Annotated in this window: 105 protein-coding genes and 3 pseudogenes (1 of these 108 running past the window's edge); 98 read left to right on the top strand and 10 right to left on the bottom strand. The window is 43.0% G+C overall.

Annotated elements, in window-relative coordinates:
- Positions 1-1881 carry the final stretch of a pullulanase gene (locus FZ941_RS07665; RefSeq protein WP_148887441.1) on the top strand. 1932 nt of this gene lie to the left of the window's left edge, so the window shows 1881 of its 3813 coding nt (coding positions 1933-3813); its start codon lies beyond the left edge, outside the window; its stop codon occupies positions 1879-1881.
- Between the two features lie 406 nt (positions 1882-2287).
- Here the strand turns inward: FZ941_RS07665 and FZ941_RS07655 are convergent, their stop codons facing one another.
- Both FZ941_RS07655 and FZ941_RS07650 read right to left on the bottom strand, forming a co-directional pair.
- Positions 2288-3253 carry a LacI family DNA-binding transcriptional regulator gene (locus tag FZ941_RS07655; RefSeq protein ID WP_148887440.1) on the bottom strand — a complete coding sequence of 322 codons (966 nt, stop codon included), beginning with the start codon at positions 3251-3253 and terminating at the stop codon, positions 2288-2290.
- Positions 3234-4688: a sucrose-6-phosphate hydrolase gene (locus FZ941_RS07650; protein WP_148887439.1), complete on the bottom strand. Its 1455-nt coding sequence runs from the start codon at positions 4686-4688 to the stop codon at positions 3234-3236. Before FZ941_RS07650 ends, FZ941_RS07655 begins: the two co-directional genes overlap by 20 nt.
- Before the next feature lie 199 nt (positions 4689-4887).
- Here FZ941_RS07650 and FZ941_RS07640 point away from each other — a divergent pair.
- From FZ941_RS07640 to FZ941_RS07475, 34 genes and pseudogenes are all read left to right on the top strand, one after another.
- Positions 4888-6774, top strand: a pseudogene (locus FZ941_RS07640) (sucrose-specific PTS transporter subunit IIBC).
- A gap of 311 nt (positions 6775-7085) precedes the next feature.
- A complete protein-coding gene (scrK, locus tag FZ941_RS07630) occupies positions 7086-7985 on the top strand; it encodes a fructokinase ScrK (RefSeq protein ID WP_148887438.1) in 900 nt (299 codons plus the stop codon).
- 81 nt (positions 7986-8066) lie between these two features.
- Positions 8067-8477, top strand: coding sequence for a peptide deformylase (locus FZ941_RS07625; protein WP_148887437.1), 411 nt, complete (start codon positions 8067-8069; stop codon positions 8475-8477).
- Between the two features lie 29 nt (positions 8478-8506).
- Complete coding sequence (locus FZ941_RS07620) at positions 8507-9076, top strand: hypothetical protein (protein WP_148887436.1); 570 nt, start codon at positions 8507-8509, stop codon at positions 9074-9076.
- Positions 9077-9317: 241 nt separating this feature from the next.
- The gene (locus FZ941_RS07615; protein ID WP_148887435.1) at positions 9318-9776 is read left to right on the top strand and encodes a MarR family winged helix-turn-helix transcriptional regulator; all 459 of its coding nucleotides are present in this window, start codon (positions 9318-9320) and stop codon (positions 9774-9776) included.
- Positions 9769-11535, top strand: a complete 1767-nt coding sequence (locus FZ941_RS07610; RefSeq protein WP_148887434.1) for an ABC transporter ATP-binding protein — start codon at positions 9769-9771, stop codon at positions 11533-11535. Before FZ941_RS07615 ends, FZ941_RS07610 begins: the two co-directional genes overlap by 8 nt.
- Positions 11525-13282 carry an ABC transporter ATP-binding protein gene (locus FZ941_RS07605; RefSeq protein ID WP_148887433.1) on the top strand — a complete coding sequence of 586 codons (1758 nt, stop codon included), beginning with the start codon at positions 11525-11527 and terminating at the stop codon, positions 13280-13282. The genes FZ941_RS07610 and FZ941_RS07605 overlap by 11 nt, the downstream gene beginning before the upstream one ends.
- Before the next feature lie 255 nt (positions 13283-13537).
- Positions 13538-14632: a DUF4352 domain-containing protein gene (locus tag FZ941_RS07600; RefSeq protein ID WP_187418400.1), complete on the top strand. Its 1095-nt coding sequence runs from the start codon at positions 13538-13540 to the stop codon at positions 14630-14632.
- A gap of 109 nt (positions 14633-14741) precedes the next feature.
- Positions 14742-15878, top strand: coding sequence for an amidohydrolase (locus FZ941_RS07595; RefSeq protein ID WP_148887431.1), 1137 nt, complete (start codon positions 14742-14744; stop codon positions 15876-15878).
- 204 nt (positions 15879-16082) lie between these two features.
- The gene (locus tag FZ941_RS07590; protein ID WP_005592302.1) at positions 16083-16916 is read left to right on the top strand and encodes an amino acid ABC transporter substrate-binding protein; all 834 of its coding nucleotides are present in this window, start codon (positions 16083-16085) and stop codon (positions 16914-16916) included.
- An 85-nt stretch (positions 16917-17001) separates the two neighbouring features.
- On the top strand, positions 17002-17877 hold the full coding sequence (locus FZ941_RS07585) for a MetQ/NlpA family ABC transporter substrate-binding protein (protein ID WP_125390222.1): 876 nt from the start codon (positions 17002-17004) through the stop codon (positions 17875-17877).
- A 206-nt stretch (positions 17878-18083) separates the two neighbouring features.
- Positions 18084-19460, top strand: a complete 1377-nt coding sequence (locus FZ941_RS07580) for a M20/M25/M40 family metallo-hydrolase (protein WP_148887430.1) — start codon at positions 18084-18086, stop codon at positions 19458-19460.
- Positions 19450-20514: a methionine ABC transporter ATP-binding protein gene (locus FZ941_RS07575; RefSeq protein ID WP_148887429.1), complete on the top strand. Its 1065-nt coding sequence runs from the start codon at positions 19450-19452 to the stop codon at positions 20512-20514. Before FZ941_RS07580 ends, FZ941_RS07575 begins: the two co-directional genes overlap by 11 nt.
- A gap of 1 nt (position 20515) precedes the next feature.
- Complete coding sequence (locus FZ941_RS07570) at positions 20516-21208, top strand: methionine ABC transporter permease (protein WP_148887428.1); 693 nt, start codon at positions 20516-20518, stop codon at positions 21206-21208.
- Positions 21209-21687: 479 nt separating this feature from the next.
- Entirely contained in the window at positions 21688-22281 is a 594-nt protein-coding gene (locus tag FZ941_RS07565; protein ID WP_148887489.1) for an MptD family putative ECF transporter S component, read from the top strand.
- A 224-nt stretch (positions 22282-22505) separates the two neighbouring features.
- Positions 22506-23351: an S-adenosyl-l-methionine hydroxide adenosyltransferase family protein gene (locus FZ941_RS07560; protein WP_148887427.1), complete on the top strand. Its 846-nt coding sequence runs from the start codon at positions 22506-22508 to the stop codon at positions 23349-23351.
- 11 nt (positions 23352-23362) lie between these two features.
- Positions 23363-23926: an ECF-type riboflavin transporter substrate-binding protein gene (locus tag FZ941_RS07555; protein ID WP_125405293.1), complete on the top strand. Its 564-nt coding sequence runs from the start codon at positions 23363-23365 to the stop codon at positions 23924-23926.
- Between the two features lie 200 nt (positions 23927-24126).
- Positions 24127-24327, top strand: a complete 201-nt coding sequence (locus FZ941_RS07550; protein WP_041826832.1) for a hypothetical protein — start codon at positions 24127-24129, stop codon at positions 24325-24327.
- A complete protein-coding gene (locus FZ941_RS07545; RefSeq protein WP_015605663.1) occupies positions 24311-24508 on the top strand; it encodes a helix-turn-helix transcriptional regulator in 198 nt (65 codons plus the stop codon). The genes FZ941_RS07550 and FZ941_RS07545 overlap by 17 nt, the downstream gene beginning before the upstream one ends.
- Before the next feature lie 19 nt (positions 24509-24527).
- Entirely contained in the window at positions 24528-25022 is a 495-nt protein-coding gene (locus FZ941_RS07540) for a DUF6773 family protein (protein ID WP_148887426.1), read from the top strand.
- A 44-nt stretch (positions 25023-25066) separates the two neighbouring features.
- Entirely contained in the window at positions 25067-25543 is a 477-nt protein-coding gene (locus FZ941_RS07535; protein ID WP_148887425.1) for a DUF6773 family protein, read from the top strand.
- Entirely contained in the window at positions 25540-26217 is a 678-nt protein-coding gene (locus tag FZ941_RS07530; RefSeq protein ID WP_148887424.1) for a CPBP family intramembrane glutamic endopeptidase, read from the top strand. The genes FZ941_RS07535 and FZ941_RS07530 overlap by 4 nt, the downstream gene beginning before the upstream one ends.
- A 9-nt stretch (positions 26218-26226) precedes the next feature.
- The gene (locus FZ941_RS07525) at positions 26227-26718 is read left to right on the top strand and encodes a DUF6773 family protein (RefSeq protein WP_148887423.1); all 492 of its coding nucleotides are present in this window, start codon (positions 26227-26229) and stop codon (positions 26716-26718) included.
- A 136-nt stretch (positions 26719-26854) separates the two neighbouring features.
- The gene (locus tag FZ941_RS07520) at positions 26855-27841 is read left to right on the top strand and encodes a rhodanese-related sulfurtransferase (RefSeq protein WP_148887422.1); all 987 of its coding nucleotides are present in this window, start codon (positions 26855-26857) and stop codon (positions 27839-27841) included.
- 156 nt (positions 27842-27997) lie between these two features.
- On the top strand, positions 27998-28801 hold the full coding sequence (locus FZ941_RS07515) for a helix-turn-helix transcriptional regulator (protein ID WP_148887421.1): 804 nt from the start codon (positions 27998-28000) through the stop codon (positions 28799-28801).
- Between the two features lie 56 nt (positions 28802-28857).
- Complete coding sequence (locus FZ941_RS07510) at positions 28858-29271, top strand: VOC family protein (RefSeq protein ID WP_148887420.1); 414 nt, start codon at positions 28858-28860, stop codon at positions 29269-29271.
- A 9-nt stretch (positions 29272-29280) separates the two neighbouring features.
- Complete coding sequence (locus tag FZ941_RS07505) at positions 29281-29631, top strand: TfoX/Sxy family protein (protein WP_148887419.1); 351 nt, start codon at positions 29281-29283, stop codon at positions 29629-29631.
- A gap of 310 nt (positions 29632-29941) precedes the next feature.
- A complete protein-coding gene (locus FZ941_RS07500; protein WP_262366285.1) occupies positions 29942-30748 on the top strand; it encodes a hypothetical protein in 807 nt (268 codons plus the stop codon).
- 110 nt (positions 30749-30858) lie between these two features.
- A complete protein-coding gene (locus FZ941_RS07495; protein WP_262366284.1) occupies positions 30859-31680 on the top strand; it encodes a hypothetical protein in 822 nt (273 codons plus the stop codon).
- A 218-nt stretch (positions 31681-31898) separates the two neighbouring features.
- Positions 31899-32660, top strand: coding sequence for a nucleoside phosphorylase (locus FZ941_RS07490; RefSeq protein ID WP_148887418.1), 762 nt, complete (start codon positions 31899-31901; stop codon positions 32658-32660).
- A gap of 6 nt (positions 32661-32666) precedes the next feature.
- Positions 32667-33521: pseudogene (locus FZ941_RS10910) on the top strand (DUF3744 domain-containing protein); the annotation flags it as partial.
- 27 nt (positions 33522-33548) lie between these two features.
- Positions 33549-34352: pseudogene (locus tag FZ941_RS10905) on the top strand (energy-coupling factor ABC transporter ATP-binding protein); the annotation flags it as partial.
- Positions 34345-35181: an energy-coupling factor transporter transmembrane protein EcfT gene (locus tag FZ941_RS07480; RefSeq protein ID WP_148887416.1), complete on the top strand. Its 837-nt coding sequence runs from the start codon at positions 34345-34347 to the stop codon at positions 35179-35181. The pseudogene FZ941_RS10905 and the gene FZ941_RS07480, both read left to right, overlap by 8 nt.
- Before the next feature lie 162 nt (positions 35182-35343).
- Complete coding sequence (locus tag FZ941_RS07475; RefSeq protein ID WP_262366283.1) at positions 35344-35811, top strand: hypothetical protein; 468 nt, start codon at positions 35344-35346, stop codon at positions 35809-35811.
- A gap of 198 nt (positions 35812-36009) precedes the next feature.
- Here FZ941_RS07475 and rsmG read toward each other — a convergent pair whose 3' ends face one another.
- Positions 36010-36723 (bottom strand): 16S rRNA (guanine(527)-N(7))-methyltransferase RsmG, encoded by a 714-nt coding sequence (gene rsmG, locus FZ941_RS07465; RefSeq protein ID WP_148887414.1) that lies wholly within the window; start codon positions 36721-36723, stop codon positions 36010-36012.
- Positions 36724-37014: 291 nt separating this feature from the next.
- On the opposite strand from rsmG, the gene FZ941_RS07460 reads away from it, so the two are divergent.
- Both FZ941_RS07460 and htpX read left to right on the top strand, forming a co-directional pair.
- Complete coding sequence (locus FZ941_RS07460) at positions 37015-37572, top strand: LemA family protein (RefSeq protein WP_148887486.1); 558 nt, start codon at positions 37015-37017, stop codon at positions 37570-37572.
- Between the two features lie 9 nt (positions 37573-37581).
- On the top strand, positions 37582-38478 hold the full coding sequence (gene htpX, locus FZ941_RS07455; protein WP_148887413.1) for a zinc metalloprotease HtpX: 897 nt from the start codon (positions 37582-37584) through the stop codon (positions 38476-38478).
- A gap of 54 nt (positions 38479-38532) precedes the next feature.
- Here the strand turns inward: htpX and FZ941_RS07450 are convergent, their stop codons facing one another.
- Entirely contained in the window at positions 38533-39756 is a 1224-nt protein-coding gene (locus FZ941_RS07450; protein WP_148887412.1) for an MFS transporter, read from the bottom strand.
- Between the two features lie 245 nt (positions 39757-40001).
- Here FZ941_RS07450 and rsmH point away from each other — a divergent pair, with 245 nt between their 5' ends.
- The 14 genes from rsmH to FZ941_RS07375 all read left to right on the top strand — a co-directional run bounded on the left by rsmH (position 40002) and on the right by FZ941_RS07375 (position 56843).
- Positions 40002-40952, top strand: coding sequence for a 16S rRNA (cytosine(1402)-N(4))-methyltransferase RsmH (gene rsmH / locus FZ941_RS07445; RefSeq protein WP_148887411.1), 951 nt, complete (start codon positions 40002-40004; stop codon positions 40950-40952).
- 5 nt (positions 40953-40957) lie between these two features.
- The gene (ftsL, locus tag FZ941_RS07440) at positions 40958-41278 is read left to right on the top strand and encodes a cell division protein FtsL (protein ID WP_005591835.1); all 321 of its coding nucleotides are present in this window, start codon (positions 40958-40960) and stop codon (positions 41276-41278) included.
- Positions 41271-43556: a penicillin-binding protein PBP2X gene (gene pbp2X / locus FZ941_RS07435; protein ID WP_148887410.1), complete on the top strand. Its 2286-nt coding sequence runs from the start codon at positions 41271-41273 to the stop codon at positions 43554-43556. Before ftsL ends, pbp2X begins: the two co-directional genes overlap by 8 nt.
- A gap of 1 nt (position 43557) precedes the next feature.
- Complete coding sequence (gene mraY / locus FZ941_RS07430; RefSeq protein WP_148887409.1) at positions 43558-44541, top strand: phospho-N-acetylmuramoyl-pentapeptide-transferase; 984 nt, start codon at positions 43558-43560, stop codon at positions 44539-44541.
- A 100-nt stretch (positions 44542-44641) separates the two neighbouring features.
- Complete coding sequence (locus FZ941_RS07425) at positions 44642-45985, top strand: DEAD/DEAH box helicase (RefSeq protein ID WP_148887408.1); 1344 nt, start codon at positions 44642-44644, stop codon at positions 45983-45985.
- A 208-nt stretch (positions 45986-46193) separates the two neighbouring features.
- Positions 46194-47000, top strand: a complete 807-nt coding sequence (locus tag FZ941_RS07420; protein WP_148887407.1) for an amino acid ABC transporter permease — start codon at positions 46194-46196, stop codon at positions 46998-47000.
- On the top strand, positions 47000-47743 hold the full coding sequence (locus tag FZ941_RS07415) for an amino acid ABC transporter ATP-binding protein (protein ID WP_148887485.1): 744 nt from the start codon (positions 47000-47002) through the stop codon (positions 47741-47743). Before FZ941_RS07420 ends, FZ941_RS07415 begins: the two co-directional genes overlap by 1 nt.
- Before the next feature lie 94 nt (positions 47744-47837).
- Positions 47838-48062, top strand: a complete 225-nt coding sequence (locus FZ941_RS07410) for a DUF4059 family protein (RefSeq protein WP_061423483.1) — start codon at positions 47838-47840, stop codon at positions 48060-48062.
- 68 nt (positions 48063-48130) lie between these two features.
- On the top strand, positions 48131-49042 hold the full coding sequence (trxB, locus tag FZ941_RS07405) for a thioredoxin-disulfide reductase (RefSeq protein ID WP_148887484.1): 912 nt from the start codon (positions 48131-48133) through the stop codon (positions 49040-49042).
- Between the two features lie 210 nt (positions 49043-49252).
- On the top strand, positions 49253-52705 hold the full coding sequence (locus FZ941_RS07400) for a GBS Bsp-like repeat-containing protein (RefSeq protein ID WP_148887406.1): 3453 nt from the start codon (positions 49253-49255) through the stop codon (positions 52703-52705).
- A gap of 1099 nt (positions 52706-53804) precedes the next feature.
- On the top strand, positions 53805-55184 hold the full coding sequence (glmU, locus tag FZ941_RS07390; protein WP_148887404.1) for a bifunctional UDP-N-acetylglucosamine diphosphorylase/glucosamine-1-phosphate N-acetyltransferase GlmU: 1380 nt from the start codon (positions 53805-53807) through the stop codon (positions 55182-55184).
- 8 nt (positions 55185-55192) lie between these two features.
- Positions 55193-55744, top strand: coding sequence for an NUDIX hydrolase (locus FZ941_RS07385; protein ID WP_148887403.1), 552 nt, complete (start codon positions 55193-55195; stop codon positions 55742-55744).
- Positions 55745-55756: 12 nt separating this feature from the next.
- A complete protein-coding gene (macP, locus tag FZ941_RS07380) occupies positions 55757-56068 on the top strand; it encodes a cell wall synthase accessory phosphoprotein MacP (protein ID WP_015605302.1) in 312 nt (103 codons plus the stop codon).
- A gap of 82 nt (positions 56069-56150) precedes the next feature.
- Positions 56151-56843, top strand: coding sequence for a 5'-methylthioadenosine/adenosylhomocysteine nucleosidase (locus FZ941_RS07375; protein WP_148887402.1), 693 nt, complete (start codon positions 56151-56153; stop codon positions 56841-56843).
- Between the two features lie 331 nt (positions 56844-57174).
- Here the strand turns inward: FZ941_RS07375 and FZ941_RS07365 are convergent, their stop codons facing one another.
- Positions 57175-58062: a YitT family protein gene (locus tag FZ941_RS07365; protein WP_148887401.1), complete on the bottom strand. Its 888-nt coding sequence runs from the start codon at positions 58060-58062 to the stop codon at positions 57175-57177.
- 180 nt (positions 58063-58242) lie between these two features.
- Here FZ941_RS07365 and tmk point away from each other — a divergent pair, with 180 nt between their 5' ends.
- The 16 genes from tmk (at position 58243) to FZ941_RS07275 (ending at position 73806) form a co-directional block, all read left to right on the top strand.
- On the top strand, positions 58243-58881 hold the full coding sequence (gene tmk / locus FZ941_RS07360; RefSeq protein ID WP_148887400.1) for a dTMP kinase: 639 nt from the start codon (positions 58243-58245) through the stop codon (positions 58879-58881).
- On the top strand, positions 58878-59780 hold the full coding sequence (locus FZ941_RS07355; protein WP_148887399.1) for a DNA polymerase III subunit delta': 903 nt from the start codon (positions 58878-58880) through the stop codon (positions 59778-59780). Before tmk ends, FZ941_RS07355 begins: the two co-directional genes overlap by 4 nt.
- A gap of 9 nt (positions 59781-59789) precedes the next feature.
- Positions 59790-60107: a DNA replication initiation control protein YabA gene (gene yabA, locus FZ941_RS07350; RefSeq protein WP_005591852.1), complete on the top strand. Its 318-nt coding sequence runs from the start codon at positions 59790-59792 to the stop codon at positions 60105-60107.
- A gap of 2 nt (positions 60108-60109) precedes the next feature.
- On the top strand, positions 60110-60976 hold the full coding sequence (gene rsmI / locus FZ941_RS07345; protein ID WP_148887398.1) for a 16S rRNA (cytidine(1402)-2'-O)-methyltransferase: 867 nt from the start codon (positions 60110-60112) through the stop codon (positions 60974-60976).
- Between the two features lie 139 nt (positions 60977-61115).
- Positions 61116-62207, top strand: coding sequence for a 3-phosphoserine/phosphohydroxythreonine transaminase (gene serC, locus FZ941_RS07340; RefSeq protein ID WP_148887397.1), 1092 nt, complete (start codon positions 61116-61118; stop codon positions 62205-62207).
- A 12-nt stretch (positions 62208-62219) separates the two neighbouring features.
- Entirely contained in the window at positions 62220-63395 is a 1176-nt protein-coding gene (locus tag FZ941_RS07335) for a 3-phosphoglycerate dehydrogenase family protein (protein WP_148887396.1), read from the top strand.
- Positions 63396-63531: 136 nt separating this feature from the next.
- On the top strand, positions 63532-63885 hold the full coding sequence (locus tag FZ941_RS07330) for an arsenate reductase family protein (protein ID WP_148887395.1): 354 nt from the start codon (positions 63532-63534) through the stop codon (positions 63883-63885).
- A 167-nt stretch (positions 63886-64052) separates the two neighbouring features.
- Positions 64053-64988, top strand: coding sequence for a peptide-methionine (R)-S-oxide reductase MsrB (gene msrB / locus FZ941_RS07325; protein ID WP_148887394.1), 936 nt, complete (start codon positions 64053-64055; stop codon positions 64986-64988).
- 164 nt (positions 64989-65152) lie between these two features.
- Positions 65153-65395, top strand: a complete 243-nt coding sequence (locus FZ941_RS07320) for a hypothetical protein (protein ID WP_005592291.1) — start codon at positions 65153-65155, stop codon at positions 65393-65395.
- Positions 65396-65595: 200 nt separating this feature from the next.
- Complete coding sequence (tkt, locus tag FZ941_RS07315; RefSeq protein WP_148887393.1) at positions 65596-67572, top strand: transketolase; 1977 nt, start codon at positions 65596-65598, stop codon at positions 67570-67572.
- A 267-nt stretch (positions 67573-67839) separates the two neighbouring features.
- Entirely contained in the window at positions 67840-68175 is a 336-nt protein-coding gene (gene yajC / locus FZ941_RS07305) for a preprotein translocase subunit YajC (protein ID WP_125372110.1), read from the top strand.
- Between the two features lie 216 nt (positions 68176-68391).
- Positions 68392-69141: an isoprenyl transferase gene (locus FZ941_RS07300; RefSeq protein ID WP_148887392.1), complete on the top strand. Its 750-nt coding sequence runs from the start codon at positions 68392-68394 to the stop codon at positions 69139-69141.
- A 15-nt stretch (positions 69142-69156) separates the two neighbouring features.
- Complete coding sequence (locus FZ941_RS07295; RefSeq protein WP_148887391.1) at positions 69157-69960, top strand: phosphatidate cytidylyltransferase; 804 nt, start codon at positions 69157-69159, stop codon at positions 69958-69960.
- A gap of 70 nt (positions 69961-70030) precedes the next feature.
- Positions 70031-71287: an RIP metalloprotease RseP gene (rseP, locus tag FZ941_RS07290; protein ID WP_148887390.1), complete on the top strand. Its 1257-nt coding sequence runs from the start codon at positions 70031-70033 to the stop codon at positions 71285-71287.
- Positions 71288-71332: 45 nt separating this feature from the next.
- Entirely contained in the window at positions 71333-73183 is a 1851-nt protein-coding gene (locus FZ941_RS07285; protein ID WP_148887389.1) for a proline--tRNA ligase, read from the top strand.
- A gap of 242 nt (positions 73184-73425) precedes the next feature.
- A complete protein-coding gene (locus FZ941_RS07275; RefSeq protein ID WP_148887388.1) occupies positions 73426-73806 on the top strand; it encodes a PH domain-containing protein in 381 nt (126 codons plus the stop codon).
- A gap of 100 nt (positions 73807-73906) precedes the next feature.
- Here FZ941_RS07275 and FZ941_RS07270 read toward each other — a convergent pair whose 3' ends face one another.
- On the bottom strand, positions 73907-74374 hold the full coding sequence (locus tag FZ941_RS07270; protein ID WP_148887387.1) for a hypothetical protein: 468 nt from the start codon (positions 74372-74374) through the stop codon (positions 73907-73909).
- A gap of 150 nt (positions 74375-74524) precedes the next feature.
- The gene (locus tag FZ941_RS07265; protein ID WP_148887386.1) at positions 74525-75067 is read right to left on the bottom strand and encodes a DUF1307 domain-containing protein; all 543 of its coding nucleotides are present in this window, start codon (positions 75065-75067) and stop codon (positions 74525-74527) included.
- A gap of 167 nt (positions 75068-75234) precedes the next feature.
- Between FZ941_RS07265 and FZ941_RS07260 the strand changes: the two genes are divergently transcribed.
- The 4 genes from FZ941_RS07260 to FZ941_RS07250 all read left to right on the top strand — a co-directional run bounded on the left by FZ941_RS07260 (position 75235) and on the right by FZ941_RS07250 (position 81382).
- Entirely contained in the window at positions 75235-79623 is a 4389-nt protein-coding gene (locus FZ941_RS07260; RefSeq protein ID WP_148887385.1) for a PolC-type DNA polymerase III, read from the top strand.
- Positions 79624-79642: 19 nt separating this feature from the next.
- Positions 79643-79795, top strand: coding sequence for a hypothetical protein (locus FZ941_RS10605; RefSeq protein WP_187418399.1), 153 nt, complete (start codon positions 79643-79645; stop codon positions 79793-79795).
- 21 nt (positions 79796-79816) lie between these two features.
- Positions 79817-81058, top strand: coding sequence for an aminopeptidase (locus FZ941_RS07255; protein WP_148887384.1), 1242 nt, complete (start codon positions 79817-79819; stop codon positions 81056-81058).
- A 93-nt stretch (positions 81059-81151) separates the two neighbouring features.
- A complete protein-coding gene (locus FZ941_RS07250) occupies positions 81152-81382 on the top strand; it encodes a GlsB/YeaQ/YmgE family stress response membrane protein (RefSeq protein WP_005591872.1) in 231 nt (76 codons plus the stop codon).
- A 217-nt stretch (positions 81383-81599) separates the two neighbouring features.
- Here FZ941_RS07250 and def read toward each other — a convergent pair whose 3' ends face one another.
- On the bottom strand, positions 81600-82232 hold the full coding sequence (gene def, locus FZ941_RS07245; RefSeq protein ID WP_148887383.1) for a peptide deformylase: 633 nt from the start codon (positions 82230-82232) through the stop codon (positions 81600-81602).
- 194 nt (positions 82233-82426) lie between these two features.
- Here def and FZ941_RS07240 point away from each other — a divergent pair, with 194 nt between their 5' ends.
- The 16 genes from FZ941_RS07240 to FZ941_RS07160 all read left to right on the top strand — a co-directional run bounded on the left by FZ941_RS07240 (position 82427) and on the right by FZ941_RS07160 (position 101231).
- Positions 82427-83578 carry an MFS transporter gene (locus FZ941_RS07240; protein WP_148887382.1) on the top strand — a complete coding sequence of 384 codons (1152 nt, stop codon included), beginning with the start codon at positions 82427-82429 and terminating at the stop codon, positions 83576-83578.
- A gap of 9 nt (positions 83579-83587) precedes the next feature.
- Positions 83588-84316: a pseudouridine synthase gene (locus FZ941_RS07235; RefSeq protein WP_148887381.1), complete on the top strand. Its 729-nt coding sequence runs from the start codon at positions 83588-83590 to the stop codon at positions 84314-84316.
- Between the two features lie 114 nt (positions 84317-84430).
- Positions 84431-84925 carry a DUF536 domain-containing protein gene (locus FZ941_RS07230; RefSeq protein ID WP_015605274.1) on the top strand — a complete coding sequence of 165 codons (495 nt, stop codon included), beginning with the start codon at positions 84431-84433 and terminating at the stop codon, positions 84923-84925.
- Positions 84926-85228: 303 nt separating this feature from the next.
- A complete protein-coding gene (locus FZ941_RS07220; RefSeq protein WP_148887380.1) occupies positions 85229-86983 on the top strand; it encodes a glycerophosphoryl diester phosphodiesterase membrane domain-containing protein in 1755 nt (584 codons plus the stop codon).
- Positions 86984-87123: 140 nt separating this feature from the next.
- Positions 87124-89100: a peptide ABC transporter substrate-binding protein gene (locus tag FZ941_RS07215; protein WP_148887379.1), complete on the top strand. Its 1977-nt coding sequence runs from the start codon at positions 87124-87126 to the stop codon at positions 89098-89100.
- A 65-nt stretch (positions 89101-89165) separates the two neighbouring features.
- Complete coding sequence (locus tag FZ941_RS07210; protein WP_148887378.1) at positions 89166-90662, top strand: ABC transporter permease; 1497 nt, start codon at positions 89166-89168, stop codon at positions 90660-90662.
- Positions 90662-91588 (top strand): oligopeptide ABC transporter permease OppC, encoded by a 927-nt coding sequence (gene oppC / locus FZ941_RS07205; RefSeq protein WP_148887377.1) that lies wholly within the window; start codon positions 90662-90664, stop codon positions 91586-91588. The genes FZ941_RS07210 and oppC overlap by 1 nt, the downstream gene beginning before the upstream one ends.
- An 8-nt stretch (positions 91589-91596) precedes the next feature.
- Positions 91597-92664 carry an ABC transporter ATP-binding protein gene (locus FZ941_RS07200; RefSeq protein WP_005591881.1) on the top strand — a complete coding sequence of 356 codons (1068 nt, stop codon included), beginning with the start codon at positions 91597-91599 and terminating at the stop codon, positions 92662-92664.
- A gap of 10 nt (positions 92665-92674) precedes the next feature.
- A complete protein-coding gene (locus tag FZ941_RS07195; protein WP_148887376.1) occupies positions 92675-93601 on the top strand; it encodes an ATP-binding cassette domain-containing protein in 927 nt (308 codons plus the stop codon).
- A 262-nt stretch (positions 93602-93863) separates the two neighbouring features.
- Positions 93864-96053, top strand: a complete 2190-nt coding sequence (locus FZ941_RS07190; RefSeq protein WP_148887375.1) for a PTS transporter subunit IIBC — start codon at positions 93864-93866, stop codon at positions 96051-96053.
- 17 nt (positions 96054-96070) lie between these two features.
- Positions 96071-96886, top strand: a complete 816-nt coding sequence (locus FZ941_RS07185) for an endonuclease/exonuclease/phosphatase family protein (RefSeq protein WP_148887374.1) — start codon at positions 96071-96073, stop codon at positions 96884-96886.
- A 223-nt stretch (positions 96887-97109) separates the two neighbouring features.
- Complete coding sequence (gene liaF / locus FZ941_RS07180; RefSeq protein WP_045500900.1) at positions 97110-97805, top strand: cell wall-active antibiotics response protein LiaF; 696 nt, start codon at positions 97110-97112, stop codon at positions 97803-97805.
- Positions 97802-98821, top strand: a complete 1020-nt coding sequence (locus FZ941_RS07175) for a sensor histidine kinase (protein ID WP_148887373.1) — start codon at positions 97802-97804, stop codon at positions 98819-98821. The genes liaF and FZ941_RS07175 overlap by 4 nt, the downstream gene beginning before the upstream one ends.
- Positions 98799-99431, top strand: coding sequence for a response regulator transcription factor (locus FZ941_RS07170; protein ID WP_061910469.1), 633 nt, complete (start codon positions 98799-98801; stop codon positions 99429-99431). Before FZ941_RS07175 ends, FZ941_RS07170 begins: the two co-directional genes overlap by 23 nt.
- 37 nt (positions 99432-99468) lie before the next feature.
- Positions 99469-100869 (top strand): bifunctional Cof-type HAD-IIB family hydrolase/peptidylprolyl isomerase, encoded by a 1401-nt coding sequence (locus FZ941_RS07165; RefSeq protein ID WP_148887372.1) that lies wholly within the window; start codon positions 99469-99471, stop codon positions 100867-100869.
- Positions 100869-101231: a S1 RNA-binding domain-containing protein gene (locus FZ941_RS07160; RefSeq protein WP_061910473.1), complete on the top strand. Its 363-nt coding sequence runs from the start codon at positions 100869-100871 to the stop codon at positions 101229-101231. Before FZ941_RS07165 ends, FZ941_RS07160 begins: the two co-directional genes overlap by 1 nt.
- A 47-nt stretch (positions 101232-101278) precedes the next feature.
- Here FZ941_RS07160 and cysK read toward each other — a convergent pair whose 3' ends face one another.
- Both cysK and FZ941_RS07150 read right to left on the bottom strand, forming a co-directional pair.
- Positions 101279-102208, bottom strand: coding sequence for a cysteine synthase A (cysK, locus tag FZ941_RS07155; RefSeq protein WP_125383380.1), 930 nt, complete (start codon positions 102206-102208; stop codon positions 101279-101281).
- Between the two features lie 116 nt (positions 102209-102324).
- Positions 102325-102960 carry a YigZ family protein gene (locus tag FZ941_RS07150; RefSeq protein WP_125383382.1) on the bottom strand — a complete coding sequence of 212 codons (636 nt, stop codon included), beginning with the start codon at positions 102958-102960 and terminating at the stop codon, positions 102325-102327.
- A gap of 56 nt (positions 102961-103016) precedes the next feature.
- Between FZ941_RS07150 and FZ941_RS07145 the strand changes: the two genes are divergently transcribed.
- From FZ941_RS07145 to nth, 11 genes are all read left to right on the top strand, one after another.
- The gene (locus FZ941_RS07145) at positions 103017-104318 is read left to right on the top strand and encodes a DEAD/DEAH box helicase (protein ID WP_148887371.1); all 1302 of its coding nucleotides are present in this window, start codon (positions 103017-103019) and stop codon (positions 104316-104318) included.
- Complete coding sequence (locus tag FZ941_RS07140; RefSeq protein WP_148887370.1) at positions 104315-104980, top strand: ComF family protein; 666 nt, start codon at positions 104315-104317, stop codon at positions 104978-104980. Before FZ941_RS07145 ends, FZ941_RS07140 begins: the two co-directional genes overlap by 4 nt.
- A gap of 81 nt (positions 104981-105061) precedes the next feature.
- On the top strand, positions 105062-105604 hold the full coding sequence (hpf, locus tag FZ941_RS07135; RefSeq protein WP_148887369.1) for a ribosome hibernation-promoting factor, HPF/YfiA family: 543 nt from the start codon (positions 105062-105064) through the stop codon (positions 105602-105604).
- Positions 105605-105755: 151 nt separating this feature from the next.
- Complete coding sequence (locus FZ941_RS07130) at positions 105756-108878, top strand: DEAD/DEAH box helicase (protein WP_148887368.1); 3123 nt, start codon at positions 105756-105758, stop codon at positions 108876-108878.
- Positions 108879-108910: 32 nt separating this feature from the next.
- The gene (locus FZ941_RS07125; protein WP_148887367.1) at positions 108911-109582 is read left to right on the top strand and encodes a cystathionine gamma-synthase; all 672 of its coding nucleotides are present in this window, start codon (positions 108911-108913) and stop codon (positions 109580-109582) included.
- 32 nt (positions 109583-109614) lie between these two features.
- Positions 109615-110949 (top strand): UDP-N-acetylmuramate--L-alanine ligase, encoded by a 1335-nt coding sequence (murC, locus tag FZ941_RS07120; RefSeq protein WP_148887366.1) that lies wholly within the window; start codon positions 109615-109617, stop codon positions 110947-110949.
- A gap of 11 nt (positions 110950-110960) precedes the next feature.
- Positions 110961-111473: a GNAT family N-acetyltransferase gene (locus FZ941_RS07115; RefSeq protein WP_148887365.1), complete on the top strand. Its 513-nt coding sequence runs from the start codon at positions 110961-110963 to the stop codon at positions 111471-111473.
- The gene (locus tag FZ941_RS07110) at positions 111473-111970 is read left to right on the top strand and encodes a GNAT family N-acetyltransferase (RefSeq protein WP_148887364.1); all 498 of its coding nucleotides are present in this window, start codon (positions 111473-111475) and stop codon (positions 111968-111970) included. Before FZ941_RS07115 ends, FZ941_RS07110 begins: the two co-directional genes overlap by 1 nt.
- A gap of 97 nt (positions 111971-112067) precedes the next feature.
- On the top strand, positions 112068-113837 hold the full coding sequence (gene mltG, locus FZ941_RS07105; RefSeq protein WP_148887363.1) for an endolytic transglycosylase MltG: 1770 nt from the start codon (positions 112068-112070) through the stop codon (positions 113835-113837).
- 64 nt (positions 113838-113901) lie between these two features.
- On the top strand, positions 113902-114384 hold the full coding sequence (gene greA / locus FZ941_RS07100) for a transcription elongation factor GreA (RefSeq protein ID WP_005592281.1): 483 nt from the start codon (positions 113902-113904) through the stop codon (positions 114382-114384).
- 77 nt (positions 114385-114461) lie between these two features.
- The gene (gene nth, locus FZ941_RS07095) at positions 114462-115091 is read left to right on the top strand and encodes an endonuclease III (RefSeq protein ID WP_148887362.1); all 630 of its coding nucleotides are present in this window, start codon (positions 114462-114464) and stop codon (positions 115089-115091) included.
- The last annotated feature ends 252 nt before the right edge of the window (positions 115092-115343 follow it).

The following is a 115343-nucleotide window of genomic DNA, read 5'->3' as shown; positions in this document are numbered from 1 at the left end:
TATTTGAAAGACTTGGGAGTGACGCATGTTCAGCTCTTGCCAGTTCTAAGTTATTACTTTGTAAATGAGCTGAAAAATGCTGAGCGCATGGACAAGTATGCTTCCAGCAACAGCAACTATAACTGGGGTTATGACCCGCAAAACTACTTCTCGCTGACAGGTATGTACTCCAGCACACCGACAGATCCAGCCAAGCGCATTGAGGAATTCAAAAATCTTGTCAACGAAATTCATAAGCGTGGCATGGGCGTTATCATGGACGTGGTCTATAATCACACAGCCAAGACCTCTATCTTTGAAGATTTGGAGCCGAATTACTACCACTTTATGGATGCGGATGGTACACCGAGAACCAGCTTTGGTGGCGGTCGCTTGGGTACTACTCACTATATGAGCAGACGGATCTTGGTGGATTCGATCAAGTACTTGACAGAGCAGTACAAGGTAGATGGTTTCCGCTTTGATATGATGGGGGATCACGATGCTGAGTCCATCCAAAAAGCCTTTGAAGAAGCTAGAAAGCTCAATCCAAATCTCATTATGCTGGGTGAGGGCTGGAAGACTTATGCAGGTGATGAAAATAAAGCAGTCCAGCCTGCTGATCAGACTTGGATGAAGTCAACAGACACGGTGGCTGTCTTCTCAGATGACATTCGCAACACCTTGAAATCGGGTTATCCAAATGAGGGAACGCCAGCCTTTATCACTGGTGGTAAACGCAATGTAGAAGATGTTTTCAAGAATATCAAGGCGCAGCCAACCAATTTTGAGGCAGATAGCCCAGGGGATGTGATCCAATACATTGCGGCCCATGATAATCTGACCCTCTTTGATATTATTGCCCAGTCGATTAAGAAAGATCCAGCAGTCGCTGCCAATAATCAAGAGATTCATCGCCGTCTGCGCCTAGGAAATCTGATGATGCTGACTTCGCAAGGAACTCCATTCATCCACTCTGGTCAAGAGTACGGCCGGACCAAGCAATTCCGCGATCCTGCCTATAAATATCCTGTCTCTGAAGACAAAGTTCCAAACAAAGCGCATTTGTTGACCAATGAGGACGGCACACCGTTTGAATACCCGTATTTCATTCATGATTCTTATGATTCAAGTGACGCGGTCAACCATTTTGACTGGACCAAGGCGACTGATTCGGAGAAATTCCCTGAAAATGCCAAGAGCCGTGCTTATATGAAGGGCTTGATTAGTCTGCGGAAATCAACGGACGCCTTCACTCGTAGTTCCAAAGCAGAAGTGGATCAAAATGTGACCCTCATTACCCAGCCTGGCAAGGATGGTGTTGAGAAAGAAGATCTGGTCCTTGGCTACCAAGTGGTTGCTTCAAATGGCGATATTTATGCAGTCTTTGTCAATGCAGACAAAAAGGAGCGAAATTTCAACTTTGGTGAAGCCTACAAACATCTAGCAGGCGCAGAGGTTGTGGCTGATGGCAATACCGCAGGAGTTTCTGCTATTTCAGATCCAGCAGGTGTCACCAGAAACAGCAATGGCTTGACTCTAGCTCCGCTGACAGCTACAATTTTGCGGATTAAAAAGGCGAGTCCAGCTCAAGAAGAAAAACCTCAAGATGCAAGTAAAGATATCCAGCAAAATCCGTCTCAAGGCAGTGTTAAGGAGCTTCAAAAAGAACAAAGCCCTAGCTTGTCGAATAAGCTTGTTCAAGTTCCATCTACATCTCCATCGTCAGAGAGTAAAAAACCACTTGCTGCAGAGCCACAGCAGGACAAAGTAAGTCCTAGTGAGACTGCTTCGACAGAAAAAGTCTTGCCTAAAACTGGCACAGAAACTTCTCTGCTTGCACTTTTAGGTGCTACTCTTGCTTTCTTTGCTGGTTTGCTCGCTTCTAGAAAGAAGCAATAATAGAAGAGAATACTCTCCTCTAGCAGTTGTAGAAATCCATATTTCTCAGCCATGATAGATAAAAATGAGAGTGGGACAGCAATCGGTAATTGGTTAGAATTCGATTTCGTCGTCTCACCTCCGCACAGTTAAGTAGGGCTGTAAAAGCTGATGAAATCAGCCTAGTAGAGCCTACTCAACCACTGCGTCTTGCTCGACAATCCAAAGACAACTGAGGAGTCTGGGACAAAAGTCCGACCTCAAATATAAAAAGCGAACAAAACTAGTTTTCTGGTAATCAGAATTCTGCTTTGTTCGCTTTTCGCATTTAACTATAGATTTGAAGGGCTTAATAATTAAAATTTTTAAAAATTGAAATCTTTTTGTCCCATCCTCTTTTTCTTATTTAGTAGGGGTTGAATGAAAATTACACACTTTTGCCTGGCAAGAGGTTCACTGGCAGGAAGTAGCCAGTCGTTGTGACTTCTTGCTTGTCAATTTTTTGTAGCAGTAAATCGACCAGAAGTTTGGCAATCTCTTTCAGTGGCTGTTTAATAGTAGCTAGTTGAGGATAATAGTTCTCCACAAAGTAGGTGCCGTCGTAGCCGATGATTTTTAAATCTTCGGGAATCTGGATGCCTAGCTCCTGAGCGACTTTCATAATTAAAATGGCTGTCAAATCATCTGATGCGAAGATGGCATCTGGCTTCTTGTGAGTCAAAATGTGCTTGATTTCCATTTCCTTTCGGACTGGAGAAAAGTCGCTGGACACATTGATAATAGGAGCGTCTGGTAGAACAGAGGCGAATCCAGCATGGCGCAGGCCGGTCGGCGAGTTGGAATTGTCATTGCCAGTAATCATGATGATGTTTTGCGCGCCAGCCTTGAGCAAGGTCTGAGCCGCCAGCACTCCGCCGCCATAGTTGTCTGAGGAGACAACTGGAATATCTGGCGAAAGATTGCGGTCAAAGGAAATGATGGGAGCAGTCACGCGATTGTAGTCCTCGATTCCTAGATTGTGGCTACCAGAAATGATGCCGTCCACCTGATTGGCCTCCAGCATCTCAAGGTATTCACGCTCCTTGTCTGAATCATGCTCACTATTGCAGATGATAGTTTTATAGCCCTGTTTAAAGAGCTCGTGCTCTAGCTTGCCAATCAATTCTGCATAAAAGACATTGCTGATATTAGGGAAAATAAGTCCAATTAGCTTGGCTGACTTACCTTGGAGACTTCGCGCCAGATTGTTGGGCTTGTAGGCCAATTCTCGCATGGCTGCTTCAACCTTAGAAATCGTTTTGTCGGATAAGTAGCCTTTTCTGTTGATGACGCGGGAAACAGTTGTGGGGCTGACTCCTGCTAGTTTTGCTACATCAGTTAGCTTTGCGACCATATTCTAATTCATAGTAAGTACCGGTTGGATTGCCCTTGGTAATGGCAATGCCTGTCTGGTCTTCTCTCGGGAAGACACGGCCGGAAAATACTTTCTCTCCTTTATTGATGAAAATTTCAAAAATCGATTTATCGATGAAGATATTGGCAGTTGTATCTTTAGTGTCAAGACTGGTACTGCGGCTGCTTCCGAAGTCTAGGGCATATTGTTCCCCTGCCTGACTGCGGTCAACGGTCACTTGGCCTGCCTTGAGGTCGAAGTTGATGCGTAACCCCTTGCCATCCTTGTCTGCAAAGAGGACGATTTCGTGCTCAGTGTCTGCAGCGAGATTCAGCTCCAGCTCGTAGCTATTCTTGCTCTTATCCAGCGCAGTGAAAGGCTGAGCCTCCGCTCGTAAATTCTTGATGGCTGCGACTGGGTATTGGTAGAGCTTACCGTCTTTCAGGGTTAATTCCTTGACGAGTGAGAAGGTTCCTTGATGGTCGAAGCGGTCAGATGGGTATTCCACATCAGGCAAGCCTAGCCAGCTGACAGCCAGTGCGCGACCGTCAGGTGCGTTGAAGGCTTGGGTGGCGTAGCAGTCGAAGCCGTAGTCCAGGTTTTGGATAGGGCTAGGATCAGTCATACCAGCTTTGTTTGTGTCAAACGATTGACCTATTTTATACATATTTGGATAAATGTTGCCATAGTCCAGCACCTCCTTGGACAAGCCTTGAGGGCAATAGAGCAGGACTGGTTGGTCGTTGATAAAGACTAGATTAGGACACTCCATCATATAGGCTGTCTTGTCATTGGCGAAGTCTAAATCACCGACGACTTCCCAGTTGGTATAGTCATTATCAACAGCCTTGTAAAGCTTGACATAGCCTTGCTTATCCAGATTTTGCCCGCCGACAATGGCATAGAATTGCCCTTTGTGGTTGAAAATCTGCGGATCACGAAAGTGGTCGGTCGCTTCAGCAGGTTGCTCAATCAAGACCTTGTCAATTTTTTCAAGATTGCCTGCTTTATCTAATAAGGCACCGATTTGATAAGGGTGACGCACCCAATTCTTATCACGAACGTTACCAGTGTAGAAGAGGAAGAGCTTGTCGCCAAACTGCATGGCAGAGCCTGAGTAGGCACCGTGGCTGTCTAGAGCAGTATCTGGCAGCACCCGAAGGCCAGTTTCAGTGAAGTGAACTAGGTCATCACTTTCTAATTGAACCCAGCATTTGAGACCATGGGCAGCCCCAAAAGGAAAGTTTTGATAGAAAACCACCCACTTGCCGTCAAAGTAAGAAAAGCCATTGGGGTCATTGAGCAGACCAGTTTGAGGCTCCACATGATAGCTGGCCCGCCAAGGAGATCTAGCGATGTTTTCTTTGATCTGCTGTACCTCTTCCTGAGTCCAGTCTTCATAATGTTTGTAGCGTTTTTCAGTCGTCCAAGCCAATCTTTTGTCCTCCGAATCATATTATTTCTTATTACTATAGTAAACGTTTTCTGCTGAAAAATCAACATTTAACAGTAAAAAAATATTTTTTCTGCAAAACGCTTGACATATCTCTGAATCATGGTAAAATAATATTCGTAAAGGTGATAAAATCGCTTTCAAAAAGTTTTACAATATTTTTATAAGGAGATTTTTGCAAATGAACAATACTGAAATTGCAAAAAAGGTCATCGAAGCCTTGGGTGGACGTGAGAACGTTAACAGTGTTGCCCACTGTGCGACTCGTCTGCGCGTCATGGTTAAAGATGAAGGAAAGATCGACAAAAATACTGTCGAGAATCTAGAAAAAGTTCAGGGTGCTTTCTTTAACTCAGGCCAATACCAAATCATCTTTGGTACCGGTACGGTTAATAAAATCTATGACTAAGTTGTAGCCTTAGGCTTGCCAACTTCATCAAAAGATGACATGAAAGCAGAAGCTGCTAAACAAGGAAACTGGTTCCAACGTGCTATCCGTACATTCGGTGATGTCTTTGTACCAATCATCCCAGTTATCGTAGCAACTGGTCTCTTCATGGGTGTTCGTGGTCTCTTGAACGCTCTTGGAATGACACTTCCAGATGATGTAACGACCTATACTCAAATCTTAACAGATACAGCCTTCATTATCCTACCAGGTTTGGTGGTTTGGTCAACCTTCCGTGTATTCGGTGGAAATCCAGCCGTTGGTATCGTTCTTGGTATGATGCTTGTTTCAGGCTCACTTCCAAATGCTTGGGCTGTTGCTTCTGGTGGTGAAGTGACTGCAATGAAATTCTTCGGCTTCATCCCAGTCGTTGGTTTGCAAGGTTCTGTTCTTCCAGCCTTCATTATCGGGGTTGTCGGAGCTAAGTTTGAAAAAGCTGTCCGTAAGGTTGTGCCAGATGTCTTGGATCTTTTGGTCACACCATTTGTAACCCTTTTGGTGATGTCAATTCTTGGACTTTTCGTGATCGGACCAGTCTTCCACGTTGTTGAAAACTACATCCTTATTGGTACAAAAGCTATTCTTGGTTTGCCATTCGGTCTAGGTGGTTTGCTGATCGGTGGAGTTCACCAATTGATTGTCGTATCAGGTGTTCACCATATCTTCAACTTGCTTGAAGTACAATTGCTCGCAGCTGACCATGCTAACCCATTCAACGCTATCATCACTGCAGCTATGACAGCTCAAGGTGCTGCGACCGTTGCTGTTGGTGTCAAAACTAAAAATCCTAAACTTAAAACTCTTGCATTCCCAGCTGCTCTTTCTGCCTTCCTTGGTATTACAGAGCCAGCTATCTTCGGGGTTAACTTGCGTTACCGAAAACCATTCTTCCTTTCATTGATCGCTGGTGCTGTCGGTGGTGGCTTGGCTTCTATCCTTGGTCTTGCTGGTACTGGTAATGGTATCACTATCATCCCAGGTACCATGCTTTACATCGGTAATGGACAACTCTTCCAATATCTCTTCATGGTAGCTGTATCATTCGCTCTTGGTTTTGCCCTTACTTACATGTTTGGTTACGAAGATGAAGCTGAAGTTGCTACAAATGCTACTACAGAGCGCCTTGTCGAAGAAGAAACAACTGGTAATGTTCCAGCAGCTCTCCAAGATGAAACAATCATTTCTCCAATCGTTGGTAGTGTAGTAGCTTTGAGCGATGTAAATGATCCTGTTTTCTCAAGCGGAGCTATGGGTCAAGGGATTGCGATTAAACCAACTGAAGGTGTTGTTTATGCCCCAGCCGATGCAGAAGTGACGATCGCTTTTGCGACAGGCCATGCTTATGGTTTGAAGACAGCTAATGGTGCTGAAATCCTGATCCACGTTGGTATTGACACAGTGTCTATGAATGGCGAAGGATTTGATCAAAAAGTTTCTCAAGGTTCTAAAGTCAAAGCTGGCGATATTATTGGAACTTTTGATTCAGCTAAAATCGCAGCAGCTGGTCTGGATGACACGACTATGGTTATCGTGACTAACACAGCTGACTACGCATCTGTGACTCCAGTAGCAGAAGGAACTGTTGCTAAAGGCGATGCGATTATTGAAGTGAAAGCTTAATCTTAGCTATAGAAAGTCAACAAAGGAAAGAGGCTGGGACAAAAGTCCTAGCCTCTCAATTGTCTTTGTATTGTCGAGCAAGACGCAGTGGTTGAGTGGGCTCTACTACGCTGGTTTCATCAGCTTTTAGAGCACTACTCAACTGTGCGGAGGTGGGACGACGAAATCGAATTCTAACGAATTACCGATTTCTGTCCCACTCTCTTTTTACTTGAGTGCTAAGATTTACAGAGGAAAATCTAAAATATAGAGCCATTTCCAATATGGAAATATGCTATAATGGAGTATAAAGAATACAAGAGGTGTTTGAAATGACAAAATTGTACGGAAGTTTAGAAGCTGGTGGAACGAAATTTATCTGTGCTGTGGGCGATGAAAATCTTAATGTTGTAGAAAAGACACAATTTCCTACGACTACACCGATTGAGACACTGGATAAAACGATTGAGTTCTTCTCTCGTTTTGACAATCTAGCTGGTCTGGCAGTCGGCTCTTTCGGTCCTATTGATATTGATCCTAATTCAAAAACATATGGCTACATCACAACAACTCCAAAACCACATTGGGCCAATGTGGATATCGTGGGAGCGCTTCGTCGTGCTTTGAATGTGCCAATCTACTTTACGACAGATGTCAACAGCTCAGCCTATGGTGAAGTTGTAGCCCGTAACAATGCTGGTGGTCGCATTGAAAATCTGGTTTATTATACGATTGGAACAGGGATTGGTGCTGGTGCTATCCAACGTGGTGAATTTGTTGGGGGGACAGGCCATCCAGAGATGGGGCACTACTATGTAGCTCAGCACCCAATGGATGTGGAAAAAGGCTTTAATGGCGTTTGTCCTTTCCACAAGGGCTGTTTGGAAGGCTTAGCAGCTGGTCCTAGTCTAGAAGCGCGGACTGGTGTGCGTGGTGAAAACATCGAGCTCAATAATTCTGTCTGGGATATTCAGGCTTACTATATTGCGCAGGCGGCCATTCAAGCAACGGTGACGTTCCGTCCAGATGTCATTGTCTTTGGTGGTGGTGTGATGGCACAGCAGCATATGTTGGACCGTGTTCGTGAGAAATTCACTGTCCTGCTCAACGGTTATCTGCCAGTGCCAGATGTGCGTGACTACATTGTCACACCGGCTGTCGCAGGAAATGGTTCAGCCACACTAGGAAATTTTGTCCTCGCAAAAGATATTAGTGAACGCTATGCAAAATAAGTAAACAAGGCGTTGAGAGTGTTCAAATAAACTAAGGAGGCTGAGATAGGGGAATCCAGCCTCTTCCATTTGAGGTGAAAGATGCAAAAAGCAATTGTGAAAGATCCTTTCTTTTTACAGCAAAAATCAGTCCCTGCCACGAAAGCTGATCTATTCTTGGCTCAGGATTTGCAGGATACCTTGTTGGCCCATAGAGAGTCTTGTGTCGGCCTTGCTGCGAATATGATTGGTTCCCAAAAGCGGGTGATTATTTTTATGTATGGCATGCTGCCCATGGTCATGTTTAATCCAGTTCTCATTCAGAAGTCTGGCCCTTATGAAACGGAAGAAGGCTGTCTGTCCTTGACAGGCAGTCGGTCAACCATTCGCTATCAGAAAATCACGGTCGAATATCTGGATCAGAACTGGCTGAAGAAGACTATCACTTTAGAGGATTTTCCAGCGCAAATCTGCCAGCATGAATTGGATCATTTGGAAGGAGTTCTCATATAGGAAATGTATCTGGAAAGGATAGGAATAGAATGAAAGTATACAAGCGCGATGGAGCAAAATTTTATGCCATAGGCTTTTTCTTACTCTTTGCTATCTTTTTTATCATGGCTTTTGCCTCTATGGATAAGGCCTCCCTTGAGTCAACAAGTCAAAATAGTGCCAATCAACTGGTTCATAGGACTTCTATCAGCAAAGAAGACCAAAGAAGCAGGCAGACTACTGAAGAAAGTAACAATATCTTCAATCCAGTCTATTGGGGAATGGGCATAACCGCTATTTTTATGATCGTTCTAGGCTATATTTCGAATCATAAACCACCAATTTTAGAGATGGATGAGATGGGAATAAGGGTGAGAGGCTTATCTGCTAAAAGAGAGAAGTACTTCTTGTGGCAGGAGATTGAGCAAATTGAGTACGATATCTATCGATCTAGGACAAGAACTGCAGAACCGCCTAGTCGAATTTTATATTTCTATCCTAAAAATCAAGAGGAGAGTGCTGTCTCTTTAGACTTGGATGATGTGAAAAATACTAGCTTCAATGAACTTCATCAAGAAATTTCCCAACTTGCTCCGCATATCAAGTGGCTCTTTCCATAGAAATGAATGACGAGGGAGATTATTCTAGAGCAGGGATTTACTACTCTTATTTTAGGTTAAAAATATTAAGATTAAAAAAACTTTTAATTGGTAGAACTGGGACTCTTGGTTCCAGTTTATTTTTCGTCAAAAAATAGTTCTCATAGAAACTTTTTTCTTGACATCTGCTTTTTATGTGTTAAAATAGTTCTCATGAAAACTAATTAGTTCTCGTGAGAATTAATTTAGAAAGGAAGGATTAATGGAAAAGCCTTTATTAGAAATGAAGCGTTTTAGCCGAAAGATTCATCTCATGGTAGAGAAACTTGCTAAGGAGCAAGGGATTGAGTCCATGGCTGGGCCGCAGGGGCAGGTCTTGCATATTGTTGCCCATCGAGCGGAAGAAGGCAAGGACACGCTTATCAAGGATATTGAGCAGGAGTTGGATATTTCCAAATCGGTGGCCTCTAACTTAATGAAAAGGATGGAGAAGAATGGCTTTATCCAGCTGGAAGCCAGCAAGGCAGACAAACGGGCTAAGTACATCCGTCTCACTCCGCAGTCGCAGGAAAGAATGAAGAAAATCCGTGACTTTTTTGGTGAAATAGATCGGTCTATTTTGAATGGTGTTTCTGAGCAGGAGCTGTTGATTTTTTCACAAGTCATGGCCAAGTTTTATCAGAATATCGAAAGTTTAGAAAATGGAGGGAAAGATGATTAAGCTATTTAAACGGCTGACGGTAAGGGAAGTGAGCATGATTGTTCTCGGTGTACTCTTCACATTCCTGACGGTATATTTGGAATTAGAAGTTCCAACCTATATTTCAACGATTACAGAGCTACTACAAACGCCAGGAACAGCTTTAGCAGATTTGTGGGAGCCGGGATTGAAAATGCTTGGCTTATCCTTTGCTAGTTTGCTGTCAGCCATCGTGGTTGGTTATCTTGCCGCTCGTACAGCAGCTAGCTTTACCCATAGTTTGCGGAGTGATATTTTCAACCGTGTGCTAGACTATTCGCAGACGGAGATTAAGAAATTTTCGATTCCTAGTTTGCTAACCCGGACAACGAACGACATTACTCAAGTACAGACCTTAATTACCATGGGGCTTCAGGTCGTGACTAGGGGACCGATTATGGCGATTTGGGCCATGACCAAGATTATCGGCAAGTCCGAGAACTGGCTGATTGCTGTTCTCATTGCCGTTCTTGTTAATATCCTGATGACAGTAGTTTTAGTTACACTGGCCTTTCCTAAGCAGTCAGTGGCGCAGCGCTTGGTCGATAAGCTAAACAGCGTCACTAGAGAGAGTCTGACTGGGATTCGCGTAGTCCGAGCTTACAATGCTGAAGATTATCAGGATGAGAAATTTGCGGCTGCCAATGATGAAGTAACCCGGCTCAATCTTTTCATTGGTCGTCTGATGACTATGATGAATCCAGTTATGATGGGGATTTCTAGCGGTTTGACACTGGCGATTTACTGGATTGGTGCTTATTTGATTCAGGAGGCTGGACTGCAGGAGCGTCTCCCACTCTTCAGTGATATGGTCGTCTTTATGTCCTATGCTATGCAGGTTGTGATGGGCTTCTTGCTCATGGGTGCCCTCTTCATCGTTCTGCCTCGGACCATTGTATCGGCTGGCCGGATTAATGAAGTTCTGGACCTGCATTCTTCTATCACCAGTCCAGAAAAGCCTAAGACAGCAGCGGATAGCAAGGGAGAAGTGGTCTTTCGAGATGTGTCCTTCCGCTATTCCAAGAATTCAGAAGCGGTCATTGAGCATGTTAGCTTTACAGCGCAGGCTGGTAATACCGTAGCCTTTATCGGTTCAACCGGTTCAGGGAAATCCACGCTGGTCAATCTCATCCCTCGTTTCTACGATGTGACAGAAGGGGAGATTCTGGTAGATGGTGTCAATGTTCAAGATTACCAGCTAGAAGACCTACGCAATAAGGTTGGCTACATCCCGCAAAAGGCGGTGCTTTTCTCTGGTGATATCGAGAGCAATCTGGACTTTGGTCAAAGTAAAGCAAGTCCGCTGGATGAGCAGGGAATGTGGGAAGCTCTTGACCTGGCACAGGCTAAGCCCTTTGTCCAAGAGAAGGAAAAGGGGCTGAAAGCTGAAGTGGCTCAAAGCGGGACCAACTTTTCTGGTGGCCAGCGTCAGCGTTTGGCCATTGCCAGAGCCTTGGCCCGTAAGCCAGAAATTCTCATCTTTGACGATTCTTTCTCAGCCCTAGACTATAAGACAGACCGCATTTTGCGCAAGGAACTGGCTGAGCGGACGCAGGATATGACCAAGCTAATCGTGGCACAGCGGATTTCTACCATCATGGATGCGGATCAAATCTTGGTCTTGGATGCTGGTAAGGTAGTCGGTCAAGGTACCCACCGAGAGCTTTTGGAAAATAACGCGGTTTATCAAGAAATTGCCTACTCACAACTATCCAAGGAGGAATTAGAAAATGGAAAATAAGAAGCCTTCATTATTTAGCCAGATACGGCCTTATCTCAAAGGCTTACAGCTTCCTCTTGCTTTGGCATTTGTGGGAGCTGTCTTGTCAAACATTATCACGGTCTATGGGCCAAATAAATTAAAAGAAATTACCAATCTCATCTCTGAAGGTTTGGCTACCAATATTGATTTAAAAGCTGTGTCTCAGATTGCCCTTCTGCTAACCGTGCTCTATGCAGTCGGAGCCCTGCTCAACTATGGTCAGTCCTTTATCATCAGTACGGTTGTCCAGTATTTCTCTAAGCGACTACGGACGGCCATTGCGGAGAAAATTAACAAGCTTCCATTGAGCTATTTCGATGGTCATTCTCAGGGAGATACGCTGTCGCGCGTGACCAACGATGTGGATACGGTCGGCCAATCTCTCAACCAGAGTTTAGGAAGTGTTATTTCTTCTAGCTTGCTTTTGGTGGCTGTGGTTTTGACTATGTTCTTTATGAACTGGATTTTAGCTTTGGTGACCATTTTGGCTACTGTAGTCGGTTTTGTCTTTGTCGGCCTCATCATGGGCAAGTCTCAGGGCTATTTCACTGCCCAACAAAATGATTTAGCTGCTGTTAACGGCTATGTGGAGGAGATGTACTCGGGGCATAATGTCGTTATCAGCTACAATGCCATTGAGCAGTCTAAGGAGCGCTTTGCAGTTCTCAATCACAATCTCTATAACAGTATTTGGAAGTCTCAATTTATCTCTGGCATGATGATGCCGCTCATGTTCTTTACAGGGAATTTTGCCTATGTGCTGGTTATTTTGGTCGGTGCTGCTCTGGCGATTAATGGTTCTATTAGCATCGGGATTATTGTTGCCTTTATGGTTTATGTGCGGACCTTCTCTCAGCCTTTATCACAGATTGCCCAAGGCAGCACTGTTTTGCAGCAGGCTGGTGCAGCACTGGTTCGTGTCTTTGAATTTCTAGCTGAGCCTGAGATGGAAGACGAGCAGCATAAAGATCAGCAGCTTACTGCTGTCAAAGGAGATGTTGCCTTTGAAGAGGTCTTCTTTGGATACAAGCCAGACCAGACGATTATTCATGATTTCTCAGCCCAGGCCAAAGCCGGACAGAAGATTGCCATTGTCGGTCCGACGGGTGCTGGTAAGACGACTATTGTTAATCTGCTCATGAAGTTCTATGAAATTGACAAAGGGCGTATCAGCATTGATGGTATAGATATTAAGGATATGAAACGCTCTGAGGTTCACGATACCTTTTCAATGGTCTTACAGGATACCTGGCTCTTTGAAGGAACTATCCGGGAGAACTTGATTTATAATCAGGAACATGTGACAGATGAAGCAGTTATAGCTGCAGCGAAGGCGGTCGGTGTTCATCACTTTATCATGACTCTGCCGCAGGGCTATGATACGGTGCTGGATGACACGGTCAACTTATCGGTCGGTCAGAAGCAGCTGCTGACAATTGCTCGTGCTCTGCTGAAAGATGCACCGCTCTTGATATTGGATGAGGCAACTTCGTCAGTTGATACGCGGACGGAGGAACTAATTCAAAAGGCCATGGACAAACTCATGGAAGGCCGGACTTCCTTTGTCATTGCCCACCGCCTATCCACTATCCGAAATGCAGACCTTATCTTGGTCATGCGCGATGGAAATATCATCGAGCAGGGCAACCACGATGAACTCATGGATCAGAATGGCTTCTATGCGGATCTTTACAACAGTCAGTTTGAGGAAGGTGAAGTAGCTTAAGGATAGCAATGGAATATTCTACTATCAAAATAGCACAGCTTAGGCTGTGCTTTTTTGTAAGCAATTCCTTATATGGGAGTTAGAAATTTTGCATGTTTTATTTAAGCCTTCACTTTTCAAGTTTTTTCAGATGCTTGGTCATTCGAGCGATTGTAATGTTGCATTTATATATATTGATAATTTCAAATGCTATTTACCAGTTTAGCCAAGTATGATAAAATAGAAAAGTCACAGCATTAAGAAATTAAGGAGACAATGATGAAAAAAGTATTTAAATACACAGCCTTGCTTGTGGCAGGTGTGAGCTTAACAGCCTGTGCCTTGCTTCCAAGTCCAAATAAAAAACATTCTGGTAAGCCAAGTCAGGAGACAACTGTCAAAAAATCAGCCAGCAATGGGCAGGTTGATATCCAGATTAAAGAAGGTCAGTTTATTATGCCAAGCAACGGATCAGCTGATGCCAAATACTTGGCCTTGTCTTTGGAAATTAAAAATAAAACAAATGATAAAATCATGATTTCCTCCTCAGATATTGCTTTTTATGATTCAGAGGGTGAAAAAATCCAGCCAGTCGGAGTCTATGATGACAAAGAAAACTTCAAAACACTGAGCTATGAAGATTTAGCGGAAGGAAAAACTCTTTCTGGTAATCTGGTCTTTAAGGTTGAAGATGGCAAGAAATATGAACTTCACTATGAGAAGAAAACCTATGGCTCCGATGAAAAAGCAGAAGCCATCAAACTAAAGGTTGATCCTGCGAAATATCCTAATCACGTTGATGAATCAAAGAAATTAGCTTCTGATTACCTCAATGCTGTTTTCTTGGGAGGAGAAGCAAAGACAAAATCTTCTAAAGACAAAGGCGATTTAGTTTTAGGTGGTGATTTGGAGCAAGATAAAAAAGATTATAGAGCAGCTTTTGCAGCAGATTTCACACGTAAATTGCATGACTATCCCTTTAGTGATGATGAAATCAATGCTTTCATTGATGCTTATGTGAAAAGTAATGCCAAACGCTCAGAAATTGATTACACAGTAGCCCAGTACATGCCAAATTCAATCGTTATCAAGATCAAACCGAGAACGGTCAGTCTAAATAAAACCATGTATACCTACCGTCAAGATTTTTATGACAAGCATCGCTCTGAATATGGAAGCCTGAGTGACGTCTATAAAGCTACCGATAAGAGCTATGCTAATGATATGATGGCTGGAATGGATTCACGTCCTCTTCTTACGCCAGAACGAGATTATCAGTTGAAATTTGTCAAAACAGATGGCAAATGGGTTCTAGAGCGTGATTATTCTTATGAATCTATCGTCAGAGCTTTTGAAGGCGATATATCTTAATAGCAAGATGAGAGGGCAGATGCTTCATTCTGCTCTCTATTTTATTTTGTTTCCTAGCTTAGCTTTGTGCTATACTGGAGGGTAGATATGTAGAGTAAAGGAGTCTACCATGAAAAAATTCTATGATAAATTAGTAAAAACGCGTCATCATCTCCATCAGCATCCAGAGCTGTCTGGCCAAGAATATGAAACAACGTCCTTTCTAAGCCGTTATTTGCAAGACTTAGGAATTGAAATTTTGGATTCCGGTTTAGAGACGGGCTTGATTGCCGAAATCGGTCAGGGAGAACCAGTTATCGCCTTGAGAGCAGATATTGATGCCCTGCCCATTTTAGAGCAGACAGGTCTGCCTTACGCTAGCCAAAATCCTGGTGTCATGCATGCCTGCGGTCATGATTTTCATCAGACTAGTCTTCTGGGAGCGGCAGAGTTGCTCAAGGCTATGGAAGAAGATATACAGGGGACTATTCGCCTGATTTTTCAGCCAGCTGAGGAAACCTCCCAAGGAGCCAGTCAAGTTCTGGCTACGGGTTTGCTGGACGATGTAGTTGCGATTATCGGTTTTCACAATATGCCCCAGTTAAAAGCTGGGCAAATAGCCTTGAAGGCGGGAGCCATGATGGCAGGCGTAGAGAAGTTTCAGGTGACTGTTGAGGGAGTCAGCAGCCATGCGGCTAGGCCAGATTTGGGAGTGGATACGGTGCTGACTCTGACCAGCATGATTCAAAATCTTCAGGCTCTGGTTTCTCGGACTGTCTCGCCCTTTGAGCCAGTTGTTTTGTCTGTGACCCACATTGAGGCTGGGGCGACTTGGAATGTTCTGCCGCAAAATGGCTTTTTTGAAGGCACGATTCGTTGTTTTAATTCTGAGTTGCAAAAGCGTTTGAAGGTAGATTTTATCCGTATTGTGGAGCATACGGCGGAGAATTTCGGTGCTAAGGTCACTATCTTCTGGGATCAGACTCCGCCAGTGACCTATAATGATCCAGAATTGGCCGAGCTTATTTTTGAAAACTCCCAGAATATCGGGGAGCTACTGCCTGCCCAGCCATCTTCAGCTGGCGAAGACTTTGCCTTTTATCAAGAAAGAATCCCTGGTGTCTTTGCTTTTATCGGCTCAAATGGTGCAGCAGATGCGTCTGATCTGCACCATGACAGCATGACGATTGACGATGCAGCCTTTCAGGTCTCTGTGCCTTACTATGTCGAAAACGCCCTCTTTCTCCTCAAGCACTATAAGAAATAACTATAGTCTTTCATAGAAAATAAGAACTAGGCAAGCTTCTCTTCTTTTGTTATCATAGAAAAACAAGATTTCGATATTTTCAAATAGTTTGAATAATCGAATCAGTGATAAAGAAAATCTATCACCTTGATAAAAAATATATAATGGTCAGGATTTTCGACTTTTGGTATGATAGAAACATGCTCTTTAGGAGGAGATAGAGATATGAATATTAAAAAGATATTGAAATACACTGCCACTGCTGTGGTAGGAAGTCTTGCAGTTGGGCTGCTTGTAGCCTGCTCGTCTTCTGCAAGTAAAGATAGTGCTACAAAGAAAAAGACGATTGAAGTCGGAACGGTTGGAACAACTAAGCCTTTCTCTTATGAAGATAAGGATGGAAAACTAACTGGTTACGAAATTGAAGTGCTTCGTGAAATCTTCAAAGGTTCAGATAAGTACGAAGTCAACTTCAACAAGACCAAATGGGCTTCTGTTTTCTCTGGCTTGGACAGTGACCGCTACCAAATCGGTGCCAATAACATCAGTTATTCAGAAGACCGTGCTGGTAAATACCTCTATACCAACCCTTACGCTAAAAACCCAACCGTCTTGGTGGTTCGTAAAGGAGTAAATATCAAGTCGCTGGACGATATCGGAGGCAAGTCTACTGAAGTTGTTCAAGGTACTTCAACAGCTAAGCAGTTGGAAAAGTACAATGAAGAGCACAGTTCAAACCCAACAACTATCAACTATACAGATGGTACAATCCAGCAAATCTTGGCTAATTTGAATGATGGCCGTTCAGACTACAAGATCTTTGAGCGTATCACAGTAGATACCATCATCAAAGACCAAGGTTTAGATAATGTCGAAGTGATTGAACTTCCAAGTGACCAACAACCGTATGTCTATCCAATCCTTGCTTCAGGACAAGAAGAGCTTCAAACCTTCATGAACAAGCGGATCAAGGAACTCTACGAGGATGGCACACTTGAAAAATTATCAAAAGAATTCTTTGGCGGCACTTACTTGCCAGATGCCAAGGATATCAAGTAAGTTCTGATTTTCTTTGCCCTAAGCAATCGGAAATAACTTACAACCCTTTCATTAAGAAAAATATATTTTATAAGGAGATTATCTCATGAAATTGAAAAAATGGTTTGGCGCAACAGCACTCTTAGCTGTAGCAGCATTTGGTTTGGCAGCTTGCTCGTCTTCAACATCAAAAAACGCTAAGTCAGCAGACAGTGCAACAGTGACTGTAAAAGTTGGTGTGATGAGCCTCAGCGATACAGAAGAAGCACGTTGGAACAAGGTTCAGGAAATCCTTGATAAGGATAAAGCAGGTGTTAAATTGGAGTTCACCCAATTTACAGACTATTCTCAACCTAACCAAGCAGTTCGCGATGGTGATGTAGACATCAATGCCTTCCAGCACTACTACTATCTGAAAAACTGGAATAAAGAAAACAATGCTGATTTGGTGTCTGTAGCAGATACTTATATTGCACCAATCCGCCTTTACTCTGGTACTAAAGATGGCAAAAACAAATATACTGATGTGAAAGACATTCCAGAAAACGGAAGCATTGCCGTACCAAATGACCCAACAAACGAAAGTCGTGCTTTGAACCTTCTTCAAGCAGCTGGTTTGATCAAGTTGGACGTGGATTCAACTAAACTTGCGACTGTTGCTAACATCAAAGAAAACAAGAAAAACTTGAAAATTTCTGAATTGGATGCTTCTCAAACAGCAGCTTCTCTTACTTCTGTAGATGCAGCGGTTGTCAACAATACCTTCGTTCGTGAAGCTGGTATTGACTACAAGAGCGCTCTTTACAAAGAAAAGACAGATGAAAATTCTAAACTTTGGTACAACCTGATTGCTGCTAAGAAAGATTGGGAAAAATCTGACAAGGCAGATGCCATCAAGAAAATCATCAAGGCTTACCATACTGACGAAGTTAAAAAAGTCATTGAAGAATCTTCAGATGGTATGGATCAACCAGTTTGGTAAGATTTTATAGAAAATAATTGAAGATAGAAAGGGCGGGGAATGGATTTCTCCAGCCCTTTATCTGCTATTAGTTAGAGTTTCTATTGGCAGAGATGATTTGGCCATTTTTAAAAGCAGAGTCAAGGAATCACAGTACGGTCAGTCTTTGTTCTTTCGTGAATCATAGCAGACAATCTTTAAACAGATGCGATTAGTAGGAGTTACACATGCCTTTCTCAACTGAGAGTGAACAAATTAAAAAGTTTGAAAATGATGAGGTGGCCCAACACTATTTTGAGGTGTTGCGGACCTTGATTTCTAAAAAATCTATCTTTGCCCAGCAAATTGGGCTCAAGGAGGTAGCTACCTATCTGGGAGAAATTTTCACTGCCGCAGGTGCTAAAGTGATGATTGATGACAGTTACACGGCTCCCTTTGTATTGGCAGAGTTTCAGTCGGACAATCCTGAAGCCAAGACCATCATTTTCTACCACCACTATGATACGGTACCAGCTGATAATGACCAGCCTTGGACCAACGATCCCTTTACTCTGTCTGTCCACTACGGTGTTATGTATGGTCGTGGGGTCGATGATGACAAAGGCCACATTACTGCTCGTTTGACAGCGGTGCGTAAGTATATTCGAGAGCACGGTTCGCTGCCAGTCAATATCATTTTCATGATGGAGGGAGCAGAGGAGTCGGCTTCAACAGACTTGGATAAATATCTGGCCAAGCATAAGAAACATTTGCGGGGAGCAGATTTGCTGGTCTGGGAGCAGGGCACGCGTAATAATCTAGGCCAGCTTGAAATTTCTGGTGGAAATAAGGGCATTGTCACCTTTGATATGTCTGTTCGTAGTGCAGAAGTCGATATCCATTCTAGCTATGGCGGTATCATTAATTCAGCTTCTTGGTACTTGATGGATGCCATTTCTAGTCTGCGTAGTGCTGACGGTCGGATTTTGGTGGAGGGCATCTATGAGCAAGTACAGGAGCCCAATGAGCGAGAGCTGGCTTTGATTGCCCAGTATGCTCTGAAGACACCAGAAGAGTTGAAGGAAATTTACGGTCTCCAGCTCCCAGTCTTGAAGGAGGACAGGCAGGAATTTCTCCGTCGCTTCTATTTTGAGCCAGCCATTAACATTGAAGGTTTCGGTTCGGGCTATCAGGGGCAAGGGGTTAAAACCATCCTCCCAGCATATGCATCTGCCAAGATGGAAGTGCGCTTGGTGCCAGGCTTAGAGCCTCATGATGTCTTAGACAAGATTCGCAAGCAACTGGACAAAAATGGCTATGATAGGGTAGAATTAACTTATACATTGGGAGAAATGAGCTATCGTAGCGATATGAGTGCCCCTTCTATCCTGAATGTGATTGAACTGGCCAAGGATTTTTATCCAGAAGGCATCTCAGTGCTTCCGACCTCGGCAGGAACAGGACCCATGCACACAGTCTTTGAAGCTTTGGAAGTTCCGATGGCTGCCTTTGGCTTGGGAAATGCCAACAGTCGAGATCATGGTGGCGATGAAAATGTCAAGATTGCCGATTATTATACCCATATTGAATTAATCAAGGAGTTAATCAGAAGTTATGAGCAATGAAATTATCAAATTAGACCGTATTGATGTCACATTTACACAGAAAAATCGTGTCATCAAGGCGGTTGAGGATGTGACCATTCACATCAATCAGGGAGATATTTACGGGATCGTGGGTTATTCTGGTGCCGGAAAGTCAACTTTGGTGCGGGTTATTAACCTTCTGCAGAAGCCATCTGCTGGTCGCATCACTGTGGATGGAACAGTTCTATATGACAAGGGCAGTGTCCAGCTGAATGCGGCTCAACTGCGGGAAAAGCGCAAGGATATTGGCATGATTTTCCAACATTTCAATCTGATGGCTCAGATGACGGCCAAGGAAAATGTCGCGTTTGCCTTGAAGCACTCCTTTCTGTCTGCTGCTGAAAAAGAGGAGAAGGTTCGCAAACTTTTAGAACTGGTTGGTCTGGAAGATCGAGCGGATAATTATCCTTCTCAACTATCTGGTGGGCAGAAGCAGCGCGTGGCGATTGCTAGAGCCTTGGCTAATGACCCGAAAATCTTAATTTCAGATGAAGCGACTTCAGCTTTGGACCCTAAAACAACTAAGCAAATTTTGGCCTTGCTTCAGGATTTGAATCAAAAGTTGGGGCTGACGATTGTACTCATCACGCACGAAATGCAGATTGTCAAAGATATTGCTAATCGTGTGGCTGTTATGCAGAATGGGAAATTGATCGAGGAAGGCTCGGTTTTGGATATCTTTACCAATCCACAGAACGAATTGACCCAAGACTTTATCACAACGGCAACAGGTATCACTGAAGCGATGGTTAAAATCAATCAGCAGAAGATTGTGCAAGATTTGCCAGCGGATTCTGTCTTGGCGCATTTGAAGTATGCTGGTACGGTGACAGATACAGCTATTATCAACGATATCTACAAGCAGTATCAGGTTTCGGCCAATATTTTACATGCCAACATTGAGATTTTAGATCATGTACCAGTCGGGGAGATGGTGGTTATTTTGTCAGGAAATGCAGAAAATCTTGCGGCAACTCAGAGCAATTTGCAAGCTGCTGGCGTAGAATTAAAGGTGCTTAAGGGAGGAATTTAGATTGGTAGACTTGATTAAAACATTTTTGCCTAACGTCTATAAGATGGGCTGGGCTGGTCAGGCTGGCTGGGGAACAGCGATTTATCTGACCCTTTATATGACGATTATTTCTTTCCTGATCGGTGGCATTCTAGGCTTGATCGCTGGACTTTTCCTAGTATTGACAGCGCCAGGAGGTATTTTAGAAAATAAAACAGCCTTTTTCATCTTGGATAAGGTCACGTCCATCTTTCGGGCAATTCCCTTTATCATTCTCCTAGCTTTGATCAATCCTTTCACACGGATGATTGTAGGGACAGGGATTGGTCCAACGGCAGCTTTGGTGCCACTATCTTTGGCAGTCTTTCCTTTCTTTGCTCGTCAGGTGCAGGTGGTTCTATCAGAATTAGACCGCGGTGTGATTGAAGCAGCCCAGGCAGTTGGTGCCAACTCATGGGATATCATCGGTGTTTACTTGCGTGAAGGCTTGCCAGACTTGATTCGGGTGACAACAGTGACCCTAATCTCGCTAGTTGGGGAAACAGCCATGGCAGGAGCGATCGGTGCAGGCGGCCTTGGAAACGTAGCAATTGCCTACGGTTATCAACGTTTCAACCAAGACGTGACCATTTTAGCGACTGTTTTGCTCTTGCTCCTCATTTTCTTTATCCAGTTTTTGGGCGATTTCTTAACCAGAAAAATCAGTCATCGCTAGACAGAGAGTGGGACAGAAATCGGTAATTCGTTAGAATTCGATTTCGTTGTCCCACCTCCGCACAGTTGCGTAGGGCTGTAAAAATTGATGAAATCAACGTAGTAGAGCCCACTCAACCACTGCGTCTTGCTCGACAATCCAAAGACAATTGAGGAGGCTAGGACTTTTGTCCCAGCCTCTTTTGTCAGCTATCATCCTTTGAAAAGTCTGAAAATTTAATTTACATTCTATTTTCATAATGCTATAATAAATAAAGATAAGTATGGAAAAATAGCATAATAAATTGCTTCTTGCTAGCGCTAGATTTTGCCCATGCTGAGGGAAGCAAGCATATCAAGGATGCTAGATCTGGAAACCTTGCTAAAATCTCATTTTGCAGGAAGGATGGCAAGGCATGAAATGAGCCTTTTCACTTATCAAGGATATAGCTATCAATAGTTTCATGAAGTTTTGACTTCAGAATTAGAAAGGAATCGATGATGACATCGTTAACACTTAAAGAGTTGAAATGGACGGGACTCTTTGCTCTACTCTACTTTCTCTGTGTCGGACTAGGAGTACTAGTAGGTCACTTTTTTGACAATGCTGGCAATATGTTCTATGCTCCAGTCTTTGCTGCAGTTTTTGGCGGAAGCGTTTATATGTGCCTGCAAAGCAAGATTAAAAAGTTCGGAGCGATTAGCTTACTGGGCGTGGTGATGGGAGGCTTTTTCCTCTTGTCTGGTCATTTTATGATTGCTGGCCTGCCAGGTTTGGTGTTCGGTCTTTTAGCTGACACGATTACAGGCTTGGGCAAATACGAAAATAAATTTTTGAATCTGCTTTCCTTTGTTTGTTTCTCTTTTGTCAATTCGGGGCCTATTATCCTCATGTGGCTAGCGCGTCAAGCTTATATTGATAGCTTGGTAGCGCGTGGTAAGACAGCAGAATACATCAATCGGATTTTGCTGCCGTTGGATTTTCCGACCATCGCTAGTTTTATCGTGATGGTAATGGCAGGTGCTTTAATCGGTGGCCTGCTGGGTCAATATCTGGTAAAAAAGCGCAGTGCAAAAGCTGCCTCTCAGTCATAAAAAGTCAAGCCAGACGAAAGGTGGGACTTTCCTATCTTAGCCTACTCAAGGAATTGTTCTGACATAAGTTTGATCCAGAAAAATGCCCTAGCTTGCATGCTATATCTTTGAAAAATAGACAGTTATAAAAAAATCCTATGCCTCCAGCTCTAGCGAAAAGAGCCTAATTTTGGTAAGATTAGAAGACTTGGAGAATATCAGGCTCAAGTCCTGGGAGGATTAAGATGAACAACATATTAGTACTGCAGTCGGACTTCGGTCTGGTAGATGGAGCAGTGTCGGCTATGATTGGAGTGGCTTTGGAGGAATCACCAACGCTGAAAATCCATCATTTGACCCATGACATCACCCCTTACAATATCTTTGAGGGTAGTTATCGTCTCTTTCAAACGGTAGATTATTGGCCAGAGGGAACGACTTTTGTTTCAGTCGTGGATCCGGGAGTGGGTTCTAAGCGGAAAAGCGTGGTTGCTAAGACCAGTAAAAATCAATATATCGTGACACCTGACAATGGTACTCTGTCCTTTATCAAAAAGCATGTCGGTATCGTAGCTATTCGTGAGATTTCAGAAGTGGAAAATCGTCGCAAGAATACCGAGCATTCTTATACCTTCCATGGGCGAGATGTCTATGCCTACACAGGTGCCAAGCTAGCCAGCGGCCATATCAGTTTTGAGGAAGTTGGCCCAGAGCTGAGTGTCGAAGAAATTGTTGAAATCCCTGTTGTGGAAACAAGACTGGGGGATAATTTTGTCAGCGGAGCCATTGATATTTTGGATGTTCGCTTTGGCTCGCTTTGGACTTCGATTACGCGCGAGGAATTCTGCACCTTAGAGCCCAACTTTGGCGACCGCTTTGAAGTCACTATCTACAACAATGATATGCTGGTCTATCAAAACCAGGTGACCTATGGCAAGTCCTTTGCGGATGTCCGCATCGGTCAGCCGATTTTGTACATCAATTCCCTCTATCGGGTGGGCTTAGCTATTAACCAAGGTTCCTTTGCCAAGGCCTATAATGTTGGTGTTGGTGCTCAATGGCATATTGAGATTAAACGTATAGAAAATTAAAGGAGAATATTATGAAAAAGAAATTTTTAGATACAAAGTTTACTATTAAAGAAGTCGTTGCAACGGGGATTGGGGCTGCGCTTTTTGTAGTCATTGGGATGATTAGCATTCCAACACCTGTTCCAAATACTAGCATTCAGCTGCAATATGCGGTTCAGGCCCTCTTCAGTGTTGTTTTCGGGCCTTTTGTCGGTTTCCTGATGGGCTTGATTGGCCACGTTATCAAAGACGCTATGGCTGGCTACGGTCTCTGGTGGTCATGGATTATCGCTAGTGCCTTCTTTGGTTTCATTCTTGGTTTGTTTAAAAATCGCATTCGTGCAGCAGAAGGTGTTTTTGAAGTGAAGGACATCGTCAACTTCAATATCTTCCAGCTTTTGGCCAATGCTTTTGTCTGGCTCTTGATCGCTCCGATTGGCGATATCTTGATTTATAGCGAGCCAGTCAATAAGGTCTTTGTGCAAGGCTTTGTAGCAACTCTGTCCAATGGAGTGACAGTTGCCGTAGCAGGAACCCTGCTCTTACTAGCCTACGCCCGTACTCAGACTCGCTCAGGCAGCCTTAAGAAAGATTAATCCAACTAGATATTACGGAGAGTGGGACAGAAATCGGTAATTCGTTAGAATTCGATTTCTGTCCCACTCTCTTTTTTCTTAGGTCTATAAAATAGCTCCAGCCATAATTTGCAAATAAAACATAACTTTATGCAATATATATATTGCATTATTTAAAATATATTGTATAATGGACTTATGAAGATGAAAGGAGCGTAGATATGAATAAAAAAGTGAATGATCTGCTTATACTGCTTATTTGTCTTGTATCAGCCACAATTTTACTAGTTGTGGGCATGATTCGGAAGAATCAAACCTTTATCATACTCGCTTGTGCTGATGTTGCCCTCGGCTGTACTTTCTACACCATAGGCGGGCAAAAAAATGACGATAAGGATGGTGACCATGGCAAAAAATCTTAAGCTCAAGATGGCACGGGTTGAGCATGACATGACCCAAGGTGACTTGGCTGATGCTATTGGCGTGACCCGTCAGACCATTGGCCTGATTGAGGCAGGCAAGTACAATCCCAGCCTTAGTCTATGCTTGGCCATTTGCAAATGCCTCAATAAAACGCTGGATCAGTTGTTTTGGGAAGAATAGGAAGAAAGTGAGAAAAAGGATGAAGGACAAACCACAAAAAGTCTATACAGACGAGCGGACTCTACAACTTGAGCGAAAATTAGGAAATGAAGTTGCATTTTTTGCGATCATTTTGCTCGTTATTTCTATTTTTGTCAAAATTACTCTTTGGCATGAGCCAGTAGAAGGCTACTTACCAGAAATTCTGATTATTTTGGGTATGGAGATCTATGCTGGAATTCGTAGCTGGCAATTGGGACTTGATATCAGACGCTACAAGCCATCTACTGGGCTTAAGAGTTTCAGAAGTCGTTTGGCTAACGGGGCTATCTTAGCAATTGTAATTGTGGCTGTTCAGATGTGGAGTGGAAATTCAGCTCTTCGACCATTTTTTCGCCATCATCCAATTTTGCAATTTATTTTTATTTTAGCTTTGCTAACTGCCTTTTCTAGTATATTTGATCAGTTGGTCGATCATTTTTATCAGAAGAGACAGGTTTTATTGGACCAAGAATTAGAAAATGATGAGAATTAGAATCAGTGAATCTTCAACTTATAAATAAGAAAGTGAGAAAGAAAATGAAGAAGCAGCCTGTTATAAAAGATGAACGAACAGAGAAATTGGACGGCAAAGTTGCGGGAGAACTAGTGCTAGGAATGTTTCTCTTCTTAGCTATCTCTGTATTTTTCAAAGCCTATATCCTCCATCTAAGCTTGCTGGCCTATCTGCCAGAAGGTATCCTGCTTACCCTAGTAGGTCTATATGCCTTGCTTCGTCGCGTAAGCCTAGGCGTTGATGTTGGTGATATGGTGAGAGAGGAAAAATGGCCAGAGCGTTTTGGCGGTGGCATTGTCTTTGTTCTCATCGTTATAGGCATTGATTTCTTTGGTCAGCGAGAAAATCTGGCTAGCATGTTGAACCTTTTGTATCTGCTTAAGCTGGCTCTTGCAATGATACTGTTTATGCTTGGAAGTTTGACCATGGACAAGATCAGTCTTTACCTAAACGGTAAAGGTCAGGCAAAGCTCGATCAGGAATTGGAGGATGAAGAATGACTTGGTGGAAACGATTGATCTGGGTTGGCTGCGCTTTTTTAGCCTTGGCCCTGTATATTCTCCCTCTGCTGTTTCAGCAGCTAGTAATAACTTATCAATTTCCCAAACAGTGGACCCTTGGTCTTGGTATTTTGCTGATTTTCCTAGTTTTGCTGGTCTTTGTCGTAGTAGCAAAGAAAACTGGAATCTTATCCCAGTCTGGAAAAATCTTTCAAAAAGGAGACGGGAAGCGAATTGCTCTAGGCCTCTTAGGCATGTTGCTCATATCTGTCCTTGGGACGGTATTACTCCGGTGGCTGCATGGCGAGGTGACAACAGCTAATCAGGCATCTTTGATGGAGGAGTTCCGAAGGGGAGATGCGATGTTGTTGGCCATCATGCTTGGTGTTTTAGCGCCTATCGCAGAAGAAATTATTTTCCGTGGCATCATCCCTCTAAAAATCTTTAAAGGCTATGAAAGCTGGGGCTATATCATAGGCGGACTGCTCTTTGCGATTTTTCATGGCCCAACCAATATCATGTCTTTTGTGATTTATGGTGGTGCTTCTGTAATTTTGACCTTGCTGGCTTGTCGAATTCGGCGCTTGGAAGTCAGTATTGCAGTTCACATGATAAATAACGGACTTCCTGCCATTCTTATGTTGTTAATCCCTATTTTTGGAGTAGAAGTATAGGAGCTTGAAATGAAAATGAAACTTATCAAACGTCAAATCTTAGACGAACGCGAAGAACAACTGGTCAACAAGGCTGGTATGGAGAGTTTCAGCCTCATGCTATGTGGCAGTTTCGCTTTATATATGGGTTCTGTAGCAATGAATGGGGGAGTCGTTCACTACCAGCCCTTCTTGCTTCTGATTCTCATCAGCAGTTTTTATTTCATGTGTCGCACTCAGTATCTGGGAGCCAATTATTACAATAGTTTCAGTCTGACTATCTGGGGTGTGCTAGCCGCAACAGGCTTTCTGACTCTTTTGATTGCCTGCCAGAATTTCCAGCTCAATCACGCTATTTATCATAACAGTGTTTTTCATCCTATGTTCCTATTTGTTATTTTCATTACTTTTGTCATTCACTTTCCTTTCATGCTGCTGGTCAATATTATCTTGGAGAGTCTCAGCAAGTGGCAGAAAAAGCGCTTTGAAAAGTATTTGGAAGACTTGGAGAAAGAGGGCTAACCTTCTTTTCTGCATAGAGATTCCCGCTCTGCTATTTTCCAAACAAATTTTTTGCCCAGTTTTTTCAATCAGGTTATAATAAATAGATGAATTAAAAATTCAGAAAATTTTATAAAGAAAAGAGAGTTGAAATCTTATGGCAAAAGATATTCGCGTCCTACTTTACTACAAATATGTTCCCATTGAGAATGCTGAGAAATTTGCAGCTGATCATCTGGCCTTCTGTAAATCTATTGGTCTTAAAGGCCGTATCTTGGTGGCAGATGAGGGAATCAATGGAACGGTTTCTGGTGACTATGAAACCACTCAAAAATACATGGATTATGTGCATTCCCTTCCAGGCATGGAAGACCTTTGGTTCAAGATTGACGAAGAAAACGAACAAGCCTTCAAGAAAATGTTTGTTCGCTACAAGAAAGAAATCGTCCACTTGGGCTTGGAAGACAATGATTTTGACAATGACATCAACCCACTTGAAACAACGGGTGCTTACTTGTCTCCAAAAGAGTTCAAAGAAGCCCTTCTTGACGAAGATACCGTTGTCCTTGACACACGTAACGATTATGAGTACGACCTAGGACACTTCCGTGGAGCTATTCGCCCAGACATCCGCAACTTCCGTGAGTTGCCACAATGGGTCCGTGACAACAAGGAAAAATTCATGGACAAGCGTGTAGTGGTTTACTGTACAGGTGGCGTTCGCTGTGAGAAATTCTCAGGCTGGATGGTACGTGAAGGCTACAAGGATGTCGGTCAATTGCACGGAGGAATTGCGACTTACGGCAAGGATCCAGAAGTTCAAGGTGAGCTTTGGGACGGCAAGATGTATGTCTTTGATGAGCGTATCTCGGTTGATATCAACCATGTTGATCCAGTTGTGATTGGGAAAGACTGGTTTGACGGTACTCCTTGCGAGCGCTATGTCAACTGCGGCAATCCAGAATGTAACCGCCGCATCTTGACTTCAGAAGAAAATGAAGACAAGTACCTCCGTGGCTGCTCTCATGAATGCCGCGTTCACCCTCGCAACCGCTATGTGACTGAAAAGGGTCTGAGCCAAGCAGAAGTGATGGAACGTTTGGCTGCAATCGGAGAAAGCTTGGAAACAGTGGTAGCTCAGTAATTTAATCGTGAAGATAAAAAACTTTAGGCGGATAGCGTCTAAAGTTTTTTCATTATTTAGTTGTAGCTTAGCTTTTCATTATTCAGGTTTCGATGTTTTGTCCCTTCTTTTTGATGTGGTATAATGAGCTTAAATAAATAGGAAAGGAGCAAGTCTATGTCTAAAGCTATCATGGAAAAAGTGGCAGCCTATCTGCGTCAGCATGCAGATGAAGAGCTGAGTCTGACTGATTTGGCTGAGCATTTCCATTATAGTCCTTCCCATCTATCCAGAACTTTCAAGAAAAAGATGGGCTTTTCTATCAAGCAATATGTGGAAGCTCTTAAGATGGAAAAAGGGATTCAGGAGATTGTAGAAGGTCGGCAAAATGTGACCGAGACCTCTATGGAAGCTGGTTATGATAGCCTAGGCAGCTTCTCCAATACGTTTAAGCGGCATACTGGACTTTCGCCTAAAAAATACTATCAGGAATCAACCAAGGCTTATGATTTTATGGTCAAACAGCTGGATGAGAAGGGCGCTTTGTTGCATCAGGATCCCGACTGTAAAAGTGGCAATCGGTTGACTGTGGCGCTATCTTATCCTGAGGGGTATGAACCACGCATTAGTTGTGTCGGGCTTTTTAAAACCCGCATACCTAAAGAAGAGCCAGTTATTGGAGTAGCACTGAGTCAGGAGAAACGGTTTACTTTTGAAAATGTACCCGATGGTCGCTACTATCTTTTGGCCTGTGAATTGCTGGAGGATTTACGCCTAACTAAAAACTATGTCTTGAAGCATAACTTTCGCTGGGGCAGCGATGAGCCTCTCACTTTTTCAGGCGATAGTATCTATCAAGAGGAAATCAGCATGCGCAGGCCTTTGCCCAGCGATCCCCCTATTACAGTTAATCTTCCAGTTTTAATCATGCGTTCCCTAGCCAAACAAGCGCAATTGAGAATAAGAAAATTTTTATCCTAATTGATAAACTGATACTAGAGATTTATTCTCAGATATAAAAAATTGGAGGAACGATAATGAAATTAGACGTGTTTTTAAGTTTTAATGGTCAGGCCGAAGAAGCTTTTCGTTTTTATGCAGATCTTTTTCAGACAGAGATAAAGGGACTTGTCCGAGCCAGTGAGATGTTGGATCCAGCAGACCTTCCTGCAGAAAAACGGGATAAGATTGCCTGGATTGCCTTAGATACGGAAAACTTAACCCTGAATGGTGAGGATGTAGGCATTTTTAACGACCTATCTATTCCTAGTAATCACCAGCCCAATCAATGGTTAGTTCTGAGCCCAGGCAGTAGAGAAGAAGCCGATGAGCTTTTTACCAAGCTTGCTGAAGGTGGACAGATTCTCTATGCTTTAGAGAATCAAGGTTTTGCTAAGTTTTATGCCCGCTTAATTGACCGTTTTGGTATCGGCTGGGATGTGATGAAATGAGGCAGAAGGATGGCTTATAGTGAATCCTTAGCCCAGCAAGTCCGTGCCATTTTAGCTACTGAACTTCCCCCTCATGTTTTTGAAGAAGAGGTAGAAGAGAAGAAGATGTTTGGTGGTTTGGCTTTTATGGTCCGAGGTAAGATGACCGTTACTGTGAGTTCGAGAAGTAAAGAGCTTGTCATGGTCCGCATTGGTAAGGAAATGGAAAAGCAGATTCTTCCTAAAAATGGTGCTAGTGTGACGTTAATGAAGGGCAGGCTTTATCATGGATATATTGATTTAGATAGCGAGGGACAAAAGGAACTGTCTTACTGGATCAAGCTAGCCTTGTCATACAATCAGGAGTTGACGCAAAAATGAAGTGATAGAGCGTTTGGCTGCGATTGGAGAAATCTTGGAGACAATGGTAGCTCAGTAATTGATTGTGAAGATAAAAAACTTTAGGCGGATAGTGTCTAAAGTTTTTATTTTGCGATAGTCTAAGAAGGGTGCTGCAATTATACATATAAAGTGAAAAATCTTTATGCTATAATTATTATAATACTGTGAGTACTAAAGAGTATCTTAATAAAGAAGATTTTCTATAAGTCTAAAAATGGTATCAAATCTCTTTTTGTAAAGGAGGTTGCTACATTATTTAATAACGATAATCATAATACGGAGAAAGAAAATGAAAAAACTAACCGCGAAGTTAGCAAATAATAATATCAAAATAAACTTTTTGCTTCTTGATAGAATATCAATATTTTCAGCAGTATTATCAGTATTTTTAGCTAGTATAGGCTTCTCTTTATTAATAAAACAAAGTATAGTTGCAGTTCGTATCCTCTTATTTTTATCTGTGCTATTTTTATTCAATGCCTATTTTTTGAAAAGGTTAATAGGTAATGTAATAAAATATTGGAAAGAAGTAGGTATTGACTTAAATAAATATCAGTTATTCTATGAATATGCTGCAGAACATTCTCGTAGGGCGGACAATAAGCTATATATAACTAGTCTTGAGTTTGTAAAAGGTGAGATATCTGTTTTAAAAGGGAATTTTTTATTAGCACAATCATATTTATCAAATATTGATCTTACAAACATAGCTTTAAAATATAGAGCTAGCTACGTATTAATTCAATTATATTATCAACTTCTCATCTCTATTCATTTACAAGACAAAAAGACAATAGTCTACTTTGAAGAAAAATTATTGAAAGCATCTGACTGGAAAAATACTAAGGGAGCCTTGGTTTCTCAAGCAGAGGCAATCAAGGATATTGTGTTCAATCAGGAAGTGAATGATTATTTTGATACAACAGAACCTCATAACAAACTGTCTCGAATAATGTTTTCTTATTACGGTGCGCTTAACGCTCAGTTGAAAGGTGATAAGGAACGCACACGCGCCTTATTTGAGAGTATTACAAATGAAAATCCAGCACTTTTCTATGTTCAGGAAGCGAAGAAGTATTTAGAAGTTGCGAGATAAGGTCCTCATATATAATAAGGTAAGACTTATTATATATGAGGATGGAAGAATCTATATCTGTATTTTATACAGACTTTAGAAGAGGTTATTTCATAAATAAGGAGTATTTTATGAAAAAAATTATTGCTAGCATTTTGAGTTGGCCAGTTGAAAAAATAGAATTCATTTTTTTAAAAGTTATTTGGAAATATTGTTTTTTTATACTAATATTTTCAACAATAATTTTCTATATTTATCTTTTTAATCATCCATCTACGCTGTTTACCAAGGGAATAACGTTTTTACTTATAATCATTTTGTTTGTTATTTTATTCTCAAAAATTTTATTAGATCTTATTTTGTTTGAGCTATTGAATAACAATATTGAGTTGAATAAATATTTGGATATAATTAACAAAGCCCATTTAAGTTCTTACAATAAGAAAACACAACTCTTATCTAAGCTATTAGCGAGTGCGACGGTTTCTTTTCATAAAGGAAATTTTCAAGAAAGCCTGCTTTATTTGGATGAAATAAAAAATAGTAATTTGAAAAAAAGAAATAGTTTTTATTACATATTTAGTTGCTATTATTATAAAATATTGGATTTAGTGCATTCTAAAAGATCGTCTGAGGCACAAGAATTGTTAAAAGAAATGGACACATTATCAGGTTCATATAAATCTCAAATGAATCAAAAGATAAAAGATATTTCATTTTTGCAAGCAACCTTTGATATTATTTGTGAGAAAAAAACTAATGACTATTTTGATGAAACAGAACCTAAAAACAAACTATCTCGAATTATGTTTTCTTATTACGGTGCGCTTAATGCGCAATTGAAAGGTGACAAAGTTCGCACACGAGCCCTATTTGAGAGTATTACAAATGAAAATCCAGAACTCTTCTATGTTCAAGAAGCGAAGAAGTACATAGAAGAGGTTGAAGAATAGTAGGATATAGTGATGTATCGATTGGGGCTTATCCCAATCTTTTTTGTTTTGAAATGCGCTTGAACCTGTTCTTGCTATAGAGTCTGCCTATATCCTTGGCTAGCTAGAAAATATGCTGGTGATAGTCAGTAGACAGCCTTTTTATGATACAATAATAGGATAGAGTCAGTGGAGATTAACTGGCTATTTCATGCTAACGAAAGGGACAAAATAAGCCAATGATTCTTGAAGAATTTGATCAAAATCGTAAGGCCATCATTAATCCAGAGGATTTGATAGAGCCTATTGAAGGATTTCCGGAGACGGCAGTGTCCTGCTTTGCTCGGGAGACCTTTGCCCGAATGCTGGCGGATTTTGATCATGAGTTGATTACGACGACATCTATGGCCAACATTGAAATTCCTATTTATCGGGTCTTTGCGGATGGTCAGGAGCTAGCTCTTTTCAACGCTCCAGTTGGGGCTTCTGCTTGTGTGGCTATTCTGGAGGATTTGATTGCTTTTGGTATGAAGAAGCTGGTTCTCTTTGGGACTTGTGGTGTGCTGGACGAGGATATCAAAGCAACATCTGTCATTATTCCGACAGCAGCTTTGCGTGATGAGGGGACTAGCTATCATTATCAGCCGGCTAGTTCGGAGATAGCGGTCAATGTTGGCTTGCAGGATTTTTTGGTAAATTTCCTTGAGCGGCGAGGGATTTCCCATAGCTTGGGCAAGGTTTGGACGACCGACGGCATTTTCCGAGAGACTGTGGACAAGCTACGCAGGAGAAAAGAGGCGGGAGCTATCTGTGTGGATATGGAGTGCTCGGCTGTAGCAGCTTTGGCGGCCTTTCGTGGCGTTCAAGTTTGCCAGTTCTTTTATGCGGCGGACCATCTGTCTGAGGAGGCTTGGGACATGCGCAATCTGGCTAATCATGCGGACTTAGACGAGAAAGACAAGGTGGCCAATCTGGCGATTCAGATCGCTCTGGCCTTATAGAAAAACATGAAAAAACCAATTATTCAATTTGAAGATTTTAGTTTTCAATACCAGGCTCAGTCGGAGCCGACTTTGAAGCATATCAATCTGACCATTTATGAAGGGGAAAAGGTGCTGCTGATTGGGCCGTCTGGCTCTGGTAAGTCAACCCTAGGTCAGTGCCTCAACGGTATTATTCCCAATATTTACAAGGGTCAGGCCAGTGGACAACTCTTGATTAAGGGGCAGCCAGCCTTTGATAGCAGTATTTATGACAAGTCCAATCTTGTTAGCACGGTTTTGCAGGACACGGATGGGCAGTTTATCGGGCTCAGTGTAGCAGAGGATCTGGCCTTTGCTCTGGAAAATGATATGGTGGACTTGCCCTTGATGCGGGAGAAAGTTCTGCGTTGGGCAAAGCAGCTAGACTTAGAGCAGCTTTTGGATCATCGTCCTCAAGACTTGTCTGGCGGGCAGAAGCAACGGGTCAGTCTGGCGGGTGTCTTGATCGATGAGAGTCCAATTTTGCTGTTTGATGAGCCTTTGGCCAATCTCGATCCCAAGTCTGGTCAGGATACGATTGACTTGATTGATCAGATTCATAGAGAAGCTGCAACCACGACCATCATCATCGAGCATCGCTTGGAAGACGTTCTTTATCGACCTGTTGACCGAGTTGTCCTTGTCAATGATGGGCAGATCCTCTTTAACGGCGCGCCGGATGATTTGCTTAAGACGGATCTCTTAGCAGAAAATGGGATTCGAGAACCTCTCTATATCACAGCCTTGCGGCAGCTTGGTTTTGATGTGGTAAGCGCGACTTATCTAGCTGATTTGAGCAAGCTGGAACTTACAGGACTCTCACAGAATCTGACCGAACAAAAAACAGAGCAGATTGACAGTAGGCATGAAGCTCTTTTAGAACTCGACCATGTTTCCTTTGCCTATCAGAGCGATCGACCTATTTTGCGGGATATCAGTCTGAAGATTTTCAAGGGTGAGCGGATAGCAATCGTTGGGAAAAATGGTGCTGGCAAGTCTACGCTAGCCAAGGCTCTTTGTCGTTTTATTGATACAGAAGGGGAGCATCGTTGGCAGGGACAGGATATCAAGGGCGACTCTATCAAGGAGCGAGCAGAGCGGATTGGCTATGTCTTGCAAAATCCCAATCAGATGATTTCGACCACCATGATTTTTGATGAAGTGGCTCTGGGGCTACGGTTGCGTGGTTTGGCAGAAGCAGAGATTGGAGAAAGAGTTCATGCTGTTCTCAAAACTTGCGGTCTCTATGAATTCCGCAGTTGGCCAATCTCAGCCCTGTCTTTTGGTCAGAAGAAGCGAGTGACTATTGCTTCTATCTTGGTGCTAAATCCAGAGATTATCCTTTTGGATGAGCCGACAGCTGGTCAGGATCAGCGCCATTATACAGAGATGATGGACTTTCTTGATGAGCTAAACCAGCAGGGACACACGATTATCATGATTACCCATGATATGCAGCTCATGCTGGATTATTCTGATCGGGCCATCGTGGTGGTGGACGGCCAGAGTTTAGCAGACCAGTCGCCTGCTCAGATTTTGTCCAATCATGAGTTGATTGCAGCGGCTAATCTAAAGGAGACTTCGATTTTTAGCCTAGCTGAGAAGCTGGGAGTGGATCCGCTAGCTCTGACTCAATTTTACATGCAAAAAAAGGAGGAAAGTCATGTTTAATCAACAAAAATTGATTGGCTACCATGCCGGAAAGACTTTTCTCCATGCTCTTTCTGGTGCCAGCAAACTCATCTTTTTTATCCTGGTTTCGGTGGCAGCCATGATGAGCTACGATACACGTTTCCTCTTTCTTGTGGCTCTGGCTTCCCTGATGTTATTTCGAGTGTCTGAGATTCGGCTGAAAGATATTTCTTTCGTTCTGGCTTTTGCGGGAACCTTTGCAGCGCTGAATATTCTCATGGTCTATCTCTTTGCTCCTCAGTATGGGGTGGAGATTTATGGAGCCAAGGATCTGATCTGGACAGGATGGGGAGCTTATAATCTCACGCTTCAGGAACTCTTTTATCTCTTGAATCTTTTGCTCAAGTATTTCTCAACGATTCCTCTAGCGGTGATCTTTCTCATGACCACCCATCCCAGTCAATTTGCTTCCAGTCTGAATCAAATCGGCCTTTCTTATAAGATTGCTTATGCGGTCAGTCTGACCCTGCGTTATATCCCAGATTTACAGGAGGAATTTTACCTCATCAAGATGTCTCAAGAGGCGCGTGGACAAGAATTATCCAAAAAGGCTCCCCTCAGCAAACGAGTCAAGGGCAATCTGCAAATTGTCATTCCCCTGATTTTCAGCTCGCTCGAGCGAATCAATACGATCGCGACGGCCATGGAGTTGCGCCGCTTTGGAAAAAATAAAAAGCGGACCTGGTACACCCAGCAAGCCTTCGGAAAACTAGACAAACTTGTAATCCTGGTGTCCGTCCTTCTACTAGCCCTCAGCCTTCTTCTTTTCCTTGTCAATCAAGGACGGTTTTATAATCCTTGGGGCTAGGATCGAGGTGGAAAACTAGCCGGGTTTGGATTGAGAGGATAATTGGTGCAAGAAAAAATAAATGTTAAATTTTATAAGGAGTTAATTTTTCCTATTTTTTGTGGTCTAGGGGCTTTCGTTTTGCTCTTGGCTTTGTCACAGACAGATGAAGTCGGGGGGAGAATGACCCTGATTTCAATCATCTTGCTAATAGGGATGAGCGGTCTCTTTACTTGCCTTGCTTTGGTCAATAAAGAAAAGAGTCTGCGACGCTGTCAAGAACTTTATTCTCACTTTCCAGAGCTTGAAAAGGATTTTCAACTGCTTTATAGTGACTCTCGTTATGCGCGTGACAGTCTATCTCTCTATCTTTACAAGGATGCTATCATACGGGTGGATGGTTATTTCCAATTTCTCAGGCTTTCTGATTTAGCTGATGTGACCATTAAGATTGAGGAAGTGGAACAAACAAATCATCTAAAAATTCATTACCTGTATCTGTATTACAATCCAATGAGTTCTAACAAAGATATTCGTCTGGCTTTTGGGCCTTATACGGATCAAAAATATATTGACTTATTGCAGTTTTTAGATGTGATGAATCAAGTTGCTCCTTGGATTCGAATCTATAATGAAGCTGTGGAAAAATAGTATGGTCTAACAAACATAAAGAGGCTGGGACAAAAGTCCTAGCCTCTCAATTGTCTTTGGATTGTCGAGTAAGACGCAGTGGTTGAGTGGGCTCTACTAGGCTGATTTTATCAGCTTTTACAGCCCTACTCAACTGTGCGGAGGTGGGACGACGAAATCGAATTCTAACGAATTACCGATTTCTGTCCCACTCTCTTCTTATAATGGTCTTTTATTTGGCATACCGGCTTTGCGGGGGTATTTGTTGGGAGTTTCTTTCTTCTTTTCCACCACTGTGATAAAGCGGGGGTCACCGTTTGGTAGAGCATAGCTAAGGTTATCCTGAACCTTGCTAAAGAGTAAATTGAGGGCATTTTTTGCTTCCTCTAGCTCCTCGGGGGCGTTGGAAGCCTTGAGCGCTAGGAGCTTCCCGCCAACTTTTAGGTAAGGAATGGTCAGTTCAGATAGGACCTGCATCCGAGCGACTGCACGGGCAGTGACCAGATCAAATCGAGCCCGAAAAGCCTTGTCCTGAGCAAAGTCTTCTGCGCGGCCATGGTAGAAGTGAACCTTGTCCAACGCTAGCTCCTCTGCCAGCAGTTTGAGGAAGTTGATTCGTTTGTTGAGCGAGTCAATGATAGTCACATCCAGCTGAGGGCAGATGATTTTCATAGGGAGGCTGGGAAAGCCAGCGCCGGCTCCGATATCCAGCAGCTTAATCTCTTGATTGTCAATCAGGCCTTGCAAAACGGGCGCAATTGAATCATAGAAATGCTTGAGATAGACTTCGTTTTTCTCTGTGATAGCTGTCAGATTGATTTTTTCGTTCCATTCGACCAAAAGTTCAAAATAACGCTCAAACTGGTCTTTCTGGCGCTCGGTCAGCTCAATTCCCTGCTGGCTCAAGAGCTGGTAAAATTCTTGCGGTGTCATAGTTTCATCCTTGTTTGTCAGTATTCACTCTATTATATCATAAAACGTGGCAAGGTGTTTCTGACGATTGGCTTCTTGTCTTTCCAAGAATTAGATACTGACTTGCCTTGATTTCCAGAATTTGTTTTCTAGAAAAGTGAAAAAGTTTTTTCTAGATTTCTGACTATTTTAGCGTTTGGATATTACTCAAGCTAAAGCTATTTTATTAGATGACATGTCAAGAAAGACAGGTTGAGCTTTTTTTGTTATAATAGGTGAAATCAAATCATAAGGAGTATCTTTATTATGTCTATGTTTTTAATTATTATTGCAGTTGTGGCAGTTGTAGCTATTTTCGTGATTTCTGTTTACAATGGTCTTGTTAAAAGCCGTATGCAGACTCAGGAAGCTTGGAGCCAGATTGATGTTCAGCTCAAGCGCCGAAATGACCTGATTCCCAACCTTTTGGAGACGGTTAAAGGTTATGGAAAATATGAGAAATCAACCTTGGAAAATGTTACCCAGTTGCGTAACCAAGTAGCAGCTGCCTCATCTCCTGCCCAAGCTATGCAGGCTAGTGATGCCCTGACTCGTTCAATTTCTGGTATCTTTGCGGTTGCTGAAAATTACCCAGACCTTAAGGCAAATACAAACTACTTGAAACTTCAGGAAGAGTTGACGAATACAGAAAATAAGATTGCTTATTCTCGTCAGCTTTACAATTCAGTAACCAGCAACTATAATGTCAAAATGGAAACTTTCCCAAGCAATATCATTGCAGGTATGTTTGGCTTTAAAGCAGCAGACTTCTTGGAGACACCAGAGGAAGAAAAGGCTGTTCCTAAAGTGCATTTTAGCGATTTGGGGTAGGTGGCGACTATGTTGTTTGACCAAATTGCCAGCAATAAAAGGCGTACTTGGGTTCTCCTCGTCGCCTTCTTTGCTCTTTTAGCTTTGATTGGAGCAGCTGTCGGCTATCTTTGGCTCGATTCTCCCTTTGGTGGGATGGCCATGGCCTTTATCATCGGTGGTATTTATGCTGTCAGTATGATTTTTCAGTCCACAGAGATTGTCATGTCGATGAACGGTGCGAGGGAAGTTTCCGAGCAGGAAGCGCCTGAACTCTATCATGTTGTGCAGGATATGGCCATGGTGGCACAGATTCCTATGCCTCGGGTCTACATCGTAGAAGATGCCTCGCCCAATGCCTTTGCGACGGGCTCAAAGCCTGAGAATGCGGCCGTGGCTGCGACAACTGGATTACTTGCTCTCATGAATCGAGAGGAGCTTGAAAGTGTAATGGGGCATGAAGTCAGTCACATTCGCAATTATGATATTCGCATTTCGACAATCGCCGTGGCACTTACAAGTGCTGTCACGATGCTATCTAGCATGGCTGGGCGCATGATGTGGTATGGCGGTGGTGGCCGTCGAAGAAACGATCGGGACAATGACAATGGCTTAGGAATTATTTTGATGATTGTCTCTCTGTTGGCTCTTCTCTTGGCGCCGCTTGCTGCAACATTGGTGCAGTTGGCCATTTCTCGTCAACGTGAGTATTTGGCAGACGCTTCAAGTGTTGAGTTGACCCGCAATCCTAAGGGCATGATCAATGCCCTGCTGAAGTTAGACAACAGCCAGCCTATGGAGCACCATGTAGATGATGCTAGTGCAGCGCTCTATATCAATGACCCGAAGAAAAAGGGGGGCTTACAAAAGCTCTTTTATACTCACCCACCAATTTCTGATCGGATAGAAAGATTGAAAAATATGTAATAAGGAAGCCTAGGCTTCCTTCTTTTTTGCATTAAATTATGACGATTTTTAACTCTAGTTATTTTTGAGACTGAGTAGAAGGCAGACACCACCAAGCAGAGAGAAGACCAACCAAGCGCTTCCCATATTCCACAGACCAAGGCTGGTAAAAATCATGCTTCCCAGCGGAATGGAAAAGGTAAAGAGCATGGTGAGAAAGTTGGAGGTTTGGGCTAATACTTCTGGAGGAAGTTTACTCAGCAGCATACTGTTGATTTTAGGATTGATTTTTCCAGAGATGTACATGAGAAAGGTCAGAAAGAAAATTCCCAAGAGAGCAGGAGCTTGGAGTAAATTGCTGATGCCTAAGAGGAGGAGAGCTAGCGAGCACCAAACGACGAGCCGCATCAGGGAGAGCTTAGAAAAATAATCATTTGAGAAGGCACTGGCAGAGATAATCCCAACCACTGTGCAGGACTCGATGACTAGTAGAGACTGGCTCAGGTTTAGCCCCCAAAACGGGTGATCCAATAAATAGAGATTGTAGAGTCCCATGATAGAGCCGGCCAATGCGTTTAAGAGGAGGACTTGAAGCAGCACTAGCAGGAAGTTTCCGATTTTTTCTTGTTCAAAAATCATTTGGACATTCTGGTAAAGATCTTTCATCTGAGTCTTGAAAGGGAGTTTTTTCTCTGCAATGGCTGGGGCGTCATGGGTGAGTTTTTGGCGGATCAAATAGAGGGTACTTGAGGAGAGTAGGAAGCAGAGGGCGTTGATGAGGGCGACCATAGCGAAATTCTGCTGGCTGATACTAAGCAACCAGACTCCTAAGGCTTGCCCAGCAAAATTTCCCAAAAATGTGAGAAGTTGAGTGAAGAAGTAAGCCTCCATCAAATCTTTTTCTTCTACATTTTTCTGTAAGATAGGCATTTGTAGGCCACTGCGATAGTCGCTGATAATGTCAGAAAAGATATTGAGAAAGCAGACAGTAGCAAAGGCTAGGTAGGAGGCAGACTTGGTCAGGAGGGCGACTAGAATGAAGAGGAAGGCTTGCAGATAACCTAGATGGATAAGCCGGCGAGCCTTTTGACGGGTTTTGTCAGCTTGCATACCGACAAAGACCGTGAAAAAGGTAGGAACAAGAACGATAAAATTGGCAATACCGACTGCAAACTTGGGCTGGGGCATGCTAGAAGCAAATACGATAAAAACGATATTATAGATAGAAGAACCTAAGATATTAAATATCCGTGACAGACTGATAAAGGCAAATAGCCTATTTCTTAAAGCAAGTTTCATAATAAATCTCCTTTGGGATGAATCAATTTCGGAATGTGAAGGAATTCCAACTCGCAATGCATTGGTAGTTATGATTATAGCAAAATGTGGCATGCCCGCAAGGGCTTTTCGCTGACTGGTAGAAGCTTGTAGGCCAAGTAGTAAATATCTGAAAGTGACTTGCAAAAGCTATAAGTCAACCTATCAAAAACTGACATATTCTTTTAAATTTTTTTTATACATGAATGTGATATAATAGATAGGATATGACAAAAGAATTTCATCACATTACCGTACTTCTTCATGAAACGATTGACCAGCTTGATGTTCAGCCAGATGGCATTTATGTTGATGCAACCTTGGGCGGAGCTGGTCACAGCGAGTATCTTTTGAGCAAGCTGGGAGACAAGGGGCATTTGTATGCTTTTGACCAGGATCAGACTGCGATTGACAATGCTAAAAAACGCCTGGCTCCCTATATTGAGCGGGGCATGGTGACCTTTATCAAGGATAATTTCCGCAATCTCAAGACTCGTTTAAATGAGGTAGGGGTTGAGAAGATTGATGGAATTTGTTACGACTTGGGCGTATCTAGTCCGCAGCTAGATGAGCGGGAGCGTGGTTTTTCTTATAAGCAGGACGCTCCTTTGGATATGCGGATGAATCAAGAAGCTGCCTTGACAGCTTACCAAGTTGTAAATCAATATCCTTACAACGATTTAGTCCGTATTTTTTTCAAATATGGTGAAGATAAGTTTTCCAAGCAGATTGCCCGTAAGATCGAGCAAGCGAGAGAAATCAAGCCTATCGAAACGACGACAGAGCTGGCCGAAATTATCAAATCAGCCAAACCTGCTAAGGAACTGAAGAAAAAAGGTCATCCAGCTAAGCAGATTTTTCAGGCTATTCGGATTGAGGTCAATGACGAGTTGGGAGCGGCCGATGAATCCATTCAGCAGGCCATTGACTTGTTGGCTGTAGGTGGCCGTATTTCAGTGATTACTTTTCATTCGCTGGAGGATCGTCTGACCAAGCAACTGTTTAAAGAAGCTTCAACCGTAGATGTTCCCAAAGGTCTGCCTTTCATTCCAGATGTTTTGCAGCCCAAGCTGGAGTTAGTTTCACGCAAACCTATTTTACCAAGCAAAGAAGAATTAGAAGCCAATAATCGCGCCCATTCTGCGAAGTTGCGCGTGGCTAGGAAGGTGCATGAGTAAGTTTCATGGCAGAAAGAAAGCAACACCCTATTCAAAAACGGATTCGGAAATTTTCTCGAGTCGAAAAAGCCTTCTATGGCTCCATTATTTTAACAGCGATTATCCTTGCAGTCAGTATTGTGTTTATGCAGACCAAGCTATTGCAGGTCAACCATGATTTGACTGAAGTTAATGCTCAGATTGAGTCAGAGCAGGCTGAATTGGATAATATTAAGCAAGAAGTGAATGAATTGACACGTTATGAAAGGCTGTCCCAGTTGGCCAGCTCTCAGGATATGAAACTCCAAAAGGGAAATCGTAAGACAGTGAGTACAACCAATGAGTAATAGATTTTTAAAAAATATTCAGCGATATGCTTTAAAAAATAGACAAAGCCCAGAATACAATCGACGAAAAGTTGGAAAAAGTATGAGTGCCTTGGCCGTCTTTCTTTTTTTCATTTTCTTGATTAATTTTGCGACCATTATCGGGACAGATCAGAAATTTGGTGTTAATTTGTCAAAAGGTGCCAAGCAAGTACACCAAAAGACAGTTGTTGTCGCTGCCAAGCGAGGAACGATCTATGACCGCAACGGTGTCCCGATCGCTGAAGATGCAACAACCTATAACATTTATGCTGTTATTGATAAAAAATACAAATCCGCTGCTGGCAAGGTCCTCTATGTGGAGGAGTCTCAGTATGAAAAGGTTGCTGAGATTCTTAATCAACATCTAGGAATAGACAAGGACTATGTTAAGCAGCAGCTTGCGCAAAAGGATTTAAAACAGGTTTCTTTTGGTTCTCAAGGAAATGGGATTACCTATAGCACCATGAGCTCTATCCGGCAAGCGATGGAGAAGGAAAAGATAGAGGGGATTGATTTTACAACTAGCCCTAACCGCAGCTATAGTAACGGTATCTTTGCTTCGCAATTTATCGGTCAGGCTCAGATGCAAGAGGATAAAGAAGGTAATAAAACACTTGTGGGAACCTCAGGTATGGAGCAGTCGCTAGACCGTATCTTGGGCGGTCAGAATGGTCTGGTTACCTATGAAAAAGACAGCAAAGGAAACATCATCCCAGGTTCAGAGGAAGTTTCTGTTAAGACAGAAGACGGAAAAGATGTATATACAACCCTCTCTGCCCAGCTACAGACCTACTTGGAAACGCGGATGGATGCCTTCCAAGAAAAAGCGAAGGGTAAATTTGTCAGTGCGACTTTGGTCAGTGCTAAGACAGGTGAAATTTTAGCAACGACCCAGCGTCCGACTTATAATGCGGATACCAAAGATGGATTGAATGCTGAGCATTTGAAAACTTGGAATAACTTCCTTTACCAGACGCAGTATGAGCCTGGATCAACGATGAAAGTTATGACTCTAGCCTCAGCGATTGATAATGGATCCTTTAATCCAACCGGAACATACGATAACTCGGAATATAAGATTGCAGATGCTACCATCCGCGACTGGGATGTAAACATGGGGTTATCAACAGGACAAGTCCTGACCTATGCTCAAGGTTTTATATACTCTAGTAATGTTGGGATGACACGTATTGAGCAAGACATGGGAGATGCCAAGTGGATAGACTATCTATCAAAATTCAAATTTGGCTTACCGACTCGTTTTGGGATGGGATATGAAGAATATGGTGCCTTGCCTACAGACAATGCTGTAACCATTGCTATGAGTTCCTTTGGACAAGGAATTGGGGTAACCCAAGTGCAGATGTTACGTGCCTTTTCGGCTATTTCAAATGATGGTGTTATGTTAGAGCCGAAATTTATCTCTGCTATTTATGATTCACGAACGGGTAGTGCCCGCAAATCCCAGCCAGAAATCGTTGGTCATCCAGTTTCAGGAAAAGCAGCGAAAACGACTCGGGACTATATGATTCAGGTTGGAACGGTCCCTTATTATGGAACACTGAATATCGGCGGAGAACCGGTTATCAAGGTTTCTGGGCAAGATGTGGCCGTGAAATCCGGAACAGCCCAAATTGCGACAGCTAAGGGCTATTTGGAAGGGGAGAATAATAACATTTACTCCGTGGTAGCCATGACGCCGGCAGAAAGTCCAGATTTCATTATGTATGTCACTGTTCAGCAGCCTGAAGTTAAATTTTCACCACTTTTCTGGCAGGAAGTTGTCAATCCAGTCTTGGAAGAAGCTGTGGCACTTAAAGACAGCTTGAATCTGAGTGGTGATAGTCCTGCTTTGGAATTGGTTGAAAAAGAAACAACCTATAAAATGCCATCTATCGATGGTTTGACCAAACAACTGAAGTTAAAAAATCAAATTAGCCCAGGAGGCTTGGCTGATGAGCTTCGCCGCAATCTAGTACAGCCCGTTATTTTAGGAACAGGCAGTGAAATCAAGAAGATTTCTGTAAAAGAAGGGCAAGAACTAAAAGCCAATCAACAGATTTTGATTTTAAGTGATAACTTTGAAGATTTGCCAGATATGTATGGCTGGACCAAGGAAAATGTGGAGCAATTTGCTGAATGGCAAGGGCTGGAAGTCAATTTTAAAGGCAAAGGCTCAAAGGTTGTCAAGCAGAAGGAGAAGGTCAATACAGACCTGAAAAAATTGAAAAAAATAACCGTTACATTGGGAGACTAGCATGTTAACAGCAATTATTGCAGGAATTCTGACCTTTATCCTAACCCTTGTTGGGATTCCTGCCTTTATCCGTTTTTATCACAAGGCTCATATATCAGGTCAGCAGATGCATGAGGATGTCAAGCAGCATCAGGCCAAGGCTGGAACGCCGACAATGGGGGGAACCGTCTTTCTGGTTGCTTCTGTTTTGGCTAGTTTTGTGACAGCTTTGCTTTCCCAACAGCTGTCCAACGGCTTGGTTATGATTCTCTTTATCTTGGTTCTCTACGGCATTGTTGGCTTTTTGGATGATTTCCTCAAGGTCTTCCGTAAGATTAATGAAGGCCTGAATCCTAAACAGAAACTAGCTCTGCAGCTGGTAGGGGGAGTTATCTTTTATTTCTTCTACAATCAGCACGGGGCAGGAGACTCTCTCAATGTCTTTACGATTCCAGTGCAGCTAGGCTTTCTCTATATCTTCTTCGTCCTCTTTTGGCTGGTTGGTTTCTCCAACGCTGTCAATCTGACCGATGGAATTGATGGCTTGGCTAGTATCTCCGTTGCGATTAGCTTGGTGGCTTACGGGGTCATTGCTCTGGAGCAGAAGCGCTTTGACCTTCTGATTGTCATTATCAGCATGATTGGTGGTTTGCTAGGCTTCTTTGTCTTTAACCACAAGCCAGCTAAAATCTTTATGGGGGATGTGGGAAGTCTTGCCTTGGGTGGTATGCTTGCTGCCCTCTCCATTGCCTTGCACCAAGAGTGGACCTTGCTTCTCATCGGAATCGTCTATGTCTTTGAAACGACTTCTGTTATGATGCAGGTGACTTATTTCAAGCTGACAGGTGGCAAGCGGATTTTCCGTATGACGCCAGTACATCACCACTTTGAGCTTGGTGGCTTTTCTGGTCATGGCCAGCCTTGGAGCGAATGGAAGGTCGACTTCTTCTTCTGGGGCGTAGGCCTCTTAGCTAGCTTGCTGACTTTGGCCATTCTATATTTGTAATATGAAGGTGGGTGTAAGCCCGCCTTTTCTTGTCCTGAGCCGAGCAGAAAAGATATTTTTCTGGTATAATAGATAAGATTAAGAGTAAACAGAGGAAAAAATGAAATTTACAGAATTTAACTTTAAAGATTATATTCAGGAAGCCCTCAAGGACCTGAACTTTGTGGAAGCAACAGAGGTTCAAGAAAAGCTGATTCCGGTGGTGTTATCTGGCCGAGACTTGGTTGGAGAGTCCAAAACAGGATCAGGCAAGACCCATACCTTCTTGCTGCCTATCTTCCAGCAATTAGATGAAGAGGCGGACAGTGTCCAAGCGGTGATTACAGCACCCAGCCGAGAATTAGCAACCCAGATCTATCAGGCTGCCCGTCAACTGGCTAGCTTTTCGGAGCAAGAGATTCGAGTGGCCAACTATGTCGGCGGAACTGACAAGGCTCGTCAGATTGGCAAGCTAGAGTCCAGCCAGCCCCATATCGTCATTGGAACACCAGGGCGGATTTATGACTTGGTTGAGTCAGGCGATTTGGCTATCCACAAGGCCCACACCTTTGTTGTGGACGAGGCTGACATGACGCTTGACATGGGCTTTTTGGAGACGGTCGACCGGATTGCGGCTCGCTTGCCTAAAGACCTGCAGTTTTTAGTTTTCTCGGCTACTATTCCGCAGAAGCTTCAACCTTTCTTGAAAAAATACCTATCTAATCCGGTCATGGAGCAGATTAAGATCAAGACGGTGATTGCCGATACCATTGATAACTGGCTCTTGTCAACCAAAGGGCGAGATAAGAATGCCCAGATTTATGAGATTAGTCAGCTCCTCCAGCCTTATCTGGCGATGATTTTCGTCAATACTAAGACTCGAGCGGATGAATTGCAAGCCTATCTAACTGCGCAAGGTCTAAAAGTGGCCAAGATTCACGGTGATATCCCGCCGCGGGAGCGCAAGCGTATCATGAATCAGGTCAAGAATCTTGATTTTGAGTACATTGTTGCAACGGACTTGGCGGCTCGGGGGATTGACATCGAGGGGGTCAGTCATGTCATCAATGATGCCATTCCGCAGGATTTGTCTTTCTTTGTCCATCGTGTTGGTCGGACTGGACGAAATGGCCTTCCCGGCACAGCCATTACCCTTTATCAACCGAGTGACGATTCAGATATTCGAGAGTTGGAAAAGCTGGGCATCAAGTTTACTCCTAAGATGATCAAAAATGGGGAATTTCAAGATACCTACGACCGAGATCGCCGTGCTAATCGGGAGAAGACCAAGGAAAAGCTGGACACAGAAATGATTGGTCTGGTCAAGAAGAAAAAGAAAAAAATCAAGCCAGGCTATAAGAAGAAAATCCAATGGGCGGTTAATGAGAAGCGCCGCAAGACCAAGCGAGCTGAAAATCGTGCACGTGGTCGAGCAGAACGCAAGGCTAAGCGCCAGACATTCTAGCCATAAATTCTTTTTATGGACGATATAGAAAAATTATATTTTAAAGACCAGTGAAACTATGATAGACTAGGATTACTGGTCTATTTTATTGTCATTTCCCACTTAGCTATTAAAGATTTAAAGATTATCTATTCTTGATGCCAAATAGTTTGCATCTGGGTCAAATTATGATAGAATAATGCATTATCGAGAAAGAGAAGTAATTAAAATGTTTACAACTTATATCCTAGCTGCAAACTGGTATGAAGAGCTCTTGAAGCTCCTTCCAGACGGCAAATTATTTAGTTTACGGGCTGTTTTTGATGCCATTCCAGCGATTTTGAAAACCTTGCCTGTCACACTTTTGTTGACGCTGGGTGGGGCATTTTTCGGCATTATCTTGGCCATGATTTTCGCGGTAGTCAAGATTAACCGCACAAGAATTCTGTATCCCATTCAGGCTCTCTTTGTGAGCTTCCTCCGTGGGACGCCCCTTTTGGTTCAGCTCATGCTGACCTATTTTGGGATTCCGCTCCTGCTGAAAGCCATCAATCAAAAGTATGGGACGGCTTTTAATATCAATGCCATCCCTGCCTCAGTCTTTGCAATTATTGCCTTTGCCTTCAATGAAGCGGCCTATGCCAGCGAGACGATTCGGGCAGCCATTCTTTCAGTGGATGCGGGTGAGATTGAGGCGGCTCGCAGTCTGGGAATGACCAATCGCCAAGTCTATCTGCGGGTCATCATTCCAAATGCAGCAGTTGTGGCAACACCTACTCTGATCAACTCCCTTATTGGCTTGACCAAGGGAACATCTCTGGCCTTTAGTGCGGGCGTCGTAGAAGTCTTTGCCAAGGCTCAGGCTATCGGTGGGGCGGATTATCGTTATTTTGAGCGCTTCATTTCCGTTTCCATTATTTACTGGATTGTCAATATCGTGATTGAGCAAATCGGTCGTGCGATTGAAAAGGCCATGGATATCAAGGTGCCAGCTAATCTGGAAAAAACGGAGCAAGCGCAAGGAGGTAGGATTTGATGATTAAAATTTCCCAGTTAAGTAAGGAATTTTCTGGCCAAAAGGTCTTGGATAACCTGAGTTTGGAAATTCAAAAAGGAGAAGTCATTGCTCTAATAGGCTCCTCAGGTGCTGGTAAATCAACCTTCCTGCGCAGTCTTAATTATCTGGAACAGCCAGACAGCGGAAGGATTGAAATTGATAACTTCAAGGTGGATTTTTCAACTATTTCACCAGATGAAATCTTGACGCTGCGTCGAAAATTGGCCATGGTTTTCCAACAGTTTAATTTATTTTCCCGTCGGACAGCTCTGGAAAATGTCAAGGAAGGTTTGCTGGTAGTTAAAAATTTGTCTGACCAAGAAGCGACTAAAATTGCCAAGAAAGAGTTGGCAAAGGTGGGTCTGTCTGATCGTGAGAATCATTATCCCAAGCATTTATCAGGCGGTCAAAAACAGCGGGTGGCTTTAGCGCGAGCCTTGGCCATGAAGCCAGATGTTCTCTTGCTAGATGAGCCGACCTCAGCCCTTGACCCAGAGCTAGTCGGTGAGGTAGAGAAATCCATTGCTGACGCTGCCAAAGCAGGACAAACCATGATTCTGGTCAGCCATGATATATCTTTTGTTTCTCAGGTAGCAGATCGGGTGCTTTTCTTGGATAAGGGCCATATTATCGAGTCAGGCAGTCCGGAGGAGATTATCAATCATCCCAAGGAAGCTAGAACCAAAGAATTCTTTGCTAGTTACAAACGGACTTATATTTGATATAATAGAGAAAGTGAAAGCTCAGTTGGCTAGACCAGCTGGGTTTGTTTTCGACTAAAACCTTTTTAAGGCAACTGATTATTGAGGAGCTGACATGTTAATTAAGATTTTTTCTCTCTATATCCAAAGTCTCATCTATACGACGATTCTGGTAGGACTTGCCGATGGCTTCTGGCTTCTATTGCAGAGACTTGGTCGCAAGGATCGAACTCTTGCGGTAGGCCAAAGCCAAATTTACGATCTTCTTTTGATTACAATTATGACGATTCCAATTTTGTCTTTTGCGATTTTTGGCTTACTGGTTGTTCTTAAAGCTTAAATACTTGTAAAAGATGCGCTAGTCTGTTAGAATAACAGTAGTTACAACAAAGAGAAAGGAAAAAGATGATGTACGATACAATGATTATTGGAGCTGGTCCTGCGGGAATGACAGCAGCCCTATACGCAGCTAGAAGCAACTTAAAAGTGGCCCTACTTGAACGCGGTATTTACGGCGGCCAGATGAATAATACTGCGGAGATTGAAAATTATCCCGGTTATGCTCGTATCAGCGGACCAGAGCTGGCTGAAAAGATGTTTGAACCCTTAGAAAATCTAGGAGTAGAGCATCTATTTGGTCAGGTTGAAAAGATTGAAGACCATGGCGACTTTAAGAAAATCATTACTGAGGATGAAGCCTTTGAAACCAAGACAGTGATTTTAGCTCCTGGCGCCAACCATCGTCATCTAGGAGTTCCTGGCGAGGAAGAATACAATAGCCGCGGTGTTTCCTACTGTGCGGTCTGCGATGGTGCTTTTTTCCGTGATGAAGATCTCTTAGTGGTCGGAGGCGGCGATTCTGCCGTTGAAGAAGCGATTTTCCTCACGCGCTTTGCCAAGTCTGTGACCATTGTTCACCGTCGTGACCAATTGCGGGCGCAAAAGCTCTTGCAGGAGCGGGCCTTTGCCAATGAAAAAATCAGCTTTATCTGGGATTCCGTCGTAAAAGAAATCAAAGGAGACGACCGCAGGGTAACCAGTGTGGTTTTTGAAAATGTAAAAACGGGGCAAATCAGCGAGTCAGACTTTGGTGGCGTCTTTATTTATGTCGGCCTAGATCCTGTTAGCGACTTTGTCAAAGATCTGGGTATTTGCGATGAAGCTGGCTGGATTGTGACGGATCAACATATGAAAACAGCTATTGACGGCATTTATGCTATTGGTGATGTCCGTCAGAAAGACCTGCGCCAAATCACCACAGCCGTTGGAGACGGAGCAGTCGCAGGCCAAGAAGTTTATAAATACATCACAGAACATTAAAGAGGAAGAGGTTGGGATAAGATCAAAAAATGATTCATTTTTTGGTCTGTCCCAGCTCTTTTTTTATTTTTGTTTACGAATTACATAATGGAAAGAATAGGTTTCGATTCAGTTTTGGATTAAGCAAAACAAATTTGTTACCAATTTGTAATAATTGTCCTATTATGCTACAATAAAGGTGTGCAACTCTAAAAAGGATGGAGAAAGCGTATGAAAACAAAAGGATTAGTTTATCTAGCTAGTACAGCTATTTTATTAGCAGCCAGTGCTAATAGCGTTTTTGCTGACGAAACAAATCAAGCAGCAAATGATAGACAGCAAACGGAACCTTCAGTTGCTGTGACCAATCGAGATACTTCTAAACAGGCGGATCTAGCTGGCAAGTCTTCAGAAGTAGATTCTGAGACAAAGAAAGATAGTGGTGTATCTGAGGCTTCTTTAGGCAAAGACGAAAAAGTCGCTTCAACTTCCTCTGAAAAGGAGGGTAACTCGTCAATTGAACAGCCTAAGAACGATTTGGCATCAGTCCCTTCTGAAAACATTTCTTCAGGGAGATCTTCATTTAGATCTGTGACAGCTTCTTCTGATGAGCCACAAGAAGCAGAAACAAGAGCAGAATCAGAGCCAAAAGCGAGAGTTTCTCGGGCAGCTGATGACAAGCCTCAAGGCACTATCAATATTACAAATGTGGATCCAAATGCTGGTACTTTCGATGTGCATGTAACCAATATCTCATCCCCTAAGCCCATCAAAAAAGTCGCCCTACCAACTTGGTCCAGCGTGAATGGTCAGGATGATATTATCTGGTACGATGCTAAACGACAAGTGGATGGCACCTATAAAATTAGTGTTACAGCTCGTGACCATAAGATGTCCACAGGTGAGTACAATATCCACCTCTATTATCTGTTGGAAGATAATCAGTTGGTCGGTGTAGGCGGTACAAAAACAACTGTTACCATCGGCAAACTACAAGGAAAAATTGATATTGTCAATAATAATCCAGATACAGGCAGTTTCGATGTTGTTGTCTCAGGAGTTTCTAATCCTTATGGTGTGAAAAAAGTTGTTGTTCCAGTCTGGTCTAGTGTCAATGGACAAGACGATCTAGTTTGGTATGAGGCGCAGCGCCAGACCAATGGCAACTACACTGTCACAGTCAAAGCTTCCCACCACAAGAACTCTCTAGGTGAGTACAATATCCATCTCTATTATGTTCAGGATAATGGCCAGTTGGTCGGTGTAGGTGGTACAAGGACTACAGTTTCTAAGGCTCAGCCTAAAGGAACGCTGAAAATTGAAAACAATAATCCGGATACGGGCAGCTTTGATGTTGTTGTTTCTGGTGTTTCTAGTCCTTATGGCGTCAAGGAAGTCAAGTTACCGACCTGGTCCAGTGATAAAGGTCAAGATGACCTGATCTGGTACACAGCAGTCAAGCAGGCGGATGGTACCTATCGGGCAACCGTCAAAGCAGTAAATCATAAGAAATCAACAGGCGAATACAATGTTCATCTTTACTATATTCAAGATGACGGTCAGCTGGTTGGTGTAGGTGGCACTCGAACAACAGTTAGCCTATCTCAACCTAAAGGAACCTTGAAAATTGAAAACAACGATCCAGCTACTGGTAGCTTTGATGTCGTTGTCTCTAACGTTTCCAATCCTTTTGGTGTTAAGGAAGTCAAGTTGCCGACTTGGTCTAACGATAAAGGTCAAGATGATCTAGTCTGGCATACAGCAATCAAACAGTCTGATGGTACTTATCGAGCTCGTATTCAGGCTCGCGATCACAAATATTCTTTGGGAGACTATACTATTCATCTTTACTATATCCAAGATGACGGTCAATTAGTCGGTGTAGCAGGCACCCAGTTCAGTTTAGCAGCCAAGCCTAAAGGGACTTTGAAAATTGAGAACAATAATCCGGATACGGGCAGCTTCGATGTTGTTGTGTCTGATGTTGTCAGTCCTTTTGGCGTCAAGAGCGTGCATCTGCCGATTTGGTCTAGTGATAAAGGTCAAGATGATATTGTTTGGTATACAGCGACCAAGCAGTCCGATGGCACCTACAGGGCTAGCATTCAAGCTCATAATCATAAAATGTCCACAGGTGAGTATCATATCCACCTCTACTACCTTCAAGATAATGGCCAGATGATTGGGGTTAGTGGCACAACAACCACTGTTTCTGTCGCTAAACCAAAGGGAACTCTCACGATTGCCAATAACAACCCAACAACAGGTAGTTTTGATGTTGTCGTGAGCGGGGTGAGTAGTCCAGAGGGAGTTCGTGAAGTGCTTCTGCCAACTTGGTCAAGCGCCAATGGTCAGGATGATATTATTTGGTATCGAGCTGCCAAGCAGGCTGATGGTAGCTACAAGATGAATATTAAGGCGAGCGACCATAAATATTCTACAGGTGAGTACAATGTCCATCTCTATTATGTAGGGAATAATGGCCAGTTGGTCGGAGTTGGAGGGACCAAGACGACCGTATCTCTAGGAACTCCCAAAGGTAAGTTGACTATCCAGAATAATAATCAACAGACAGGTACCTTTGAAGTGGTAGTTTCTGAAGTTGAGAATGCTTATGGTGTCAAGGAAGTTAAATTGCCAACCTGGTCAAGTGCTAACGGTCAGGACGACATTATTTGGTATACAGCAGTCAAGCAAGCCGATGGTACTTACAAGGCACAGGTCAATCTACGTGACCACAAGTATTCTACAGGCGAATACAATATCCACCTCTACTATGTTCAGAATGATGGCCGTATGGTCGGGGTTGGAGGCACGAAGATAACAGCGAATGTAGCTTCAGAACACATTAAGCCAACGGGTCAAATCACCATTAAAAATAATAATCCTCGATTAGGCACTTTCGAAGTTGTAGTGACCAATGTTTATAGTCCAAAAGGAGTCAAGGAAGTCAAATTGCCAACTTGGTCAAGTGTCAATGGTCAGGATGACATTGTTTGGTATCGGGCTCAAAGGCAAGCCGATGGTAGTTATAAGGCCTTGGTACGCACCTCTAGCCATAAATATTCTACGGGAGAATACAATATTCACCTCTACTATGTTCAAAATGATGGTAGTTTGGTAGGCGTTGGTGGAACGACTACAACAGTCAGCAGAGGAGTTTATGATACGCCATATTATTCACAACGTGATCCTAGATGGGCTGGTTTATATTATGGGAAATATAATTTAGCAGCTACTGGCTGTGTTCCTACTACATTAGCAATGGCTATTTCTGGTATTACAGGTCAAACTGTTTTACCAACAACCGTAGCGGACTACCTTTATCATCACACAGACTCCTTTAACAAAAATAGTCTATTTGGAACGTCAAGTAAGGGGATTGTCCAAGGGGCACAGAACTGGGGACTGACCACAGATGTCTTGCATTCATCAGCAGCCCTTAAAGAAGCTTTGGCAGCAGGTCATCATGTCATGGCGGCTGTTGGTAATAGCGTATTTGCTAGCTATCCTGTTACCCATGAGATAGTCTTGAGAGGCTATCAAAATGGCCAAACCCAGGTCTATGATCCTTATAATGCTAATAATAACGGTTGGTACTCAGTGGATTATATCTTTGGTTCAAAGAGCGGAGCGCCTGAAGATAATACAGAAGGCTCACCATTTATCTCTGTGAGAGCTTAGATTGCAGCTGGTCACAAAATATTTATATGGGACTCTAGCCCACTTTAGTGAGCTAACAGTGTCTACATTCAAGAGGTTGGGACAAAAGAGTCCCAGCCTCTTTTTTATGGCTACATTATAGATATGGTACAAGAAAAAAACTCACAGAGCCTCAACTAGTGTGAACTGTAAGTTGCTAGCCCACCAGCTCCACTATGAGATTCTATGAGTTTTTGATCATCATACCATATTGGAAGATGATTTGCGTATTCATCTTGAATGCTTTCAAAAGTGCCAGTTGCAACTTATGCCCTAACGAATGAGCACACTTCCCCAATAATATTTCCATCTTGTTTTTTCAAGGTATTTTTTGAATGCGATCAATTCGTTAGACTTATTCTTGAGCACCTCGTCACATACAAAAGGATACAACTTAAATGCCAAATAACTGATTTGGTCCCCCTTCTGTAGCCCTTTGGCACTATTTAGGAGCTCTTCCCGTAACTTTGAGCTAATGATGATACTATCGTTATTATAGATCCTGTCAATCTGTTGGTAGTATTCATCTCTCTTCTTGCGATTTCTAGTAAATATCATAACGAAGATCTCCTTACAATTTTAAATATATAATTAGCCAGATAAAAACAAGAAAACTAGACAGTGGAGCTTACAAACCTTGGATTGTATCATCCCAAAATGGGTCACAATAGTATTGTCCCAGCAGATTTGTAGAGTTTTCTGTACTTCATAAGGTAGGAGCGAACATTCGTTCTTAGGTCATTATAGCAAATATTTTTTTGAATATCAATTTTAAGTGTCTAATCGCTGTCAAAATTTTGATAATAGAAACAATAGACCTATAGTGTTTAAGGAGAACAATTTGCTGGTCATTCGCTGCTATCAAAATCAATATAAACGAACGAAAAAATCATTTTTAAACCCGCAAAAAGACGTTAAAGAATTGATCTGGATGGAGTGGATTGCGGATTAAGACAGTGCTTCGCTCAATGGCTTGAAGTTTATTTTCTAAGCGCTAGTTTCTGCTTCTGCAATTTGCATTTTAAAAAAATCTCTTTTAGTGGTATAATAAGGGTAATATCTTAGAGAAAAGAGTTCATTTATGACAAATTATGCCGTTATTTTGGCTGCGGGTAAGGGTACTCGCATGAAATCAGATTTACCAAAGGTCTTGCACAAGGTGGCAGGAATTTCCATGCTAGAGCACGTTTTCCGTAGTGTCAGTGCGATTGAGCCTGAGAAGACTGTTACTGTTATCGGGCACAAGGCGGAGCTGGTTGAGCAAGTCTTGGCAGATCAGACCGAGTTTGTCTGTCAGACCGAGCAGCTAGGAACTGGCCATGCGGTCATGATGGCTGAGCCTGTTTTGGAAAATCTAACTGGTCAAACCTTAGTTATTGCTGGCGATACTCCCCTGATTACGGGAGAAAGCCTGAAAAACCTGATTGATTTTCATATCAATCACAAGAATGTTGCGACAATCCTGACTGCTGAAGCGGACAATCCTTTTGGCTATGGCCGGATCGTGCGCAATCAGCACGGAGAAGTCATCAAAATCGTTGAGCAAAAAGATGCTTCTGATTTTGAGCAGCAAATCAAGGAAATCAATACAGGGACCTATGTCTTTGACAATGCTCGTCTCTTTGAGGCTCTCAAAAATATCAATACCAACAATGCGCAGGGAGAATACTATATCACAGATGTGATTGGAATTTTCCGTGAAAATGGGGAAAAAGTCGGTGCTTATACGCTGAAAGACTTTGACGAAAGTCTCGGTGTCAATGACCGCGTGGCTTTGGCGACAGCTGAAAGCATTATGCGCCGCCGGATTAACCAGCAGCACATGATTAACGGTGTCAGCTTTGTCAATCCAGATGCGACTTATATAGATATTAATGTAGAAATCGCGCCTGAAGTTCAAATCGAAGCCAATGTGACTCTGAAGGGTCAAACCAAGATTGGGGCGGAGACTATTCTGACCAATGGGACTTATATTGTAGACTCAGAAATTGGTCAGCGAGCGGTCATTACAAACTCGATGATTGAAGAGTCTAGCTTGGCAGATGGCGTGACGGTCGGGCCATATGCTCATATCCGTCCAGGTTCTAGTCTGGCCAAGGATGTCCATGTCGGTAATTTCGTTGAAGTCAAGGCGTCTTCGCTAGGTGAAAACACTAAAGCTGGCCATTTAGCCTATCTGGGAAACGCTGATTTAGGAGCCAATGTCAATATTGGGGCTGGTACAATTACGGCCAATTACGATGGGCAGAATAAGTATAAGACGCTGATTGGGAATAATGTTTTTGTCGGCTCTAACTCAACTATCGTTGCTCCAGTAGAGTTGGGTGACAATTCCTTGGTTGGTGCAGGCTCGACTATTACAAAGAGTGTTCCAGCAGATGCTATCGCTCTAGGACGTGGTCGCCAGACCAACATGGCAGAATACGCCAAGCGTCTCCCTCATCACCCTCAAAATAAGTAGGTGTAGTCATGGAATTTGAAGAAAAAACCGTCCAACGGACGGAGATTTATCAAGGACCGATTTTCAAAGTGGTTCAGGATCAGGTGGAACTGCCAGATGGTAAGGGTCAAGCTCAACGAGATTTGATTTTCCATAATGGCGCGGTGGCTGTGATTGCCATCACTCCGGAAAACAAAATGATTTTGGTTAAGCAGTACCGCAAGGCCATTGAAGCGACTTCTTATGAGATTCCAGCTGGTAAGCTAGAAGTAGGAGAGAACGCAGATCCTCATGCAGCTGCCCTGCGTGAATTGGAAGAAGAGACGGGCTACACTGGCCAGTTGGAGCTGGTTTATGATTTTTACTCTGCTATCGGTTTTTGCAATGAGAAAATCAAACTCTACAGCGCCAGCCATTTAACAAAGGTCGAAAACCCTCGTCCTCAAGACGAGGATGAAACATTAGAACTTTTTGAAGTCAGTCTGGAGGAGGCACATCAGTTGCTGAAAAACGGTGATATCTGCGATGCCAAGACCATCATGGCTCTTCAGTACTGGCAACAAAAAAATCTGAATAAATAGGAACGTAGATCAATGGGAAAAGCTTTATTAACAGATGAAATCATTGAGCGGGCCAATCGCGGAGAACATATTGATGGTCCCTTGCTGATGGACGATGAAGAAACTAAGGTCATTTCTATTGCTAGAAAAGGAACTTTCGGCTATGCTGCTCCACGGCAAGCTGTCACTCAGGATACTCTGCAGATTGAAGTTGAACCGACAGTTATCAAAAGTCGTCGAATCGAAAATCAAAAACGAAGTATTTTTCAGGCTAAATTAAACAAAATCCTATTCTGGATTGTGCTTCTCTTGATTGGATTAATTGCGGCCATTATTTGGCTATGATAAAGAGGGGAGTGAGGGAAACGAGAAGATGAAACTCTGCTTTCTCTCCCTCTTTTTAATGTAAAGAAGGAAAGAATGAATCATGAAAATCGGAATTATTGCGGCTATGCCTGAGGAGTTGAAGCTGCTGGTAGAGCATCTGGAAATGGCTGAAAAACACCAGCGCCTAGGGCATGTTTACTATACTGGTCGTATCAAGCATCATGAGGTTGTACTGGTAGAAAGTGGAATCGGCAAAGTTATGTCGGCCATGAGTGTGGCTGTCTTAGTCAATGACTTTAAGGTAACAGCGGTCATCAATACAGGTTCTGCTGGCGCAGTGGCCTCGGGCTTAGAAATCGGAGATGTAGTGGTGGCAGATCGTTTGGTTTACCATGATGTGGATGTAACAGCTTTTGGCTATGATTACGGTCAAATGGCACGGCAGCCCCTCTACTATGAAGCCAGTCGCTACTTGGTTGAGGAGATGAAAGCAGTGTTGGAAAAGACCCAGCAGACGAGCCGAGTTGGCTTGATTGCGACGGGAGATAGTTTTATCGCTGGACAGGACAAGATTGACCAAATTAAACAACATTTTCCTGATGTTTTGGCAGTCGAGATGGAGGGAGCAGCTATTGCTCAAGCCGCGCATTCTCTTGGTTTGCCTTTTATGGTCATTCGCGCAATGAGCGATACAGCCAGCCATGATGCCAATATCACTTTTGATGAATTTATCCTAGAAGCAGGCAAGCGCTCAGCTGAAACTCTCATTCAATTATTGAATAACTTAGACTAAAAAAGAGAGTGGGAAAGAAATCGGTAATTCGTTAGAATTCGATTTCGTCGTCCCACCTCCGCACAGTTGAATAGGGCTGTAAAAGCTGATGAAATCAGCCTAGTAGAGCCCACTAAACTACTGCGTCTTGCTCGACAATCCAAAGACAATTGAGGAGGCTGGGACAAAAAGATTTTGATTTTAGGAATTCTTTATTATAAATTTTTAAAATCGATAGATTAGACAAAAAAGCGAACAAGACAGAATTCTGAGTGTCAGATAACTCCGTTTTGTTCGCTTTTTATATTTGAGGTCAGACTTCTGTCCCAGCCTCTTTTTGTGTATGATAACACTATTTGACGATAGGCTGTTTATTAGAGTCTAAGGTAAAGCCTTCTCCTAAGATTTCATGGGCTTCTGTAATAGTTGTAAAGGCAAATGGATCGATGTCATTGATGAGTTTCTTCATTTGCTGCATTTCGTTACGAGAAACGACGCAATAAACGATTTGCAAATTTTGCTTGCTATAGAAGCCTTGTCCTTGCAGATAGGTAATCCCTCTTCCAAGTTTTTCATTGATGGCTTCAGCTAGTTCTATTGGTTTGCTAGTGACAATCAGGAAGCCTTTGCCAGCGAAGCCACCCTCAGCAATCAAGTCAATAACACGAGAGGTGATAAAGACAAACATGAGTGTATAAGAAACCATGCGTAGATCTTTGAAGACTAAAAGAACCAGAGAGATCACGATAAAGTCCACTGTCAGCATGAGGCGGCCCATGGAGATGCTGGTATATTTATTGAAGATACGAGCTACAATATCGGTCCCACCAGTCGTCCCTCCAGCATTGAAAATGATTCCTAGACCAACTCCAAGAATAATTCCCGTTCCAAGGCAGGCTAGTAAGACGTCGCCATCTAAGGAAGAAAAGAAATAGTCTTGTAAATGTTTGGAAGAAGGTAGCAATTCGAATAGTTTAAGCCAAGCTGATACAGAGAAAGTCCCTAAAATACTAAGGTAAAGGGTGCGATTTCCCAGTAATTTCCAAGCGAGAATAAAGAGTGGAATATTGATGACCAAATTGGTGGTTGATACAGGAATCTTGAAGAGGTAGTAGACAATCAAGGTGATCCCCGTTGCTCCGCCTTCATACAAGTGAAAAGGAATCACCAAATAATGAATCCCAAAAGAAAAAATTCCAGCCCCCAGAATGATGGCCAGTATATTTTTAAATTTAAACATCAGACACTCCTAAGAATTTTCTGACTCTATTTTATCAAAAGTTTTCATTTTTGAAAATAATATGAAATAGTTTTCGAGAAATTCTTCTATGGGCTTTTGGGATATTTTTTGGTACAATAAAGCATAGACTAAAATAGGAATTTCTGTAGCCATTGGCAGAATGAATGTAAAAGGAAAACAATGAAAAAAGGTGTTTTTATATCGCTAGAAGGCCCAGAAGGTGCTGGGAAAACCAGTGTTTTAGAGGCTTTGCTTCCTCAGCTGAAAGAGATGGGCTATGAATTGCTGAAGACTAGAGAGCCTGGCGGTGTCGCTATTTCTGAAAAAATCCGCGAGGTGATTTTGGATAAGGGGCATACAGCCATGGATGCTAAGACGGAGCTGCTGCTTTATATTGCCAGCCGACGTCAGCATTTGGCGGAGAAGGTTCTGCCTGCCTTGGAGCAAGGGACATGGGTCTTGCAAGATCGTTTTATTGATAGCTCAGTGGCTTATCAAGGCTATGGACGGGGCTTGGCAGTTGACGATGTGGAATGGCTCAATCAGTTTGCAACAGATGGCCTCAAGCCAGATTTGACCCTTTATTTCGATATTGATGTCAAGGAAGGGCTGGCTCGCATTGCTCGAAATAAGGAGCGTGAAGTCAATCGTTTGGATCTGGAAGGTCTAGATCTGCATGAGCGCGTGCGTCAAGGCTATCTGACTATTTTAGAAAAGGAACCAGAACGTGTCGTAAAGATAGATGCTAGTCAGCCGCTGGAGCAAGTAGTGGCCGACAGTTTGGCAGCTATCAAAGAACGTTTTATCAAAGAAAAATGACAGTAGAAGAATTATGTCAGGCCCAGCCTCAGCTTACAGAAACTTTTCAGCAAATATTAGAAGCAGGGCGACTCAATCATGCTTATTTATTTTCAGGGAATTTTTCCAGTTTTGCTATGGCTTTGACCTTATCCCAGAGTCTCTTTTGTGAGAGTCGTCAGGGAGTTTGGCCCTGCGGTACTTGTAGAGCTTGTCGCTTGATTGAGAGTGAGGATTTCTCAGATGTGACGGTTGTCCGGCCAGTGAATGGCATTATCAAAACGGAGCGCATTCGTGAGTTAGTGAGAAATTTCTCCCAGAGCGGTATGGAGGGCAACAGACAGGTCTTTATCATCTGTGATGCGGATAAGATGCACGTCAATGCCGCTAATTCTCTCCTCAAGGTCATCGAAGAGCCCCAGAGTGAGATTTATATCTTTCTTTTGACAGCCGATGAGCATCTGATTTTGCCGACCATCAAGAGCCGAACACAGATTTTTCACTTTCGGAAGAATCAGGCTGCTCTCCAGCACCAGCTGGAAGAGGCTGGCTTAATCAAAAGTCAGGCTGAGTTGCTGGCTGCATATAGCCAAACCCAGGAAGAGGCCGATCAGTTGGTTTCTAACAAGCCTTTCTTTGAGCTAGTCAGTGAGAGTCAGCGATTTGTTAAAGCTGCTCTGACCAATGAGAATCAGGTTTATCTCCAAGTGGCTAAGCTAGCTAAATTGGCTGAGGACAAAGATAAACAGGAGCAGGCCCTTAAAATCTTGGAGGTCTTGCTGGCCAAGGAACTTGGAAGCGAGGCAGGTCGCAAGAAACTAGAAGATCTCTTAGAAGCAAAGAAGATGTGGCGAGCCAATGTGTCTTTTCAAAATGCTCTGGAATACATGATTTTAAAAGCCAGTGCCCAAGCAAGATAGGAGCAGAAAATGAATAAAAAAGAACTATTTGATGCCTTGGATGATTTTTCTCAGACGCTTTTAGTGACCCTTGCCGAGGTAGAGGCTATCAAGAAAAATCTTAAGAGTGTCGTGGAGGAAAATATCGTCCTCCAGCTAGAAAATGACAAGCTGAGAGAGCGACTAGGTGAGGTAGAGCAAGCAGCACCGGTTAAAATCAATAAAAATCGGGACAATCTCCGCAAATTGTACTACGATGGCTTTCATGTGTGTACAGATTTCTATGGTCAGCGCCGAGAAAATGATGCGGAGTGCATGTTCTGTGATGAGTTGTTATTCAGGGAGTAGAAATGCAGATTCAAAAGAGTTTTAAGGGACAGTCGCCCTACGGTAAGCTGTATTTGGTGGCGACTCCCATTGGAAATATGGATGATATGAGCATTCGCATGGTCAATACCCTCAAGGAAGTGGATGTCATTGCGGCCGAAGATACCCGAAATACAGGACTTTTGCTCAAGCACTTTGGGATTGAGACTCGGCAAATCAGCTTTCATGAGCACAATGCTCAGGAAAAGATACCGGTCTTGCTGGACTTGCTCAAGTCAGGACAAAATCTGGCTCAGGTATCGGATGCTGGCTTGCCAAGCATTTCGGATCCAGGGCATGATTTGGTCAAAGCGGCTATTGCTGAGGGCATTGCTGTGGTGACGGTTCCGGGTCCCAGCGCTGGGATTTCCGCTCTGATTGCCAGTGGTTTAGCGCCTCAGCCTCATATTTTTTATGGTTTCTTGCCTCGCAAGGCTGGTCAGCAGAAGGAATTTTTTGAGAGTAAAAAATCCTATCCAGAGACACAGATCTTTTACGAATCTCCTCACAGGGTCAGGGCTACGCTGGAAAATATGCTGGAAGTCTATGGCGACCGCTCGGTAGTCTTGGTTCGGGAGCTCACCAAAATCTACGAAGAATACCAAAGAGGAAGGATTTCTGAGTTGATAGACTCTCTGTCAGAGAATGCACTCAAGGGCGAGTGCCTCCTGATTGTGGCTGGTGCAAGTCTGGAGAAGGAAGACAAAGTGGATGCGGATCTTTTGGCTGAAATTGACAGCTTGGTCCAATCCGGTAGCAAGAAAAATCAGGCCATCAAAGAAGTAGCCAAAAAATACGGACGCAATAAGAGTCAGCTCTATGCTCTTTATCATGAAGAAGACAGAAACTAGTCCTATTCGACTAGTTTTTTTGTTAAAAACCCTCCTTTTGTTCGGGAATTCCCCACAAGGTAAAATATATTTGAAAGAATTATAGAAATTTTCTGAACATTGTGATATGATAGACAAAATACATTTTTGGAGGTAGGATATGACCATTTACAATTTTTCTGCTGGACCGGCAGTATTGCCCAAGGAAGTCTTGAAAAAAGCTCAGGCCGAGTTTTTAGACTATGCCCAAAGCGGCATGAGCGTGATGGAGCTATCCCACCGATCCAAAGAATTTGACGATATTATCAAAGAAGCTGAGAGCTTGCTGCGTGAGCTCATGGCTATTCCAGACAATTACCGCGTGCTATTTCTGCAGGGGGGGGCTTCTACCCAGTTTAGTATGATTCCGCTCAATCTCGCTAAGGGCGGCAAGGCCTACTACCTAGTAGCTGGATCTTGGGGCAAGAAAGCCTACACAGAAGCAGTTAAGCTGGCTAAGGCAGTGCCTTTTGAACCTATTCTCTTGGCTTCGTCAGAGGACTTGAACTATGCGGAAATTCCTTCTTTTGATGAAAAGGAGATTGATCCGCAGGCGGCTTATGTGCACCTGACCACCAATAATACCATCGAAGGAACGGCTATTTATGACCTGCCAGTAACCAATGGCGTGCCGATTGTGGCGGACATGTCTTCTAATATCCTGGCTGCTCAGTACCGAGTAGAGGATTTCGGTTTGATTTATGCTGGGGCTCAGAAGAATATCGGACCTGCCGGTGTGACAGTGGTCATCATTCGTGAGGATTTGCTCAATGAAGAGCCAGTTCTATCTAGTATGCTGGACTACCGTATTCAGGCGGACAATGACTCTCTCTACAATACACCACCGACTTTTGCCATCTATATAGCCAAGCTGGTCTTTGAATGGGTCAAGGAGCTGGGTGGCGTAGCAGAAATGGAAAAGCGCAATCGCGAAAAATCAGGTCTCTTGTACGACTTCATTGAGCAGTCAGACTTTTACCGCAGTCCAGTCCGTTATAAGGAGCAGCGCTCTGTGGCCAATATTCCCTTTGTGTCTCCTAGCCCAGAGCTGGATACCAAGTTTAACAAGGAGGCTGCAGCGGCAGGCTTCAAGAATATCAAGGGACACCGCAGCGTAGGCGGCATGAGAGCTAGCCTCTACAATGCCTTTCCGCTCCAAGGAGTCAAGGACTTGATTGCCTTTATGCAGAAATTTGAAGAAGAAAATTCTTAAGGGAGGGTATCTATGGTCTTTAGTGTCAAAACCTTTAACAATATCAATCAAATCGGGCTCAAGGAGCTGGGCAATGCTTTTCAGATTGACGGAGACAAGTCTGACAATCCTGATGCTTATATCCTGCGCAGTCAAAACCTGCATGGACAGGAATTTCCAAGTAATCTAAAAGCTATTGCAAGGGCAGGTGCAGGAACTAATAATATTCCTGTTGACCAGGCAACAGCTCAGGGAATCGTGGTCTTCAATACGCCTGGAGCCAATGCCAATGCGGTGAAAGAAGCGGTCTTGGCTTCGATTCTCTTGTCTGCCCGTGACTATATCGCAGCTAATAGCTGGGTCAACGGTCTCTCCGGAGACGATGTTCCCAAGCAAGTGGAAGCTGGCAAGAAACAGTTTGCTGGGACAGAGATTGCAGAGAAGACTTTGGGAGTCATTGGTCTGGGAGCTATCGGCGGTCGTATTGCTAACGATGCCTATCGTCTGGGGATGAACGTCCTTGGCTATGATCCTTATGTATCCATTGAAACGGCCTGGAATATCTCTAGCCATGTCAAGCGGGTAGCGGACATCAAGGAAATCTTTGAGAAGAGTGATTATATCACTATCCACGTCCCTCTGACTGAGGATACTCGTGCTACCTTTGATCAAGCGGCTTTTGAAGCCATGCAAAAAGGTACCACAATTATCAATTTCGCTCGGGGTGAGCTGGTGGACAATGCGGCCCTCTTTGAGGCCTTAGAAGCTGGTGTAGTCAAGCGCTATATCACAGACTTTGGTGTAGAAGAGCTGCTCCGTCATCCGCAGATTACTGTCTTTCCACATCTGGGTGGCTCGACAGAGGAAGCTGAGCTCAACTGTGCCATTATGGCTGGGAAAACCATCCGACGCTTCATGAAAACGGGCGAGATTATCAACTCTGTGAATTTCCCTAATGTTCGTCAGTCGCTCTCAGCTCCTTACCGGATTACCTTGATTAACAAAAATGTGCCGAATATTGTGGCTCGGATTTCAACAGCGGTCAGTGATTTGAATATCAATATCGACAATATCATCAATCGCTCTAAAGGTGATTACGCCTATACTCTGCTGGATCTGGATGAGTCGGACGAAGGCAAGATTCAGGAGCTGGTGGATAAATTTGAGAATAGCGACAATATTGTGCGCGTGCGTTTGATTAAAAAATAACCAAGAAATAGACGGTGTTTCTTCATGGAATGCGTCTGTGCCTGCCGATGAGCCTTTCGCTTGTCTGCTTTTTCTAATGAGTCTCGGCTTGACAAGGAGGAGCTAGCTGGGCTATCATAGGGACGGAGGAAAAACAATGTTACAATTTATTGAATACCCAAAATGCTCTACTTGCCGCAAGGCCAAGGCTGAGCTCAATCAATTAGGACTGGACTTCGAAGCGGTGGATATTGTCAAGGAAACGCCTAGCCAAGAGCAACTTTTGCAATGGATGACTCATTCTGATTTGGAGATTAAGTCTTTCTTTAATACCAGTGGTATCAAGTACCGAGAATTGGGGCTCAAGGATAAGGTGCCTCAGTTTTCTGCTGAGGAGGCAGCCGCACTTTTGGCGACCGATGGCATGCTGATTAAGCGACCACTGCTAGTCCAAAATGATCGGATTGTACAAGTTGGTTACCGAACGGAATACAAAGAACTAAATCTTTAGTCAAAGACGGGAAATTTCCTGTCTTTTTATATTTTGCTGAAACAATTGAATTTGGCTAATCCATAGGGGCGCAGTATTTGATATGATTTCTAAGAAAGTCCCAATCAAAATCCTATAAAAGTTTCTCTTTTTATGAGAAAATAGAGGAAAAGATTGGAGGGATGTTTATGGCAGAAATTTATCTAGCAGGCGGCTGTTTCTGGGGCTTGGAGGAATATTTTTCTCGGATTGAAGGCGTTGAGGAGACGACAGTAGGCTATGCCAATGGGCAAGTGGAGTCCACCAACTACCAGCTCATTCACCAGACCGACCATGCGGAGACGGTGCACTTAATTTATGACGAAGAAAACATCAGCCTACGAGAAATTTTGCTCTACTATTTCCGAGTCATTGACCCCTTATCTATCAACAAACAGGGTAATGATATAGGCCGTCAGTATCGGACAGGTGTTTACTATGTCCGTGAGGAAGATCGCGCCACTATCGAGCAGGTTTTTGCTGAACAGGAGGAGCAATTAGGACAAAAGTTGGCTGTAGAGCTAGAGCCTTTGCGCCATTATATCTTGGCCGAGGATTATCATCAGGACTATCTCAAGAAAAATCCGACGGGTTATTGCCATATCAATGTCAAGGATGCTGAGCAGCCCTTGGTAGATGCGGGCCATTATCCTAAACCTAGCCAGCAGCAACTCAAAGCAGTGCTAAGTGAGGAGCAGTATCAGGTGACCCAGCAGAGCGCAACGGAGCGCCCTTTCCATAATGCTTACAACGCGACTTTTGAGGCAGGGATTTATGTGGATGTGACAACTGGCGAACCACTCTTTTTTGCGGCTGACAAGTTTGAATCGGGTTGCGGCTGGCCTAGCTTTGCTCGTCCTATCGCTCGCGAGGTTATCAAATATTATCAAGATTTGAGTCATGGCATGGAGCGAATCGAAGTACGGAGTCGTTCAGGAAATGCCCATCTGGGTCACGTCTTTACCGACGGTCCGCAGGAATTAGGTGGCTTGCGCTATTGCATCAACTCAGCGGCCCTGCGATTTATTCCTAGAGAGCAAATGGAAGAGGAAGGCTACGGCTACCTGCTATCCTATATGGACTAATACTCACTTTTGTCGCTTGTCAACCTTTTCAAAATCTAGCTAAACTAGACAGAAATAATCAGCCAATCTCCTCTTTTCTAACGCTCCAAGCATTTATATATGTAAATACCATAGAAAAGTGTATAATGGTTAGGAAAAGATAAATGTTATGGAAGGAATGCAAAATGGAGAAATTGGATATTACTACAATGTCTGATTATAAAAAGGTAGAAGCTGTTATTCAATTACTAATCGATGGAGTTTTGACCAGCTATCGTGTGGCGACAGATGCCAACATTAGCAAAATGAGCATCTTGACACTGGTCAAAGGTAGCAGCAAGATTAAGAATATTACTTATCAAACGGCTATTGCTCTGATTAATTGGTATGAAGAAAATCATGAAAAATACGGCATTACCATTCAATAAGCTGCCGAGTATTATGGAGAAATATATCAAAATATAGAATTCTACGAGTGCTTGCTTGTGGGGTTCTTTTTTGAAGAAAAGAATGACCTTCCCATTATTGCAGGAAAGACAAAAATTTCATATAATGGAAATAAGAAAAATGAGCGTAGGAATGTCTGCTGGTTGTAGCAGCCCGCTAAATTTTTTATAAGGAGAATTCAATGTCACAATTATCTGTTAATGCCATTCGCTTTTTAGGAATTGACGCGATTGAAAAGTCTAAGTCAGGCCACCCTGGTGTCGTGATGGGCGCTGCGCCGATGGCTTATGATCTGTTTACTAAACAATTGCGTATCAATCCAGAAGAGCCAAATTGGATTAACCGCGATCGCTTCGTTCTGTCTGCAGGCCACGGCTCTATGTTGCTTTATGCCTTGCTCCATCTGTCTGGCTTTAAAGATGTCAGCATGGAAGAAATCAAAAATTTCCGCCAATGGGGTTCTAAGACACCAGGTCACCCAGAGTTTGGTCATACGGCTGGAGTTGATGCGACGACTGGACCATTGGGACAAGGGATTTCTACAGCGACTGGTTTTGCTCAGGCAGAGCGTTTCTTGGCTGCCAAGTACAACCGTGATGGCTATCCAATTTTCGACCATTACACTTACGTCATCTGTGGTGATGGCGATTTGATGGAGGGAGTTTCAGCTGAGGCGGCTTCTTACGCTGGCCTGCAAAAGCTGGACAAGCTGGTTGTCCTCTATGATTCAAATGATATCAACTTGGACGGGGAAACCAAGGATTCCTTTACAGAAAATGTTCGTGCCCGCTATGAAGCCTACGGTTGGCATATTGCCTTGGTGGAAGACGGCACAGACCTAGCAGCCATTGATGCAGCTATCAATGAGGCGAAAGCTTCTGGCAAGCCATCTTTGATTGAAGTGAAGACCGTTATTGGTTACGGTTCTCCAAACAAGCAAGGAACGAATGCAGTTCACGGTGCGCCTCTGGGAGCAGAAGAAGCAGAAGCTACTCGTCAAGCCTTGGGCTGGGACTATGCGCCATTTGAGATTCCTGAGGAAGTCTATGCAGACTACCGCACAAATGTAGCAGAGCGTGGTGCAGCAGCCTACGATGCTTGGAAACAGCTAGTAGAGGACTACAAGCAAGCCCATCCAGAATTGGCAGCAGAAGTAGCAGCTATCATTGCTGGTCAGGATCCAGTGGAGATCAAGCCAGAAGATTTTCCAGTGCTTGAAAATGGCTTCTCTCAAGCAACCCGTAATTCTAGTCAGGATGCCCTCAATGCAGCAGCTAAGGTGCTTCCGACTTTCTTAGGCGGATCTGCTGACCTGGCTCACTCCAATATGACCTACATCAAGGAAGACGGTCTGCAGGATGATGCCCACCGTCTCAACCGCAATATCCAATTTGGTGTGCGCGAGTTTGCTATGGGAACAATTCTCAACGGTATGGCGCTTCATGGCGGTCTTCGCGTCTACGGTGGTACCTTCTTCGTATTCTCAGACTATGTTAAGGCAGCTGTCCGTCTGTCTGCCCTTCAAGGTTTGCCAGTGACTTATGTCTTCACACACGATTCTATTGCAGTAGGTGAAGACGGCCCAACTCACGAACCGATTGAGCATTTGGCTGGTCTGCGTGCGATTCCAAACCTGACTGTTCTTCGCCCAGCAGATGCGCGTGAAACTCAGGCTGCTTGGTACCTAGCCCTTAAGAGCCAATCTACTCCGACTGCTCTGGTCTTGACCCGTCAAAATCTGACAGTTGAAGACGGCACAAACTTTGACAAGGTAGCTAAAGGAGCTTATGTCGTTTACGAAACAGGAGCAGATTTCGATACCATCTTATTGGCTTCTGGTTCTGAGGTTAATTTGGCTGTTGCAGCTGCTAAGGCACTTGCAGCAGAAGGAACTAAAATCCGCGTGGTCAGTGTGCCATCAACAGAGCTTTTTGATGCTCAAGATGCAGCCTACAAAGAAGAAATTCTGCCAAATGCAGTTCGTCGTCGCGTAGCGATCGAGATGGCAGCTAGCCAGCCTTGGTACAAGTATGTCGGTCTGGACGGCGCAGTTATCGGAATCGACCAGTTCGGTGCATCTGCTCCAGCAAGCAAGGTTCTGGAAGAATACGGCTTTACAATTGAGCACGTAGCAGAAGTTGTTAAAAATCTTAAATAAAAAGACATAGAGGCTGGGACAAAAGTCCTAGCCTCTCAATTGTCTTTAGATTGTCGAGCAAGACGCAGTGGTTGAGTGGGCTCTACTACGCTGATTTCATCAGCTTTTACAGCCCTACTCAACTGTGCGGAGGTGGGACGACGAAATCGAATTCTAACGAATTACCGATTTCTGTCCCACTCTCTTTTGGAAATCATTTTCCTGCCTTGTCAAAATGGCCAAAATCTGCTATAGTAATTAGTAGATGAATTCCAAAGGAGAAGAGAAATGAATCCAACAATGATGATTATTTTTTTTGTTGTACTAGTAGGAATGATGTATTTCCAAGTACGGACACAGAAAAAGCAAGCTGAAAAACGGATGGAAAGCCTTAATAAACTGCAAAAAGGCTATGAGGTCATTACCATTGGTGGCCTTTACGGAACTGTTGACGAAGTTGATTCAGAGCGTAAGACTGTTGTCTTGGACGTAGACGGTGTTTTCTTGACATTTGAATTGGCAGCCATTAAGACGGTTTTGCCATTGACAGAAGGCATCCCAGCCGCTACGGGAGTGGAAGGCGATATCGCTGTGTCTGATGAAGATACCGCAATTGAAGAATAGGATATAGGGCAGTCGAGAGGCTGTCTTTTTTATTTTAAGGACATTTGTAAGCTCATCTTTTACAATATTATAGTTGTGCGATACAAGCGAAACCTGCCTGCATACACTACCGGCTATTCATCATCAGCTCTGATAGACGAAAAATCAGCTCTCCTGCCCACATTTAAAGGATTTATGATATAATGAAATGATAAAACTTTAAATAGGATAAAAAATATGTTTAGTTTTAAGAAAAAAGAAAAGCTCGATGAGGCCTTGCTTGTTCCCAAGCATATAGGCATTATCATGGATGGCAATGGCCGTTGGGCTAAAAAACGTATGCAGCCGCGCGTCTTTGGTCATAAGGCAGGTATGGAAGCCTTGCAAGAAGTGACGATTGCAGCCAAGGAGATGGGTGTGCAGGTCTTGACAGTCTATGCCTTTTCAACGGAAAACTGGACGCGACCAGAAAAAGAAGTGTCCTTCATTATGAATTTGCCGGTTGAGTTTTATGATCGCTATGTGCCAGAATTGCACAGAAACAATGTAAAAATTCAAATGATTGGCGATACGAAGCGCCTTCCTAAAGCTACTTTTGAGGCTTTGGAGAAGGCTGAGGAGCTGACTCGCTTGAATACGGGTTTGATTTTGAATTTCGCCCTGAACTACGGCGGACGAGCTGAGATCAATCAAGCGGTTCAGAAGCTTGCCCAAGATGTTTTAGATGCGAAAGTTCAACCAGCGGCTATTACAGAGGAAATGCTTGGAGATTATCTCTACACCAGCAGTCTGCCCGCAAGTTTACGGGATCCTGACTTGGTCATTCGTACGAGCGGCGAGCTGCGCCTTAGTAATTTCCTGCCTTGGCAGACAGCATACAGCGAGTTGTATTTTACAGATATTCTTTGGCCGGATTTCGATGAGAAGGCTTTGAAGGATGCGGTTGTAGAATATAATCGTCGCAATCGACGCTTCGGCGGTGTATAAAGGAGGGAGAAAAAGATGAGTTTAGATTTACAAAGACGTCTTCTTTTTGGAGGAATTGCTCTAGCTATTTTTATTCCTTTAGTGAAGATGGGAGGGATTCCCTTCCAGATCAGCGTTGGTCTTCTAGCCATGCTGGCAGTACATGAATTGCTTAAGATGAAGGGGCTTCCGACAGCGACCTTAGAGGGTGGATTGGCTATGCTGGCAGCTTTTGTCTTAACCCTGCCACTTGAGAACTACCTGAAATTTTTACCTGTGGACGGCAATGTGATGGCTTATGGCTTGGTCGTTTTTGTCTTGCTAGGAGCGACTGTTTTAGGTTCCTCTTATAGCTTTGAAGATGCGGCTTATCCGATTGCTTCTAGTTTTTATGTTGGTCTAGGTTTTAATGCTTTGATCGATGCCCGTTTGGTGAATGTGGACAAGGTTTTGCTGGCCCTCTTTATCGTCTGGGCGACAGATAGTGGGGCCTATCTGGTCGGTACCCGCTACGGGCGGAGAAAATTATTGCCAAAGGTATCGCCAAATAAAACCATTGAAGGCAGTTTAGGAGGAGTTATCTCAGCGGTGCTGGTTTCTGCGATTTTTATGTCTGTCCGTCCGCAAGTTGCCAATCCGTATAGCTTTGTGACCATGCTGCTCTTGACTGTTGTCTTTAGTATTGCTGGCCAATTCGGCGACTTGGTAGAGAGCGCTATTAAGCGTCACTTTGGTGTGAAAGACTCAGGGAAGTTTATTCCTGGGCATGGCGGCGTTTTGGATCGCTTTGATAGCTTGCTTTTTGTCTTTCCACTGATGCACCTCTTTGGCCTGTTCTAAGGAGTTTGGTGGCTAAGCACTCGAAAGCCTTCTTGGCTTAATGAACAATCTTAAGAGAAAGATTAGACTTATGCAGATTATTACATTTATTATTATTTTTGGGATCATCGTGGTGGTTCATGAGTTTGGACATTTCTACTTTGCCAAAAAATCAGGCATTCTAGTTCGTGAGTTTGCCATTGGGATGGGCCCGAAAATCTTTGCTCATATTGGCAAGGATGGAACAGCCTATACGATTCGGATCTTACCGCTCGGTGGTTATGTCCGCATGGCTGGCTGGGGCGAGGATTCGACAGAAATCAAAACAGGTACGCCAGCTAGTCTGACCTTGAATGAAGATGGAAAAGTCGTCCGTATCAATCTGTCTGGTAAGAAAATCGATCAGACGGCTCTACCTATGAATGTGACCAGTTTTGATTTTGAAGAAAAGCTGGAGATTACAGGGCTGGTCTTGGATGAGACCAGGACTTATTCTGTTGACCACGATGCGACTATTGTTGAGGAGGACGGAACGGAAGTTCGGATTGCTCCGCTGGATGTTCAGTATCAAAATGCGACTATCTGGGGACGTCTCATCACCAATTTTGCTGGTCCCATGAACAATTTCATTTTGAGTATTCTAGTTTTTATGTTCTTGGCTTTTCTGCAAGGCGGTGTCCAAGATGAAAACAGCAATCATTTTCAGGTGCTGGAAGGTGGTGCTGTTGCCAAGGCAGGGGTGAAAAGCGATGACCAGATTCTGAAAGTCAACAATTATGAGATTGCAAACTGGGATGACCTAACCAAAGCAGTGTCAGCAGCGACTAAAGATAAGGCAGATGTACCAAAATTGACCATCACTTATAAGAGCGAGGGTCAGACTCACAAGGTGGACATTAAACCCAAAAAAGAGGGGGATCGCTATCTATTGGGCGTTTCACCTGCTATCAAGACTGGTTTTTGGGACAAGGTGATCGGAGGCTTTACCGCTACTTGGACGACTACAGGTCGGATTTTGACAGCCTTGAAAGATTTGATTTTTAACTTTAATTTAAATAAATTAGGTGGCCCAGTTGCTATTTATAATGTCAGCAGTCAGGCTGCTCAACAGGGCTTGCCGGCTATTCTGAGTCTCTTAGCCATGCTGTCTCTTAATATCGGGATCTTTAATCTAATTCCGATTCCAGCCTTGGACGGTGGAAAAATTGTCCTCAATATCCTTGAGGCCATCCGTCGCAAACCCTTGAAACGCGAAACAGAAAGCTATGTTACCCTTGCAGGGGTAGCTGTCATGGTTGTCCTTATGATTGCTGTGACTTGGAATGATATTATGAAATTGTTCTTCTAACATTTTAAAAGATTGAAAAATATTCTATGAAGGAGTTTTGTTTTTATGAAACAAAGTAAAATGCTAATTCCAACGCTGCGCGAAATGCCAAGCGATGCTCAGGTTATCAGCCATGCCCTTATGTTGCGAGCTGGCTATGTTCGCCAAGTTTCTGCGGGAGTTTACTCTTATCTGCCACTGGCTAACCGTGTCATTGAAAAAGCTAAAAAAATCATGCGGGAAGAGTTTGATAAGATTGGTGCGGTTGAAATGCTGGCGCCAGCCCTGCTCAGTGCAGATCTCTGGCGCGAGTCAGGTCGTTACGAGACATACGGTGAAGACCTCTACAAGCTGAAAAATCGTGAAAAATCAGACTTTATCCTAGGTCCGACACACGAAGAGACTTTCACTTCCATTGTCCGTGATTCTGTTAAGTCTTACAAGCAATTGCCACTCAATCTTTATCAAATCCAGCCTAAGTACCGTGATGAAAAGCGTCCACGTAACGGTCTTCTTCGTACCCGTGAATTTATCATGAAAGACGGCTATAGCTTCCACGCTAACTATGATAGTTTGGATGTAACTTATGATGAGTACAAATCTGCTTATGAGAAAATCTTCACTCGCAGTGAGCTAGATTTCAAAGCCATTATCGGTGACGGTGGCGCTATGGGGGGTAAGGATAGTCAGGAATTTATGGCGATCACGCCTGCTCGTACAGACCTTGACCGTTGGGTCGTTTTGGACAAGTCAGTTGCGTCATTTGATGAGATTCCTGCAGAAGTGCAAGAAGAAATCAAGGCAGAATTGCTTAAATGGATGGTCTCTGGTGAAGACACCATTGCCTACTCTAGCGAATCTAGCTATGCAGCTAACTTAGAAATGGCAACCAATGCTTACAAACCAAACAAAAAGGTAGTGACGGAAGCAGAGTTGGTGCGTGTAGAAACTCCTGACTGCAAGACCATTGATGAGGTAGCAGCTTTCCTACAAGTTGATACAGAAGAAACAATCAAGACCTTGGTTTACATGGCTGATGACAAGCCTGTCGTAGCCCTCCTTGTCGGCAATGACCAGCTCAACGAAGTCAAGCTGAAAAACCACTTGGGTGCAGATTTCTTTGATGTGGCGAGTGAAGATCAAGTCCGTCAACTCTTGGGCGCAGGATTTGGCTCACTAGGCCCAGTCAATCTGCCTGAAGGTGTGACTATTATCGCAGACCGTAGAGTCCAAGACCTTTCTAACGCTGTGGCAGGAGCCAATGAAGATGGCTACCACCTGACTGGTGTTAATCCAGGCCGTGACTTTAGCCCTGAGTATGTGGATATCCGCGAAGTTCGTGAAGGTGAAGTGTCTCCGGATGGTCAAGGTATCCTCAAATTTGCCCGTGGGATTGAGATTGGGCATATCTTCAAGCTGGGAACTCGCTACTCTGACAGCATGAATGCCAATGTCTTGGATGAAAATGGCCGAGCAGTACCGATGATTATGGGTTGCTACGGTATCGGTGTCAGTCGTCTCCTCTCTGCTGTTATGGAGCAACACGCTCGCCTCTTTGTCAATAAAACTCCTAAGGGTGAATTCCGCTATGCTTGGGGCATCAACTTCCCGAAAGAGCTGGCACCATTTGATGTGCACTTGATTCCGGTCAATGTCAAGGACGAGGAAGCTTTGGCTCTGACTGATCAAATCGAGGCTAACTTGCTAAGTGCTGGTTATGAAGTCTTGGTGGATGACCGCAATGAGCGTGCTGGTGTTAAGTTCAGCGACAGCGATTTGATTGGTCTCCCAATCCGTGTGACAGTTGGTAAGAAAGCTGCAGAAGGCATCGTCGAAGTCAAGATCAAAGCTACTGGCGATACCATTGAAGTCCACGCTGATAATCTGCTCGAAACTCTGTCTATTTTGACAAAATAAAAGCAGAGAGTGGGACAGAAATCGGTAATTCGTTAAAATTCGATTTCGTCGTCCCACCTCCGCACAGTTGAGTAGGGCTATAAAAGCTGATGAAATCAGCGTAATAGAGCCCACTCAACCACTGCGTCTTGCTCGACAATCCAAAGACAATTGAGAGGCTAGGACTTTTGTCCCACTCTCTTTCTTTTGCTTATTGGCCTTGAAAATGCTATAGTAGGGAAAATGGAAAGGAGGACCGAATAATGGGATTATTCAGCGGTTTATTGGGCAATGCTTCTCAGAAAGATATTGAAAAAACAGAAAGAGAATTGGAGAACATTCTGACGCCAGCAGAAAATGTAGAGCTGGCATTCAGTCTTATTCGCGACTTGATTGTCTTTACAGATAAGCGCTTGATCTTGGTGGACAAGCAGGGAGTGACAGGCAAGAAAACGGCTTATAAGTCTTATCCGTATCGCTCCATTTCTCGCTTTTCAGTGGAAACGGCTGGCCATTTTGACCTAGACGCTGAGCTGAAAATCTGGGTTTCCAGTGCTGAGGAACCAGCTGAAACTCTGACCTTCCGAAGTGATAGAAGTGTCATTGCCATCCAAAAAGCGCTGGCAGAAGCAGTATTGAGATAAAAAGCGGTTTTAACCGCTTTTTTTGCAAACAAAAACTAACCATAGCTTATTAGCTTGGTTAGTTCATAAATAAAGTTTGATGATCTGGAATACTTCCTATCTAGTTGTCTTCACTAGGGAAAGTTTCACCGAAATGCAGCTCAGAGTATGGAGTTTCAAAATGACCTCCGTCATAAGTTACCTTGACTGAAGTTATTCCAAAGTCAACGATTATTGGTTTTGCAGCTGTTAAAAAGACATAGCGATTAGCGTTTTGTTTTATATCATAGACTTTTACTGCTCCGTAAATGGAATCGGAAGAATAGATATCTCCATTTTTAGTCGATTTGCTTATTTCAATGGTCTTCTTAGCAGGAGAGTAGGATAAATTATAGGCTTCTTTTTTTCCGATGCCTTGAGTAAAAAAAGTTTCGTTGTCATCACTTTTAGCTTGAAAGTGAATAAAATTTTTATCAAAGCTTTTCTGAGCGTTGTTCATAACGAGAAATACATTTACTCCCCATGCAGCTAAGCCCACGATAAGAAGAGAAGCGATACCAATAAAAACAGTTTTTTTAGTTAAGCGCATAAAAACTCCTTGAAAATCATGCTATTGGAGAAGTGAAAGCCAATAGCTTGCTCTAAAAAATATTTTCTAAGTTTTTTCTTGCTGGCGAACTAAGGAGTTGGCTAGCAAGACAGGATAGTTTCTAAAGTAAAAAATAAGTCAGAAAAGATTTCATTCTTCTGTGAATCCTTGAGATAGCAGAAAAGCAAAGAAATCTTCGGGCTTTTCCTTAAGCTTTTTGAATAGGTTATCTTTAGTTGTTTCCCCTAAAGCAGCCATGACTTGTTTTTCTTTTGCTTTGCTGAGATCAAAGTGGGCAACTTGTGCAACGGTTTTCTTGTCCTCTGAAACTTTGATTTCAAGTGTGACTCCATCTAACTTGCTGAATTTATCATAAAAGTCACCAGCTTTTAATTCTTCTTGATAAATGTTGCTGATTTCTTCAGGACTCTTACCTTGCTCGTCCTCTTGAGTCGGTTTCGTAGCCATAAAATCGAAGGCTCGAATCTTATCTTTTTGATAATAAGTAACAATTTTATTATTGTATCCGTTAGGCATGTTGTAAGCAAAAGTCTTGGTTTTTACTTTCTCTTCTTTTTTTGGCTTGCTTTGGCTCTGACTTTGGTTGGGTTTGTTTTCGTGCTTAGTTTGCTTAGGCATGCTGCAGGCAGTCAAAGTCAGCAGACAGATGCTGGCTAGTAAAATTTTCTTCACAGTTAAGACTCCTTTTGATAAATGTTTTTTCTATTATATCATAACTTAGTTTTAAGACAAGAAAATATATAAATATATAGGCATCAACAACTTTACTCCGCTCTTTTTCTATCGAAAAAAGTGCTGATTTATGGTAAAATAGGGTCACTACTGTACGAGGAAATGTCATGTCAAACAAGTTTGAAATTTTAATGAATCAGCTGGATATGCCACTGGAAATGCGAAATTCAGAGGCCTTTTTGAATGCAGAAATTGAGAAGGTTCTGGTCCACAAGGTCAGTCGGGTCTGGGAGTTTCATTTTTCTTTTGCGAATATTCTGCCCATTGAAATTTTTCGGGAATTGCAGAAGCGCCTAGCTCAGGAGTTTTCTAAGACGGGCAATCAGGCCATTTTTGAAATTCACTGTCAGAATTCTCAGCTATCAGATGAGCTCTTGCAGGCTTATTACCAGCTGGCCTTTGAGGAAGGACCTTGTGCTAGCCATGGTTTTAAGAGTCTGTATCAGGATTTGCGGGTTCATTTGGATGGGGAGAAACTGCTGATTGAGGGAGCTTCAACCATTGATACGGAGCATTTTCGCAAGAACCACCTGCCAAACCTTAGTCGCCAGCTAGTCAAGTACGGCTTTCCTCATCTGACCTGTCAGGTTCAGCATAGCGATGAGCTGACCCAGCAGCAAGCGGAGAATTTCCAGGCGGAGAATGACAAGATTGTCCAAGCGGCCAATGAAGAGGCGCTCAAAGCCATGGAATCCCTACAGCAGATGGCACCACCACCAGAGGAAAAGCCGACTTATGATTTCCAAGCTCGCAAGGCTGCAGCAAAGCCCAATCTAGACAAAGCAGAAATTACCCCTATGATCGAAGTTCAGACTGAGGAAAACCGTCTGGTTTTCGAGGGAATGGTCTTTGACCTAGAGCAGAAAGTCACTCGGACCGGCCGGGTCTTGCTCAACTTCAAGATGACAGACTATACTTCCAGCTTCTCCTTGCAAAAATGGATGAAAAACGAAGAAGAAGCTAAGAAGTTTGACATGATTAAGAAAGGTGCTTGGCTACGCGTGCGCGGAAATGTGGAGATGAATAACTTCACCCGTGACCTGACCATGAATGTGCAGGATGTGCAGGAAGTCACCCACTATGAGCGCAAGGACTTGATGCCTGAGGGACAGAAGCGGGTTGAATTTCACGCCCATACCAATATGTCTACTATGGATGCCCTGCCTGAGGTCGAGGAAATCATTGCAACAGCAGCTAAGTGGGGCCACAAGGCTGTCGCCATTACCGACCATGGCAATGTGCAGAGCTTTCCCCATGGCTACAAGGCTGCCAAGAAAGCTGGTATTCAGCTGATTTATGGTATGGAGGCCAATATTGTAGAAGATCGAGTACCCATCGTCTACAATGAAGTGGACATTGAGCTGAGTGATGCGACCTATGTGGTCTTTGACGTGGAGACGACGGGACTTTCAGCTGTTTACAATGACCTGATTCAGGTCGCTGCTAGCAAGATGCACAAGGGCAATATCATCGCTGAGTTTGATGAGTTTATCAATCCTGGGCATCCTCTTTCGGCCTTTACGACGGATCTAACTGGGATTACAGATGAGCATGTCCGCAATGCCAAACCGCTAGAGCAAGTGCTGAAAGAGTTTCAGGAATTTTGCCAGGACAGTGTTCTCGTTGCCCATAATGCTACCTTTGACGTGGGCTTTATGAATGTCAACTATGAGCGGCATGGCCTGCCGAAAATCACTCAGCCAGTTATTGACACGCTGGAATTTGCCCGCAATCTCTATCCAGAATACAAGCGTCATGGTCTGGGACCCTTGACCAAGCGTTTCCAGATTGCTCTGGAGCACCACCACATGGCCAACTATGACGCGGAAGCGACGGGCCGCCTCCTCTTTATCTTTATCAAGGATGTGGCTGAAAAGCATGGTGTGACCAATCTCAAGGATTTGAATACGGATCTGGTTGATGAGAATTCTTACAAGAAGGCTCGGGTCAAGCATGCGACCATTTATGTGAAAAATCAGACGGGACTAAAAAATATTTTCAAGTTAGTCAGTCTGTCCAATACCAAGTATTTTGAAGGTGTCCCACGGATTCCACGGACTGTACTAGATGCCCATCGTGAAGGACTGATTCTGGGCTCAGCCTGCTCAGAAGGCGAAGTCTATGACGCTGTTGTCTCTCAGGGGGTAGATGCGGCTGTCGAAGTAGCCAAGTATTATGACTTTATCGAGGTCATGCCGCCGGCTATCTATGAGCCTCTGATTGCCAAAGAGCAGATCAAGGACCAGGAAGAACTGCAGACCATTATTCGCAATCTGATTGAGGTCGGAGAACGCTTGGGTAAGCCTGTCCTTGCGACGGGGAACGTCCATTATATCGAGCCGGAAGAAGAAATCTACCGTGAGATTATCGTCCGCAGTCTCGGTCAGGGAGCCATGATTAACCGTACCATTGGCCACGGTGAAAATGCCCAGCCGGCTCCGCTTCCTAAGGCTCACTTCCGGACCACCAATGAGATGCTGGACGAATTTGCCTTTCTAGGCGAGGATTTGGCTAAGAAGCTAGTTATCACCAATCCGAATCAGCTGGCGGAAACCTTTGAGCCGGTAGAGGTGGTCAAGGGCGACCTCTATACGCCTTTCATTGACAAGGCTGAGGAGACAGTTGCCGAGTTGACTTATCAAAAAGCCTTTGAGATTTATGGCAATCCGCTGCCAGATATCGTGGACTTGCGAATTGAAAAAGAGCTGACCTCTATCTTGGGGAATGGTTTTGCCGTGATTTACTTGGCTTCGCAGATGTTGGTGCAACGCTCCAATGAGCGGGGCTATCTGGTAGGTTCGCGGGGGTCTGTCGGATCCAGCTTTGTCGCGACCATGATTGGAATTACCGAGGTTAATCCCCTGTCACCCCACTATGTCTGTGGCAAATGCCAATACAGCGAGTTCATAACAGACGGTTCCTATGGTTCTGGTTTTGATATGCCTGATAAGGACTGTCCAGAGTGCGGTCACAAGCTGAGCAAGAACGGTCAGGATATTCCATTTGAGACCTTCCTTGGATTTGACGGAGACAAGGTACCCGATATTGACTTGAACTTCTCCGGAGAGGATCAGCCTAGTGCCCACTTAGATGTTCGAGACATTTTTGGGGAGGAATATGCTTTTCGGGCTGGAACCGTTGGTACCGTTGCGGCTAAGACGGCCTATGGCTTTGTCAAGGGCTATGAGCGCGACTACGGGAAGTTCTACCGGGATGCAGAAGTTGAGCGTCTGGCGCAGGGAGCTGCCGGAGTCAAGCGGACGACTGGACAACACCCGGGTGGAATCGTTGTTATCCCCAACTACATGGATGTTTATGACTTTACACCGGTCCAATATCCAGCTGACGATGTGACAGCCGAGTGGCAGACCACCCACTTCAACTTCCATGATATCGATGAAAATGTCCTCAAGCTAGACGTTTTGGGACACGATGATCCGACCATGATTCGGAAGCTTCAGGACTTGTCTGGCATTGATCCAAACGACATTCCTATGGATGATGCTGGCGTCATGGCTCTCTTTTCTGGGACAGATATTCTGGGTGTGACTGAGGAGCAAATCGGCACGCCGACTGGTATGCTGGGGATTCCGGAGTTTGGGACCAACTTTGTACGGGGCATGGTTGACGAGACCCATCCGACGACCTTTGCCGAGCTCCTACAGCTATCTGGTCTCTCTCATGGTACGGACGTTTGGCTGGGCAATGCTCAGGACTTGATCAAGCAAGGGATTGCCGACCTGTCCACTGTTATCGGTTGTCGGGACGACATCATGGTTTATCTCATGCATAAGGGCTTGGATCCTAAGATGGCCTTTACCATTATGGAGCGCGTGCGGAAGGGCCTTTGGCTGAAAATTTCTGAAGAAGAGCGCAATGGCTATATCACTGCCATGAAGGAAAACAATGTGCCAGAGTGGTACATCGAGTCCTGTGGAAAGATCAAGTACATGTTCCCCAAGGCCCATGCGGCAGCCTACGTTATGATGGCCCTGCGGGTGGCCTACTTCAAGGTGCATCATCCGATTTATTACTACTGTGCTTATTTCTCCATCCGGGCTAAGGCCTTTGATATCAAGACCATGAGTGGCGGACTTGATGCCGTCAAACGCCGGATGAGCGAAATCGCTGAAAAGCGCAAGAACAACGAAGCCTCCAATGTAGAAATTGATCTTTATACGACTCTGGAAATCGTCAATGAAATGCTAGAGCGGGGCTTCAAATTCGGAAAGCTAGATCTCTACAAGAGCCACGCGACTGAGTTTCTCATCGAAGGGGATACCCTTATTCCACCATTCTCTGCTATGGACGGTCTGGGTGATAACGTTGCTCGCCAATTAGTTAGAGCGCGGGAAGAAGGCGAATTCCTTTCTAAGACGGAGCTCCGCAAGCGCGGTGGCCTATCTAGCACCCTAGTCGAAAAAATGGACGACATGGGCATTCTAGGCAATATGCCTGAGGATAACCAGTTGAGTCTGTTTGATGAGTTTTTCTAAAATATAGAAAGAGGTTTTTATGAAATTGACCATTTCCGCTAAGGATAAGCCAGCGCAAAAGGTGTTTGATTACCAGCTGGACCTTGATCCAGATACGATTTTGAAAATGACCGCTTTGATTTGCGGTACGGTAGCAGCGGTTAGCCTACTGTCCCTGTTTAAAGAGAAATAACAAAAGAAAAGGAGAAGCAGAATGGTTCTGCCAAATTTTAAAGAAAACTTAGAAAAATACGCTAAACTATTGGTTGCCAATGGTATTAATGTGCAGCCGGGTCACACGGTGGCGCTCAATATTGATGTGGAGCAGCGTGAGCTGGCTCACTTGATTGTCAAGGAGGCCTATGCTCTGGGGGCTCACGAGGTCATCGTCCAGTGGGCAGATGATTTGACTACGCGGGAGAAATTCCTCCATGCGCCGATGGAGCGTTTGGACAATATTCCAGAATACAAGATTGCTGAGATGAACTATCTCCTCGAAAAGAAAGCCAGCCGCTTGGGCGTGCGCTCATCTGATCCAGGAGCTTTGACTGGTGTGGATGCTGAGAAACTATCAGCTTCTGCTAAAGCTATGGGATTAGCCATGAAGCCGATGCGGATCGCAACCCAATCCAATAAAGTCAGCTGGACAGTCGCTGCTGCAGCCGGTACAGAGTGGGCTAAGAAGGTCTTTCCAAATGCTGCGAGCGACGAAGAAGCGGTTGATCTCCTTTGGGACCAAATCTTCAAAACTTGCCGTGTTTACGAAGAAGATCCCGTGAAGGCTTGGGAAGAGCATGCAGCTATCCTCAAGAGCAAGGCGGAAATGCTCAATAAAGAACAATTCTCAGCCCTTCATTACACAGCGCCAGGGACAGATTTGACACTTGGTTTGCCTAAGAACCACGTTTGGGAATCAGCTGGTGCTATCAATGCACAGGGAGAAGGATTCTTACCAAATATGCCAACAGAAGAAGTCTTCACTGCCCCTGACTTCCGTCGTGCAGATGGCTATGTCACTTCTACAAAACCACTTAGCTATAACGGAAATATCATCGAAGGTATTAAGGTAACCTTTAAGGATGGACAAATCGTGGATATTTCAGCCAAGAAGGGTGATCAGGTCATGAAAGATCTTGTCTTTGAAAATGCTGGCGCGCGTGCCTTGGGTGAATGTGCCTTGGTACCAGATCCAAGCCCGATTTCTCAGTCAGGCATTACCTTCTTTAATACCCTTTTCGATGAGAACGCTTCAAACCACTTGGCTATCGGTGCGGCCTATGCGACCAGCGTTGTTGGCGGAGCAGAGATGAGCGAAGAAGAGCTTGAAGCTGCGGGACTTAACCGTTCAGATGTTCACGTAGACTTTATGATTGGTTCTAATCAAATGGATATCGACGGTATCCGAGAAGATGGCAGCCGTGTGCCAATCTTCCGCAATGGAGACTGGGCAATTTAAGATTTGAAGTCGTTTTGACGGGTACTTTTAATCTGACGGCTCCCGCCTGCTTCTTGAAAAGAATTCTTAGAAACATAGAAAGAAGGATCCTATATGATTGGTAGTATGTTTGTCGGTTTTATTATTGGTCTCATGGCTGGGGCTATTACCAGCCGCGGGGAACGTATGGGTTGTATCGGAAAAATCCTTTTGGGCTGGTTTGGTTCATGGCTTGGGCAATTGCTTTTTGGCCACTGGGGACCGATGTTAGCGGACACAGCTATTCTTCCCTCAGTCTTGGGCGCTGTGATCCTTTTGGCTCTTTTCTGGGATCGAGGCACTTAGAATAATGTAAAAGAAATGAGAGTGGGACAGAAATCGGTAATTCGTTAGAATTCGATTTCGTCGTCCCACCTCCGCACAGTTGAGTAGGGCTGTAAAAGCTGATGAAATCAGCGTAATAAAGCCCACTCAACCACTGCGTCTTGCTCGACAATCCAAAGACAATTGAGAGGCTAGGACTTTTGTCCCAGCCTCTTTTGTTTGAGATATGTGGAGTTCTTTATTCCAGTACCAGCATGCCGTCTTTCACTGCAAATGGGTCTTTTCCATTGATCCGATCGTAAAACATAATGCCGTTGATGTGGTCGATCTCATGTTGAACCACGATAGAATTATAGCCTTTGAGTTTGATGCGGTGTTTTTGACCGTCCTTGTCAAAGTAATCCACGGTCACCCGTGCATGGCGTACGACATAGCCTGGTACTTCGCGGTCGACGGAAAGGCAACCCTCGCCGTCAGCCAGAGCTGCATCTTGCACAGAGTGGGCCACAACTTTAGGATTGTACATGACCTGAGCCAGTGAGTAGGCTTCTTTAGGCGGATTTCCTTCTTCGTCCTCCAGATTTGGCACCAGCACAGCGATGATTCGCTTAGAAATATCCAGCTGGGGAGCTGCTAGACCGACACCGCCACGGAGCCCCATTTTTTCCGCCATGACAGGATCTTGAGAATGTTTCAAAAACTGCATCATTTTCTCACCTAAAATGATTTCCTGATCAGATAAGGGAAAGCTGACTTCTTCAGCTACCGCACGCAAGGTAGGATTTCCCTCGCGAATAATATCGCTCATATCAATCAAATGAGCTGCCTTGGTTAATTTATCCATAACCGATTTTTTTTCAATAACAGACATGATTCTCTCCTTTTTCTTCCCTTCATCATAACACAAATCCCGCCAGAAATAAAGAAAGGGCTTGTCCTTTTATTAGGTGAGAAATTTTTCGAAAGAATGTACTCTTTAATGACTGATTTTTTTAAGAAAGGATAATTGCGTATTTTTCTAAAAAACTGTATGATAGAATGAGTGTGATTTTTAAAGGAAATAGAATGAAAAAGTTTATGGAAAAAGTGAGTATTCTCTCACTTTCTTTAGTGTTGACGACATCCTTCTCGATTTCCAGCGCCCAATCGGCTATGTTTGCATTTTATAAAGATTTGCCGGAAAGCTGGATAGAATTGCTGGTTTCTTTGCCATCGGCTGGAATTATGCTCATGCTAGTTTTAAATGGCCTAGTGGAGAAATATTTATCGGAGCGAAAGATGATTGTGACGGGGCTCTTGATTTTTTCTCTTTGTGGCTTTGTTCCTCTCGTGAATAAGGCATATTGGGTGATTTTTGCCTCGCGACTGATCTTTGGTATGGGAGTTGGTTTGCTCAATGCCAAGGCCATCTCGATTATCAGCGAACGTTATGAGGGCAAGGAACGGATTCAGACCCTCGGTCTACGTGGGTCGGCTGAAGTTGTCGGGACGGCCCTCTTGACACTTGGAGTGAGCCAGTTGCTTCGCTTTGGTTGGGAAATTTCTTTCTTGGTCTATGCTTCGGGTTTGATTGTTCTAGCCCTCTATCTACTCTTTGTTCCCTATGGCAAGGAAGAGAAGCATCATGAGGCTCATCAGGAAGGCAAAGGACTGACAGCTGCACAGTGGTCTTTGACAATCGGCCTAGCCCTAGTAGCAGGGGTCATTGTCTTGACGAATGTGGTCATCAACGTGCGCGTGCCCGGACTGGTTGAAAAGTCTGGCATGGGCAGTGTTCAGACGGCAGGCTTGATTCTTTCAAGCATGCAGTTGATTGGGATTGCCGCAGGCTTATCCTTTGCACCGCTTCTTCATTATTTTAAGGAAAATTTATTGACGGTTGCAGGAGTGGTCTTTGGTCTTACTGCGATCATGATTGGTTTGGCACCCAATCTCTTGCTCTTGAGTGTGGTGACCATTGCTTCTGGCTTTGTTTATAGTGTCAGTCTGACATCGATTTTCCATATTCTTTCCGAGAGAATCCCTAGCAAATCCCTGAATCAAGCAACTTCGATTGTGATTTTAGGCTGCAGTGCTGGAGCTACAGCTACAACCTTTTTCTTGTCTTTGATTGGTCAATTTTCAAGCCAAGCTTCCTTTATCTTTGGCGTTTTGGGAAGCCTGATGGTTTTGATGGCAGTGCTGGCTTTTGGCATTCTCAAGAAAAAGTCTGCTTAGGAGAAGAGTATGCGTCTGGATAAATTTCTAGTGGAAAGTGGGCTTGGCTCGCGCAGTCAAGTCAAGCAACTATTGAAAAAAGGTCAAGTCTGGGTCAACGGAACAGCAGCCACATCAGCCAAGACACAGATTGATGAACGGTCGGATCAGATTGTGGTGGATGGTCAGACTTTGGTTTATGAAAAATTTGTCTACTACCTATTGAATAAACCCAAGGGTGTCATTTCCGCCACTGAAGATGACCGCCATAAAACGGTTTTAGATTTGTTGGACGATACTGCCCGTCAAAAAGAAGTCTTTCCTGTGGGGCGGTTAGATGTGGATACGCATGGGCTTCTACTTTTGACCAATAATGGTCAGTTATCGCACGCTATGCTATCTCCCAAACGCCATGTGGCTAAGGTTTATCAAGCTCAGGTTGCTGGTCTGATGGATCAGGCAGATGTTGAGCGTTTTGCCCAAGGAATCGAACTCAAAGATTTCACTTGCCAGCCTGCTCAGCTCGACATTCTCGAAAGAGATGAAGGAGCGAAGACCAGTCTGGTCCGTATCACCCTCTCAGAAGGTAAGTTTCATCAGGTGAAGCGGATGGTTTTAGCATGTGGGAAGGAAGTCACCGACCTTCAGCGTTTGTCTATGGGGCCTCTGCAGCTAGATCCAAGTCTGGAGTTGGGTCAATGGCGGCGCTTGACAGAAGAAGAAATGCAGAGCTTGGAAATTTTTCAAGTTGAACTATAGAGAACTAGGAAAGTGGAGCAATTTATTGCTTCACTTTTTTGCTCTATTTGACAGTTAAGCCTTGATATGATAAGATTTAGGTAACTATATCTAGAAAAAGTTTCAGAGGAAATTATGGCAATTGAAAAGACAGTCAGCGAGCTGGCCGAGATTTTAGGAGTCAGCCGTCAGGCAATCAATAATCGTGTCAAGGCCTTGCCGCCAGAAGATACAGAAAAAAATGAAAAAGGGGTCACAGTCGTGACCCGCAGTGGCCTGATTAAGCTAGAAGAAATTTATAAAAAGACCATTTTTGAAGATGAGCCTGTCAGCGAGGAAGTCAAGCAGCGTGAGTTAATGGAAATCTTAGTGGATGAAAAAAATGCCGAGATTTTGCGTCTTTATGAGCAACTAAAAGCTAAAGATAGCCAGTTGGCTAAAAAAGACGAGCAACTTCGTATCAAGGACGTGCAGATTGCTGAAAAAGACAAGCAGCTAGACCAGCAGCAGCAGTTGACAGCCAAGGCTATGAGTGAGCGGGAGACTCTCCTTTTGGAGCTGGATGAAGCCAAGGAGAAGGTACAAAAGCAGGAAAACAAAGGCTTTTTTGCTCGTTTGTTTGGTAAATAAGAAAGAGGCTGGGACAAAAGTCCTAGCCTCTCAATTGTCTTTGGATTGTCGAGCAAGACGCAGTGGTTGAGTGGACTTTACTAGCCTGATTTCATCAGCTTTTACAGCCCTACTCAACTGTGCTAAGGTGGGACGACGAAATCGAATTCTAACGAATGACCGATTTCTGTCCCACTCTCTTATTTGTCAAAGAAGGAGTGGAGCCAAGACGGCAATAACAGGAGTGGACTCATTGGAGCAATTTTGTATCCGATGTAACTTTCCTCCCCCCTGTTTCGCACGAATTGCTGAAAGGAGAGTGAAATGAAACCAGAAAAACTTAGTTTTAAGCGCCTTTATCATAATTTAGATAAAATCCTAGTTCTCTTTTTCATGGTCTTTATGATGATGGAGTATGCTTGGATTCCCTTTAATTCCTATGCAGCAGAGTATCTGCTCAAACAGACAGGCTACCTCTTTTTGTCCTACAATAATGTCTGGGCAGTCCTCAGTTCCAATTGGCTGGTTGGTCTAGCCTTTCTAGTCCTTGTTGTGGCCAATCTCTTTGTCGCCTATTTCCAAAGTGGCATGATTTTTATGGGAATTCGCAATCTTTTGGACCAAGAAAATCGGCCAGTCTTTGCTTTTCTTGGAAAAACATTCAAGGATAGTTTTGCGCTTGTCAAGAAGGCTGGTCCAGGGAAAATGCTCTTTATCGTCCTTTATATGGGTTTTCTTTTTCCCTTCTTGCGCAAAATTTTGAAAATCTATTATCTCAATAAAATTTTGGTTCCGGATTTTATTGTCACCTATTTGGCAAATAATATTTTTTTCGCCGTTTTCATGGGACTTCTTGTAGTCGGCATGCTTCTAGTGGCAGTGCGACTAATGTTTGCTCTACCACAGCTCTTTTTTGAGCACGCAACAGTTCCTCAGGCAATTCGCTTTAGTCTGGCCAAGACCAAGAACCGCCTTTTCTTTTACACTAGGCATATTTTTTGGATTATTATCAAAAGCTTTCTGCTTTATACTTTTCTCTCAGCTCCAGCTATACTAGGACAGAGATATGCGAACACTCAACCAAATGAGGTTGTCCTCTTTAGCGGTATTGTAGCTTTTGTCCTAATCAAGTTGTCCTACTATATTATGCTGTCCTATTTCCTTCTCAAATTTGTCTCCTTCCTGACGGATCGTACCTTAAATGACTATCCACCGAAAAGAGGCCTGTCTCTAATGCGTTGGTTTGTTCTGACTATTGCCAGCTCAAGCTTTGCATTAGAAGGATATGTTTATCTAAATTTCCCTTTGGAGAACGTTCCGATTACGATTTCCCATAGAGGGGTTTCGAGGGAAAATGGAATCCAAAATACCGTAGAAGCGCTGGAAAAAACAGCCTTGCTCAAGCCTGACCTAGTAGAAATGGATGTGCAGGAAACTAAGGATGGGCAATTTGTCATGATGCATGATGCAAACCTGAAGCAGTTGGCAGGCCTTGATGCCCAACCTCAAGACTTAACCTTGGCTGAGTTGACTTCGCTAGAGATTTCAGAAAATGGCTATCGAGCTAAGATTTCTAGCTTTGACGATTACTTTACTCGTGCCAATCAACTCGGCCAGCGTCTCTTGATAGAAATCAAGACCAGCAAGAAAGACTCCAAGGATATGATGGAGCGATTCTTGAGCAAGTATGGTGCCAAAATCAAGGTTTATCAACACCAGATTCAGTCTTTGGACTACCAAATTATCGATCAGGTAGTCAAATATGACTCCTCTATCCCCAGTTTCTTTATCCTGCCTTATAATACAATCTTTCCACGAACTAAAGCTTCTGGCTACACCATGGAATACTCAACCTTGGATGAAAATTTTGTCAATAAACTCTGGCAATCCGACAAACGTCTCTATGACTGGACCATTAATGATGAAGATAGTATCGTCAAATCTTTTCGCTTAGGAGTGGATGGGATGATTACAGATGATTTGGAGTTGGTTCAAAGTTCCATCAAAGAACTCAAGGATGATCCGGACTATACTACCCTTCTATTAAATAAGTCTTTAGACTTGCTAAGTTTTTCTTAGGATAGCAGTGGAACATGAACACGAGTAATAGAGTAGAGTCATTGCATGGCTACAATAATATTCAGAAAATTTAGTTTACTTTTTTCCTTTCTTGTGCTATAATCCTAAGTAAACCTAAAAAACAAAATTGGAGAATTCGTATGAAAAAAAGCAAAGTATTAGCTTTAGTTGGGGTTAGCCTTCTTTCAGTAGGCGTTTTAGCTGCTTGTTCTGGTTCATCAAAAGGAAACAGTGAAGCAAAAGCTTATAATTATGTCTATACTGCTGATCCAGAAACATTGGACTATGTGACATCTGGTAAAGCTTCAACAGTTGACCTTGTGACAAACGGTGTGGACGGTTTGTTGGAAAATGACCAATATGGTAATTTTGTACCGTCTATTGCAGAGTCTTGGACTGTTTCTAAAGATGGTTTGACTTATACCTATAAAATCCGTAAAGATGCTAAATGGTATACTTCAGAAGGTGAAGAATACGGCGATGTGACAGCTCAGGACTTCGTGACTGGTCTCAAGCATGCTGCTGACAAGAAATCTGAAGCCCTATATCTTGTTCAACAATCTGTAAAAGGCTTGGATGACTATGTGACTGGTAAGACAACTGACTTCTCTACTGTCGGTGTCAAAGCAGTTGATGACCACACGCTCCAATATACTTTGAACCAACCTGAACCACAGTGGAATTCAAAAACAACTTCACAAGTTCTTTGGCCAGTTAACGCAGATTTCCTTAAGAAACAAGGGGACAAATTCGGTCAATCTACTGATCCATCTTCTATCCTTTACAATGGACCATTCTTGATGAAGTCTATCACTGCTAAGTCTGCTGTTGAATATCAAAAGAATGAAAACTACTGGGATAAAGAAAATGTCCATATTGACACAATTAAGTTGTCTTACTTTGATGGACAAGACCAAGATGCCCTTGCTCGTAACTTTAAAGACGGCGCTTACACAGTAGCTCGTCTCTACCCTACAAGCTCAAACTATGCTGGAGTAGAAAAAGACTTTAAAGACAACATCTACTTTACTGCACCAGCTGCTAGTGTAAATGTGATGAGTATCAACCTTGACCGCCAAGGTTACAATCACACAAGTAAAACAACAGATGCTCAGAAGTCTGCTACTAAGAAAGCGATTCTTAACAAAGACTTCCGTCAAGCCTTGAACTTTGCTATTGACCGTAAGTCTTATTCAGCACAAGTTAATGGTGAAGAAGGTGCTCCTTACGCTGTTCGCAATACTTTTGTACCGCCAACTTTTGTTCAAGCCGGCGATAAATCCTTTGGTGATCTAGTCGAAGAAAAAGTGGCTGCATTGGGTGACGAATGGAAAGGTGTTAAACTTGAAGATGGTCAAGACGGACTCTATAATGCTGAGAAGGCAAAAGCAGAGTTTGCAAAAGCAAAATCTGCCTTACAAGCAGAAGGAGTAGAATTCCCAATCCATCTAGATCTTCCAGTTTCTCAAACATCGAAACCATTGATCAACCGTGCTCAATCCCTTAAGCAATCTGTTGAAAAGGCTTTGGGATCTGAAAATGTGGTGGTAGATATCCAACAAATGTCAGAAGATGACCTCTTCAATATTACTTACTACGCACCAAATGCTGCTGCTGAAGATTGGGATATTTCAGTCCTCGTTAGCTGGGGTCCTGACTATCAAGATCCATCAACTTACACAGACATTCTGAAAACTTCAGCAGCTGAAACGACAAAAACCTACCTTGGCTTTGAAGGAGCAGATAATGCTGCAGCTAAGCAAGTTGGTTTAGATGAATATGATCGCTTGGTAGATGAAGCGGGTAAAGAAACTTCAGATATTGTTACTCGCTACGAAAAATATGCAGCGGCTCAAGCTTGGTTAACAGATAACTCTATTATTGTTCCATTGATGGCAAACCAAGGAGCGGCACCATTTATCTCACGTATCGAGCCATTCTCAGGCGCTTATGCCCAAACTGGTAATAAGACAAGTTCTACTTACTTCAAACGTCTTAAAGTTCAAAATGAAGTAGTAACGAAGAAAGACTACGAAGCAGCTCGTAAGAAATGGCTGAAAGAAAAAGAAGAGTCAAATGCGAAAGCACAAAAAGATCTCGAAAGTCATGTAGAATAAATCGTTCACTAGAACTTTCTCTAATAACGAGAGAAAGTTCTTTTGAAATTTAAAGGAAACGATAAATGAAAAAATACATTTTTATGCGTATTTTACGCTCACTTGTGTCGATTTTCTTGGTAACGACCTTGACCTATACTATTATTTATACAATGGTTCCGAGAAGATTGATTTTCAAACAAGACCCAAACTATAATAAAATAGCCACAACCGAAGATAAAAAGACAAATTATGAAAATACAGTCTATGAGCGGATGGGCTATGTTGACTACTATGATACAAAAGAGTTGCAGGAAAAAGCCAAGAAAGAAAATAAATCTGTAACGACCGAGCCGACCGAAGAGAACAAGAAGATCTACGAAGCCTATATTGAGAAACTTGGCAAAGGTTGGAAATTGTATCAATTCAAAGAAAGCAAGGAATTCTATGCTGTTCGTGAGGTTCCAGTTTACGAGCGTGTCATTGAGTTTTACGCAAATCTGATTCAGATTGACCATCCAAATGTGATTCAAGATGAGGAAAATCCAGATCTTAAGCGCTATATTCGTATCGAAAATGACCCTGCCATTGGTTGGTCAGTCGTAGGTTCTGGTACTCGTCATAAATATCTTCTATATTTTAATGGCCAATTCCCATTTGTTCACCAAAACTTTGTTAGTTTGAACCTAGGAAATTCTTATCCTACTTATGCGAATACGCCTGTATTGCAAGTTATTTCCCAAGGACAAGGTCAAACAAAATCATCAGAAGTTCAATTCCCAACAGGTAAGAAAACTTCTGCTGTAGATATTTACTCTCGTACCTACAAGACTCCAAGCAAGGCAGACTCGCAAGATATTGCTAAATATGGCAAGGGAGATGCTTACACTGCAACCAAGAATAACTATCAAAACCCATCGATGATTGTCAGCTCATCTATTATTGGTCTGATTGGTGTGGCGCTTTCTTATTTGATTGCTGTTCCGCTTGGTTCTTATATGGCTCGTTTGAAAAATACTTGGTTTGATAGTATTTCAACAGGTGGCTTGACATTCATGATGTCACTGCCAACCATCGCTCTTGTTTATATTGTTCGTTTGGCTGGTTCAGCTATTGGACTTCCAGATTCCTTCCCAATTTTGGGAGCAGGCGACTGGCGTTCCTATGTTCTGCCATCTCTTATCCTTGGTCTTTTAAGCGCGCCATGGACAGCTGTCTGGATTCGTCGTTATATGATTGACTTACAATCCCAAGACTTTGTTCGCTTTGCCCGTGCCAAAGGTCTTTCTGAGAAAGAAATTTCGAACAAGCACATTTTCAAGAATGCGATGGTGCCGTTGGTGTCTAGTATTCCAGCTTCTATCGTTGGTGTTATTGCAGGTGCGACCCTGACAGAAACTGTCTTCGCCTTTCCTGGTATGGGTAAAATGCTGATTGATTCTGTTAAGGCATCTAATAACTCAATGGTGGTTGGTCTTGTATTTATTTTCACCTGTCTTTCAATTTTTGCCCTCTTAGTTGGTGATATCTTGATGACAATGCTTGATCCACGTATTAAATTAACATCTAAAGGAGGTAAATAATGGCTACAATTGATAAAAGTAAATTCCAATTTGTCAAACGTGACGATTTTGCCTCTGAAACGATTGATGCTCCGGCTTATTCATACTGGCGCTCCGTTATGCGTCAGTTCTTGAAAAAGAAATCAACGACGATCATGTTAGGGATTCTGGTTGCCATCGTTTTGATGAGTTTCATTTATCCCATGTTCTCGAAATTCGATTTTAATGATGTCAGCAAGGTAAATGACTTTAGTATGCGTTATATCAAACCAAATGCTGAACACTGGTTTGGTACAGACAGTAATGGTAAATCTTTGTTTGATGGTGTTTGGTTTGGTGCGCGGAATTCTATCTTGATTTCCATTATTGCAACACTCATTAACCTGATTATCGGAATTATTATTGGTGCACTCTGGGGAATTTCCAAGTCAGTTGACCGCATCATGATAGAAGTCTACAATATTATTTCAAATATTCCTTCCCTCTTGATTGTCATTGTCCTGACCTACTCTATTGGTGCCGGTTTCTGGAACTTAATCTTCGCTATGACTATCACTGGCTGGGTCGGGATTGCTTATACAATTCGTATTCAGATTCTGCGTTACCGTGATTTGGAGTACAATTTGGCTTCCCGGACTTTGGGAACACCAACTCTTAAAATTGTTACCAAGAATATCATGCCTCAGTTGGTATCTGTTATTGTGACGACAACTTCTCAAATGCTTCCAAACTTTATCTCTTACGAGGCTTTCCTGTCCTTCTTTGGACTTGGTCTTCCTGTAACAGTACCAAGTTTGGGACGCTTGATTTCCGACTATTCACAAAACGTAACAACCAACGCTTACCTTTTCTGGATTCCATTGACAACCCTGATCTTGGTATCCCTGTCCTTCTTCGTAGTTGGTCAAAACTTAGCCGATGCAAGTGATCCACGGACACATAGATAGGAGTAAATATGACAAAAAATAAAAATGTAATATTGACTGCTCGCGATATTGTCGTGGAATTTGACGTTCGTGACAGAGTATTGACTGCCATTCGAGGCGTTTCCCTTGACCTAGTTGAAGGTGAAGTTCTAGCTCTGGTTGGAGAATCTGGCTCTGGTAAATCTGTTTTGACAAAAACATTTACTGGAATGTTGGAAGAAAATGGCCGTGTAGCTCAAGGAACGATTGATTACCGAGGAACTGATTTGACTGCTCTAAAGAGCAACAAGGACTGGGAACCCATTCGTGGTGCTAAAATTGCGACTATTTTCCAAGATCCGATGACTAGTCTAGATCCGATTAATACAATCGGAAGTCAAATTACCGAAGTTATCATCAAACACCAAGGAAAAACAAGTAAAGAAGCCAAAGAAATGGCAATTGACTACATGACAAAAGTTGGAATTCCAGACGCTGAAAAACGTTTTGAAGAGTATCCCTTCCAATATTCTGGTGGGATGCGCCAACGGATTGTTATCGCGATCGCCTTAGCTTGTCGTCCAGATATTCTGATCTGTGATGAGCCAACAACGGCCCTCGATGTGACGATTCAAGCCCAAATTATTGACTTGCTCAAGTCATTGCAGGCAGAATACCATTTTACGACCGTCTTTATCACCCACGACCTTGGTGTTGTAGCAAGTATTGCTGATAAAGTGGCGGTTATGTATGCTGGTGAGATCGTTGAATATGGAACGGTTGAAGAAATCTTCTACGATCCAAAACATCCATATACGTGGAGCCTGCTGTCTAGCTTGCCGCAGTTAGCTGAGGCAAATGGTGAACTTTACTCGATTCCAGGTACACCACCGTCGCTATATACTAGCATTAAAGGAGATGCTTTCGCACTTCGTTCAGACTATGCAATGGCTATCGATTTCGAAGAAAAAGCTCCTGCCTTTCAGGTTTCCGATACGCACTGGGCTAAGACCTGGCTCTTGCACGAAGATGCACCAAGGGTTGAGAAGCCAGCTATTATCGAAAACCTTCATGATAAAATTCGTTCAAAAATGGGCTTCAATCACTTAGAAGCTTAGGAGGAAGGAAATGGCTGAAAAATTAGTTGAAATTAAAGATTTAGAAATTTCCTTCGGCGAAGGAAGTAAGAAGTTTGTAGCTGTAAAAAATGCGAATTTCTTTATCAATAAAGGAGAAACTTTTTCCCTTGTAGGTGAGTCTGGTTCTGGTAAGACGACCATCGGCCGTGCTATCATCGGCTTGAATGATACCAGTGCAGGTGACATCTTATACGAAGGCAAAAAAATCAACGGGAAGCAATCCAAATCTGATGAAGCTGAATTGATTCGTAAGATTCAGATGATTTTCCAAGACCCAGCAGCCAGCTTGAATGAGCGTGCTACGGTTGACTATATCATTTCAGAAGGTCTTTATAACTATCATCTTTTTGAAAATGAAGAAGATCGTCAGGAAAAAGTTAAGAATATCATTCGTGAAGTCGGTCTCTTGGCTGAGCATTTGACACGCTATCCTCACGAATTTTCTGGTGGTCAACGTCAGCGGATTGGGATTGCTCGTGCCTTGGTGATGGAGCCAGATTTCGTCATTGCGGATGAGCCAATCTCTGCCTTGGACGTATCTGTCCGTGCGCAAGTCTTGAACCTTTTGAAAAAATTCCAAAAAGAACTTGGCTTGACCTATCTCTTTATTGCCCACGACCTATCGGTAGTTCGCTTTATTTCAGATCGAATTGCTGTTATCTATAAAGGGGTTATTGTTGAGGTTGCAGAGACAGAAGAGTTGTTTAACAACCCGATCCACCCTTATACGCGGTCGCTATTGTCTGCTGTGCCGATTCCAGACCCAATTCTGGAGCGCAAAAAGGTCTTAAAGGTTTACGATCCAGAGCAGCATGACTACTCAGTGGATCAACCTAGCATGGTTGAGATCCGTCCTGGTCACTATGTCTGGGCTAATCAGGTAGAAGCTGACCGCTATAAAAAAGAATATAAATAAAAAAGAAGCTGTAGAAACATGAACTTGAATGTTTCTCGGCTTTTTTTTTATTGTTATTTCAGCAAATTTACGGAGATATACGCAATCGCTTGCATACTATGATTTCACCTTATTCTATATATTATTCCACTAAATATAGGAAAAAGTCCCAAAATAATTTTTATAAAAGCCTTTACAAAATACAAAATAGTGGTATAATAGTAACATGAAATGCAAACGATTTCATCAAGGGGTGGTTTGTGTAAAATATAAGGAGGTCTGGATGATGAAAGATTCATTCAAAAACATTTTTAGCTTTGAATTTTGGCAAAAATTCGGTAAAGCTTTGATGGTGGTTATTGCGGTTATGCCCGCAGCAGGTTTGATGATCAGTATTGGTAAGTCAATTCCGATGATCAACCCTGAACTAGGTTTTCTAGTGACTACTGGTGGCGTTTTAGAACAAATTGGTTGGGGGATTATCGGAAACCTGCATATCCTCTTTGCTCTCGCTATTGGAGGTAGCTGGGCGAAAGAACGTGCTGGCGGTGCCTTTGCGGCAGGTTTATCCTTCATTTTGATTAACCGTATCACTGGGGTTATGTTCGGTGTATCAAGCGATATGCTGAAAGATTCTAAAGCAATGGTTAGCACTCTCTTAGGAGGAAGCATCAAGGTTTCTGATTACTTTATCAGTGTCCTTGAGTCTCCTGCTTTGAATATGGGGGTTTTCGTCGGGATTATCGCTGGTTTTGTCGGAGCAACAGCTTATAACAAATACTACAACTTCCGTAAATTGCCAGATGCTTTGTCATTCTTCAATGGTAAGCGTTTTGTACCGTTCGTTGTTATCTTGCGTTCAGTAATCGTAGCAATTGTTTTGTCATTTGTATGGCCAGTTGTTCAAACAGGTATCAACAACTTTGGTATTTGGATTGCTAACTCACAAGATACTGCTCCAATCTTGGCACCGTTCTTGTACGGTACTTTGGAACGTCTCTTGCTTCCATTCGGTTTGCACCACATGTTGACGATCCCAATGAACTACACACAACTTGGTGGTACTTATGAAGTATTGACTGGTGCTGCTAAAGGTACTCAAGTATTTGGTCAAGATCCACTCTGGTTGGCTTGGGTAAATGACTTGGTTGGTACTAAGACAGCTGATCCTACTAAGTACCAATATTTGCTTGACACATTCCATCCAGCCCGCTTCAAAGTTGGACAAATGATCGGTTCATTTGGTATCTTGATGGGTGTTATCTTTGCTATCTACCGCAATGTTGATGCTGACAAGAAACACAAATACAAAGGTATGATGATTGCGACTGCTTTGGCAACCTTCTTGACAGGGGTTACTGAACCAATCGAATACATGTTCATGTTTGTTGCAACACCAATGTATCTTGTTTACTCATTCGTACAAGGTGCTGCCTTTGCCATGGCGGATATTGTAAACCTTCGTGTGCACTCATTCGGTTCTATCGAATTCTTGACTCGTACTCCATTGGCTATCAATGCTGGTTTGGGTATGGATATCATTAACTTTATCTGGGTAACAGTTCTCTTTGCAGTAATCATGTACTTCATTGCGAACTTCATGATTCAAAAATTCAATTATGCAACTCCAGGACGTAACGGTAACTATGAAATAGCTGAAGGTTCAGAAGCTGCTTCATCAGAACAAGTTGGTGCAAAAGTAGCTGCTTCTTCTCAAGCAGTGAATGTCATTAACTTGCTAGGTGGCCGTGCTAATATCGTTGATGTTGATGCATGTATGACTCGTCTTCGTGTGACTGTTAAGGACGCAACAAAAGTTGGTTCTGAAGAAGAATGGAAAGCTGAAGGCGCTATGGGCTTGGTTATGAAAGGTCAAGGCGTTCAGGCAATCTACGGACCAAAAGCTGACGTTCTTAAATCTGATATTCAAGACTTGTTGGATTCAGGAGAAGTGATCCCTGAAACTTTGCCAAGTCAAAAAGCTGAGTCTGCAGCTGCAGCAGTTAGCTACAAAGGCGTGACAGAAGCAATCGAAACAGTTGCTGATGGTGAAGTTGTTAAGTTGGAAGATGTTAAAGATCCAGTCTTCTCACAAAAAATGATGGGTGACGGATTTGCAGTTGAACCAGCAAATGGCAAGATCTATTCTCCAGTAGCTGGTAAAGTGACAAGCGTCTTCCCTACAAAACATGCTCTTGGTCTTTTGACTGAAGCTGGTCTTGAAGTGCTTGTTCATATCGGTTTGGATACTGTTAGCCTTGAAGGCAAACCATTTGAAGTACATGTAGCAGAAGGACAAACAGTTGCTGCAGGTGATCTTTTGGTAACAGCAGATTTGGCGGCTATTAAAGAAGCGGGTCGTGAAACAACCACTATCGTTGTCTTCACAAATGCTCCAGCAATCAAATCAGTAGCAGTTGAGAAATTCGGTAAAGTCGCTGCTAAGACAGTTGTGGCTAAAGTAGAATTGTAAGATAGAAAAGAGAAATCATGGCAAAATTCCTGACTTTAAATACTCATAGTTGGATGGAAGAAGAGCAAGAAAGCAAGCTAAATCAGCTAGCTGAGCGGATTCTTCAAGAAAAATATGACGTCATTTGCCTGCAGGAAGTCAATCAATTAGTGGAGTCTGAACAGGTTGTTCAGGCTCCATTTTATTATGCGGTAGATGGCGCCATTCCGATTCACCAGGACCACTATGCCCTACGTCTGGTTGAAAAGCTAGCTGAGGCAGGTCTGGACTATTACTGGTCTTGGGCTTATAACCATATTGGATTTGATATTTATAATGAAGGGGTTGCAATTCTGTCCAGAAAGCCCCTGAAGGCAAGAGAGCTCTTGGTGTCTGATGTCAATGATCCAAGTGACTATCATACGCGTAAAGTCTTGCTGGCAGAAACGGAGCTCGATGGTCAGCTCATCACAGTTGCTTCTTGTCACCTATCTTGGTGGGATAAAGGTTTCCAAGGAGAGTGGGCTAAGTTTGAATCTGAGCTCTTGCAAGTTGAGACTCCGCTGGTTCTCATGGGAGATTTTAACAATCCTGTCGATTATGAAGGCTATCAGCACATTATCCAAAGTCCACTTGCTCTCCAAGACAGCCATAAGGTGGCTGACCAAACAATTGGTACAGCGACGGTTGAAGGCGATATTGCTGGATGGGCAGGAAACAAAGACGCTCTAAAAATTGATTATATCTTTACAAGCAAAGATTTCAATGTTGAAAGATCTGCTGTTGTTTTTGATGGGCAACGTGGTCCAGTCGTTAGTGACCATTTTGGCTTGGAAGCTCAAGTCCATTTCTAAGCTTGTCTGAACAATACAAATAAATTAAAAAAATCGTTTTAAGTGTTTGTTTTGGTTAAACAGCATTTAAAGCGGTTTTTTGCTTTTTAGAGGAGAAGTACAAAGAAGTCTAGCACCTAAAGGAGCTGCTGCTAAAGATAGGATAATCTTTTTATTTCATGCCTCAGACGGAGGTTTTTTTACTTAATTTTGTTACAATAGAGATGTAAGGAAGGGAATAGCTATGTGGAAAGTTCAATTATTCATCTTTGTTGAAGCGATCCTATTATCAATGGCGCTGGTTACCATGCTGGCTGCCGATTTTTCGCGTGTTGTTCTCATCATGCTGCTATTTCTCTTGTTTTTATATTATTATTTCGGCAAGCAGAGAGGCAATTCGCTATTAGTTGCGACCATGATTGTCTTCTTTTTCATTGTCATGCTCAATCCTTATGTTATTGCCGCTGTCCTTTTCGCCTTGATTTACGGCATGATTGTGGCCTATCCTTATCTTTACAAAGAAAATCAAGAGACCCATCTTTTCTTTGAGGATGCGACCGAGGTTCGAGCTGAAAAAAATCGTTGGTTGGGAGATTTACAGCATTTCTCAAAGGATGACTGCCAGTTTCATGATATTAATCTCTTAAGAATGATGGGAAAGGATACCATTCATTTAGAGGATGTCATCGTGGTCAATCATGATAATGTGATTGTGATTCGTAAGGGCTTTGGGGATACCAAGATTGTCATTCCTTTAGATGTAGAAATCCAGCTTCAGATCAATACCCTATACGGAGACTTGAATTTTTTAAATCATCCGCCACGCAAGCTACGTAATGAAACGATTTCGTTGACGACGCCTGACTATAAGCGTGCCAGCAAAACTGTAAAAATTGTCTTGGTCAGCTTTTTAGGAAATGTGGAGGTTGTTAGAAAGTGAAAAAAACAAGTTATTTGGTCATTTTCCTCTATACTTTCTTTGTTTTAGGGATTATCTTTCATTACATTTTTAATCTTTTTAATTTAGAATGGCAAAAGCTTCTGAATAATCTGGAACTGCTCCAGTCCTTTGCCTTTTTTGTTCTGGTTTTGGGCTTAGCGCTGACTATTTTCTTGGCTGCTGCTGCGCACTTCCTTCAGCACCTGTCTCTTTCTCAAGTTCAAAAGAATTTAAAAGCTATTTTAGAAGGTAGGGGCATACAAGAAATCGGTCAGACAGAATTGGACGATTCTCTCCTCCGCTTAAAAGAAAAGTTAGATAGTCTAACCGAAAATTTGCAGAAATCTGAGAATCAGGCCTTGCAGGCGGAAGAGAAGATTATCGAAAAAGAACGCAGGCGGATTGCTCGCGACTTGCATGATACGGTCAGTCAGGAGTTATTTGCTGCTAATATGATTCTCTCAGGCGTTGCTGGGAATGTGGAGCGTCTGGATAAAGATAATCTCCAGCAGCAGTTAAAGGGAATCGCGGATATTCTAGATACAGCGCAAAAAGATTTGCGGATCTTGCTCTTACATTTACGTCCGACAGAGTTGGAAAATCGGACCTTGGTAGAGGGCATGAATGTATTAATCAAAGAATTGACAGATAAGTCGGACTTGACTGTCCAGTTTAAGCATGAGGTGGTCAGCCTACCCAAGCAGGTAGAGGAGCACATTTTTAGGATTATCCAAGAAATAATCAATAATACCTTGCGTCATGCTCAGGCCAGTCGTCTGGACATCTATCTATATCAGACGTCAAATAGGCTCAAGCTCAAGGTTTCTGATGACGGAATCGGCTTTGATCCAGCTAGTTTGGCTGACGTGAGTTATGGTTTGAAAAATATCGAAGATCGAGTGCATGATATGGCTGGGACTTTGAAGATTCTAACGGCTCCCAAAAAAGGAGTTTCTATCGAAATCAGAGTTCCATTGTTAGAAGGGGAAAAGGATGAGAATATTACTAGTGGATGATCATCAAATGGTCAGATTGGGCTTGAAAAGCTTTTTTGAATTACAGGACGATATTGAAGAGGTGACAGAGGCTACCAATGGTAGAGAAGGTGTCGAAAAGGCTCTGGAAAGCCGTCCAGATGTGATTATGATGGATATCGTTATGCCGGAGATGAGCGGCATTGATGCCACCTTGGCTATCTTGAAAGAATGGCCAGAGGCAAAGATTTTGATTTTGACCTCCTATCTGGACAATGAAAAAATCTATCCAGTGTTGGATGCTGGTGCCCGTGGCTATATGTTGAAGACTTCCAGTGCGGATGAAATTCTCCACGCCGTAAGAAAGGTTGCAAAGGGTGAATTTGCCATTGAAACAGAAGTCAGCAAGAAGGTCGAATACCATCGAAATCACATAGAGCTTTATGAGGATTTAACTGCGCGAGAGCGGGATATTTTGGGCCTTCTAGCCAAGGGATATGAAAACCAGAGGATTGCTGATGAGCTCTTTATTTCCTTGAAAACGGTCAAGACGCATGTGTCCAATATTTTGTCTAAGCTGGAAGTGAGCGATCGAACTCAAGCAGTCGTCTACGCTTTTCAGCATCACCTTGTTCCGCAAGACGATTTTTAATGATATAATAGAAAAGATTAAATTGAAAGAGGAAAATATGAAGGCAAAATTAAAATATAAGGCGAAAAAAATTAAGATTATTTTCTTTGATATCGACGATACCTTGCGGGTCAAGGAAACGGGCTTCATCCCAGAGTCGATCAAAGATGTATTTAAGCAGCTGAGAGAAAAGGGAATTCTGACAGGAATTGCTTCTGGTCGTGGCATTTTTGGAGTTGTTCCAGAAATTCGTGCCTTGGATCCTGATTTTTTTGTTACCTTGAATGGGGCTTATGTTGAAAATAGAAAGGGCGAAGTTATTGCGAAAACGGTCATTCCGCAAGAGTGCGTGGAATCCTATATTTCTTGGACCAAGGAAGTGGGCATTGAGTACGGTTTGGTAGGCAGTCACGAAGCGGCTTTGTCTGTTCGCAATCCGATGATTTCGTCAGCGATTGATATCATTTATCCAGATCTGGCTGTCAATCCTGATTTTTACCAAGATCATGAAATCTATCAAATGTGGACTTTTGAGGATGTAGGTGACAATTTGCAGTTGCCAGAAGATTTGGCCAAGTCTCTCCGTATGGTACGTTGGCATGAGCATTCATCGGATGTCGTACCGAAAGAAGGTTCAAAGGCAGCTGGCGTTGCCAAGGTCGTGGAGCACCTCGGTTTCAAACCAGAAAATGTTTTAGTTTTTGGCGACGGACTCAATGATTTAGAGTTGTTTGACTATGCAGGACTCAGCATTGCTATGGGAGTTTCCGATGAAGAGCTACAGAAAAAAGCTGATTTCGTCACAAAAAGGGTCGAAGAAGACGGCATTTTTGATGCTTTGGAGCAATTGGGCATGGTGGAGAAAGAATTGACCTTCCCACAGCTTCATCTTGACGAGCTTGCAGGACCAGTGGCAAAGATCAAGACAAACCATGGTGAGTTGAAGATTCAACTCTTTCCAGAGCAAGCGCCCAAAACAGTTGCAAACTTTATCGCCTTATCTAAGGATGGCTACTATGACGGAGTAATCTTCCATCGAGTTATCAAAGATTTTATGATTCAAGGTGGCGATCCGACAGGTACTGGCATGGGTGGAGAGTCCATCTACGGTGAACGCTTTGAAGACGAGTTTTCACCTGAACTTTATAATATCCGTGGCGCTCTGTCAATGGCGAATGCTGGTCCAAATACCAATGGCAGTCAGTTCTTTATTGTCCAAAATAGCAGTCTTCCTTATTCAACTAAGGAATTGACTCGGGGAGGATGGCCTGAGCCAATTGCTGAAATCTATGCTAGTAAGGGTGGGACCCCGCATTTGGACCGTCGACATACTGTGTTTGGCCAGTTAGTAGATGAGGCTTCTTATGAAGTTTTGGACAAAATCGCAGCAGTTGAGACAGCTTCAATGGATAAACCGCTTGAGGATGTTGTTATTGAGACGATTGAGGTTATAGACTAATGAAAATCGGAGATAAGTTAAAGGGTAAAATTACGGGAATTCAGCCCTACGGTGCCTTTGTTGAACTAGAAAGCGGTCTGATCGGGCTCATTCATATTTCTGAGATTCGGACGGGCTATATTGACAATATTCACGATATTTTAAAAATCGGGGATCAGGTTCTCGTCCAGGTGGTGGATTATGATGAGTTTTCTGGTAAGGCCAGCCTGTCAATGCGGACTTTAGAGGAAGAAAAGCATCGTTTACCGAGACGGCATCGCTTTTCAAATGATCGTTGTAAAATTGGATTTGCGCCCTTAGGTAAGCAATTGCCAATCTGGATAAAGGAAGCCAAGGCTTTTCTGAAAGAACAAAAAGAGTAAAAAATTCCTACCCAAACGGGTAGGAATTTTGTTAACTCTTTTCACGATTAAGCGTCAAATTCGTAGAGAGCGGTAGATAGGTAACGTTCACCATTATCAGGTGCTAGGGCAAGGACTTTCTTGCCAGCTCCTAGTTTTTTAGCGACTTCAATGGCTGCAAAAATAGCCGCAGCAGATGAAATTCCGACTAGGAAACCTTCCTGACCACCAATGTGGCGTCCTAACTCTAGCGCTTGATCAGAAGTCACGCGGACAATGCCATCGTAAGCTTCTGTATCCAAGGTCTCTGGAATGAATCCAGCTGAAAGTCCTTGGATTTTGTGAGGACCTGGTTTCTCACCAGAAAGGATAGCAGATTCGTCTGCTTCAACCGCATAGATTTGGACATTTGGATTCGCTTTTTTAAGAGCATGAGAGACACCAGAGATAGTCCCACCAGTTCCGACACCACCGACAAAAGCATCCAGTCCAGTTTCACCGAAAGCAGCGACAATTTCCGCTCCTGTTGTTCGTTCGTGAACTTCTGGATTGGCTGGGTTGTTAAATTGTAGCGGCAACCAGCCTTTGCGCTCTTGAGCAATTTCTTCTGCCTTGGCGATAGCGCCCTTCATTCCTTCGCTACCTGGAGTCAAAACTAGCTCTGCTCCATAGGCTTGAATAATCTTGCGGCGCTCCACACTCATGGTTTCTGGCATCACAATGACAACCTTGTAGCCTTTGGCTGCTCCAACCCATGAAAGGCCAATACCAGTATTTCCGCTGGTTGCTTCAACGATGGTATCGCCGGGCTTGATAAGGCCATCGCGTTCAGCGGCTTCAATCATGCTGAGAGCAATCCGGTCTTTGACAGAAGAACCAGGGTTGAAGGCTTCTAACTTGACATAAACCTCAGCTGCTCCTTCAGGAACGATATTATTTAGTTTAACAATTGGCGTTCTTCCAACTAATTCTGTGATATTTTGATAAATGTTTGCCATTTTTTCTACCTCAATACTTTAATGAGACTAGTATAAGCTGAAAGTGGCACTTTGTAAAATATAAAAAAGCTATGACCACGATAAAAATTCTTTATCACTAGGCCTAGCTGTTAAGATTATTCAACTGTTAAAGGAATTTCAACCTCGCGCAAACCTTGATCATCAATTTGGATTTTGCCATTGAAAAACTCGATTAATTTCTGCTCTAGCGGTTCTTTTTCCTGCTTGTCGATATAAATGGTTGTGGCAACTAGATCTGTGAATTCTGTGTCGAATTCGATCAGATCCTCAGCTTTTAAAAAGTTATCGAAGTTTTGGTACTGGCTGTAAGACATTTTAAGGCGCAAGCCCGCCTGTTCCTTGATTTCGATCAGACCTATTTCTTTGATTGCCAAAGCGACGCTGCCTGCATAAGCCCGAATGAGTCCACCAGCTCCTAGTTTGATCCCGCCAAAATAGCGCGTGACCACAAAGCAGACATTGGTCAGTTGGTGATTCTCCATGACACCGAGCATAGGAACGCCCGCTGTACCGCTGGGCTCACCGTCATCACTGGTTCGTTTGATCTCACTTTTTTCTCCGACAATAAAAGCAGAGCAATTATGAGTGGCTTTATAATGCTCTTTTTTGATGGCTGCAATAAAATCTCTAGCTTCCTCTTCTGAGTAAACGCGCTTGGCATGGCAAATGAAACGGGATTTTTTAATTTCTTCTTGGGCTTGGCCGTCTTGTCTAATTGTTCTATATTCCATAGTTTTATTGTATACAAAAAAATAGATTTTTCCAAAAGTTTTACGAATAAAAAAGTATGTTAGAAAGAAATGATTGCCTAGGTAGAATATTTACAGAAGATCAGCTCAGTCCTGAACTGCGTATGCAGGCTCAGCTGATACCCAGTATGCGAGAGGAAAGGAGAAAGTTATTTTGCGGCCGCTGTGGCACTCAAGTGGACAAAGAGCATCATCAGCTGCCAGTTAATGCCTACTATTGTAGGGAGTGCTTGATTTTGGGGCGAGTTCGGAGTGACCAGCAGCTCTATTATTTTCCGCAGGAAGACTTTCCAGAAAATCAGGTACTCAAGTGGCGGGGACAATTGACAGCCTTTCAAGCGAAAGTTTCTCAGGGACTCTTAGACTCAGTTGCTAAAAAGCAGAATAGCCTAGTCCATGCAGTGACTGGGGCGGGCAAAACGGAGATGATTTATCAGGTGATTGCAGAAGTGATTGATCATGGAGGTGCCGTTTGTCTAGCCAGCCCTCGGATTGATGTCTGTTTGGAGCTTTATCGCCGGCTCAAGATGGATTTTGCTTGCCCCATTTCACTTTTGCATGGCGAATCTGAGCCCTATTTTCGCAGTCCCTTGGTCATTGCTACTACCCATCAGCTCCTCAAATTTTATCGAGCCTTTGATTTGCTGATCGTGGACGAGGTAGATGCTTTTCCTTATGTGGACAATCCTGTGCTCTACCATGCCGTGGAGCAGTCAGTCAAGGAGGAGGGAACGACGATTTTCTTAACTGCCACTTCGACGGATGAGCTGGATAAAAAAGTCCAAAAAGGAGAATTAAAACGACTTAGTCTTCCTCGGCGCTTCCATGGCAATCCTTTGATTGTGCCCCAAAAAGTTTGGCTGGCAGATTTTCAAAAGTATCTAGCGAAAAAGAAAGTGCCGCCTAAACTGAAAAAATATATCGAGAGACAGAGAAAAACAGGCTTTCCTTTGCTGATCTTTGCCTCGGAAATTAAAAGAGGTCAGGAATTTGCGCAAATTTTAGAGGAGAATTTTCCAGCGGAAAGAGTCGGTTTTGTAGCTTCAACAACTGAAAATCGTTTAGAAATCGTTGAAGAGTTTCGCAAGCGAGAAATTACCATTTTGGTCACAACTACCATCTTAGAGCGTGGTGTGACCTTTCCCTGTGTAGATGTCTTTGTTCTGGAAGCCAACCATCGTCTCTTTAGCCGTAGTGCCTTGGTGCAGATTTCTGGTCGGGTGGGACGTAGTATGGATAGACCGACGGGAGATTTATTCTTCTTTCACGACGGCACTACACGTTCAATCGAAAAAGCGATTCGTGAAATCAAACTGATGAACAAGGAGGCTGGCCTATGAGAAATTGCCTGTTATGCTGCCAGGCAGTAGAAGAAAATAGGACTTTTTCTTCCTTGATTTTATTACAAAAAGAGCAAAATACAATTTGTAACCATTGTCGAGCAGGATTTGAAGCGATTTCCTCTATCCATTGCCCGCGCTGCTGGAAGGATGGGGAAGAGGAAGTTTGCTCGGATTGTCAAACCTGGGAAGCGCAAGGCTATGTAGTTCAGCATCAGGCCTGTTTTCTTTATAATGACTTGATGAAGGATTTCTTTAGCAAATACAAATTTCAAGGGGATTATCTTCTGAGATTTGTGTTTGCGGAAGTTCTTAAAAAAAGTCTCAGAAACTTCAAACAATATACTCTGGTTCCTATTCCGGTCAGCTCTGAAAAATACCAAAGTCGAGGTTTTAATCAGGTAGAAGGCTTCCTGCAAGCTGCTGGTTTGCCTTATCAACATTTGCTTGAAAAGCAGGATGTGCTTGCCCAATCCAGTAAAAATCGCGAGGAACGTTTAAAAAGCCAGCAATGTTTTACATTGGCAAAAGATGTCTTACTGCCAGAAAAAATTCTACTGATAGACGATGTGTATACGACTGGAAAAACCTTACAATTGGCTCGAGAATTATTGCTGGAAGCAGGTGTGAAAGAAGTTTTGACATTTTCACTCGCAAGATAAGAAAATATTTGCAAAAAAGAAATGAAAGCGTTATAATGATATTGTAAATAAAACATTTATGTTTAGAAAGAAGGTACTTATATGCTTAAATATAGTATCCGTGGTGAAAACCTAGAAGTAACTGATGCTCTCCGTGACTACGTAGTTTCTAAACTTGAGAAGATTGAGAAGTATTTCCAAGCAGAGCAAGAACTTGATGCACGGGTAAATCTGAAAGTGTACCGGGAAAAGACGGCGAAAGTCGAAGTAACGATTCCCCTTGGTTCTATTACCCTTCGGGCAGAAGATGTTTCGCAAGATATGTACGGATCTATCGACCTAGTTATCGATAAAATTGAACGTCAGATTCGTAAGAATAAGACAAAGATTGAAAAGAAAAATCGGAACAAGGTTGCAACTAGCCAGTTGTTCACTGATGCTCTAGTAGAAGAAGCTGATGCAGCATCTTCTAAAGTAGTACGTTCTAAGCAAATTGACTTGAAACCAATGGATCTAGATGAAGCTATTTTGCAAATGGATTTGTTGGGACATGACTTCTTCATCTACACAGATGTTGAAGATAATACAACGAATGTTATCTATCGTCGTGAAGATGGAGATATCGGCTTGTTAGAAGTAAAATAATGTAAAAGAGCTGTCCAATTTGGATGGCTTTTTGTTGTAGGGAAAGCTCTCGCTCATTCTACTTCAAAGAATGTTTACAAATAAAGAAATTCTATTTCGTTTTTATAGCTGTCCTATGGTATAATAAAGGGATAAATGTTAGGTGGTAGGTATGGCTAAATTAATTCCTGGTAAAATTCGAACGGAAGGAATTGCCCTCTGTGACAGCAAAAAAGTTGAAATTCTTGAAGTTAGGGATTCCTTTTTATACACGCGCGTGGATCAGTACAATCTACGTTATAGTCTAGATGATGAGGCGGTTTTCTGTTCCTGTGATTTTTTTCAAAAGAAGAAGTACTGTGCCCATCTGGCTGCTTTGGAATATTTTTTGAAAAATGATCCGGCGGGTAAAGACCTGCTAGCAAAAATGACAGAAAAGGAGTCTTCCAGTCAGGAAGCCCAGAAGTTGGTTTCTTTTGGTAGCCTTTTTTTGGATAAGATTTTGCTAGATAAATCCAGTCAACAAATCCGCTATGAGCTATTGGCGACCGGCCAAGAAGATACTTACACAGGACAATTCTTATGGAGTCTGCGGGTCCGTCGACTGCCAGATGAGCGTTCTTATGTGGTGCGTGATATTTTGTCCTTTTTGAGAACCTTGGGCAAGGGTGGGCATTATCAAATCGGTAAGAACTACTATGAGCCTATTCGAATGGAGAATTTTGATGAAGCTAGTCAAGACCTACTAGAATTTTTACGAGGATTGGTGACGGATTATAAGGGGCAGGACTCTTCGTTGGTCTTTCCCAATGCTGGGCGGCACCTCTATTTTCCAGCTAGTCTTTTTGAGGAAGGCGTGACTCGCTTGATGAATCTCGCTTCCTTTCGTTTGGAATATAGCTTTTATGATTATGCTGAGGTCTTTTTCCAAGACTTGCATGAAGAGGCGGAGATTTATCAGTTTGAAGTGCAAGAGCAGGAAAACCATTTTGAGTTGCTGATATCTGAAAAGAATTATAAGATGCTCTATGGGGGGCAATTTATCTTTCATAATCAGACCTTCTATCAATTGACAGCTTGGCAGACCAAATTAATTAAGGCTTTACAAGAATTGCCGATAGAGCAGGAGCGCGTTAAGCGCCTGCAATTTGATGTATCTGAGCAGTCCAAACTAGCAGTGAATCTGCTTGAATTCAAAAAAATTGGCCGTGTGACAGCGCCTGAGCGCCTGCTCATTCATGACTTTACCGTGGATTTCAATTTTAATTTGGGAGCGGACAAGCAAGTATTGCTGGATATTGTCTTTGATTATGGCAGTCAGACCGTAACCAGCCGAGAAGAGCTGAGAAACCTACCTTTTGCCAGCAATTTTGAGCGAGAACAGCAAGTTTTTAAAGCAATGCTGGAAGCAGGTTTTGCAGATGAGTTTACTAGCCAGCGTGCGCCGTTACGGCCTGAAGAAATTTACCGTTTCTTCTCTGTCTTGATTCCACGCTTTGGAGCATTGGGCAATGTCTACTTATCAGATGAGCTGCAGAGTCTATCACAAACAGCACCTCCGAAAGTTTCCATCAGTATGAATGGTGGGCTCTTGGATATCGGCTTTGACTTTACTGGTATCGATCAGTCTGAGGTAGATGATGTCCTAGATTCGCTGATGAGCCAAAGGGATTACTTTATCAGCAAGACGGGTCAGGTTGTGATTTTTGATGAGAATAGTAAGCGAATCAGCCAGACTTTGCAACAATTGCGAAGCAAACATTCTAAAAATGGGATCATCCAAACGCATAGCTTGGCTGCTTATCAACTCTCTGAATTGTTCAAAGATCAGGAAAGAGTTAACTTGTCGCAGGATTTTCGCCAGCTGGCTTATGATTTAACCCACCCTGAGGATTTTCCTCTTCCTAAGCTGAATGTTCAGGCAGAGCTTCGAGATTATCAAGAAACGGGTGTAAAATGGCTATCCATGCTGAATAAATATGGATTTGGCGGTATTCTAGCCGATGACATGGGCTTGGGAAAGACTCTTCAGACCATTTCTTTCTTGACTGCTCATTTGACCAAGTCTAAGAAAGTTTTGATTTTGGCGCCATCCAGCCTGATTTACAACTGGAGTGATGAGTTTGCCAAATTTGCTCCAGACTTGGATGTAGCCGTTGTGTATGGACTGAAAAATGTCCGAGATGCTGTGATTGCAGAAGATCATCAGATTACCATTACCAGTTATGCTTCTTTCAGACAAGATGTTAAGGAGTATCAGGGGCTTCATTTTGATTATTTGATATTGGACGAAGCACAGGTCATGAAAAATGACCAGAGCAAGATTGCTCAATATCTGAGGGCTTTTGAGGTGGAGCGGACTTATGCCTTGTCTGGGACGCCGATTGAAAATCATCTAGGTGAACTTTGGTCTATTTTCCAGATCGTCCTTCCGGGCTTATTACCGAGCAAGAAAGCTTTTTTGAAGATGTCGGCAGAAACAGTTGCACGTTATATCAAACCCTTTGTTATGAGGCGCAAAAAAGAAGAAGTCTTGCAGGAACTTCCTGATTTGATTGAGGTTTCTTACCGAAATGAACTCGCAGACAGCCAGAAAACGATTTATCTAGCCCTGCTCAAGCAAATGCAGGAGCGAATCCTTCATGCAACGGAGGAAGAAATCAATCGTAGCAAAATTGAAATCTTGTCTGGTCTTATGCGACTCCGTCAAATTTGTGACACTCCCAAGTTATTCATGGAGGATTACAATGGAGAAAGTGGCAAGCTGGAAAGTTTGCGGGAGCTGTTAGAGCAGATCCAAGACGGTGATCATCGTGTTCTGATATTTTCGCAATTCCGTGGCATGCTGGATATTATTGAGCAAGAACTGAGTCAGATGGGAATGGAGTCCTTCAAAATCACAGGCTCAACTCCAGCAAAAGAACGCCAGGAGATGACCAAAGCCTTTAATCAAGGAGAAAGATCAGCCTTCCTGATTTCTCTTAAAGCTGGCGGTGTCGGTCTCAATCTAACTGGTGCAAATACTGTTATTTTAGTGGATCTTTGGTGGAATCCTGCAGTAGAAGCCCAAGCTATTGGTCGGGCTCATCGTATCGGGCAGGAACGGAATGTAAAAGTTTATCGTATGATTACACGGGGGACTATAGAAGAAAAAATTCAGGAATTACAGGAGACTAAACGAAATCTGGTTTCAACGATTCTGGACGGGGCAGAGTCTCGCTCCAGTCTTTCGATGGAAGAAATTCGAGAAATTCTCGGAATTTCACCAGAATCGCTTGAAAAAAAGTTTGAATAGTTTATAATAATGAAGAGTTGAAAGGATATGCTATGACAAATACCAAATTTCCTATAATCGCTGATGACGAAATCATGTTGACAGAAATGCCGCACATGAATTTGTACGATGAGTTGGATCTGATTAGCAACATTAAAGGTGACTACCAAGACCGTAATTATTTAGAATGGATGCCGATTGCTAAGCCAGAAAATCCTGCTCATGCTGCTTCTAGTCAAAATGTAAATAAAGCTAGAAAGAAGCAAGCTCCAGTTACGGACTTTAAAAAGCCGATTGATAAGAAAGATCCAGCTATTCGCTATGCTGAGCAAGCACGAGAGGAAGCTCGGGCTGATCTGAGGAAAAAACGTTCGGCTGCTTATTTGACGAGCAAGCTCCCGAATAAGGTTCGTAGTCGGAAAGTGGCACCTTCTTTTGAGGGAAATCCAGTTAAACCAACGGCCCCTTTCCAAAAGGAAAATTCAGGTGAGCTAACGAAGTTTAGTAACAAGCTCAAGCAAGATAGCTACATACTAGCGGATATTCAGCCTCAAGCTATTGTAGAAGCGCCAGCTAATCAAGAAAAAAAGAAAAAGAATAACTACGATTTTCTCAAAACCAGCCAAGTCTATAACAAAGGCAATAAGCGAGAAAAACACAATAAGCATAAAAAAGCACAGGAATTGGACATCACCAAGTTGAGTTCAGATGCCCAAGGGCAATAAGGCTTCAGTTGTTTAAGATTTAAGGAGTAATCATGACGAAAACCTATCATTTTATCGGAATTAAGGGCTCAGGTATGAGCGCTTTGGCTTTGATGTTGCATCAGATGGGCCATAAGGTTCAGGGAAGCGATGTTGATAAATATTATTTCACTCAGCGTGGTCTAGAGCAGGCTGGTATTCCCATTTTGCCTTTCGATGAGAAAAATCTCCAGTCAGATTTTGAAATTATTGCCGGTAATGCCTTCCGACCAGATAACAATGTGGAAATTGCCTATGCAGATGCCAATGGTATCAGTTACAAACGCTACCATGAATTTTTGGGTAGCTTTATGCGTGACTTTGTTAGCTTAGGAGTGGCTGGTGCCCACGGGAAAACTTCTACAACGGGTATTCTTTCTCATGTTCTGTCTAATATCACAGATACTAGCTATCTAATTGGGGATGGTACAGGCCGCGGTTCTGCTAATGCCAAGTATTTTGTCTTTGAATCAGACGAGTACGAGCGTCATTTTATGCCTTATCATCCGGAATATTCGATTATCACCAATATTGACTTTGACCATCCAGATTATTTCACAAGCTTGGAAGATGTCTTTAATGCTTTCAATGATTATGCTAAGCAGATTACTAAAGGGCTCTTCGTTTATGGAGAAGACGAGCAACTACGCCGCATTACTTCAAATGCACCGATTTATTACTATGGCTTCAAGGAAGAAGGCAATGACTTTGTCGCTCACGATCTCTTGCGCTCTACAAGTGGTTCAGGCTTTAAAGTTTCCTTCCGCGGGCAAGAGCTGGGTGAGTTCCAGATTCCAAGCTTTGGCCGTCACAACATTATGAATGCGACAGCGGTCATCGGTCTCCTCTACATTGCAGGCATTGATTTGAATCTAGTAAGGGAACATCTCAAGACCTTTGGTGGAGTTAAGCGCCGCTTTACTGAAAAGATTGTTAACGACACAGTTATCATTGATGACTTTGCCCATCATCCAACGGAAATTATCGCGACTTTGGATGCAGCTCGTCAGAAGTATCCAAGCAAGGAAATTGTGGCCATCTTCCAGCCACACACCTTCACTCGGACTATTGCTCTCTTGGACGAATTTGCGGGAGCCCTCAATCAGGCTGACTCAGTCTATTTGGCTCAGATTTACGGATCTGCGCGTGAGGTGGACAAAGGCGATGTTAAGGTCGAAGATTTGGCTGAAAAGATTGTGAAACGGGCCAAGGTTATTGATGTGGACAATGTTTCTCCGCTTCTTGACCACGATAATGCCGTTTATGTCTTTATGGGAGCTGGGGACATCCAGACCTATGAATATTCCTTTGAACGTCTCTTGTCCAATCTGACCAGCAACGTTCAGTAGGAGGCGACTGGATGGAAGCGCCAATTCGAATTAGACAGGCTGAATTGAGCGACTGGGAAGAAATTCTTGCAATCGAGCAGCTGAATTCTCCAGCAGCAGAAGCAGTCGGTGCAGAAGTTATCAAAGAGCGGATTGAACGCATCTCGGATACTTTTTTGCTGGCAGAGCTGCATGGTCAGCTGGTGGGCTATATTGTTGGGCCGGCTGTTCCAGCTCGATATCTGAAGGATGACCTTTTCAGCAAAGTGAGTGCCAATCCTCCAGAAGGTGGCTTCATTGTCGTCCAAAGTCTGTCCGTCCATTCTGATTTTCAGAGGCAGGGGGTCGGAACTTTGTTGCTTGCAGCTCTCAAGGAGACAGCTGTTCAGGAACATCGGCAGGGCATTAGCCTTACCTGTCATGATGAGCTGATACCTTATTTTGAGATGAATGGTTTCGTCCATGAAGGGATTTCTGACTCAACTCACGGTGGGACTATCTGGTCAAATATGGTATGGCAAAATCCTAATTTTAAGGAGAAGTGATGATTATTCGTCAAGCTCAAATGGCTGACTTAGATGCCATTTATGCGATCGAATTGGAAAATTTCAGTCCAGAAGAGGCTATTAGTCGTGAAATATTGGCAAAACACATTGAAACGATTCCTTCAACTTTTTTGGTCGCAGAAAAAAATGGCAAGATTTTGGGCTATTTAGAAGGTCCTGTCCGACCAGAACGTTATTTAAAAGATATTTCCTTTACGGAGGACATTGAAGATTATAGCTATCTGGCTGGCGGATTTATCTCTGTGACTAGTCTATCTATTTCTAAAGAAGCACAGGGCTTGGGTGTAGGAAAAGCCTTGTTGAAAGTTATGAAGGAAATTGTGATTGCTGATGAACGCCACGGCATCAATCTCACTTGCCATGATTATTTGATAGCCTATTATGAGAAGCATGGCTTCGTCAATGAAGGACCTTCGTCCTCAACTTATGCAGATGAAGTATGGTTTGATATGGTTTGGGAAAATCCCCAGATATAATTTTCATGAATAATATAGTTTTGAAAGTCGGATATGATTGCATTTATCTGACTTTTAAGATATAATGTTAGGGATTATGAAGAAGGAGATCAAGTTTTTGACTGAAAATTCACAGGATAACGAAAAAACGCTGAGTTTTAAAGAGAAGATTTTGAATGAGTTGGCAGCAGCCAATGGTACCCAAAATCACTCAGTTCAGGAAGAAGCGCAGCCTCTTTTAGGTAAAGAAATGGAATTGGCGGAGAGCTTGGAATCTCTCGTTTCTGCTGTTGAAAAATCTCATGAGGTTCTAGAGAAGGATACTTCAGTAGAGGAAGAACCTAGTAAGATCAAAGTAGAAGAGCCAATGGGACAAAGCGATCCTACCGTTCATACTCAGGCAGATGTGCTAGAAAATATAGTCCGTAATTCTACGATTTCGGAAGTTCCATCAAATGTTGATGGGCCAGGGCAAGCTGATGTTGCTAAGAAGGAAAGTATAGAATCTGGAGAGGTTCAAACTTCTGTGCCTCATTCGGAAGCTTATCAAGAAAAGGTAGCGCCTGTTGCAGATGAGATAAAAGAAACAGTGTTACCTGATTCAAACACTACAGATGAAAGAGAAGCTAAAAAAGACTTTTCTACTGCAGAACCAACGCTAAGTCGTAGAGACGTTGCTCATGGAAAGAAACGTTCACGTGCAGATCGTACCAATAGTAGTAAAAAGAAAAAACGTAAAAACGGCCTAGCCAATCGAATCGTGATGACAGTCTTGGTGCTTTTCCTATTGGGCCTTGGTATTACTGGTTTTGTAGGATACAATTATGTCTCTTCAGCGCTGAAACCGGTAGATGCCAAATCAACAGAGTATGTGACAGTGGAAATTCCTGCCGGTTCTAGCACCAAACAAATCGGAGAGATTTTAGAAAAGAAAGGCCTGATTAAGAACGCTCAAGTCTTTAATCTTTATTCAAAAATCAGAAGTTATGGTAATTTCCAATCTGGTTACTATAATCTTCAAAAGAGTATGGACTTAGACACGATTGCTAAGCAATTACAAGAAGGTGGGACAGATACACCACAGCCTCCAGTTCTTGGCAAGATAACAATTCCTGAAGGATACACCTTAGAGCAAATTGCCGAAGCAACTACTGTCAATGCTGCAAAAACTGCGAACAAGAATACTAAAACACCATTTAGCAAGGAAGATTTTCTAAATAAAGCTCAAGATGAAGATTTTATTGCAAAAATGGCAGCTAAATATCCGCAGCTTCTAGCAACTTTGCCGAGCAAGGATAGTGGTGTTAAATATCGTCTTGAAGGTTATCTTTTCCCAGCTACTTATGATTATGGAAAAGAAACCACGGTTGAAGAACTGATTGACCAAATGTTGGCTGCTATGAATACCAATCTATCGCAGTATTACCCAACAATTGAGTCTAAGAATCTGACGGTTAATGATGTTTTAACACTCGCCTCTTTAGTTGAAAAAGAGGGATCAACTGATCAGGATCGCAAAGATATTGCGAGCGTCTTTTATAATCGTTTGAACCAAGCTATGCCACTTCAGAGCAATATTGCGCTTCTTTATGCTCAAGGAAAACTTGGTCAAAAGACAACTCTTAAAGAAGATGCTGAAATTGATACAAATCTTGACTCGCCTTATAATGTGTACAAGAAGCAAGGTTTGATGCCCGGTCCAGTAGATAGTCCAAGCCTGTCTGCTATCGAAGCTACTATTAATCCAAGTAAGACAGAGTACTTGTATTTTGTAGCAAACGTGGAGACAGGGGCTGTATATTTTGCAAATACCTACGAAGAACACGCTAAGAATGTGGAAGAACACGTTAATAGCAAATTAAACCAATCAGGTGAAAGTTCTAACTAAATTATGTGGTTTTCCACATAATTTTGTTTTATCAAAAAATAGAAAGAAGAGAGAAAATAAAGTAATGGCTGAAAAAACTTATCCTATGACCCTTGTAGAAAAGGAAAAATTAGAACAAGAATTAGAAGAATTGAAATTGGTTCGACGTCCAGAAGTAGTAGAACGTATTAAAATTGCTCGTTCTTACGGAGATTTATCAGAAAATAGTGAATATGAAGCAGCAAAGGATGAGCAGGCTTTCGTTGAAGGACAAATTTCAAGTCTGGAGACTAAAATTCGCTATGCTGTGATTGTTGATAGCGATTCAGTTGCTAAAGATGAAGTTGCCATCGGTAAAACTGTTACTATTCAAGAAGTCGGTGAAACTGAAGAAGAAGTATACATTATCGTTGGTTCAGCTGGCGCGGATGCCTTTGCTGGAAAAGTTTCAAATGAAAGCCCAATTGGTCAAGCATTGATTGGTAAGAAGACCGGTGATATTGCAACAGTAGAAACACCAGTTGGCAGTTATGACGTCAAAATCCTAAAAGTTGAAAAAACAGTCTAAGAAAGGTCGAGCACGCTCGGCTTTTTCTTTATCAATTTATGCTATAATATAGAACAAGCAAAGGAGATTGTATACTGATGGTTTTATCAAAAAAACGAGCACGCCATGTCATCGAGGAGATCATTGCCCTATTTCCTGATGCCAAACCGAGTTTAGATTTTAGAAATCACTTTGAGCTACTCGTGGCAGTCATGTTATCCGCTCAAACGACAGATGCTGCAGTTAATAAAGCTACACCGAATTTATTTTTAGCTTATCCTACTCCAGAAGCTATGGCAGCAGCATCCGAGGCAGATATTGCCAAGCACATTTCGCGTTTAGGACTTTATCGAAATAAGGCCAAATTTCTGAAAAAATGTGCCCAGCAACTCTTGGACGATTTCAATGGTCAAGTGCCTCAGACTCGGGAAGAATTAGAAAGTTTAGCTGGGGTGGGGCGTAAGACAGCTAACGTGGTCATGAGTGTAGGGTTTGGTATTCCAGCTTTTGCCGTTGATACGCATGTTGAACGCATTTGTAAACACCACGATATTGTCAAAAAGTCAGCAACTCCTTTAGAAGTTGAAAAACGTGTTATGGATGTTCTTCCACCTGAACGCTGGCTAGCTGCCCATCAGGCTATGATCTACTTTGGTCGGGCTATTTGCCACCCCAAAGATCCAGAGTGCGAACACTATCCTCAACTTTACAATTTTGATCATGTTTAAGATAGAGTCTTAAGATACAAATTTTTACTAGGCGACGAACGTTTTAAGGGACGTAAAAGACTGTTGCGCGACTTGGAGGCATACTTATCAGATTTTTCTGAGATAATTATCTAAGAACAGAGTAAAAGGGAGAGTTAATCTTTCCCTTTTAGTTGTTGATTTATCAATGATTTTGTAGGTGGTGGGAAATAAAATTGTAAGAAAGATAAAAAAGTTTAAAAAAAGTGTTGACAAGGGGATGGATAGGTGATA

Origin of the sequence: Streptococcus sp. Marseille-P6264 (assembly GCF_902460355.1) — a bacterium.
Taxonomy (GTDB): domain Bacteria; phylum Bacillota; class Bacilli; order Lactobacillales; family Streptococcaceae; genus Streptococcus.
Note: the sequence above shows the minus strand (reverse complement) of the source record. Positions and strands in the feature narration are given on the sequence as shown.

Bases quoted from the DNA above. Each gene is read 5' to 3' on its own strand.
- FZ941_RS07195 (WP_148887376.1), top strand. From the start codon at position 92,675: ATGGCTGAAAAATTAGTTGAAATTAAAGATTTAGAAATTTCCTTCGGC.
- FZ941_RS07270 (WP_148887387.1), bottom strand. From the start codon at position 74,374: ATGCGCTTAACTAAAAAAACTGTTTTTATTGGTATCGCTTCTCTTCTT.
- FZ941_RS07355 (WP_148887399.1), top strand. From the start codon at position 58,878: ATGACAGTAGAAGAATTATGTCAGGCCCAGCCTCAGCTTACAGAAACT.
- FZ941_RS07615 (WP_148887435.1), top strand. From the start codon at position 9,318: ATGGAAAAGCCTTTATTAGAAATGAAGCGTTTTAGCCGAAAGATTCAT.
- FZ941_RS07200 (WP_005591881.1), top strand. From the start codon at position 91,597: ATGACAAAAAATAAAAATGTAATATTGACTGCTCGCGATATTGTCGTG.
- FZ941_RS07600 (WP_187418400.1), top strand. From the start codon at position 13,538: ATGATGAAAAAAGTATTTAAATACACAGCCTTGCTTGTGGCAGGTGTG.
- FZ941_RS07590 (WP_005592302.1), top strand. From the start codon at position 16,083: ATGAATATTAAAAAGATATTGAAATACACTGCCACTGCTGTGGTAGGA.
- FZ941_RS07275 (WP_148887388.1), top strand. From the start codon at position 73,426: ATGGGATTATTCAGCGGTTTATTGGGCAATGCTTCTCAGAAAGATATT.
- FZ941_RS07160 (WP_061910473.1), top strand. From the start codon at position 100,869: ATGAAAATCGGAGATAAGTTAAAGGGTAAAATTACGGGAATTCAGCCC.
- FZ941_RS07400 (WP_148887406.1), top strand. From the start codon at position 49,253: ATGAAAACAAAAGGATTAGTTTATCTAGCTAGTACAGCTATTTTATTA.
- scrK (WP_148887438.1), top strand. From the start codon at position 7,086: ATGACAAAATTGTACGGAAGTTTAGAAGCTGGTGGAACGAAATTTATC.
- FZ941_RS07605 (WP_148887433.1), top strand. From the start codon at position 11,525: ATGGAAAATAAGAAGCCTTCATTATTTAGCCAGATACGGCCTTATCTC.
- FZ941_RS07415 (WP_148887485.1), top strand. From the start codon at position 47,000: ATGATTAAAATTTCCCAGTTAAGTAAGGAATTTTCTGGCCAAAAGGTC.
- FZ941_RS07595 (WP_148887431.1), top strand. From the start codon at position 14,742: ATGAAAAAATTCTATGATAAATTAGTAAAAACGCGTCATCATCTCCAT.
- FZ941_RS07495 (WP_262366284.1), top strand. From the start codon at position 30,859: ATGAAAAAAATTATTGCTAGCATTTTGAGTTGGCCAGTTGAAAAAATA.
- trxB (WP_148887484.1), top strand. From the start codon at position 48,131: ATGTACGATACAATGATTATTGGAGCTGGTCCTGCGGGAATGACAGCA.
- FZ941_RS07550 (WP_041826832.1), top strand. From the start codon at position 24,127: ATGAATAAAAAAGTGAATGATCTGCTTATACTGCTTATTTGTCTTGTA.
- FZ941_RS07295 (WP_148887391.1), top strand. From the start codon at position 69,157: ATGAGTTTAGATTTACAAAGACGTCTTCTTTTTGGAGGAATTGCTCTA.
- msrB (WP_148887394.1), top strand. From the start codon at position 64,053: ATGGCAGAAATTTATCTAGCAGGCGGCTGTTTCTGGGGCTTGGAGGAA.
- FZ941_RS07140 (WP_148887370.1), top strand. From the start codon at position 104,315: ATGAGAAATTGCCTGTTATGCTGCCAGGCAGTAGAAGAAAATAGGACT.
- FZ941_RS07330 (WP_148887395.1), top strand. From the start codon at position 63,532: ATGTTACAATTTATTGAATACCCAAAATGCTCTACTTGCCGCAAGGCC.
- FZ941_RS07535 (WP_148887425.1), top strand. From the start codon at position 25,067: ATGAAGAAGCAGCCTGTTATAAAAGATGAACGAACAGAGAAATTGGAC.
- murC (WP_148887366.1), top strand. From the start codon at position 109,615: ATGACGAAAACCTATCATTTTATCGGAATTAAGGGCTCAGGTATGAGC.
- FZ941_RS07250 (WP_005591872.1), top strand. From the start codon at position 81,152: ATGATTGGTAGTATGTTTGTCGGTTTTATTATTGGTCTCATGGCTGGG.
- FZ941_RS07300 (WP_148887392.1), top strand. From the start codon at position 68,392: ATGTTTAGTTTTAAGAAAAAAGAAAAGCTCGATGAGGCCTTGCTTGTT.
- oppC (WP_148887377.1), top strand. From the start codon at position 90,662: ATGGCTACAATTGATAAAAGTAAATTCCAATTTGTCAAACGTGACGAT.
- glmU (WP_148887404.1), top strand. From the start codon at position 53,805: ATGACAAATTATGCCGTTATTTTGGCTGCGGGTAAGGGTACTCGCATG.
- rseP (WP_148887390.1), top strand. From the start codon at position 70,031: ATGCAGATTATTACATTTATTATTATTTTTGGGATCATCGTGGTGGTT.
- FZ941_RS07580 (WP_148887430.1), top strand. From the start codon at position 18,084: ATGCCTTTCTCAACTGAGAGTGAACAAATTAAAAAGTTTGAAAATGAT.
- FZ941_RS07385 (WP_148887403.1), top strand. From the start codon at position 55,193: ATGGAATTTGAAGAAAAAACCGTCCAACGGACGGAGATTTATCAAGGA.
- serC (WP_148887397.1), top strand. From the start codon at position 61,116: ATGACCATTTACAATTTTTCTGCTGGACCGGCAGTATTGCCCAAGGAA.
- htpX (WP_148887413.1), top strand. From the start codon at position 37,582: ATGTTGTTTGACCAAATTGCCAGCAATAAAAGGCGTACTTGGGTTCTC.
- FZ941_RS07110 (WP_148887364.1), top strand. From the start codon at position 111,473: ATGATTATTCGTCAAGCTCAAATGGCTGACTTAGATGCCATTTATGCG.
- FZ941_RS10605 (WP_187418399.1), top strand. From the start codon at position 79,643: ATGAAATTGACCATTTCCGCTAAGGATAAGCCAGCGCAAAAGGTGTTT.
- FZ941_RS07210 (WP_148887378.1), top strand. From the start codon at position 89,166: ATGAAAAAATACATTTTTATGCGTATTTTACGCTCACTTGTGTCGATT.
- ftsL (WP_005591835.1), top strand. From the start codon at position 40,958: ATGGCAGAAAGAAAGCAACACCCTATTCAAAAACGGATTCGGAAATTT.
- FZ941_RS07240 (WP_148887382.1), top strand. From the start codon at position 82,427: ATGAAAAAGTTTATGGAAAAAGTGAGTATTCTCTCACTTTCTTTAGTG.
- FZ941_RS07525 (WP_148887423.1), top strand. From the start codon at position 26,227: ATGAAAATGAAACTTATCAAACGTCAAATCTTAGACGAACGCGAAGAA.
- def (WP_148887383.1), bottom strand. From the start codon at position 82,232: ATGTCTGTTATTGAAAAAAAATCGGTTATGGATAAATTAACCAAGGCA.
- FZ941_RS07500 (WP_262366285.1), top strand. From the start codon at position 29,942: ATGAAAAAACTAACCGCGAAGTTAGCAAATAATAATATCAAAATAAAC.
- FZ941_RS07165 (WP_148887372.1), top strand. From the start codon at position 99,469: ATGAAGGCAAAATTAAAATATAAGGCGAAAAAAATTAAGATTATTTTC.
- FZ941_RS07115 (WP_148887365.1), top strand. From the start codon at position 110,961: ATGGAAGCGCCAATTCGAATTAGACAGGCTGAATTGAGCGACTGGGAA.
- tmk (WP_148887400.1), top strand. From the start codon at position 58,243: ATGAAAAAAGGTGTTTTTATATCGCTAGAAGGCCCAGAAGGTGCTGGG.
- rsmH (WP_148887411.1), top strand. From the start codon at position 40,002: ATGACAAAAGAATTTCATCACATTACCGTACTTCTTCATGAAACGATT.
- yajC (WP_125372110.1), top strand. From the start codon at position 67,840: ATGAATCCAACAATGATGATTATTTTTTTTGTTGTACTAGTAGGAATG.
- FZ941_RS07450 (WP_148887412.1), bottom strand. From the start codon at position 39,756: ATGAAACTTGCTTTAAGAAATAGGCTATTTGCCTTTATCAGTCTGTCA.
- FZ941_RS07260 (WP_148887385.1), top strand. From the start codon at position 75,235: ATGTCAAACAAGTTTGAAATTTTAATGAATCAGCTGGATATGCCACTG.
- FZ941_RS07170 (WP_061910469.1), top strand. From the start codon at position 98,799: ATGAGAATATTACTAGTGGATGATCATCAAATGGTCAGATTGGGCTTG.
- FZ941_RS07625 (WP_148887437.1), top strand. From the start codon at position 8,067: ATGCAAAAAGCAATTGTGAAAGATCCTTTCTTTTTACAGCAAAAATCA.
- FZ941_RS07540 (WP_148887426.1), top strand. From the start codon at position 24,528: ATGAAGGACAAACCACAAAAAGTCTATACAGACGAGCGGACTCTACAA.
- FZ941_RS07555 (WP_125405293.1), top strand. From the start codon at position 23,363: ATGAAAAAGAAATTTTTAGATACAAAGTTTACTATTAAAGAAGTCGTT.
- FZ941_RS07585 (WP_125390222.1), top strand. From the start codon at position 17,002: ATGAAATTGAAAAAATGGTTTGGCGCAACAGCACTCTTAGCTGTAGCA.
- greA (WP_005592281.1), top strand. From the start codon at position 113,902: ATGGCTGAAAAAACTTATCCTATGACCCTTGTAGAAAAGGAAAAATTA.
- FZ941_RS07220 (WP_148887380.1), top strand. From the start codon at position 85,229: ATGAAACCAGAAAAACTTAGTTTTAAGCGCCTTTATCATAATTTAGAT.
- FZ941_RS07230 (WP_015605274.1), top strand. From the start codon at position 84,431: ATGGCAATTGAAAAGACAGTCAGCGAGCTGGCCGAGATTTTAGGAGTC.
- nth (WP_148887362.1), top strand. From the start codon at position 114,462: ATGGTTTTATCAAAAAAACGAGCACGCCATGTCATCGAGGAGATCATT.
- FZ941_RS07545 (WP_015605663.1), top strand. From the start codon at position 24,311: ATGGCAAAAAATCTTAAGCTCAAGATGGCACGGGTTGAGCATGACATG.
- FZ941_RS07235 (WP_148887381.1), top strand. From the start codon at position 83,588: ATGCGTCTGGATAAATTTCTAGTGGAAAGTGGGCTTGGCTCGCGCAGT.
- FZ941_RS07655 (WP_148887440.1), bottom strand. From the start codon at position 3,253: ATGGTCGCAAAGCTAACTGATGTAGCAAAACTAGCAGGAGTCAGCCCC.
- FZ941_RS07575 (WP_148887429.1), top strand. From the start codon at position 19,450: ATGAGCAATGAAATTATCAAATTAGACCGTATTGATGTCACATTTACA.
- FZ941_RS07185 (WP_148887374.1), top strand. From the start codon at position 96,071: ATGGCAAAATTCCTGACTTTAAATACTCATAGTTGGATGGAAGAAGAG.
- FZ941_RS07255 (WP_148887384.1), top strand. From the start codon at position 79,817: ATGGTTCTGCCAAATTTTAAAGAAAACTTAGAAAAATACGCTAAACTA.
- FZ941_RS07125 (WP_148887367.1), top strand. From the start codon at position 108,911: ATGACAAATACCAAATTTCCTATAATCGCTGATGACGAAATCATGTTG.
- FZ941_RS07490 (WP_148887418.1), top strand. From the start codon at position 31,899: ATGATTCTTGAAGAATTTGATCAAAATCGTAAGGCCATCATTAATCCA.
- FZ941_RS07285 (WP_148887389.1), top strand. From the start codon at position 71,333: ATGAAACAAAGTAAAATGCTAATTCCAACGCTGCGCGAAATGCCAAGC.
- FZ941_RS07560 (WP_148887427.1), top strand. From the start codon at position 22,506: ATGAACAACATATTAGTACTGCAGTCGGACTTCGGTCTGGTAGATGGA.
- rsmG (WP_148887414.1), bottom strand. From the start codon at position 36,723: ATGACACCGCAAGAATTTTACCAGCTCTTGAGCCAGCAGGGAATTGAG.
- FZ941_RS07520 (WP_148887422.1), top strand. From the start codon at position 26,855: ATGGCAAAAGATATTCGCGTCCTACTTTACTACAAATATGTTCCCATT.
- FZ941_RS07335 (WP_148887396.1), top strand. From the start codon at position 62,220: ATGGTCTTTAGTGTCAAAACCTTTAACAATATCAATCAAATCGGGCTC.
- FZ941_RS07150 (WP_125383382.1), bottom strand. From the start codon at position 102,960: ATGGAATATAGAACAATTAGACAAGACGGCCAAGCCCAAGAAGAAATT.
- pbp2X (WP_148887410.1), top strand. From the start codon at position 41,271: ATGAGTAATAGATTTTTAAAAAATATTCAGCGATATGCTTTAAAAAAT.
- FZ941_RS07460 (WP_148887486.1), top strand. From the start codon at position 37,015: ATGTTTTTAATTATTATTGCAGTTGTGGCAGTTGTAGCTATTTTCGTG.
- FZ941_RS07420 (WP_148887407.1), top strand. From the start codon at position 46,194: ATGTTTACAACTTATATCCTAGCTGCAAACTGGTATGAAGAGCTCTTG.
- FZ941_RS07620 (WP_148887436.1), top strand. From the start codon at position 8,507: ATGAAAGTATACAAGCGCGATGGAGCAAAATTTTATGCCATAGGCTTT.
- FZ941_RS07365 (WP_148887401.1), bottom strand. From the start codon at position 58,062: ATGTTTAAATTTAAAAATATACTGGCCATCATTCTGGGGGCTGGAATT.
- FZ941_RS07320 (WP_005592291.1), top strand. From the start codon at position 65,153: ATGGAGAAATTGGATATTACTACAATGTCTGATTATAAAAAGGTAGAA.
- FZ941_RS07530 (WP_148887424.1), top strand. From the start codon at position 25,540: ATGACTTGGTGGAAACGATTGATCTGGGTTGGCTGCGCTTTTTTAGCC.
- FZ941_RS07515 (WP_148887421.1), top strand. From the start codon at position 27,998: ATGTCTAAAGCTATCATGGAAAAAGTGGCAGCCTATCTGCGTCAGCAT.
- hpf (WP_148887369.1), top strand. From the start codon at position 105,062: ATGCTTAAATATAGTATCCGTGGTGAAAACCTAGAAGTAACTGATGCT.
- rsmI (WP_148887398.1), top strand. From the start codon at position 60,110: ATGCAGATTCAAAAGAGTTTTAAGGGACAGTCGCCCTACGGTAAGCTG.
- FZ941_RS07425 (WP_148887408.1), top strand. From the start codon at position 44,642: ATGAAATTTACAGAATTTAACTTTAAAGATTATATTCAGGAAGCCCTC.
- FZ941_RS07505 (WP_148887419.1), top strand. From the start codon at position 29,281: ATGGCTTATAGTGAATCCTTAGCCCAGCAAGTCCGTGCCATTTTAGCT.
- FZ941_RS07375 (WP_148887402.1), top strand. From the start codon at position 56,151: ATGAAAATCGGAATTATTGCGGCTATGCCTGAGGAGTTGAAGCTGCTG.
- FZ941_RS07510 (WP_148887420.1), top strand. From the start codon at position 28,858: ATGAAATTAGACGTGTTTTTAAGTTTTAATGGTCAGGCCGAAGAAGCT.
- liaF (WP_045500900.1), top strand. From the start codon at position 97,110: ATGTGGAAAGTTCAATTATTCATCTTTGTTGAAGCGATCCTATTATCA.
- FZ941_RS07130 (WP_148887368.1), top strand. From the start codon at position 105,756: ATGGCTAAATTAATTCCTGGTAAAATTCGAACGGAAGGAATTGCCCTC.
- FZ941_RS07410 (WP_061423483.1), top strand. From the start codon at position 47,838: ATGTTAATTAAGATTTTTTCTCTCTATATCCAAAGTCTCATCTATACG.
- macP (WP_015605302.1), top strand. From the start codon at position 55,757: ATGGGAAAAGCTTTATTAACAGATGAAATCATTGAGCGGGCCAATCGC.
- FZ941_RS07480 (WP_148887416.1), top strand. From the start codon at position 34,345: ATGTTTAATCAACAAAAATTGATTGGCTACCATGCCGGAAAGACTTTT.
- FZ941_RS07190 (WP_148887375.1), top strand. From the start codon at position 93,864: ATGATGAAAGATTCATTCAAAAACATTTTTAGCTTTGAATTTTGGCAA.
- FZ941_RS07475 (WP_262366283.1), top strand. From the start codon at position 35,344: ATGACCCTGATTTCAATCATCTTGCTAATAGGGATGAGCGGTCTCTTT.
- FZ941_RS07565 (WP_148887489.1), top strand. From the start codon at position 21,688: ATGACATCGTTAACACTTAAAGAGTTGAAATGGACGGGACTCTTTGCT.
- FZ941_RS07215 (WP_148887379.1), top strand. From the start codon at position 87,124: ATGAAAAAAAGCAAAGTATTAGCTTTAGTTGGGGTTAGCCTTCTTTCA.
- yabA (WP_005591852.1), top strand. From the start codon at position 59,790: ATGAATAAAAAAGAACTATTTGATGCCTTGGATGATTTTTCTCAGACG.
- FZ941_RS07145 (WP_148887371.1), top strand. From the start codon at position 103,017: ATGTTAGAAAGAAATGATTGCCTAGGTAGAATATTTACAGAAGATCAG.
- tkt (WP_148887393.1), top strand. From the start codon at position 65,596: ATGTCACAATTATCTGTTAATGCCATTCGCTTTTTAGGAATTGACGCG.
- mraY (WP_148887409.1), top strand. From the start codon at position 43,558: ATGTTAACAGCAATTATTGCAGGAATTCTGACCTTTATCCTAACCCTT.
- cysK (WP_125383380.1), bottom strand. From the start codon at position 102,208: ATGGCAAACATTTATCAAAATATCACAGAATTAGTTGGAAGAACGCCA.
- FZ941_RS07610 (WP_148887434.1), top strand. From the start codon at position 9,769: ATGATTAAGCTATTTAAACGGCTGACGGTAAGGGAAGTGAGCATGATT.